117 protein-coding genes and 5 tRNA genes (2 of these 122 running past the window's edge) are annotated in these 113,324 nt (G+C 51.1%); 102 read left to right on the top strand and 20 right to left on the bottom strand.

Going from position 1 to position 113,324, the window contains the following annotated elements:
* The 3 genes from coaD to QOS46_RS04850 all read left to right on the top strand — a co-directional run.
* On the top strand, positions 1-62 hold the 3' end of the coding sequence (gene coaD / locus QOS46_RS04860; RefSeq protein ID WP_283607695.1) for a pantetheine-phosphate adenylyltransferase. 433 nt of this gene lie to the left of the window's left edge; 62 of the gene's 495 nt are visible here — the last part of the coding sequence; the start codon falls outside the window, past its left edge; its stop codon occupies positions 60-62.
* Positions 59-523, top strand: a complete 465-nt coding sequence (locus QOS46_RS04855; protein WP_283607693.1) for an ATPase — start codon at positions 59-61, stop codon at positions 521-523. The genes coaD and QOS46_RS04855 overlap by 4 nt, the downstream gene beginning before the upstream one ends.
* A gap of 339 nt (positions 524-862) precedes the next feature.
* Positions 863-1,843 carry a LysR family transcriptional regulator gene (locus QOS46_RS04850; protein WP_283607691.1) on the top strand — a complete coding sequence of 327 codons (981 nt, stop codon included), beginning with the start codon at positions 863-865 and terminating at the stop codon, positions 1,841-1,843.
* A gap of 107 nt (positions 1,844-1,950) precedes the next feature.
* On the opposite strand, the gene QOS46_RS04845 is transcribed toward QOS46_RS04850, so the two are convergent.
* The 7 genes from QOS46_RS04845 to QOS46_RS04815 form a co-directional block, all read right to left on the bottom strand.
* Entirely contained in the window at positions 1,951-2,271 is a 321-nt protein-coding gene (locus QOS46_RS04845; protein ID WP_283607689.1) for a putative heavy metal-binding protein, read from the bottom strand.
* A gap of 424 nt (positions 2,272-2,695) precedes the next feature.
* Entirely contained in the window at positions 2,696-2,989 is a 294-nt protein-coding gene (locus QOS46_RS04840) for a GNAT family N-acetyltransferase (protein ID WP_283607686.1), read from the bottom strand.
* A 29-nt stretch (positions 2,990-3,018) separates the two neighbouring features.
* Positions 3,019-4,437, bottom strand: a complete 1,419-nt coding sequence (gatB, locus tag QOS46_RS04835) for an Asp-tRNA(Asn)/Glu-tRNA(Gln) amidotransferase subunit GatB (RefSeq protein ID WP_283607684.1) — start codon at positions 4,435-4,437, stop codon at positions 3,019-3,021.
* Positions 4,437-5,900 (bottom strand): Asp-tRNA(Asn)/Glu-tRNA(Gln) amidotransferase subunit GatA, encoded by a 1,464-nt coding sequence (gatA, locus tag QOS46_RS04830; RefSeq protein ID WP_283607683.1) that lies wholly within the window; start codon positions 5,898-5,900, stop codon positions 4,437-4,439. The genes gatB and gatA overlap by 1 nt, the downstream gene beginning before the upstream one ends.
* A 14-nt stretch (positions 5,901-5,914) precedes the next feature.
* Positions 5,915-6,193 (bottom strand): Asp-tRNA(Asn)/Glu-tRNA(Gln) amidotransferase subunit GatC, encoded by a 279-nt coding sequence (gene gatC, locus QOS46_RS04825; RefSeq protein ID WP_283607682.1) that lies wholly within the window; start codon positions 6,191-6,193, stop codon positions 5,915-5,917.
* Positions 6,194-6,264: 71 nt separating this feature from the next.
* Positions 6,265-8,013: an aspartate--tRNA ligase gene (aspS, locus tag QOS46_RS04820; RefSeq protein WP_283607680.1), complete on the bottom strand. Its 1,749-nt coding sequence runs from the start codon at positions 8,011-8,013 to the stop codon at positions 6,265-6,267.
* A 318-nt stretch (positions 8,014-8,331) separates the two neighbouring features.
* Positions 8,332-9,102 (bottom strand): IclR family transcriptional regulator, encoded by a 771-nt coding sequence (locus QOS46_RS04815; RefSeq protein WP_283607678.1) that lies wholly within the window; start codon positions 9,100-9,102, stop codon positions 8,332-8,334.
* Between the two features lie 294 nt (positions 9,103-9,396).
* Between QOS46_RS04815 and QOS46_RS04810 the strand changes: the two genes are divergently transcribed.
* The 5 genes from QOS46_RS04810 (at position 9,397) to QOS46_RS04790 (ending at position 14,523) form a co-directional block, all read left to right on the top strand.
* The gene (locus QOS46_RS04810; RefSeq protein ID WP_283607677.1) at positions 9,397-10,362 is read left to right on the top strand and encodes a bifunctional 4-hydroxy-2-oxoglutarate aldolase/2-dehydro-3-deoxy-phosphogluconate aldolase; all 966 of its coding nucleotides are present in this window, start codon (positions 9,397-9,399) and stop codon (positions 10,360-10,362) included.
* Positions 10,363-10,455: 93 nt separating this feature from the next.
* On the top strand, positions 10,456-11,475 hold the full coding sequence (locus QOS46_RS04805; protein WP_283607676.1) for a sugar kinase: 1,020 nt from the start codon (positions 10,456-10,458) through the stop codon (positions 11,473-11,475).
* 232 nt (positions 11,476-11,707) lie between these two features.
* Positions 11,708-12,733: a sugar kinase gene (locus tag QOS46_RS04800; protein ID WP_283607675.1), complete on the top strand. Its 1,026-nt coding sequence runs from the start codon at positions 11,708-11,710 to the stop codon at positions 12,731-12,733.
* Positions 12,734-12,959: 226 nt separating this feature from the next.
* Positions 12,960-13,733, top strand: coding sequence for an AIM24 family protein (locus QOS46_RS04795; protein ID WP_283607673.1), 774 nt, complete (start codon positions 12,960-12,962; stop codon positions 13,731-13,733).
* Positions 13,734-13,758: 25 nt separating this feature from the next.
* The gene (locus QOS46_RS04790; RefSeq protein ID WP_283607672.1) at positions 13,759-14,523 is read left to right on the top strand and encodes an AAA family ATPase; all 765 of its coding nucleotides are present in this window, start codon (positions 13,759-13,761) and stop codon (positions 14,521-14,523) included.
* Positions 14,524-14,658: 135 nt separating this feature from the next.
* Here QOS46_RS04790 and sufU read toward each other — a convergent pair whose 3' ends face one another.
* Genes sufU through sufC form a run of 5 tightly spaced genes read right to left on the bottom strand, consistent with a single transcriptional unit; the run spans position 14,659 to position 19,608 of the window.
* A complete protein-coding gene (gene sufU / locus QOS46_RS04785) occupies positions 14,659-15,132 on the bottom strand; it encodes a Fe-S cluster assembly sulfur transfer protein SufU (RefSeq protein WP_283607671.1) in 474 nt (157 codons plus the stop codon).
* Positions 15,122-16,348: a SufS family cysteine desulfurase gene (locus QOS46_RS04780; RefSeq protein ID WP_283607669.1), complete on the bottom strand. Its 1,227-nt coding sequence runs from the start codon at positions 16,346-16,348 to the stop codon at positions 15,122-15,124. The genes sufU and QOS46_RS04780 overlap by 11 nt, the downstream gene beginning before the upstream one ends.
* Entirely contained in the window at positions 16,345-17,421 is a 1,077-nt protein-coding gene (locus QOS46_RS04775; RefSeq protein ID WP_283607668.1) for a SufB/SufD family protein, read from the bottom strand. The genes QOS46_RS04780 and QOS46_RS04775 overlap by 4 nt, the downstream gene beginning before the upstream one ends.
* A 16-nt stretch (positions 17,422-17,437) precedes the next feature.
* Positions 17,438-18,856 carry a Fe-S cluster assembly protein SufB gene (gene sufB / locus QOS46_RS04770; protein WP_283607666.1) on the bottom strand — a complete coding sequence of 473 codons (1,419 nt, stop codon included), beginning with the start codon at positions 18,854-18,856 and terminating at the stop codon, positions 17,438-17,440.
* A complete protein-coding gene (gene sufC / locus QOS46_RS04765; RefSeq protein ID WP_283607664.1) occupies positions 18,853-19,608 on the bottom strand; it encodes a Fe-S cluster assembly ATPase SufC in 756 nt (251 codons plus the stop codon). The genes sufB and sufC overlap by 4 nt, the downstream gene beginning before the upstream one ends.
* A 412-nt stretch (positions 19,609-20,020) precedes the next feature.
* On the opposite strand from sufC, the gene sigG reads away from it, so the two are divergent.
* The 20 genes from sigG (at position 20,021) to hisE (ending at position 40,847) form a co-directional block, all read left to right on the top strand.
* The gene (gene sigG / locus QOS46_RS04760) at positions 20,021-20,803 is read left to right on the top strand and encodes an RNA polymerase sporulation sigma factor SigG (RefSeq protein ID WP_283607662.1); all 783 of its coding nucleotides are present in this window, start codon (positions 20,021-20,023) and stop codon (positions 20,801-20,803) included.
* A 204-nt stretch (positions 20,804-21,007) separates the two neighbouring features.
* Positions 21,008-21,295, top strand: a complete 288-nt coding sequence (locus QOS46_RS04755) for a YlmC/YmxH family sporulation protein (protein ID WP_283607660.1) — start codon at positions 21,008-21,010, stop codon at positions 21,293-21,295.
* Positions 21,296-21,454: 159 nt separating this feature from the next.
* The gene (gene rpsB / locus QOS46_RS04750; RefSeq protein ID WP_283607658.1) at positions 21,455-22,177 is read left to right on the top strand and encodes a 30S ribosomal protein S2; all 723 of its coding nucleotides are present in this window, start codon (positions 21,455-21,457) and stop codon (positions 22,175-22,177) included.
* Between the two features lie 245 nt (positions 22,178-22,422).
* Positions 22,423-23,337, top strand: coding sequence for a translation elongation factor Ts (gene tsf, locus QOS46_RS04745; RefSeq protein WP_283607656.1), 915 nt, complete (start codon positions 22,423-22,425; stop codon positions 23,335-23,337).
* A 194-nt stretch (positions 23,338-23,531) separates the two neighbouring features.
* The gene (gene pyrH, locus QOS46_RS04740) at positions 23,532-24,251 is read left to right on the top strand and encodes a UMP kinase (protein WP_283610766.1); all 720 of its coding nucleotides are present in this window, start codon (positions 23,532-23,534) and stop codon (positions 24,249-24,251) included.
* Positions 24,252-24,290: 39 nt separating this feature from the next.
* A complete protein-coding gene (gene frr, locus QOS46_RS04735; RefSeq protein WP_283607654.1) occupies positions 24,291-24,845 on the top strand; it encodes a ribosome recycling factor in 555 nt (184 codons plus the stop codon).
* A gap of 9 nt (positions 24,846-24,854) precedes the next feature.
* Complete coding sequence (locus QOS46_RS04730) at positions 24,855-25,580, top strand: isoprenyl transferase (protein ID WP_283607653.1); 726 nt, start codon at positions 24,855-24,857, stop codon at positions 25,578-25,580.
* Position 25,581: 1 nt separating this feature from the next.
* Positions 25,582-26,406 carry a phosphatidate cytidylyltransferase gene (locus QOS46_RS04725; RefSeq protein ID WP_283607651.1) on the top strand — a complete coding sequence of 275 codons (825 nt, stop codon included), beginning with the start codon at positions 25,582-25,584 and terminating at the stop codon, positions 26,404-26,406.
* Positions 26,407-26,541: 135 nt separating this feature from the next.
* Positions 26,542-27,687: a 1-deoxy-D-xylulose-5-phosphate reductoisomerase gene (locus QOS46_RS04720; protein ID WP_283607649.1), complete on the top strand. Its 1,146-nt coding sequence runs from the start codon at positions 26,542-26,544 to the stop codon at positions 27,685-27,687.
* 23 nt (positions 27,688-27,710) lie between these two features.
* Complete coding sequence (locus tag QOS46_RS04715) at positions 27,711-28,784, top strand: M50 family metallopeptidase (protein ID WP_283607647.1); 1,074 nt, start codon at positions 27,711-27,713, stop codon at positions 28,782-28,784.
* Positions 28,781-29,827, top strand: a complete 1,047-nt coding sequence (gene ispG, locus QOS46_RS04710; RefSeq protein ID WP_283607645.1) for a flavodoxin-dependent (E)-4-hydroxy-3-methylbut-2-enyl-diphosphate synthase — start codon at positions 28,781-28,783, stop codon at positions 29,825-29,827. Before QOS46_RS04715 ends, ispG begins: the two co-directional genes overlap by 4 nt.
* A gap of 35 nt (positions 29,828-29,862) precedes the next feature.
* Entirely contained in the window at positions 29,863-34,218 is a 4,356-nt protein-coding gene (locus tag QOS46_RS04705; RefSeq protein ID WP_283607643.1) for a PolC-type DNA polymerase III, read from the top strand.
* A gap of 346 nt (positions 34,219-34,564) precedes the next feature.
* Positions 34,565-35,776, top strand: coding sequence for an ATP phosphoribosyltransferase regulatory subunit (gene hisZ, locus QOS46_RS04700; RefSeq protein ID WP_283607642.1), 1,212 nt, complete (start codon positions 34,565-34,567; stop codon positions 35,774-35,776).
* The gene (hisG, locus tag QOS46_RS04695; protein ID WP_283607641.1) at positions 35,773-36,438 is read left to right on the top strand and encodes an ATP phosphoribosyltransferase; all 666 of its coding nucleotides are present in this window, start codon (positions 35,773-35,775) and stop codon (positions 36,436-36,438) included. Before hisZ ends, hisG begins: the two co-directional genes overlap by 4 nt.
* Positions 36,417-37,700: a histidinol dehydrogenase gene (gene hisD, locus QOS46_RS04690; RefSeq protein ID WP_283607639.1), complete on the top strand. Its 1,284-nt coding sequence runs from the start codon at positions 36,417-36,419 to the stop codon at positions 37,698-37,700. The genes hisG and hisD overlap by 22 nt, the downstream gene beginning before the upstream one ends.
* A complete protein-coding gene (hisC, locus tag QOS46_RS04685) occupies positions 37,700-38,752 on the top strand; it encodes a histidinol-phosphate transaminase (RefSeq protein WP_283607637.1) in 1,053 nt (350 codons plus the stop codon). The genes hisD and hisC overlap by 1 nt, the downstream gene beginning before the upstream one ends.
* Positions 38,753-38,855: 103 nt before the next feature.
* Positions 38,856-39,434: an imidazoleglycerol-phosphate dehydratase HisB gene (gene hisB, locus QOS46_RS04680; protein ID WP_283607635.1), complete on the top strand. Its 579-nt coding sequence runs from the start codon at positions 38,856-38,858 to the stop codon at positions 39,432-39,434.
* Positions 39,435-39,449: 15 nt separating this feature from the next.
* On the top strand, positions 39,450-40,178 hold the full coding sequence (hisA, locus tag QOS46_RS04675) for a 1-(5-phosphoribosyl)-5-[(5-phosphoribosylamino)methylideneamino]imidazole-4-carboxamide isomerase (RefSeq protein ID WP_283607634.1): 729 nt from the start codon (positions 39,450-39,452) through the stop codon (positions 40,176-40,178).
* Positions 40,171-40,527 carry a phosphoribosyl-AMP cyclohydrolase gene (hisI, locus tag QOS46_RS04670; RefSeq protein WP_283607632.1) on the top strand — a complete coding sequence of 119 codons (357 nt, stop codon included), beginning with the start codon at positions 40,171-40,173 and terminating at the stop codon, positions 40,525-40,527. The genes hisA and hisI overlap by 8 nt, the downstream gene beginning before the upstream one ends.
* A complete protein-coding gene (hisE, locus tag QOS46_RS04665) occupies positions 40,524-40,847 on the top strand; it encodes a phosphoribosyl-ATP diphosphatase (protein WP_283607630.1) in 324 nt (107 codons plus the stop codon). The genes hisI and hisE overlap by 4 nt, the downstream gene beginning before the upstream one ends.
* Positions 40,848-41,980: 1,133 nt before the next feature.
* On the opposite strand, the gene QOS46_RS04660 is transcribed toward hisE, so the two are convergent.
* A complete protein-coding gene (locus QOS46_RS04660) occupies positions 41,981-42,298 on the bottom strand; it encodes a hypothetical protein (RefSeq protein ID WP_283607628.1) in 318 nt (105 codons plus the stop codon).
* A 116-nt stretch (positions 42,299-42,414) separates the two neighbouring features.
* Here QOS46_RS04660 and QOS46_RS04655 point away from each other — a divergent pair, with 116 nt between their 5' ends.
* Entirely contained in the window at positions 42,415-42,657 is a 243-nt protein-coding gene (locus QOS46_RS04655) for a helix-turn-helix domain-containing protein (RefSeq protein ID WP_283607626.1), read from the top strand.
* A 39-nt stretch (positions 42,658-42,696) separates the two neighbouring features.
* On the opposite strand, the gene QOS46_RS04650 is transcribed toward QOS46_RS04655, so the two are convergent.
* Both QOS46_RS04650 and QOS46_RS04645 read right to left on the bottom strand, forming a co-directional pair.
* Positions 42,697-43,203: a GNAT family N-acetyltransferase gene (locus QOS46_RS04650; protein WP_283607625.1), complete on the bottom strand. Its 507-nt coding sequence runs from the start codon at positions 43,201-43,203 to the stop codon at positions 42,697-42,699.
* 18 nt (positions 43,204-43,221) lie between these two features.
* Entirely contained in the window at positions 43,222-44,184 is a 963-nt protein-coding gene (locus QOS46_RS04645) for an RluA family pseudouridine synthase (RefSeq protein WP_283607624.1), read from the bottom strand.
* Positions 44,185-44,357: 173 nt separating this feature from the next.
* Here QOS46_RS04645 and pyrE point away from each other — a divergent pair, with 173 nt between their 5' ends.
* The 5 genes from pyrE (at position 44,358) to QOS46_RS04620 (ending at position 52,377) form a co-directional block, all read left to right on the top strand.
* Positions 44,358-44,939: an orotate phosphoribosyltransferase gene (pyrE, locus tag QOS46_RS04640; protein WP_283607623.1), complete on the top strand. Its 582-nt coding sequence runs from the start codon at positions 44,358-44,360 to the stop codon at positions 44,937-44,939.
* Between the two features lie 100 nt (positions 44,940-45,039).
* Positions 45,040-45,762 carry a JAB domain-containing protein gene (locus QOS46_RS04635; protein ID WP_283607622.1) on the top strand — a complete coding sequence of 241 codons (723 nt, stop codon included), beginning with the start codon at positions 45,040-45,042 and terminating at the stop codon, positions 45,760-45,762.
* A 312-nt stretch (positions 45,763-46,074) separates the two neighbouring features.
* Positions 46,075-48,036: an excinuclease ABC subunit UvrB gene (uvrB, locus tag QOS46_RS04630; protein ID WP_283607621.1), complete on the top strand. Its 1,962-nt coding sequence runs from the start codon at positions 46,075-46,077 to the stop codon at positions 48,034-48,036.
* Positions 48,037-48,086: 50 nt separating this feature from the next.
* Positions 48,087-50,930, top strand: coding sequence for an excinuclease ABC subunit UvrA (gene uvrA, locus QOS46_RS04625; RefSeq protein ID WP_283607619.1), 2,844 nt, complete (start codon positions 48,087-48,089; stop codon positions 50,928-50,930).
* A gap of 160 nt (positions 50,931-51,090) precedes the next feature.
* Complete coding sequence (locus QOS46_RS04620; protein WP_283607617.1) at positions 51,091-52,377, top strand: LysM peptidoglycan-binding domain-containing protein; 1,287 nt, start codon at positions 51,091-51,093, stop codon at positions 52,375-52,377.
* Positions 52,378-52,502: 125 nt separating this feature from the next.
* On the opposite strand, the gene QOS46_RS04615 is transcribed toward QOS46_RS04620, so the two are convergent.
* Positions 52,503-52,790, bottom strand: coding sequence for a zinc-ribbon domain containing protein (locus QOS46_RS04615; RefSeq protein WP_009064155.1), 288 nt, complete (start codon positions 52,788-52,790; stop codon positions 52,503-52,505).
* 258 nt (positions 52,791-53,048) lie between these two features.
* Between QOS46_RS04615 and QOS46_RS04610 the strand changes: the two genes are divergently transcribed.
* The 10 genes from QOS46_RS04610 to ligA all read left to right on the top strand — a co-directional run bounded on the left by QOS46_RS04610 (position 53,049) and on the right by ligA (position 63,770).
* The gene (locus tag QOS46_RS04610) at positions 53,049-53,948 is read left to right on the top strand and encodes a DUF5685 family protein (protein WP_283607615.1); all 900 of its coding nucleotides are present in this window, start codon (positions 53,049-53,051) and stop codon (positions 53,946-53,948) included.
* Complete coding sequence (locus QOS46_RS04605) at positions 53,932-54,585, top strand: J domain-containing protein (RefSeq protein ID WP_283607613.1); 654 nt, start codon at positions 53,932-53,934, stop codon at positions 54,583-54,585. The genes QOS46_RS04610 and QOS46_RS04605 overlap by 17 nt, the downstream gene beginning before the upstream one ends.
* Positions 54,576-55,118: a hypothetical protein gene (locus tag QOS46_RS04600; RefSeq protein ID WP_283607612.1), complete on the top strand. Its 543-nt coding sequence runs from the start codon at positions 54,576-54,578 to the stop codon at positions 55,116-55,118. The genes QOS46_RS04605 and QOS46_RS04600 overlap by 10 nt, the downstream gene beginning before the upstream one ends.
* Before the next feature lie 330 nt (positions 55,119-55,448).
* Positions 55,449-56,336 carry a MurR/RpiR family transcriptional regulator gene (locus QOS46_RS04595; protein ID WP_283607610.1) on the top strand — a complete coding sequence of 296 codons (888 nt, stop codon included), beginning with the start codon at positions 55,449-55,451 and terminating at the stop codon, positions 56,334-56,336.
* Entirely contained in the window at positions 56,317-57,570 is a 1,254-nt protein-coding gene (locus QOS46_RS04590) for a BaiN/RdsA family NAD(P)/FAD-dependent oxidoreductase (RefSeq protein ID WP_408611440.1), read from the top strand. The genes QOS46_RS04595 and QOS46_RS04590 overlap by 20 nt, the downstream gene beginning before the upstream one ends.
* Positions 57,567-58,265 carry a (d)CMP kinase gene (cmk, locus tag QOS46_RS04585; protein WP_283607606.1) on the top strand — a complete coding sequence of 233 codons (699 nt, stop codon included), beginning with the start codon at positions 57,567-57,569 and terminating at the stop codon, positions 58,263-58,265. Before QOS46_RS04590 ends, cmk begins: the two co-directional genes overlap by 4 nt.
* Positions 58,262-58,909, top strand: coding sequence for a lysophospholipid acyltransferase family protein (locus tag QOS46_RS04580; protein ID WP_283607604.1), 648 nt, complete (start codon positions 58,262-58,264; stop codon positions 58,907-58,909). Before cmk ends, QOS46_RS04580 begins: the two co-directional genes overlap by 4 nt.
* Positions 58,906-60,903, top strand: coding sequence for a bifunctional 4-hydroxy-3-methylbut-2-enyl diphosphate reductase/30S ribosomal protein S1 (locus tag QOS46_RS04575; RefSeq protein ID WP_283607602.1), 1,998 nt, complete (start codon positions 58,906-58,908; stop codon positions 60,901-60,903). The genes QOS46_RS04580 and QOS46_RS04575 overlap by 4 nt, the downstream gene beginning before the upstream one ends.
* 216 nt (positions 60,904-61,119) lie before the next feature.
* Entirely contained in the window at positions 61,120-61,785 is a 666-nt protein-coding gene (gene yunB / locus QOS46_RS04570; protein WP_283607600.1) for a sporulation protein YunB, read from the top strand.
* Positions 61,786-61,790: 5 nt separating this feature from the next.
* A complete protein-coding gene (ligA, locus tag QOS46_RS04565; protein ID WP_283607597.1) occupies positions 61,791-63,770 on the top strand; it encodes an NAD-dependent DNA ligase LigA in 1,980 nt (659 codons plus the stop codon).
* Between the two features lie 98 nt (positions 63,771-63,868).
* Here ligA and QOS46_RS04560 read toward each other — a convergent pair whose 3' ends face one another.
* Entirely contained in the window at positions 63,869-64,381 is a 513-nt protein-coding gene (locus QOS46_RS04560) for a hypothetical protein (RefSeq protein WP_283607595.1), read from the bottom strand.
* Positions 64,382-64,627: 246 nt separating this feature from the next.
* On the opposite strand from QOS46_RS04560, the gene spoIIIAA reads away from it, so the two are divergent.
* The 19 genes from spoIIIAA to QOS46_RS04465 all read left to right on the top strand — a co-directional run bounded on the left by spoIIIAA (position 64,628) and on the right by QOS46_RS04465 (position 77,514).
* The gene (gene spoIIIAA, locus QOS46_RS04555) at positions 64,628-65,641 is read left to right on the top strand and encodes a stage III sporulation protein AA (RefSeq protein WP_283607593.1); all 1,014 of its coding nucleotides are present in this window, start codon (positions 64,628-64,630) and stop codon (positions 65,639-65,641) included.
* Positions 65,571-66,068 (top strand): stage III sporulation protein AB, encoded by a 498-nt coding sequence (locus QOS46_RS04550; protein ID WP_283607591.1) that lies wholly within the window; start codon positions 65,571-65,573, stop codon positions 66,066-66,068. The genes spoIIIAA and QOS46_RS04550 overlap by 71 nt, the downstream gene beginning before the upstream one ends.
* Before the next feature lie 16 nt (positions 66,069-66,084).
* Positions 66,085-66,279: a stage III sporulation protein AC gene (gene spoIIIAC, locus QOS46_RS04545; protein WP_009064075.1), complete on the top strand. Its 195-nt coding sequence runs from the start codon at positions 66,085-66,087 to the stop codon at positions 66,277-66,279.
* Between the two features lie 5 nt (positions 66,280-66,284).
* Entirely contained in the window at positions 66,285-66,674 is a 390-nt protein-coding gene (locus QOS46_RS04540; protein ID WP_283607588.1) for a SpoIIIAC/SpoIIIAD family protein, read from the top strand.
* A gap of 3 nt (positions 66,675-66,677) precedes the next feature.
* Positions 66,678-67,814 (top strand): stage III sporulation protein AE, encoded by a 1,137-nt coding sequence (locus QOS46_RS04535; RefSeq protein WP_283607586.1) that lies wholly within the window; start codon positions 66,678-66,680, stop codon positions 67,812-67,814.
* The gene (locus QOS46_RS04530; protein ID WP_283607585.1) at positions 67,811-68,293 is read left to right on the top strand and encodes a stage III sporulation protein AF; all 483 of its coding nucleotides are present in this window, start codon (positions 67,811-67,813) and stop codon (positions 68,291-68,293) included. Before QOS46_RS04535 ends, QOS46_RS04530 begins: the two co-directional genes overlap by 4 nt.
* Positions 68,280-68,879 carry a stage III sporulation protein AG gene (locus tag QOS46_RS04525; RefSeq protein ID WP_283607583.1) on the top strand — a complete coding sequence of 200 codons (600 nt, stop codon included), beginning with the start codon at positions 68,280-68,282 and terminating at the stop codon, positions 68,877-68,879. The genes QOS46_RS04530 and QOS46_RS04525 overlap by 14 nt, the downstream gene beginning before the upstream one ends.
* A gap of 24 nt (positions 68,880-68,903) precedes the next feature.
* Positions 68,904-69,491: a SpoIIIAH-like family protein gene (locus QOS46_RS04520; RefSeq protein ID WP_283607581.1), complete on the top strand. Its 588-nt coding sequence runs from the start codon at positions 68,904-68,906 to the stop codon at positions 69,489-69,491.
* 450 nt (positions 69,492-69,941) lie between these two features.
* On the top strand, positions 69,942-70,370 hold the full coding sequence (gene nusB, locus QOS46_RS04515; protein ID WP_283607579.1) for a transcription antitermination factor NusB: 429 nt from the start codon (positions 69,942-69,944) through the stop codon (positions 70,368-70,370).
* Entirely contained in the window at positions 70,357-71,295 is a 939-nt protein-coding gene (locus tag QOS46_RS04510) for a tRNA (adenosine(37)-N6)-threonylcarbamoyltransferase complex transferase subunit TsaD (protein ID WP_283607577.1), read from the top strand. The genes nusB and QOS46_RS04510 overlap by 14 nt, the downstream gene beginning before the upstream one ends.
* Positions 71,292-72,473, top strand: coding sequence for an exodeoxyribonuclease VII large subunit (gene xseA, locus QOS46_RS04505; protein WP_283607576.1), 1,182 nt, complete (start codon positions 71,292-71,294; stop codon positions 72,471-72,473). The genes QOS46_RS04510 and xseA overlap by 4 nt, the downstream gene beginning before the upstream one ends.
* Positions 72,451-72,657: an exodeoxyribonuclease VII small subunit gene (gene xseB / locus QOS46_RS04500; RefSeq protein WP_283607574.1), complete on the top strand. Its 207-nt coding sequence runs from the start codon at positions 72,451-72,453 to the stop codon at positions 72,655-72,657. The genes xseA and xseB overlap by 23 nt, the downstream gene beginning before the upstream one ends.
* Positions 72,654-73,541: a polyprenyl synthetase family protein gene (locus QOS46_RS04495; RefSeq protein ID WP_283607572.1), complete on the top strand. Its 888-nt coding sequence runs from the start codon at positions 72,654-72,656 to the stop codon at positions 73,539-73,541. The genes xseB and QOS46_RS04495 overlap by 4 nt, the downstream gene beginning before the upstream one ends.
* Positions 73,542-73,774: 233 nt before the next feature.
* Complete coding sequence (gene rplU / locus QOS46_RS04490; protein WP_283607570.1) at positions 73,775-74,083, top strand: 50S ribosomal protein L21; 309 nt, start codon at positions 73,775-73,777, stop codon at positions 74,081-74,083.
* A gap of 2 nt (positions 74,084-74,085) precedes the next feature.
* A complete protein-coding gene (locus QOS46_RS04485) occupies positions 74,086-74,406 on the top strand; it encodes a ribosomal-processing cysteine protease Prp (protein WP_283607568.1) in 321 nt (106 codons plus the stop codon).
* A 4-nt stretch (positions 74,407-74,410) separates the two neighbouring features.
* Complete coding sequence (rpmA, locus tag QOS46_RS04480; protein WP_009063459.1) at positions 74,411-74,695, top strand: 50S ribosomal protein L27; 285 nt, start codon at positions 74,411-74,413, stop codon at positions 74,693-74,695.
* Positions 74,696-74,897: 202 nt separating this feature from the next.
* Entirely contained in the window at positions 74,898-76,169 is a 1,272-nt protein-coding gene (obgE, locus tag QOS46_RS04475) for a GTPase ObgE (RefSeq protein ID WP_283607565.1), read from the top strand.
* A gap of 13 nt (positions 76,170-76,182) precedes the next feature.
* Positions 76,183-76,575, top strand: a complete 393-nt coding sequence (locus QOS46_RS04470) for a Mini-ribonuclease 3 (protein ID WP_283607563.1) — start codon at positions 76,183-76,185, stop codon at positions 76,573-76,575.
* 12 nt (positions 76,576-76,587) lie between these two features.
* On the top strand, positions 76,588-77,514 hold the full coding sequence (locus tag QOS46_RS04465; protein ID WP_283607561.1) for a YitT family protein: 927 nt from the start codon (positions 76,588-76,590) through the stop codon (positions 77,512-77,514).
* An 84-nt stretch (positions 77,515-77,598) separates the two neighbouring features.
* Here the strand turns inward: QOS46_RS04465 and QOS46_RS04460 are convergent, their stop codons facing one another.
* The gene (locus tag QOS46_RS04460) at positions 77,599-77,832 is read right to left on the bottom strand and encodes a hypothetical protein (protein ID WP_283607559.1); all 234 of its coding nucleotides are present in this window, start codon (positions 77,830-77,832) and stop codon (positions 77,599-77,601) included.
* A 68-nt stretch (positions 77,833-77,900) separates the two neighbouring features.
* Here QOS46_RS04460 and QOS46_RS04455 point away from each other — a divergent pair, with 68 nt between their 5' ends.
* From QOS46_RS04455 to QOS46_RS04430, 6 genes are all read left to right on the top strand, one after another.
* Positions 77,901-79,238: an RsmB/NOP family class I SAM-dependent RNA methyltransferase gene (locus QOS46_RS04455; RefSeq protein WP_283607557.1), complete on the top strand. Its 1,338-nt coding sequence runs from the start codon at positions 77,901-77,903 to the stop codon at positions 79,236-79,238.
* A gap of 106 nt (positions 79,239-79,344) precedes the next feature.
* On the top strand, positions 79,345-80,415 hold the full coding sequence (locus QOS46_RS04450) for a branched-chain amino acid aminotransferase (RefSeq protein ID WP_283607556.1): 1,071 nt from the start codon (positions 79,345-79,347) through the stop codon (positions 80,413-80,415).
* 76 nt (positions 80,416-80,491) lie between these two features.
* The gene (locus tag QOS46_RS04445; RefSeq protein ID WP_283607554.1) at positions 80,492-81,373 is read left to right on the top strand and encodes an RluA family pseudouridine synthase; all 882 of its coding nucleotides are present in this window, start codon (positions 80,492-80,494) and stop codon (positions 81,371-81,373) included.
* A gap of 153 nt (positions 81,374-81,526) precedes the next feature.
* On the top strand, positions 81,527-82,360 hold the full coding sequence (locus QOS46_RS04440; RefSeq protein ID WP_283607552.1) for a transporter substrate-binding domain-containing protein: 834 nt from the start codon (positions 81,527-81,529) through the stop codon (positions 82,358-82,360).
* An 86-nt stretch (positions 82,361-82,446) separates the two neighbouring features.
* Positions 82,447-83,205, top strand: coding sequence for an amino acid ABC transporter permease (locus QOS46_RS04435; RefSeq protein ID WP_283607550.1), 759 nt, complete (start codon positions 82,447-82,449; stop codon positions 83,203-83,205).
* A complete protein-coding gene (locus QOS46_RS04430) occupies positions 83,192-83,926 on the top strand; it encodes an amino acid ABC transporter ATP-binding protein (RefSeq protein WP_283607548.1) in 735 nt (244 codons plus the stop codon). Before QOS46_RS04435 ends, QOS46_RS04430 begins: the two co-directional genes overlap by 14 nt.
* Before the next feature lie 185 nt (positions 83,927-84,111).
* Here QOS46_RS04430 and QOS46_RS04425 read toward each other — a convergent pair whose 3' ends face one another.
* The gene (locus QOS46_RS04425; RefSeq protein ID WP_283607546.1) at positions 84,112-84,273 is read right to left on the bottom strand and encodes a hypothetical protein; all 162 of its coding nucleotides are present in this window, start codon (positions 84,271-84,273) and stop codon (positions 84,112-84,114) included.
* 122 nt (positions 84,274-84,395) lie between these two features.
* Between QOS46_RS04425 and QOS46_RS04420 the strand changes: the two genes are divergently transcribed.
* The 29 genes from QOS46_RS04420 to radA all read left to right on the top strand — a co-directional run bounded on the left by QOS46_RS04420 (position 84,396) and on the right by radA (position 108,695).
* Positions 84,396-84,812, top strand: coding sequence for a putative ABC transporter permease (locus QOS46_RS04420; protein ID WP_283607544.1), 417 nt, complete (start codon positions 84,396-84,398; stop codon positions 84,810-84,812).
* 111 nt (positions 84,813-84,923) lie between these two features.
* Positions 84,924-85,382: an S-ribosylhomocysteine lyase gene (locus tag QOS46_RS04415; protein ID WP_283607543.1), complete on the top strand. Its 459-nt coding sequence runs from the start codon at positions 84,924-84,926 to the stop codon at positions 85,380-85,382.
* Positions 85,383-85,595: 213 nt separating this feature from the next.
* Positions 85,596-87,230 carry a LysM peptidoglycan-binding domain-containing M23 family metallopeptidase gene (locus QOS46_RS04410; protein ID WP_283607542.1) on the top strand — a complete coding sequence of 545 codons (1,635 nt, stop codon included), beginning with the start codon at positions 85,596-85,598 and terminating at the stop codon, positions 87,228-87,230.
* Between the two features lie 307 nt (positions 87,231-87,537).
* A complete protein-coding gene (locus tag QOS46_RS04405; protein WP_283607541.1) occupies positions 87,538-88,821 on the top strand; it encodes a UDP-N-acetylglucosamine 1-carboxyvinyltransferase in 1,284 nt (427 codons plus the stop codon).
* Positions 88,822-88,901: 80 nt separating this feature from the next.
* Positions 88,902-89,696 (top strand): MBL fold metallo-hydrolase, encoded by a 795-nt coding sequence (locus tag QOS46_RS04400; protein ID WP_283607540.1) that lies wholly within the window; start codon positions 88,902-88,904, stop codon positions 89,694-89,696.
* A 36-nt stretch (positions 89,697-89,732) separates the two neighbouring features.
* Positions 89,733-90,209 carry a 23S rRNA (pseudouridine(1915)-N(3))-methyltransferase RlmH gene (rlmH, locus tag QOS46_RS04395; RefSeq protein WP_283607538.1) on the top strand — a complete coding sequence of 159 codons (477 nt, stop codon included), beginning with the start codon at positions 89,733-89,735 and terminating at the stop codon, positions 90,207-90,209.
* 243 nt (positions 90,210-90,452) lie between these two features.
* Positions 90,453-90,797, top strand: a complete 345-nt coding sequence (rplS, locus tag QOS46_RS04390) for a 50S ribosomal protein L19 (RefSeq protein ID WP_283607537.1) — start codon at positions 90,453-90,455, stop codon at positions 90,795-90,797.
* Between the two features lie 130 nt (positions 90,798-90,927).
* Positions 90,928-91,569 carry a signal peptidase I gene (gene lepB, locus QOS46_RS04385; protein ID WP_283607535.1) on the top strand — a complete coding sequence of 214 codons (642 nt, stop codon included), beginning with the start codon at positions 90,928-90,930 and terminating at the stop codon, positions 91,567-91,569.
* Positions 91,566-92,435, top strand: a complete 870-nt coding sequence (ylqF, locus tag QOS46_RS04380) for a ribosome biogenesis GTPase YlqF (protein ID WP_283607534.1) — start codon at positions 91,566-91,568, stop codon at positions 92,433-92,435. The genes lepB and ylqF overlap by 4 nt, the downstream gene beginning before the upstream one ends.
* Positions 92,432-93,049 carry a ribonuclease HII gene (locus QOS46_RS04375; protein ID WP_283607533.1) on the top strand — a complete coding sequence of 206 codons (618 nt, stop codon included), beginning with the start codon at positions 92,432-92,434 and terminating at the stop codon, positions 93,047-93,049. Before ylqF ends, QOS46_RS04375 begins: the two co-directional genes overlap by 4 nt.
* Positions 93,042-93,413 (top strand): YraN family protein, encoded by a 372-nt coding sequence (locus QOS46_RS04370; protein ID WP_283607532.1) that lies wholly within the window; start codon positions 93,042-93,044, stop codon positions 93,411-93,413. The genes QOS46_RS04375 and QOS46_RS04370 overlap by 8 nt, the downstream gene beginning before the upstream one ends.
* 171 nt (positions 93,414-93,584) lie before the next feature.
* Positions 93,585-95,099 carry a threonine synthase gene (gene thrC / locus QOS46_RS04365; RefSeq protein WP_283607531.1) on the top strand — a complete coding sequence of 505 codons (1,515 nt, stop codon included), beginning with the start codon at positions 93,585-93,587 and terminating at the stop codon, positions 95,097-95,099.
* Between the two features lie 21 nt (positions 95,100-95,120).
* Positions 95,121-95,810, top strand: coding sequence for a metallophosphoesterase (locus QOS46_RS04360; RefSeq protein ID WP_283607530.1), 690 nt, complete (start codon positions 95,121-95,123; stop codon positions 95,808-95,810).
* Positions 95,811-95,904: 94 nt separating this feature from the next.
* Positions 95,905-97,197 carry a trigger factor gene (tig, locus tag QOS46_RS04355; protein ID WP_283607528.1) on the top strand — a complete coding sequence of 431 codons (1,293 nt, stop codon included), beginning with the start codon at positions 95,905-95,907 and terminating at the stop codon, positions 97,195-97,197.
* Positions 97,198-97,313: 116 nt separating this feature from the next.
* Positions 97,314-97,895, top strand: coding sequence for an ATP-dependent Clp endopeptidase proteolytic subunit ClpP (gene clpP, locus QOS46_RS04350; protein ID WP_283607526.1), 582 nt, complete (start codon positions 97,314-97,316; stop codon positions 97,893-97,895).
* A gap of 27 nt (positions 97,896-97,922) precedes the next feature.
* Complete coding sequence (clpX, locus tag QOS46_RS04345) at positions 97,923-99,236, top strand: ATP-dependent Clp protease ATP-binding subunit ClpX (RefSeq protein ID WP_283607524.1); 1,314 nt, start codon at positions 97,923-97,925, stop codon at positions 99,234-99,236.
* A gap of 91 nt (positions 99,237-99,327) precedes the next feature.
* Complete coding sequence (lon, locus tag QOS46_RS04340) at positions 99,328-101,775, top strand: endopeptidase La (protein WP_283607522.1); 2,448 nt, start codon at positions 99,328-99,330, stop codon at positions 101,773-101,775.
* 10 nt (positions 101,776-101,785) lie between these two features.
* A complete protein-coding gene (gene yihA, locus QOS46_RS04335) occupies positions 101,786-102,379 on the top strand; it encodes a ribosome biogenesis GTP-binding protein YihA/YsxC (RefSeq protein ID WP_283607520.1) in 594 nt (197 codons plus the stop codon).
* Between the two features lie 22 nt (positions 102,380-102,401).
* Positions 102,402-103,700: a diaminopimelate decarboxylase gene (gene lysA, locus QOS46_RS04330; protein ID WP_283607518.1), complete on the top strand. Its 1,299-nt coding sequence runs from the start codon at positions 102,402-102,404 to the stop codon at positions 103,698-103,700.
* A 158-nt stretch (positions 103,701-103,858) separates the two neighbouring features.
* Positions 103,859-104,164: a YerC/YecD family TrpR-related protein gene (locus QOS46_RS04325; RefSeq protein ID WP_283607516.1), complete on the top strand. Its 306-nt coding sequence runs from the start codon at positions 103,859-103,861 to the stop codon at positions 104,162-104,164.
* Positions 104,161-104,931, top strand: a complete 771-nt coding sequence (locus QOS46_RS04320) for a class I SAM-dependent DNA methyltransferase (RefSeq protein WP_283607514.1) — start codon at positions 104,161-104,163, stop codon at positions 104,929-104,931. The genes QOS46_RS04325 and QOS46_RS04320 overlap by 4 nt, the downstream gene beginning before the upstream one ends.
* Positions 104,932-104,934: 3 nt before the next feature.
* On the top strand, positions 104,935-105,840 hold the full coding sequence (gene hslO, locus QOS46_RS04315) for an Hsp33 family molecular chaperone HslO (RefSeq protein WP_283607513.1): 906 nt from the start codon (positions 104,935-104,937) through the stop codon (positions 105,838-105,840).
* Between the two features lie 114 nt (positions 105,841-105,954).
* Positions 105,955-106,031: transfer RNA gene (locus QOS46_RS04310), tRNA-Val, on the top strand.
* A 3-nt stretch (positions 106,032-106,034) separates the two neighbouring features.
* Positions 106,035-106,111, top strand: a tRNA-Asp gene (locus QOS46_RS04305).
* Between the two features lie 6 nt (positions 106,112-106,117).
* Positions 106,118-106,193, top strand: a tRNA-Phe gene (locus tag QOS46_RS04300).
* 5 nt (positions 106,194-106,198) lie between these two features.
* Positions 106,199-106,274 (top strand) — tRNA-Gly (locus tag QOS46_RS04295).
* 63 nt (positions 106,275-106,337) lie between these two features.
* Positions 106,338-106,412, top strand: a tRNA-Cys gene (locus tag QOS46_RS04290).
* A 104-nt stretch (positions 106,413-106,516) separates the two neighbouring features.
* Positions 106,517-107,248: an N-acetylmuramoyl-L-alanine amidase gene (locus QOS46_RS04285; protein WP_283607511.1), complete on the top strand. Its 732-nt coding sequence runs from the start codon at positions 106,517-106,519 to the stop codon at positions 107,246-107,248.
* Between the two features lie 79 nt (positions 107,249-107,327).
* The gene (gene radA / locus QOS46_RS04280; RefSeq protein WP_283607510.1) at positions 107,328-108,695 is read left to right on the top strand and encodes a DNA repair protein RadA; all 1,368 of its coding nucleotides are present in this window, start codon (positions 107,328-107,330) and stop codon (positions 108,693-108,695) included.
* Here the strand turns inward: radA and QOS46_RS04275 are convergent.
* Positions 108,664-108,861 (bottom strand): hypothetical protein, encoded by a 198-nt coding sequence (locus QOS46_RS04275; protein ID WP_283607508.1) that lies wholly within the window; start codon positions 108,859-108,861, stop codon positions 108,664-108,666. The two genes, radA and QOS46_RS04275, sit on opposite strands and share 32 nt — an antisense overlap.
* Before the next feature lie 119 nt (positions 108,862-108,980).
* Here QOS46_RS04275 and QOS46_RS04270 point away from each other — a divergent pair, with 119 nt between their 5' ends.
* From QOS46_RS04270 to QOS46_RS04255, 4 genes are all read left to right on the top strand, one after another.
* Positions 108,981-110,063, top strand: a complete 1,083-nt coding sequence (locus QOS46_RS04270; protein WP_283607506.1) for an efflux RND transporter periplasmic adaptor subunit — start codon at positions 108,981-108,983, stop codon at positions 110,061-110,063.
* Entirely contained in the window at positions 110,056-111,243 is a 1,188-nt protein-coding gene (locus QOS46_RS04265) for an ABC transporter permease (protein WP_283607504.1), read from the top strand. The genes QOS46_RS04270 and QOS46_RS04265 overlap by 8 nt, the downstream gene beginning before the upstream one ends.
* A 114-nt stretch (positions 111,244-111,357) precedes the next feature.
* The gene (locus QOS46_RS04260) at positions 111,358-112,137 is read left to right on the top strand and encodes a DUF6873 family GME fold protein (protein WP_283607502.1); all 780 of its coding nucleotides are present in this window, start codon (positions 111,358-111,360) and stop codon (positions 112,135-112,137) included.
* 140 nt (positions 112,138-112,277) lie between these two features.
* Positions 112,278-113,324 carry the 5' portion of a tyrosine recombinase XerC gene (locus tag QOS46_RS04255; RefSeq protein ID WP_283607500.1) on the top strand. Its footprint extends 33 nt past the window's final position, so the window shows 1,047 of its 1,080 coding nt (coding positions 1-1,047); it begins with the start codon at positions 112,278-112,280; its stop codon lies off the right edge, out of view.

Genomic DNA, 113,324 nt, shown 5'->3' with positions numbered 1-113,324 from the left:
TGCCGGAGTGTATTTTGGATGACATTACGCAACGTCTTTATACAGGAGGCAAAAAACGATGAATGTAGAGAATTTGTTGGATGAGCTCTACGAAATGGTAGATAAGGCGTGGAATTTTCCGCTGACCGGCGGCAAAGCTGTGCTTGACGGCGAAGCGGTGAAGGGGATTCTCGATGAAATCCGCGATAATCTGCCGCAGGAGCTTCGCCAGGCCAAGGCCATTGTGGCTGACCGCAACCAGATCATCAGCGACGCAAAGCGCGAGGCGGAGAGTGTGGTCCGCATTGCGGAGGAGCGCGCCAAAACTCTTGTGAATCAGGATGAGATTGTGCGCCAGGCTCAGCAGAAAGCAAATGAGCTGGTTAGCCAGAGCCAGGTCAAATTCCGCGAGATGCGCCGGGCTTCAAACGATTACATCGACGATTTGATGAAACGCACGGACGACGCTCTGGCGGCTAATCTGGCCGAGCTTCGCAAGACGCGCAACAACATTAAGGCGTCCCAAAGAAATAATCAGCAGTAAGCTCTCTATGAAAAATGCGCTTTGACCAGGCAGTAACTGCCAGTCAAAGCGCATTTTTCAACCAAATTTCTATTGTAAAAGGGGCTTGTAAGCAAATTATAGTGCAGTCAATCTACATTAAAACAAATGGTTCTTTTTCATTCGCCTTTTACGAAGAAAAGAATATCATTCAATTTTATGCGATTTACATTTGCACTGCTATCATTCGCAGAAGGACGATTTTTTACACAAATATTCAAATTCCTTCTGTATTGACAATACCAGAAAGAAAGCATATAATCAAATACATATAATATAATAGAAAGTATATAGATTTATTTATAGTATAGGGAGAATGCCATGTTTCAGACTTTAAAGTATGTTTACGAGATTTATAAAGAAGGCAGTTTTTCCCGGGCGGCGAAAAATCTGTATATTTCACAGCCATCTTTGAGTGCCACAATCAAAAAGCTGGAGCTGGATATTGGCATTACGATCTTTGACCGTAGCACCACTCCGGTACAGCTTACGGATGCGGGGAAGGTGTACATAGAAACAACTCGGCAGATTTTGCAGCTGCAAAGCAATCTGGAATCTTATTTACAGGATTATACGGAGCTGAAAACCGGCACGCTGAAGCTTGCGGGACCTCAGTTTTTTGCGTCTTATTTTATGGCGCCGCTGATCTCAAAGTTTAACAGTTTATATCCGGGAATTCAGCTACAGTTAAATGAGGCCAGCACTCCCGAGCTGCAGCAGAAGCTATTAGATTCAGAGATTGATCTGGTAGTCGACAGCAGCGTGTTCGACAATAGGCTGTTTACAAGCTATCCTCTGCGGGAAGAGCATATTCTGCTGGCTGTGCCGGAACAGTACGAAATTAACCGGCAGCTTTCTAAATACCGCATGACCGCGCGTGATGTGTGTATGGAAGCGCACAGGAGGCCGGATTGCAAGCCGGTAGACCCAACACTTTTCCGCGATTTTACCTTCCTGCTCCTGCACAAGGGGCATAATATGAATGCGTTCGCTACGGGCTTGTTTGAACAGTATCATTTTATCCCGCGGCGCACCATGTATCTTGATCAGCTGATGACCTCATACAATCTTGTCAAGCAGCAAATTGGCATGGCGTTTGTATCCGACACGGTGATCAAGCGCACATCAATGGAGCCGGGCGCTTATTTATACCGGGTTGAGGCGCCGAATGTGCGCCGATATATCTATCTGGCCCATAAGAAAAATCGCTATATCAGCAAAGCAATGCGCGAATTCATCGCACTATCTCAACAGGTTTATCAGGAGAATCAGGAGTCGGAGCAGCCGGAAATTCTGCCGTAAGAAAAAAGAAATTTTTTGCGAACTACCGCCGCACATTTTCTAAAAATACAAGAAAAATAAAAGGGCCTGAAACAGCGTTGCTAACGAATGTTTCAGGCCCTTTTTTCTTATTCTACGATAACCGCTGTTCCTGACGCAGTTACCATCAGCATATTGTTGCCGGTACCAAGAACTTCATAATCAATATCCACACCGATGACTGCGTTTGCTCCCAGAGCCGCAGCGCGGTCCTGCAGTTCCTGAATTGCCTTTCCCCGCGCCTCCATCAACTCACCTTCATATGAGCCGGATCTTCCGCCAAAAAAGTTGGTGAGACCCGCCGCGAAATCCTTAATGAAATCCACACCCGAAACGACTTCACCAAATACAATCTGCTTATACTCCAGAATTCTTCTTCCTTCTATTGTATTGGTCGTGGTAAGAATCATCTGTTTGCGCCTCCTTTTTGTAAAGAATACGTTTAGAATATCATAGAATCTTTGCGATTTCCATATTCAAATTTTAAATTTTTTAATTTAAATTTGTATGATAAAGGGCACGCTGACAGAAAGGTGCAAAGTAGAACCTGCTCTGCTTTTCTTGCTATAATCTATTGGCAAAACGAAAGGGGAAGAACCCAATGGTTCTTCCCCCGGTTACCGTTTGAATGGAGATTTTTTTACGTCCTGTTATAAGCGGACTTACTAGAGGTGCCAAGCGGAATATCATCTCATTCTTTTCAGAAAAAGATAAATTTCAGAACCATTTGATCGCTTCCGCCGGCACCAAAAAACAAAGAGTTTTTATGGCAAGGCTTCAGCAAAGTTGGTTCTTCGCCTGAACTTCCTCGACAATAGCATATGCAGGATACGCTTATTTATTTCTGGAAATATTTGAATCCAACAGCTCCGAAAATTCCGGATTTTTTGCAAACCAGTCTACCGCATAAGGGCAGGTAGCAACAGCTTTTTTGCTCTGCGCGCGAATTGTATCGACGGCCGCGAGCATCAGCTTTCCGGCCACGCCCTGGCCACGCAGAGAGCTGTCTACAAATGTGTGGTTAATATCCACTGTGGTAGCGGAAATATCAGGGAATGTAATTTCGGCAATTAGTTTTCCAGTTTCATCATTTGCAAAAATACGATTGTTGCTTTTTGTAAATTCCATAAAACATCCTCCAATCAGCGGAATGATACTCAAACCTGTGAAATCAGCTCAATCAGGATGCGTTCCGCTTCCAGCGCATCCGCACGCCCTCGGCTTGCTTTCATGACAAAGCCGAGCAGAGCCTTCAGCGCCTTTTCTTTCCCAGCGCGGTAGTCAGCCACTGCAGTGGGGTTCGCGGCTACAGCATCCTCACAGAACTTCTTCAGGTCGCCGGCATCCACGCCGCTCAAATCGTTTTCACTTAGGAATTCTGTGGCGGGCTTGCCGCTGTCGAGCATTTTGTCAAGAGTAGATTTCAGCAGATTCATGCGGATTTTGCCGCTGTCCAAAAGAAGAATCAGGTCTCTAAGATAAGAAGCGGGGATCGAAACCTCGAACTTTTCTTTGGCGTCGTCGTTTTCCATACGGCGAAAGACCTGGCCGATGATGCAGTTTGCAACGGTTTTAGGGCTGGCTACACCCTCACTGGCTGCTTCAAAAAAGTCCGCAATTGCACGGGATTTGGTCAGCTGCAGCGCGTCGGCCTCCGGCAGCCCGAGCTGCTCGATGTAGCGCTCGCGCTTTACTTCAGGAGACTCCGGCAGAGTACGGCGAATCGTCTCCACCTCTTCATCGGTGATATGGATGGTGACAAGATCGGGTTCGCGGAAGTAGCGGTAATCGTCAGCATCCTCCTTACTTCTCATGCTGGAGGTTGTGCCGTCCGATTCATTGTAGCGCAGAGTTTCCTGCGTAATTTTTCCGCCATTCTCCAGAACGTCTATTTGGCGGACGTATTCGTACTCGATTGCCTTTGTCATAAAGGTGATTGAGTTCATGTTTTTGATTTCGGTGCGGGTGCCATATTCCTCGCTGCCCACCGGGCGCACGGAGATGTTGACATCGCACCGCATGGAGCCCTCCTGCATTTTGCAGTCGGAAACGCCGATATATTTCATCGCCAGCTGTAAGCGCTCCACATACTCGCGCACTTCGTCACTGCTGCGAAAATCCGGCTCGGTCACGATCTCAATCAGCGGAACACCGCCGCGGTTATAATCCACATAGGTACTGCCGCCCTGATGAATCAGCTTACCCGCATCCTCTTCAATGTGAATACGGTTGATGCGAATTCTACGGCCGTTCGAGAGATCGATATGGCCGTTTTTGCAAAGCGGCAAATCGAATTGAGAAATCTGGTAGGCCTTCGGCAGATCAGGATAGCAGTAATTTTTGCGGTCCATTTTCGAGATATTCGAAATCTCACAGTTTGTGGCAAGGCCCGCCATAATGGCGTACTCCACTACCTTTTTATTCAGCTTTGGCAGTGTTCCCGGGAATCCAAGGCACACAGGGCAGCAATGAGTGTTCGGCTCGCCGCCAAATTCCGTGGAGCAGCCGCAAAATATTTTCGTTTTGGTGGAAAGCTCTACATGAGTTTCCAAACCCGATACCAATTCGTATTTCATTATTGCACCCCCGTTTTCGCCGCGCGGAACACGTTGTCTCTGGTTGCCTGCTCAAACTGATAAGCGGCGTTCAGTAGCGTTGCCTCACAGAAGGAATTCCCGATTAGCTGAAGCCCGATGGGCAGACCCTTCTGGTCAAACCCGCAGGGGAGAGAGAGCGCTGGAATGCCCGCAATGTTGATCGGCACGGTGCAGATGTCGGTTTGGTATGTTTCCACAGCACTTTCGGCAGCCTTGCCGCGCTCAAATGCAGTCATCGGCACGGTGGGAGCCGCGATGACATCGCAGCGCTCGAACGCAGACTGGAATGCCTGTACCAGCACGCCGCGCAGGCTCTGCGCTTTTTTGTAGTAAGCGTCGTAGTAACCGGCACTAAGTACATATGTGCCAAGCAGAATGCGGCGTTTCACCTCTTTGCCAAAGCCCTCGCTGCGAGTTTTGGCAACCATTTCATTCACGTCGTTGTAGTTTTTAGCTTTGTAGCCGTATCGAATGCCGTCAAAGCGGCCAAGGTTCGAAGAGGCCTCCGCACAGCTCAAAATATAATACACCGGCAGGGCGTAGGAAAGCTGGGGCAGGTCAACCTCCACCAGCTCTGCGCCAAGCTCACGGTAAATCTGCATGGAGCGCTCAACAGCCTCGCGTACTTCATCGCGAACGCCATCAAAATACTGCTTGGCAAAGCCGATCCGCATTCCCTTGATGTCCTTTTTTAAGGTGTCGCAGGCGGTTTCCCGCGCGCCGCGCGAGGTGGAGTCTTTCGGGTCCTGTTTAGCCAGAGCGTCGTAGACCAGTGCCGCATCCTCCACATTGGTGGCGATGGGGCCAACCTGATCAAAGCTCGAAGCATAGGCCACCACGCCGTAACGCGAAACCGCGCCGTAGGTGGGCTTTAATCCGACGATGCCGCAGAAGCTGGCCGGTTGGCGAATCGATCCGCCGGTATCGCTGCCAAGGCCGTATACTGCCAGGTTTCCGGCAACGGCGCTTGCCACGCCGCCGGAGCTGCCGCCCGCCACATGAGCGGTGTTGTGGGGATTCCACGCGCCGCCGTATATTGAGGTTTCATTGGAGGAGCCCATGGCGAATTCGTCCATATTGGTTTTGCCGAGCAAAACCGCTCCCCTACTGCGGAGCAGCTTCCATACGGTTGCGTCGAATACCGGGCGGTAGCCCTCCAGAATTTTGGAGCCGCAGGTGGTTTCGATTCCCGTGGTGGAGATATTGTCCTTCAGGGTCATTGGGATTCCCTCGAGTACGTCCAGTGTTTCGCCGCGGGCGATCTTCGCGTCAACCTCCTGTGCAGTCTGCAGTGCTGTTTCAGGAGTGAAATGGACATAGGCGTTCAGGGCGGGGTTGTCCGCATTAATTGCCTGAATATAGGTTTTGGTCAGTTCCTCGCAGGAAAATTCCTTGTTCTGCAGGGAATCGTGGAGCTTTTTGATTTTTCCGTAATCTTCCATTGGGTACACCCGCCTTATCCTCTTTTTTTAACCAGGAAGTAGCCGTCATCCTGACTTTCCGCGTTGCGCAGAATTTCCTCAGAAGGAAGAGACGGCTCAACGACATCCTCACGGAACACATTTTCCAGATGATTGATCTGATCAAAGTCGGAGGATTCCACCGTGGCCTGATTAATGGTATCGGCGAAATTGATAATTTCGTCCATATCCTTCGTAAAGGCCTCCAGCTCATCCTCGCGGATTTGGAGCTTTGAAAGCCGCGCAATTTTTAATACATCCTCATGTGTGACCATGTGGAAACGCCTCCTTGTCACTTTCTGTCATGCTCTCACATCTGCGGCGGGGAGCATGGCAATGTTTATCGTTATCTGATTTTAATATGAACCTCTCGAAGCTGCTGCTCAGTTACCTCAGTCGGTGCGCCGAGAAGCAGATCCTGCGCGTTGCTGTTCATGGGGAACGCAATTACCTCGCGGATGTTCTGCTGCTCGGTCAGCAGCATCACCATGCGGTCGATTCCGGGAGCCATGCCGGCATGCGGCGGTGCGCCGTATTGGAACGCGTTGTACAGCGAGCCGAATTTCTCGTGGATATCCTCTTCGGAATACCCGGCAATTTCAAAGGCCTTCACCATAATCTCGGGGTCGTGGTTACGCACCGCGCCGGACGAAAGCTCTACGCCGTTGCACACGATGTCGTACTGGTAGGCGAGAACCTCTTCGGGATTCTTGGTCTGGAGTGCTTCAAGGCCGCCCTGGGGCATGGAGAAGGGATTGTGCGTAAAGATATATTTCCCGGTTTCCTCATCAATTTCATACATGGGGAAGTCGACGATAAAGCACATCTCAAAGCGGGATTCATCGATCAGGTTCAAACGTCTGCCAAGCTCGGTGCGGATTTGTCCGGCCAGCTTCGCGGCAGCGTCGCGCTCATCCGCAATGAAGAAGATCACATCCCCGGGGATCAGGCCCGCGCGGGAGATCAACTCCTCACGCTTGTCGTCCGGCAGGAATTTATTGATCGGGCCCTTGTATTCACCTTCACTCGTCACACTGATATAGCCGAGACCCTTCATGCCGATTTCAGTAGCGAATTTCAGCATGTTTTCAAAGAAGCTCTTCGGCTGAGCAGTGCAGCCCGGCACACGAATCGCGCGGATGGTCTTATTCTTGAAAGGCGCAAAGGTTGTGTTATCGAAAATGTCGGAAATATCGATAATTTGCAGCGGGTTTCTCAAATCAGGCTTATCCGTGCCGTATTTCAGCATGGATTCCTGATAGGGAATGCGCACAAACGGAGCCTTTGATACCTCTTTATTAGAGAATTTTGCGAACACTTCGGAAAGCACCTCTTCCGCAATAGAAAAAACGTCCTCCTGTGTGGCAAAAGCAAGCTCAAAGTCCAGCTGGTAGAACTCGCCGGGGGAACGGTCGGCTCTCGCGTCTTCGTCGCGGAAGCAGGGGGCAATCTGAAAATACCGGTCAAATCCAGAAACCATCAACAGCTGTTTGAAAATCTGCGGAGCCTGCGGCAGCGCGTAAAATTTGCCGTGATGCTTGCGGCTGGGGATCAGATAATCGCGTGCGCCCTCGGGAGAAGAGGTGGACAGAATAGGAGTTTGAATCTCCAGAAAGCCCATTTCGGTCATTTTCTGACGCAGAAAGGAAATCACCTGCGAGCGAAGCACGATATTGTTGTGAACCTCCGGATTCCGCAAATCCAAAAAACGGTATTTCAGGCGAACATCCTCTTTGGTTTCCGTAGAATTGGGAACCTCAAAGGGGAGAGGCCTTGTCACCTTGCCGAGCACGGTCAGAGTGTCTGCTTTCACTTCCACTGTACCGGTTGCCAGCTTGCGGTTAACGGTGTCCTCATCGCGCAGGGTCACTTTGCCCTCCACGCTGATCGTGCATTCACGTACCACGTTTTTCAGCATGGCTTCGTCGTGTACAACGACCTGCACCACGCCGTAATGATCCCGCAAATCCAGAAACTGCACACCGCCATGGTCGCGGATATTCTCCACCCAGCCCGCCACGCGGATCGTCTGGTCAATATCGGTTTCACTCACCCGGCCGCACAGGCGGGTGTGATATTTGTTAGCGCAAATCATAGTTCAATTAATCCTTTCGTCTGCTCAGATTTCTGAAAACAATTACAAATAATTATACCATCAAACGCGGGGGGTTTCAACAAAAGCTGTACAGATTTTGCATAAAAACCTTCCATTTCCCGCAAATTTCTCTGGTATTTGGTGTTTTATTAAAGTAGCGTATGAAAAAGAGGTTGGTTTCATCCCCAGCTAAAGGCGGGGAATGAAACCGTCATTTTCCTGCAAAGCAGCTTATTCAACGATGAGAAAGAGTCTTTCCCGTATTTCTCTCAAAAATCCATGCAGAGAGCGGCAAAACACCCGCTCTCAGGCCGGAAATTATTTTCCGGAAAAGCCCAGTTCCTGAGAAAGATCGCGCTTGGTCTGGAGTACATATTCCGAAAGCTCCAGCACGCGTTCGTCAGACATGCGGGAAACCGGAGCGGAAATACTGAATGCATTAGAGGCCCGGCCGTGAAAATCCGTTACACAGGCCGCGATACAGCGCACCCCCAGTTCGTTTTCTTCGTTGTCGAGCGCGTAGCCTTGCCGCCGAATGAGTTCAATCTCCTGCATTAGCTGCTCAAGTGTAACGATGGTGTGCGGGGTAAAGGGGTGAATCTTACTTTGCTTCCAGATTTCGCAGATCTCGCTATCTTTCATCTGGGCCAGAATCGCCTTGCCCACCCCTGTGGAATACATGGGCTGGCGCAGGCCGATTCTCGACACCATGCGGATGCTGTTGGCATCGGATTCCACCTTGTCCACATAAACAATATGGGTATTTTCGCGCTGGACAAAATGAACGGTTTCGTGCGTCTGCATCATCAGCCGTTCCAGATACGGGCGGGCCACCGCAAGAATATCGAGCTTTGAGAGCAGCATTCCCGCCAGCCCCAAAACCTTATAGGTAGCCAAATATTTCCCCGATTCCTCCTCCTGCCGCGCATAGCCCATGAGAATGAGGGATTTGAGCAAGCGGTGAACCGTGCTTTTATGCAGAGAAAGGCGGATGCTCAGCTCGGTTAGAGTAACCGGGCCGCTCTGCACCAGGGCTTCCAGTATTTCAAAAATACGTTCTGCCGACTGAACAGGGTTAGTTTGGGGCATACAGCGATTTCTTCCTTTCCAATGGACGAAATGGATGATTTCAAGTTGGATATTACTACTTATCCTACTATAAGCAAGCTTGGCTTTTGAAAATGGCAGTTGTTTTCCGCCCCCGGCGGGAAACAATGGTATTATTTTTAAGTGAGTGTTTTTATAGTATCACAGTGTTTCGGGAAAAACAATTGGAAAGCTGTCAGATTCTATTGACTTCGCCGGTGGAAACAGTATAATAAAGGTACAAAGAAATGAAACTTAGTTCCACATTACGAAACTTTTTGTGAAGAGGTGCTGAATATGAATGAGGTTTTAAAAAAGATTGGCGCGATCGGAATTGTTCCCGTCGTTAAAATCGACGACGCGAAGGATGCTGTACCGCTGGCAAAAGCGCTCTGTGAAGGCGGCTTGCCCTGTGCGGAGGTTACCTTCCGTACCGATGCGGCGGAGGAGGCCATCCGTGCCATTGCAAAGGCATACCCTGAAATGCTGGTCGGTGCGGGTACCGTTTTGACGACCGAGCAGGTAGATAAGGCGGTTGCGGCGGGCGCAACCTTTATCGTCAGCCCGGGCCTGAATCCCAAAGTGGTCAAGTATTGTGTGGATAAGGGCATTCCGATTACTCCCGGCGTTTCGAACGCGAGCGACATTGAGCAGGCCATTGAGCTTGGCCTCGACGTGGTCAAGTTCTTCCCGGCTGAGCAGGCGGGCGGCCTTGCGATGATTAAGGCGCTGGCGGCTCCCTATGTGAAGATGAAATTCATGCCCACCGGCGGCATCAATGCGAAGAACCTGAACGAGTATCTGGCCTACAATAAGATTCTGGCCTGCGGCGGCAGTTGGATGGTAAAGCCCGAGCTGATCAGCGCAGGGGAGTTTGACCAGATTCGCGACATGACCCGCGAGGCAGTTCAAACAATGCTGGGCTTTGAGCTTGGCCATATTGGCATCAATACTAAGGACGCAGCGGAAGCCGGTGAGCTGACCGACGCGTTCAGCAATATTTTCGGTTTTGCCAAAAAAGAGGGCAGCAGCTCCTTCTTTGCCGGCACCGCAGTAGAAATTATGAAATATATGGGCTTTGGTGACCACGGTCATTTCTCCATCAACACCAATTCCCTGCCCAGAGCAATCAGCTACTTTGAGAGCCGCGGCATTGAATTTGACCCGGATTCCGCAAAGTACGATGATAAGGGTAACATGACCATCATTTATCTCAAACGCGATTTCTGCGGCTTCCGAGTTCATCTTGCCCAGAAAAAGTAATTGAACCCGAACTTTTCTGCCTGCTTTCGGTGGGGGGAAAGAATTCAAAGCTTTTTATAAGTGAAAGTATTATATTGTATGGAGGCTTTTCAGATGAAAGTAGTTACCTTTGGAGAAATCATGCTGCGCCTTGCACCGGAAGGCTATTATCGCTTTGTTCAGGCGGAAAGCTTTGGGGCTACCTATGGCGGCGGAGAGGCTAACGTAGCCGTTTCCCTTGCCAATTTCGGCATTGACGCGAGCTTTGTTACAAAGCTTCCGAAGCATGACATCGGCCAGAGTGCCGTCAATTCCCTGAGAAGATACGGCGTAGACGTTTCCAAGATTACCCGCGGCGGTGACAGAGTGGGCATTTACTTTTTGGAGAAGGGAGCCAGCCAGCGTCCGTCCAAGGTGATTTACGACCGTGCCGGTTCCGCGATTGCGACTGCACAGTCCTCTGATTTTAACTGGGACGATATTTTCGAGGGCGTGGACTGGTTCCACTTCACCGGCATTACTCCCGCTATCAGCGACAGTGCGGCGGCGATCTGCCTCGAGGCCTGTAAGGCTGCGAAACGCCACAATGTCACCGTCAGCTGCGACCTGAACTACCGCAAGAATCTGTGGTCCCGCGAAAAGGCCGGCCAGGTGATGGGCGGACTGATGGAGTATGTCAACGTCTGTATTTCCAACGAAGAGGACGCCAGCGACGTATTCGGCATCAAGGCGGCGAATACGGATATTACCGGCGGCAAGATCAGCCATGAGGGCTACAAAGAGGTCGCGAAGAAGCTGGCTGATACCTTCCATTTCGATAAAGTTGCTATTACCCTGCGCGGTTCCATCTCCGCCAGTGACAACAACTGGGCAGCTATGCTGTACGACGGCAAGGAGTATTATTTCAGCAAGGATTATCTCATTCGTATCGTAGACCGCGTCGGTGGCGGCGACAGCTTTGGCGGCGGGCTGATTTACTCCCTGCTCAATAGCTATGCTCCGCAGGATGCGATTGAGTTCGCGGTGGCGGCCAGCTGCCTCAAGCACTCGATTGAGGGCGACTTCAACCAGGTTTCTGTGGATGAGGTCAATAAGCTCGCCAAGGGCGACGGCTCCGGCCGCGTTCAGAGATAACGTTCGGGTGAATCAGCGCCGCGCTGTGCGGCGTGCGAAAAGGGCTCCCGGAGAAAAAAACAATCCGGCGGCCCTTTTCTTACATAGGCGGCTCTGGGAACATTCAGCTGATATGAATCTGCGATGAAAAAGTGAAGCACAGGTATCTTCTCTCTCCGTAGATGGGGAAGATCACCACTATGATTCACGGTTTTCTTTGAAGGCAGTATCATTGCATAAAGGAGTAGATGACATGGAATCCAAACGACCTTTTGACGCCATCACCTTTGGGGAGATTATGCTGCGGCTTTCACCTACCATCAATGAGCGAATCGTAGACGGGGTGATGTTTGAAAAGCGCGCGGGCGGCTCTGAGCTGAACGTTTCCTCGGGACTGTCACTGTTAGGGCTGCGCACGGGCATTATCTCCAAGCTTCCGCGCAGTGAAATCGGTACCTTTATTAAAAACCGCATCCGCTTTGGCGGCGTCAGCGATGACTTTCTGCTGTATGACGAAAGCCGCGACGCCCGACTTGGAGTGTATTATTATGAAAACGGAGCGCACCCCAGAAAGCCCTGCGTGGTGTACGACAGAAAGCATTCTTCGATCAACAGCATTTCACTTGATGAAATCCCCGAGTCTGCCTATACCAGCACACGCGTGTTCCACACGAGCGGCATTTCTCTGGCGCTGAGCCAGCAGACCCGCGAAGTGGCGCTGGAATTGATCCGCCGTTTTCGCGCGGGAGGGGCAAAGATCTCGTTTGATGTGAACTACCGTGCCAATCTGTGGGAAGAGGACGAAGCGCGGCGCACGATTGAGAGCATTCTCCCGTACATCAACATTCTTTTCGTGTCCTCCGAAACGTCGCGCAGAATGTTCCAGAAAACCGGTGAGCTGCACGACATTATGAAAAGCTACTGTCAGGATTACGGGGTAGAGGTGGTCGCTACCACTAACCGGCAGATCATCAGCCCCAAGCAGCATACCTTCGGCTCGATTCTGTACAGTGCCAAGGAAGATAAATTCTATGAAGAACAGCCGTACGCCAACATCGAGGTGGTAGACCGTATCGGCAGCGGCGACGCGTATGTGGCGGGCGTTTTGTTCGGCCTGTTGAAATACGGCGACAATCAAAAGGCGTTGGAATTTGGCAACGCGAGCAGTGCCGTGAAAAATACGGTGCCGGGCGATATGCCGGCCTCCGATTTTCGCGATGTTGAGCGCCTGATTCAGGAGCATCAGAATACCGGGGTTCAGAGCGAAATGAACCGCTGACCATCACTCAAAAAGCACAGCGCAGACCAAAGTTTGTGCGCTGTGCTTTTTTGTGGGCTGACCGAAAAGCTGGGAGGCATTCCTTGACTTTATGAATTTCTTTTTGTAAGATAACATCACAGGATTTGGTTCTGATGGCAAAAAATAGAATCCGAAAGCTGTTCAGTGTTGCAGTGCCTTTCCTATGCTCTGAATTCTGATCAGAAATCAAAGGGGGAAATTCTGAATGTATCAAATCTCAAATTTCACGAATAACGACGACATTACCACGCTGGCTTCTCTGGGAGCTTTTACCGTTCTGGAGTATCAGCGCGACCTGAGCGTTATGCCGCAGGATGCGCAGATGGCCTATTTTGCGAACGCCATGAACGTGCGTAAGCGTCAGGTTGTCTGCGACCTGAGCAAGGCAAATGGAATTACGCTGCAGGCCGGTGCGATGCAGTGGACAGTTGGAGATGTGAACGCCACCACCGGCATCAAAGGTGTGGGCGATTTGCTGGGCAAGGCGATGCGCGGCAAGGTGACGGGAGAATCGGCAATTAAGCCCGAATATACCGGCAATGGCACCTTGGTGCTGGAACCGACCTACCGTCACATTCTCCTGGTTGATCTTCAGGATTGGAACGGTTCCATCGTGCTGGATGACGGTTTGTTTCTGGCCTGTGAATCCACCCTCAAGCACAAGGCTGTTATGCGCTCGAATTTCTCGTCGGCAGTGGCGGGGGGAGAAGGCCTGTTTAATCTGGGTGTGAGCGGCAACGGCATTCTCTGTCTGGAATCTGTCTGCCCGCGTGAGGAATTGGTTGAGATTACCTTGCAGGATGATGTTCTGAAGGTAGATGGAAATATGGCGATTGCCTGGAGCGGTAGCCTGAATTTCACGGTGGAGCGTTCTGGAAAATCACTGATGGGCTCCGCTGTTTCTGGCGAAGGTCTGGTAAATGTATTCCGCGGAACCGGAAAGGTTCTGCTGGCCCCGGTGGCACAGGGAATCGCTTGATACCAGGATAGGGGAGGGAGAGAACTTGGATACGCAGTACCTCAGGCGGGTGGAATTGGCCGGGCTGCCGGAGCGGCCTTGCTACTGGAAAGAGCTTCCCGCTGTGCAGAGCCTGCGGGAAGGCCCTCTTTTGCTGGAACAGCCGGTCACATTTCTTGTGGGAGAAAACGGAACGGGAAAATCCACTTTGCTCGAAGCAATTGCAGTTGCCGCCGGGTTTAACCCGGAAGGCGGCACCCGAAATTTTTCTTTTTCTTCCAGGAAAACGCATTCCGAGCTGTATGAGTACCTGCGTCTAGTCAAGGGCCATCGCCGCCCGAGAGACGGCTTTTTTCTTCGCGCCGAAAGCTTTTATAATGTGGCAAGCAATATCGATGAGCTGGATAAAATCCCGGCCCGCCGCCCCAAAATTATTAGCAGCTACGGCGGCGTATCGCTGCACGAGCAGTCGCACGGGGAAAGCTTTCTGGCCTTGGTGCTCAACCGGTTTGGGGGAGACGGCCTGTACCTGCTGGATGAGCCGGAGGCCGCGCTGTCCCCATCGCGCCAGATGTCGCTGCTGGTACATCTTCACCATCTGGTGGAGCAGGATTCCCAGCTCGTCATTGCGACTCATTCACCGATTCTGATGGCATACCCCGGCGCATGTATTTATGTGCTGTCTCAGGAGGACGGGATACGCCGCACCGCCTACGAGCAGACCGAGCATTATATCGTGACCCGGGAGTTTATAAACCACCCGGAAAAGATGCTTCGGTATCTGCTGGAGGGAAAAGACACGACTGATTAGAATCGGAAGACCCAGCCCGTGTTGAAAGCCATACCTTCACTTTGAAGATGTAACACTTGTTAATATATGATTGAAACCAAAATCAAAAGAAGGCTTCACCGATTGAAAACGGTGAAGCCTTCTTTTATATCGCATTTAGATTCTGGTTTTACAGGAGGCGGAATCATCGCCCGGACAGTTCCCGTCCGACTGAACGGCTTCCTCCAGTGTATGCCAGGCCAGCACGGCGCATTTCACGCGCGCGGGCATCTTCGAAATGTTCTGGAAGGCGGCGGCGTCCTCCAGCTCATCCAGAGCTGCTTCATCCAGATTGCCTTCCTTGATCATGGAGAGAAAGGTGTTTGCCAGGTGGAGCGCTTCTTCTATCGTTTTCCCTTTGACCAGATCGATCATGATCGAGGCAGAAGCCTGCGAAATCGCGCAGCCAACACCGGTAAAGGAAGCGTCTTCAATAATGCCGTCTTTCTCACGCACCTGCAAAGAGATTTCGTCACCACAGCTCGGGTTTACACCCTTGATCACAGCGGTGGGGTTTTCCAGCTCACGCTTATTGCGTTTGGAGCGGCTGTTTTCCGTAATGATTTCGGTGTAAATCTGGTTAAGCTCCATAGCCCATCACTCCTCTGACTTTCTTCAGGCTCTCCAGAAACGCGTCAATGTCCTCTTTCGTATTGTAAACGGCAAAGCTGACGCGGCTGGTTGCGTACAGATCGAGGTGATGCAGTAAGGGCTGTGCGCAATGGTGTCCCGCACGAATGCAAACGCCGTCCGCATCCAAAATGCTGGCAATGTCATGCGGGTGAACATCCTCTACAACAAAGGAGATCGCGCCGTAACGCTCGTTTGCGGGAATATCACCGCCCAAAACGGTAACGTGGGGAATTTTGCGCATCCCGTCGAGCGCGTAGGACATCAGCTCGTGTTCAATGCGGGTGATTTCCTCCCAGCCGATTTCCTGCATAAACTTGGCCGCGGCGGCCAGACCAACCGCGCCGGCGGCGTCCTGCGTGCCAGCCTCAAATTTCTGGGGGATGGGGGCGTAGGTTGTTACCTGCTCCTCTACGGAGTCGATCATATCGCCGCCGGAAAGGAACGGGGGCATTTTTTCCAGCAGGCTTCTGCGGCCCCACAGCACGCCGATTCCGAGAGGGGCGTACATTTTGTGGCCCGAAAATACCGCAAAATCCACGCCGAGCTTCTCAACGTCCACTTGAAGATGGGGGACGCTCTGCGCGCAGTCCAGCACAACAACTGCGCCAACCTCTTTGGCCCGCTTTACAATTTTTTCAACCGGTAGCTGCACGCCCAATACGTTTGAGATATGGGCAACAGAAACCAACTTTGTCTTTTCTGTAATTTTAGCGGCGATTTCTTCGTCAGAAATCCGTGCGCCGTCGGTCAGGTACAAGTAATCGAGAGAAGCGCCGACTGTTCCGGCTACATGCTGCCACGGCACTAAATTGCTGTGATGCTCCGCAATGGAAATTATGATGCCGTCGCCTTTGGAGAGAAAATTCAGACCATAGCTGTATGCAATCAGGTTGAGAGCCTCAGTGGCGTTGCGTGTAAAGATGACCTCTGCCGCGTCCTTCACGCCGATGAAGTCCGCAACCACTTTGCGGGAATTCTCAAACGCATTGGTGGCGCGCACAGCCAGCTCGTAAACACCGCGGTGCGGGTTGGCATTGTCATGGCGGTAAAAATCATCCACGGCCTTTAAAACGCTGACCGGACGCTGTGCGGTAGCGGCATTATCCAGGTAAACGATCGGTTTGCCGTTTACCTTCTGCTGTAATAAAGGGAATTGTTCCTGAATCCGGTTCATGCGTTACTCATCCTTTCCTTTAGCCAGTCGTGGACAGCTTCCCGCAATGCTTCCACAGGAATTTTCTCCAGCGCCGGCGTAAACTGGGCCTCGATGACGATTTGCTTTGCCTGCGGCTCCGAAAGCCCGCGGGACATCAGGTAAAACAGCTTGCCGGAGTCAATCTTGCCGATGCTTGCGGCGTGCTGGCCTTCCACGTTTTCTTCACCGCACAAAATCAGCGGTGCGGTGCGGTTGCGCACCTTAGGGCTGAACAGCAAGGTGTATTCACTTTCGTGACCTACGGAATGGGCGGCGCCGCGCAGAAAATCGATGGTGCCGCGGTAAATCTTCTGGCTTTCATCGAGCAAAGCACCGTTTGCATGAATTTCACTTTCCGTTTCCTTGCCGATGTGCTGTGCCACGTAGTTCATATCTATGATTCTGGACTTGTCGCCCAGATAAATCGTTTCCGCTTCAAAACGGCTGCGGCGCTCCTCCAGCCGGGCCTTGCAGCCCGAAAAAATCTTGTGCGCGCCCAGCTCAATGTGAATGACCTCCACCAGAGCGTTTTCTTTTTCAATGACGCCGACGTCGTCAAAATGAAACGCGTTGTTGCCGAGCAGCTGTACCTGCACCAGGCGCACATGCGCACCTTTTTCCGCAACAATTTTTGTTAAACTGGTGTGGAACACATTTGCGCTGCCTTCCGAACGGTAAGAAAGCACCAGCGTGACGCTGGAATTTTCCTTTGCATAAATGGTGTTGTAATCGGCAAGCGCAGGACAGGAGGCATCCAGTACATATTCCGCTGTGACCGGTTCCTCAGCGCTGCCTTCGGCAATCAGGTGAATTCCCGCGTTTTGGTTCTGCAAAACAAATTGTTCCGCGTCCTTACCCATGCCGGTTTCAATCGCGTCCGCACCGTCAAAGGCGGTGGCGTTCTGTACAATTTTCTGCGGCAGGTTCAGAGCCTGCGGCTCCCACGCGGTGAATTCTCCGGGGATTTCTTCCTCTACTGCCGCGCCGTTCACTCCGAGCCACTTCCAGGTTCTGACCGGCAGCAGGTTTACTTGATTCAAGGTAATATTCATTGCCAAGCTCCTTTCCTCATCCGATGCTGCCGCTCATTTCGAGCTTGATCAGGTTATTCATTTCCACGGCGTATTCCATCGGCAGTTCCTTGGCGATTGGCTCCGCAAAGCCGCTGACAATAATGGAACGCGCGTCGTCTTCGGTCAGGCCGCGGCTCATCAGGTAGAAGATCGCGGTGTCACTGATCCTGCCGATTTTTGCCTCATGGCCTACGTCGGACTCGTCGTTTTGAATGTCCATCACCGGAATCGTATCGGAACGGGATTCAGAATCCAGCATCAGGGATTCACAGGAAACGGAGGATTTGCTGTGCGCCGCTTCGGGTGTGATTACCACGCTGCTGCGGTAAATACAGGTTCCGCCACCCTTGGAGATTGATTTGGTGCTGATGCGCGAGCTGGTGTTCGGCGCGGCATGAATGACCTTGGAGCCGTTGTCGAGGGTCTGACCCTTGCCGGCGAAGGTGATGCCGGTGAATTCGGTGCGCGCACCCTCACCCTTTAACACGCTCATGGGGTACAGGCAGGAGGTGTTGGAGCCGAACGAGCCCGAAACCCATTCAATCGCGCCGCCCTTTTCAACCAGTGCGCGCTTGGTGTTCAGGTTGTACATGTTCTTCGACCAGTTCTCAATGGTGGAGTAGCGCAGGCGCGCATTCTCGCCAATAAACAGCTCCACGCAGCCGGCGTGCAGGTTGGCCACATTATATTTCGGGGCGGAACAGCCCTCGATGAAATGCAGGTATGCATTTTTTTCTACAATAATCAGGGTGTGCTCGAATTGGCCGGCGCCCGGCGCGTTCAAGCGGAAGTACGATTGCAGCGGAATCGTCAGCTTTACGCCTTCGGGAACGTAAACGAACGAGCCGCCGGACCACACCGCGCCGTGCAGTGCGGCAAATTTATGGTCACTGGGGGGGACCAGCTTCATAAAGTGCTTGCGGATCATTTCGGCGTACGGGCCGTGCAGTGCGCTTTCAATATCGGTATAAACAACGCCCTGCTCCTCCACCTCAGCGCGCACATTGTGGTACACGACCTCCGAATCGTACTGGGCACCGACGCCCGCGAGTGAAAGGCGCTCCGCCTGAGGAATGCCAAGGCGCTCAAACGTGTTTTTAATGTCCTCGGGAACTTGCTCCCATTTGCTGCTCATGCCAGTTTTCGGGCGCACATAGGTCACAATGTGATCCATGTCCAAACCGTCAAGGGAGGGTCCCCAGCCGGGCATTGGCATTTCATTATAAGTGCGCAGTGACTTCTGGCGGAACAGGCGCATCCATTCCGGATCCTTTTTCTCAACAGAAATCTGGTTTACGATTTCCGGTGTCAAGCCCGAATCGACGGTGAACGCGGCATCGACCTTGTCTTTTACGTCGTAGATGGTTCTGTCTATGTCGTCAACCCTTGTTTTTTCTTCCTCAAAGGCTCTCAATTGCGGACACCTCCCGCTTCAAAAAACTGGAAGCCCTTTTCATTGATTTCCTGAATTAGGCTGCTGTCGCCGGTATGCACAATGGTGCCGTTTACTAAAATGTGAACGTAGTCAACCTTCAGGCCGTCCAGAATCTTTGCGTTATGCGTAATAATCAGCAGGGAATTTTTTTCATTGCGAAACTGGCGGATGCCCTTCGAAACAATCTTTACTGCATCAACGTCCAGGCCGGAGTCTGTTTCGTCCAGAATCGCCAGCTTGGGGTTCAACATCAGCATTTGCAGAATCTCAGACTTCTTCTTTTCGCCGCCGGAAAAACCAACGTTCAGGTAACGCGAGGCGTAATCCTGGTTGATTTCCAGAGAATCCATCACGCTTCTCATTTCCTTTTGAAACTTCAGAATGCGGGGTGCTTCTCCGGTTACCGCCTCACGGGACACGCGCAGAAAGTTACCCAGCGCAATGCCTGGAACCTCTTCGGGATTCTGGAAGGAGAGAAAAACTCCCTTTTTTGCGCGCACATCGGTCGGCTCGTTCGTAATGTCGTCACCGTCGAACACGATGCTCCCCTGACAGATTTGATATTGCGGATGACCCATAATGGCATTACCCAGGGTGGATTTGCCCGCGCCGTTGGGGCCCATCAGCACATGTGTTTCGCCGCTGCGGATGGTAAGATTCAGCTTGTCCAGGATCACCTTATCTTCAACACCCACTTGCAGGTTTTCTACTTTCAGTAATTCATGGGACATGAATGTTCACCTCATTATAATGTATATAGACTTCGTGTTTAGGATTCGAGTAACAGCTAATGTATACTAATTTTGTATACTAAATTCGCATATTTTATTATACCCCTTTTTTTACAGGATGCAAGAGAAAAAACAAAATAAATTCCCAGTTTTCACTATTTTTTTTGTAATGATACTGCTTTTTTCCGAGGATCAGCAACTTTGGGCTGCTTTTTACGCTCAATATTCCAAATTGGAGCGCCGATACCATTGTACTTCATACTTGTTATTCTACTTCGTTCTCACAGAGGGAGAATGAAGTACAAGCCGCATCATTTTGGATTGTGGGAATCTTTGCGCATGAAGCTATCAGAATCTGGCAATAATGAACCTGTAACAGCCAGACAGATTCAGAGTGGAAGGCGGGGGAGTCATGCAGTATAATAAGGTGGAAATCTGCGGGGTAAACACAGCCAAGCTAAAGGTGCTGACTGAGGCCGAAAAGCAGGCGCTGCTCCAGAAGATTAAGCACGGAACACCCAGCGAACGAAAAAAAGCACGCGAAGAGATGATCGGCGGCAATTTAAAGCTGGTTTTGAGCGTCATTCAGCGCTTTACCAATCGGGGAGAAAACCTGGATGATCTGTTTCAGGTGGGGTGTATCGGGCTGATGAAGGCCATCGATAATTTTAATCCAGATCTGGAGGTTCGGTTTTCTACGTACGGCGTACCCATGATTATTGGCGAAATCCGGCGTTATCTGCGCGACAACAACAGCGTCCGTGTTAGTCGTTCCATGCGCGACACCGCCTATAAGGCGATGCAGATGAAGGAGCGAATGACGGCGGAAAACGGCAAAGAGCCTACCGTGAACGAAATCGCCAAGGAGCTCGGCGTGCAGCGCGAAGAGGTTGTTTTGGCTCTCGAAGCAATCGTTGAGCCTGTATCCCTGTATGAACCGGTTTTTTCCGACGGAAACGACACGATCTATGTGATGGATCAGGTGGGGGATAAAAACGACGACAACAACTGGCTGGACGAAATCGCGCTCAAGGAGGCCATCAGCGATTTGAGCGACCGGGAAAAGCGGATTCTCTCCATGCGCTTCTTCCAGGGGAAAACTCAGATGGAGGTCGCAGGAGAAATCGGCATCAGCCAGGCTCAGGTTTCGCGGCTGGAAAAGGGCGCGCTTGATAAAATCAAAAAAGAGATTTAAGCGTTTCTTTTTATCATGCGCCGTTCCTTAGTATCCTGCAAAAGCTGTAAAAAATAATTTCAGAATAGAAAAAAGAAGTCTTTTCTCTGCTTTTTCTGCGTTTCGGGAGAAATATTTCTTTCTGATGAGAGTTTCAATTTGTCCGCAGGTGTTAAAAGACCCTGATGAATGAATATAGATAGCATCAGGCGGGAGGTGTGCCTGATGACGAACTGCAGAATGGCCGATATGAGGAACAAAGAGGTAATCAGCATTAAAGACGGCACCAGACTTGGCGCCGTAAATGACATTGAGATTGAGCTGAAAACAGCAAGAATCAGCGCGATTATCATTTATGGCCGGCTTAAGTGGCTGGGCCTTCTGGGTCGGGAAGACGATATCGTCATCCGCTGGGAGGACATTCAGATCATTGGGGAGGAAACAGTTTTGGTGGATTTCTCCATGCCGTTCCGCCCCAAAAAGCGATTTGGCAGCGGCTGGTTCCGCACCTGATAAAATTCCCGAAAAATCAGGAAAAAACTTGCCAAATCCTCTATGCCGTGCTATAATACTCCAGTAAATCACACGCCACACTTTGACGCCATGGTGCCCTTAACGGGTTTCTCGTCAAAAAAACGGTGCGGCGGCGGAAAAACCAAGGAGGATTTTATTATGGCAGTCGTATCTATGAAACAGCTTTTGGAGGCCGGTGTACATTTCGGTCACCAGACCAGAAGATGGAACCCCAAAATGGCGGAGTACATCTTTACCGAGCGTAACGGCATCTACATTATTGACCTGCAGAAGACCGTAAAGAAGCTCGAAGAGGCTTACAACTTTGTTCGCACTCTTTCTGAAGAGGGCAAGCCGGTGCTGTTTGTCGGCACAAAGAAGCAGGCTCAGGAATCTGTTCGTGAAGAAGCGGAGCGCGCAGGCGCTTATTATGTGAATGCCCGCTGGTTGGGCGGCATGCTCACCAACTTCCGCACCATTCGCCGCAGAATTGATCGCCTGAATCAGCTCAAAACAATGGAAGAAGACGGTACCTTTGAACTGCTCCCCAAGAAGGAAGTAGTAAAGCTCCGTTTGCAAATTGAAAAGCTCGAGAAATTCCTCGGCGGAATTAAAGATATGCGTCAGATCCCCGGTGCTTTGTTTATCGTTGATCCCCGCAAGGAGCGTATCGCGGTAGCAGAAGCGAAGAAGCTTGGCATCCCGATCGTTGCGATCGTTGATACCAACTGCGATCCCGATGAGATCGACTATGTCATCCCCGGCAATGACGATGCGATTCGTGCGGTCAAGCTGATTTCCGCTACGATGGCTAATGCGATTGCAGAGGGCCGTGAGGGCCGTATGGGCGCTGCAGCCGCGGAAGAAAAAGAAGAGGCGTAGGCTGAATAAGCCGCTTTAACAGCTCCAGTTGAGAGGAAGATACCCGCCTGATTTCAGACGGGTATTTTTTGAGAATAGAGGATACCGCAGGTATGTTGCGGTATCACAATTATAAAAATGTAATAGTTGCTTTGCGGCTATTATACCACAGGCGCAAAGCGCCGCCGTGGTATCTTTATCAATTGCGTATGGTAAATGCTTTTGCATTTGTTATACCACAACACATAGAATCGGAGGAAAGTAAAATGGCTTTTACAGCAAAAGATGTAGCAGCGCTTCGCGAGAAGACTGGCTGCGGAATGATGGATTGTAAAAAAGCTTTGACAGAATCAAACGGCGATATGGAAGCTGCGGTTGATATTCTGAGAGAGAAAGGCTTGGCTGCCGCAACCAAGAAATCTGGCCGTATTGCAGCAGAAGGCATGGCGTATGCGCAGGTAAACGCCCTTGGAAATGTTGCTGTGGTGGTAGAAATAAATGCGGAAACCGATTTTGTAGCGAAAAATGCAGAGTTTCAGGCATTTGTTAAGACAGTAGCCGATACGGTGGAAGAGCAGAATCCGGTAGACGTTGAGGCGCTGCAGACCCTCACCGCTTTCGGCTCTGATAAGAAGATTGATGATCTTCTGAAAGAGAAGATTCAGACAATTGGCGAGAACATCAAGATTCGCCGCTTTGCCCGTATGGAAGGCGCCGTTGTGAGCTATGTGCATGCGAACGGCAGAATTGGCGTTATCGTAAAGTTTGGTACCTCTGCGGAAATTGCCGCGAAGCCTGAATTCCAGGAGTATGCCAAGAATATTGCGATGCAGATTGCTGCGGTAAATCCCTCCTACCTCAACGAGCAGGCTGTTCCGGCTGACGTTGTAGAGCATGAGAAGAAGATTTTGACCGAGCAGGTCATCAACGACGGTAAGCCCGCCGCAATCGCAGAGAAGATCGTTGTCGGCCGTCTGTCCAAGTTCTTTAAGGACATCTGCCTGGTTGATCAGATCTATGTGAAGGACAGCGACAAGACTGTTCAGCAGTATACCGATTCCGTAGCCAAGGAGCTTGGCGGCGAAATTAGCATCGAAGCATTTGCCCGTTTTGAGAAGGGCGAGGGTCTCGAGAAAAAAGAAGATAATTTTGCAGACGAAGTTGCCAGCATGGTGAAATAATCCGGTTCCACATTGCAATGCTTTAAAAGGCGCGGAAAGATTTTTCCGCGCCTTTTTTGCGGCCGCAGCGCGTAATTAAAAAATAATTATGAACGGACTGTATCGCCGGGAAGAATATTGGTGATCATGTTGTGAAAACTGGTAGAAAGGCTTTACTTTCTTTTTCTCCTATTGTAAAATATAGTAAAATCATAATGGGGTGTTATGAATTGCAACCTAAATATAAAAGAGTTCTGTTAAAGCTCAGCGGCGAGTCGCTGGCTGGCGGAAAAGAGCATGGTATTGATTTTGATACGGTGCTCAAGATTTGTGCGCCGATCAAGGCGTGCGCGGACTTAGGTGTTCAGATTGGCATCGTTGTGGGTGGCGGCAACTTCTGGCGCGGCCGCAGCAGCGGCAAGATGGATCGTACCAGAGCCGACCACATGGGAATGCTGGCAACGGTCATCAATGCGCTTGGCGTAGCGGATGCCCTTGAGCAGCTGGGGGTACCCGTACGGGTACAGACCGCAATCACCATGCAGCAGGTCGCGGAGCCTTATATTCGCAACCGTGCGGTGCGCCATCTGGAAAAGGGGCGTGTTGTGGTGTTCGGCTGCGGCACCGGAAATCCGTTTTTTTCTACCGATACGGCGGCTTCACTGCGCGCGGCCGAAATTGATGCCGACATCATTATGAAGGCCACTTTGGTGGACGGCGTGTACGACAGCGACCCCAAACTGAACGAAATGGCAGTAAAGTTCGATTCTCTTTCGTTTATGGATGTTCTGAATAAGGACCTGCATGTGATGGACAGTACAGCAGCTACCTTGTGCAAGGACAACGATATTCCGATTCTGGTATTCAGCATTGCAGACCCCAATAACATTCTGCGGGCTGTGTGCGGCGAGCAAATTGGAACGCTGGTAAAATAATTGATTTTACAAAAGCAACAGTAAGAAAGGAAGATTGTAATGCAAGAGGTACTGACCCAAGCGGAAGCCAAAATGAAGAAAACTCTTTCCGTGCTGACCAGTGAATTTACCACGATCCGGGCAGGCCGGGCCAACCCCGCTGTTCTGGATAAAGTAATGGTGGATTATTACGGCACCCCTACGGCAGTGAATCAGCTGGCGGCGATTTCTGTGTCGGAAGCGCGCCTTCTGATCATCCAGCCGTGGGACGCTTCTTCTGTTCGTGCGATTGAAAAGGCCATTCTCAGCTCCGATCTGGGCATTAACCCCCAGAGCGACGGAAAGGTGATCCGCCTGATGTTCCCGCAGCTGACTGAGGAACGCCGTCGTGATCTCACAAAGGATATTTCTAAAATGTCTGAAGAAGCCAAGGTGGCTGTGCGCTCCATTCGCCGCGATGCGATTGAAAAGCTTAAGGCCAAGAAAAAGAACTCTGAAATCTCCGAGGATGATCTCAAGCTGGGCGAGAAAAAAACACAGGATCTGACGGATAAGTACTGCAAGGAAGTTGATGTTCTGTTTGAAAAGAAGCAAAAAGAAATTATGGAGATATAAAACCGGCTTATGAATCATGTTTCAGACCAGGCGCGGCCTGTAATGCCCCGGCATTTGGGCATCATTATGGACGGTAACGGCCGCTGGGCGAAAAAGAGGGGACTCCCTCGTACGGCCGGTCATACGGCCGGGGCGGCTAATTTTAAAAAGATTACCCGGTATTGTGCTTCCATCGGGATCGAATATCTGACGGTATACGCTTTTTCCACGGAAAACTGGAAGCGTCCGTCTGATGAAATTGAAGCGCTGATGAAGATTTTTCAGCAGTACCTGGAGGAAGCTCTGCGGGATTTTCTGGGGGAGAATATCCGTGTGAAGTTTATCGGGGATGTTTCCGTGTTTTCTGAAAATCTGCAAAGCCTGTTTGCTCGTACAGAAGAGGTATCCGCCGATAAAACGGGGATGGTTCTGAATATCGCGATGAATTACGGCGGTCGCGCGGAGCTGACCCGTGCGGTTCGTCTTTTGGCGGAGCAGGTGCAGAAGGGCACCCTTTTGCCGGAGCAGATTACAGAGGGTCTGATTTCACAGCATCTCTATACGGCCGGCCAACCGGACCCGGATCTGGTTCTGCGTCCCAGCGGGGAAAACCGCATTTCCAATTTTCTGTTATGGCAGTCGGCTTATACGGAATATATTGTTATGGATAAGCTTTGGCCGGATTTTACAACCCGAGACCTTGACGGTGCCTTGCAGGAGTTTTCAAATCGGAACAGGCGCTTTGGGGGGATTTAACTTGAAAAATCGAGTGATGTCCGGAGTCGTTCTGGTTCTGTTTCTGGCGGCGATCGTTGTGTTCAATGTTCGCTTTCCTCCCGCGTTGAATCTGGCGGTGGCTCTGATTTCGGTTCTGGCAGTCAACGAGTTGATTCAGGCGCTGGGAATCGCAAAGCAGTATGTTTTGGTGGTTCCGAGCCTGCTGTTTGCGGCGGCCTTATTTATTGTGCCGGCTGGTCTGGGAACGCAGACGGTGTATTATGTGTACACCGTGGTAATGTTTGCGGCGCTGATCTGCTTTAACAGTACGATTTCCTTCCATCATCTGATCGTGCTGTACAGCATGACTCTCATGATTCCCACGATGCTGGGAACGATTCTCGGCCTGAGGGAATTCGATGACAGGCACGGCATGTTTTATGTAATTATTGCGATTTTTTCCGCCTGGATTTCCGATACTGGCGCATTTGCCGCAGGCAGCCTTTGGGGAAAACACAAGCTTTGTCCCAAGATCAGCCCGAAAAAAACCATTGAGGGTGTTGTGGGCGGCCTTGTACTGAACGTAGTTGCCATGCTGGTGTTCGGGTATGTTTTTCAGGTGTTCTTTTACGCGTATCGGGTCAACGTGTCGTATCTCTCACTGTTGCTGATCGGTATCGGCGGCGCGGTGATGTCTGTGCTGGGTGATCTGAGCTTTTCTCTCATTAAGCGAAGCTGCCACATTAAAGATTTCGGGGAACTGATTCCCGGGCACGGCGGAATTTTGGACCGGTTTGATAGTGTGATCTTCGTATCCCCCTTTGTCTATCTTCTGGTTCAGGTACTGCCGGTCGTTGTACACTAATTTTTTTCTGAAAAACGGGTAAAACACATGTAGTGTCACTTGATAACGACTTTACGTGAAAATAGAGAAGAATTCCAAAGCTTTTTGAAATAGAATTATTTTGAGTGAGATATCGAAACAAAATGGTGAATACGAATGAATAAGAAAATTTCTTTACTGGGTTCCACCGGTTCCATTGGCCGGCAGACGTTGGAAGTAGCACGTATGCATGGGTTTTCGGTGTGCGCGCTTGCGGCTCACAGTAATATAAAGCTGCTTGAGGAGCAGATTCGTGAGTTCCGCCCGGCTTTGGCGGCGGTATTTGACGAAAAAGCCGCCCGTGATTTAAGGGAGCGCGTGCGCGATCTTCCGGTGCGCGTTGCCGCGGGAATGCAGGGGCTTTGTGAAGCGGCTTCCATTGAGGAAGCGGATATTGTTTGTAATGCGGTGGTGGGCATGGTAGGGCTTCTTCCTACCATGGCCGCCGTTTCTGCCAAAAAGGATGTTGCGCTCGCCAACAAAGAAACGCTGGTGGCTGGCGGCGCTCTTGTGATGGAGGCTGCGCGTGAAAACGGCGTGCGGATTCTTCCGGTAGACAGCGAGCATTCCGCGATTTTTCAGTGCCTGCAAGGCTGCCCTCATCCGTCGGCGGTGGCGAGGTTGATTCTTACCGCGTCCGGCGGGCCGTTCTTTGGTAAAACCCGTGAGGAGCTGGAGCAGGTTACTCCCGAGCAGGCGCTTCGCCACCCTAACTGGAGCATGGGCGCCAAGGTGACAATCGATTCCGCCACTATGATGAACAAGGGGCTGGAGATTCTCGAGGCCTCGTGGCTATTTTCGATGCCGGTTTCTCAAATTGACGTGGTGGTACACCGCGAAAGCATTGTTCACTCCATGATTGAATATCAGGATTATTCTGTTCTGGCACAGCTTGGCGTGCCGGATATGCGCATCCCGATTCAGTATGCGCTTACCTGGCCGGAGCGCTTGCCGTCGCCGGTGCGCCGCCTCAGCCTTACTGAGATTGGCACACTGTCGTTCTACCCGCCGGATGAACAGGCATTCCCGTGCCTTGGCCTTGCAAGGCAGGCCGCGCAGCGGGGTGGCTTAGTACCGGCTGCGATGAACGGCGCGAACGAAGAAGCGGTGAAGCTGTTCCTTTCGGGGCGCATCCCGTTTTTACAGATTCCACAGCTTGTCAAAGCTGCGATGGAGCGTCAGGCCGCCGGGCAGCCTGAAACGCCGCAGCAGGTGCTGACGGCGGACCAAAATGCACGGAATTTCGTTTTGGAACACGTGTAATAAAATAGACTGATGAGGTGAATATGGTTATCAATGTCCTGCTTATTCTGTTTGCGGTGCTGTTATTTGGCCTGATCATTTTCATTCACGAATTTGGCCATTTTTTCACGGCAAAGCTTTCGGGGATCCGTGTTAATGAGTTTGCAATCGGTATGGGTCCCACATTATTTCATTTTCAAAAGGGAGAAACTCAATACTCTCTGCGTCTTTTGCCCATCGGAGGCTACTGCGCCATGGAGGGAGAGGACGAGAGCAGCGAGGATGACCGCGCGTTTGGCAATAAGCCTGTATGGAGACGGATTATTGTTGTCTGCGCCGGCGCGGTGATGAATATTCTGTTTGGTATTGTGCTGATGATGGTTTTGCTGGCACAGCAGCCAATGTTTACCTCCACTACCATTGCGCAGTTCGCGGAGAATTCCGCCTTGCAGAAGGCGGGCATTCAGGCCGGCGATCAGTTTTATTCTATCGACGGCTACCGCGTGTATACCGACCGCGACCTGAGTTTTTCCCTGGCTACGGCGAATCCGCAGTCTATGGATCTTACCGTGGTGCGAAAAGGAGAGAAGCTCGCGTTCCACAATGTGAAGATGAACACCCGCCAGAACGGCGATAAGCAGTTGATGGTGCTGGATTTCTATGTATCTGGCATTGAAAGGAACCCGGTTACGCTGATTCAGAAATCCGCCGCGGATACTGTTTCTGTGGTGCGCATGGTTTGGTACAGCTTGGTGGGGCTTGCGACAGGGCGGTTTGGCCTGAATGATATGGCCGGGCCTATCGGCGCTGCGGACGCGATTTCGCAGGCTGCCTCCATGGGTCTGAAAGAGGGAATCCTGCCTGCGGTCAACAATATTATCATGATGATGATGATGATTACCGTGAACCTTGGCGTTGTGAATCTGCTGCCTCTGCCGGCTCTGGACGGCGGACGGCTGATTTTCCTTTTGATCGAACTGGTGCGGCGCCGCCCGGTCAACCCCAAATACGAGGGGTGGGTACATGCGGCTGGCTTTGCGCTCCTCATGACCTTCATGGTCATTGTCACTTACAGTGATATTTTACGGCTCTTTACCGGAAAGGGACTGGGAGCATGAACCGAAAAATGACAAGAAAGCTGAATGTGGGCGACGTCGCGGTCGGCGGCGGTTCGCCCATTTCCATTCAATCTATGCTGAATATTCCAGCGGCAAATGTGGAAGGCAATGTGCGTCAGGCGTGTGAGCTGGAAGCAGCCGGCTGTGAGATTCTTCGCGTTGCGATTCCAAATCAGGAGGCGGTGCGGCTGATCCCGGCGATCAAAGAGGCGATAACGATTCCTCTCGTGGCGGATATTCATTTTGATTACCGGCTGGCGCTCGAGTCCGTTGACGCCGGCATCGACAAAATTCGCATTAACCCCGGCAATATCGGCTCAGACGACCGCGTTAAGGCGGTGGCGCATGCCTGCCTCGCACACGGCGTCCCGATCCGAATCGGGGTCAACTCCGGTTCTTTGGAAAAAGAAATTCTGGCAAAGTACGGCGGGCCTACGGCGCAGGCGCTTTGCGAAAGCGCGCTGTTCCATGCGTCGCTGCTGGAAAAGTTTGATTTTGGGGACATCGTTCTTTCCATGAAATCTTCACGGGTGGATACGATGATTGAAGCGTATGAGCTTGCGTCGCAGGCGTGTGATTATCCGCTGCATCTTGGCGTTACGGAGGCCGGAACGGAGCGGATGGGCCTGATTAAATCCTCGATTGGGATTGGTTCTTTGTTGCAGCGCGGCATTGGGGACACCATTCGGGTATCGCTCACGGCAGACCCCGTACGCGAGATCGCCGCGGCCACGGATATTTTGAAAGCACTGAATCTTCGCGGCGGGGTACAGATGGTATCGTGCCCGACCTGCGGGAGAACTAATATTGATCTGATCGCGATTGCCGGGGAAGTGGAACGCCGTTTAACCTCCTGCCAAAAGCCGATTACCGTTGCGGTGATGGGCTGTGCGGTTAACGGGCCGGGCGAAGCACGTGAGGCCGATATTGGCATTGCGGGCGGAAACGGCATTGGTCTGATCTTTAAAAAAGGGGAGATTGTGCGCCGTGTCCCCGAGGACAGGCTTGTGGATAGCCTGATGGAAGAAATTGAGTCGCTGTAAAGAAACGATTGTTTTGCAAGGAAAAGGATGTTGGAATGAAAACCTTTGCTGAAGTGTTTGGTACATACCTCAATATCCCCGGTTTGTCCGGGCCTGTGCCGGAGGGAACTGTGCTTTCCCTGCGGATCGACGAGCAGAACCGGGAGCTGGCGATCGAGGCGGCGTTTCCGGCTTTGGTGGAGCGCCGTGTTCTTTTTGCGCTGGAACAACAGCTGACGGAAGCGCTGAATGTTCGCAGAGTGACGGTACTGCCCCGTTACGCAAAAGAATTGTTCCAAACGGAGTATTTTCCGGAGCTGGCACAGGAGCTGCGGCGCAGGGATGCCAGCCTGAACGGTAGCCTGAAGGGTGCCTCTGCGCGTTTGGAGCAGGGTACCCTTACCATCACACTCTCGCACGGCGGACGTGACATGCTGCTTTCGCGCGGGTTTGACAAAGCGGCCTCCCGCCTGATTCAGGAGGAGTTCGGCCTGACGCTCAAGGTGGATTTTGATGGTACGGTTGCCGTTCAGGCGGACGACGCCCGTTTCATCGAACGGGTCAGGCAGGAGCAGGAAACAGAGCGCCGTCAGGCGACCGCTGAGGAAATGACACATTACGAGTCCATGATGAACGAGGGCGGAGGTAAAGCCAAAAAGAAACCGCATACTGTTAATGTGCGTGGCGGCGATACGCTTTTACCGTCGATTCTGCCGGATACGGCGAAGCTGCTGTACGGCCGTATGGGACGCAGTACGAAACCCGTTCCGATCGGCCGGGTCGGGCCGGAATCCGGCACGGTGACCATCTGGGGCGAGATTTTCAGTATGGACGAGCGCCAGACCCGCGATAAATCAAAAAAAATCTATTCTATCAATATTACGGATTACACCGGTTCCATGACCTTAAAGCTGATTGAAGACAACAGCCAGTGTCGTGCGCTGGATACTTTGAAAAGGGGAAGTACGGTTCTGGTCAGCGGTGAAATCAGCTACGATAAGTACGACCACGAAATCGTGCTTCGCCCGCGCGGCATCAGCACAGTAGAGCAGCTGAAGGTTGTGGATGACGCGCCCGAAAAACGTGTGGAGCTGCATCTGCATACCTCCATGTCCAGCATGGACGGCATCACGCCTGTGGGCGACCTGATTAAGCGTGCCGCCGAATGGGGACATAAGGCGATCGCCATTACCGACCACGGTGTGGCACAGGCCTACCCGGACGCGATGAACGCCGCCGCAGCCGTCCGTAAAAAGGGCGGAGAATTTAAGATTCTGTATGGCATCGAATCCTATTTTGTCAACGATATGGTTCCCGCGCTGGTAGGCGAAACGGAAAACACATTAGAGGATGAGTTCATCTCATTCGATATTGAAACCACCGGCCTGAGCGCGGAGAATGACCGTATGACAGAAATTGGCGCGGTGCGGATCAAAAACGGAGAGATTGCCGACAGCTTCGATCTTTTCGTCAATCCCGGAATGCACATCCCGGCTAAAATTACCGAGCTGACCGGCATTACAGATGAAATGGTAAAGGACGCTGTGTCTGAAGAGGAAGCTTTGCGGCAGTTTTATGAGTTCTGCGGGGAAAGCCCGGTGCTGCTGGCACATAACGCCGCGTTCGATACCTCGTTTATGCACGCCGCCGCCGAGCGCCACGGAATGGATTTTCCTTACCCGTACATCGATACCCTGCCAATGTGCCGCTCGATGCTCAAGGACATCAAAAACTATAAGCTCGATACGGTGGCCAAATATCTGAAACTGGACCCGTTCAATCATCACCGCGCGTGCGACGATGCGGCGGTGCTGGCAAAAATTTTTCAGAATCTGCTGATCCGTCTGAAAGAAGACACCGGTGCTACGCGCGTGAAAGACATCAATACATGCCTGGCCGGGGGGAACCCAAAGAAGATTCGCCCGGTACATCAGATCATTCTGGTGAAGAACCAGACGGGTCTCAAGAATCTGTATAAGCTGATTTCCTTTTCTCATCTGAATTATTTTTACCAGAAGCCGCGTATCCCCAAGAGCGTTCTGGTAAAATACCGCGAGGGCTTGCTGCTCGGCAGCGCTTGTGAAGCGGGAGAGCTTTACCGCGCGGTCGCCGGCGGCCAGCCGTGGTCTACGCTGAAGGAAATCGCGGATTTCTACGATTATCTCGAGATTCAGCCGATTGACAACAATCTGTTCATGGTGCGCAATGGTCAGGTGCCAAACGAAGAAACACTGCGGGAGTATAACCGCACAATCATCCGTTTGGGCGAAGAACTGAACAAGCCTGTCGTCGCTACCTGTGACGTTCATTTTCTAGACCCGAAGGACGGGGATTACCGAAAAATCTTGATGGCGGGGCAGGGGTTTGCCGACGCGGACGCGCAGGCGCCGTTGTACCTGCGCACTACGCCCGAAATGTTGGAGGAGTTTGCATACCTCGGCAAGGAAAAGGCGTATGAAGTGGTTGTGACCAACACGAATAAAATCGCGGATATGGTCGAAGAGCTTTCTCCGATTCCACCCGGGGTGTTCCCGCCGTTTATCGACGGAGCGGAGGAAGAGCTAAACCGCATTTCATGGGAGCGAGCCAAAGAGATATATGGTGACCCTCTCCCCGAGATCGTTCACAGCCGCCTGAAGCGCGAGCTGGATTCCATCAATAAGCACGGTTTCTCCGTGCTGTATATGACGGCCCAAAAGCTTGTGGCCGATTCCGAGGCACACGGTTATCTGGTTGGCTCCCGTGGTTCGGTTGGTTCATCGTTTGTGGCGAATATCTCCGGTATTTCTGAGGTAAACCCGCTGGCGCCGCACTATATCTGCCCGCACTGCAAAAACAGTGAATTCATTACAGACGGCAGCTATGGTTCAGGCTTTGACCTGCCGCCCAAGCAGTGTCCCGTTTGCGGCACCGAATACGACCGTGATGGCCATACCATCCCGTTCGAAACCTTTCTGGGCTTTGACGGCGACAAAACGCCTGATATCGACCTGAATTTCTCCGGCGAGTACCAGAGTGACGCCCATCGCTACACGGAAACGCTGTTCGGCAAGGACAACGTCTTTAAGGCAGGCACCATCGCAACTGTGGCGGATAAAACGGCTATCGGTTTTGTCCGCAAATACGCCGAGGAGCAGGGGACAGTTCTGCACCGCGCCGAAGAGCTGCGCCTGGCTACCGGCTGCACCGGCGTCAAGCGTACCACCGGCCAGCACCCGGGCGGCATGGTCGTTGTACCGCGCGGGATGGACATTTACGATTTCTGCCCGGTGCAGCACCCGGCCAACGATCAGAACTCCGACAACATCACCACACACTTCGACTTCCACGCCATCCATGATACGATCTGTAAGCTCGACGAGCTCGGGCATGATGTTCCGACCATCTACCGCTATCTTGAGGATTACACCGGAATCCCGGTCATGAAGGTTTCGATGAGCGACCCGCAGGTGATGTCGCTGTTTCATTCCACAGAGGCGCTCGGCGTCACGCCGGAGGACATTGATTCCCCCACGGGAACCTTTTCTTTACCGGAGGTAGGTACCAGCTTTGTCCGACAGATGCTGATGGACGCACAGCCCAAAACCTTCTCCGACCTGCTCCAGGTTTCCGGTTTGTCTCATGGTACCGATGTTTGGCTCGGCAACGCGCAGGATTTGATCAAGAATAAAACCTGCACGATTTCAGAAGTAATCGGTACGCGAGACAGCATCATGACGTATTTGCTGCTCAAGGGCCTCGAGCCCAAAATGGCGTTTAAGATCATGGAGATTACCCGAAAGGGTAAAGCATCCCAACTGCTGACGCCCGAGCATATTCAGGCGATGAAGGATCACAATGTACCGCAGTGGTATATTGATTCCTGTATGAAGATTAAGTACATGTTCCCGAAAGCCCATGCGGCGGCTTACATGATTTCAACTCTGCGCCTCGGCTGGTATAAGGTGCATCACCCCGTAGAGTATTATGCCGCCTATTTCACTGTGCGCGGCGAAGACTTTGACGGTGCTGTGGTGTTGCAGGGGCGAGAGGCCGTGCGCCGCAAAATGAATGAAATTACGATGAAGGGCAAGGAGGCCAGCAAAAAGGAAGAGGATGCCTTTGCCACCTTCCAAATCGTCAACGAGATGCTGGCTCGCAATATTCAGGTTTTGCCGATCGATTTGTACCGTTCCGACGCGAGAAAGTATCTAGTGGAGGAAGGCAAGATCCGTCTGCCGTTTGCGTCGCTTTCCGGTGTGGGCGAGGCGGCCGCTAACAGCTTGGCTGCGGCGCGTGAAACCGGTGGGCCGTACATTTCCATCGATGATCTGCAGACCCGCGCTAAGGTTTCCAAATCGGTGATCGAAGCGCTGCAGACGGCGAACGCGCTGAACGGCTTACCTGCAAGCAGCCAGATGAGCTTGTTTTGATTTGCATTTATAGTCTATTAACTTTAAAAGCAGCTTTCTATACAATGGCAGTTCTTCCCCAGCCAAGGGCGGGGAAGAACTGCTTGCTTTTTTAACCGGCAGGCTTTGCCGGTATTTTTTGATTCAAAGGAACGCCGATTGCTCATTTTATGAATATTCTTTTTATGAAGAAACAGCGGGTTTATATCATAGTAGACCTGTAATTTCTACGTTTTTCCTATACTCATCCATGAAAACAGGGGACAATTTCAGCATCATGAAGGCATAAAAATGCAAAATAAACCTTGATACCACTAGTTTCTTATGCTATCATATTAGCATGTTAAAGCAAAGGCGGTGCAATCTTATGAAAAAATACCATAAAATCACTCCCGAGGGCATTCGTGACTATCTGTTTGAGGAATGCCTGGTCCATCATCACGTGGAGCACCGTCTGGAAGAGGTGTACCGTAAAAGAGGATTCCGTCAGGTTGTTACACCTGGCTTGGAGTTTTATGATGTGTTTGACCCGGAGCGCTCCGGAATACCGTCGGAAACCATGTATAAGCTGACAGACCGCAGAGGGAGGCTTCTGGTGCTAAGGCCAGACTCTACTTTGCCGATTGCGCGGCTTACGGCAACCCGGTTGCAGGGGCAGGAAAAGCCCCTGCGTTTATTTTATACCCAACAAGTTTACCGGAATCATCCGGGGCTTAGCGGACATGCGGATGAGATCATGCAGTCCGGGGTAGAAATGTTGGGGGCCGGCGGGCACCGGGCCGATTTGGAAATTCTTGTAACGGCAATCGAGGCGCTTTCCGCCTGTGTGCCGGATTTCCGGATTGAGCTTGGGCACGCCGGCTTTTTTCGGGCCATTGTGGATGGAATGACGGTTTCGGAGGATGTTCTGGAGGACATTCGCGGGTTTATTGAAACCAAGAATTACCCCGCGCTTGACGAGATTTTGGATTCGCTGCCGGATTCCTGCGAGGTCGCCGCTTTGCGGCAGCTGCCTCGGTTGTTCGGCAGAGATGAAATCTTGGAGCAGGCGGAGAATCTTCCTCTTCCGGACAGTGCCAAGGAGCCGATTCGGTATTTGAAGAAGCTGTATGGCATGCTTTCAGAGCTGCGGCTTTCTGACCGTATCATGGTCGACCTGGGGCTGGTGCAGAGAAACGATTACTACACCGGTATCGTGTTCAGCGCCTATGTTCCCCAGGCAGGCGAGGCACTTCTGCTTGGCGGGCGCTATGACAATCTGTTAGAGCTGTATGGAACGCCGATGCCGGCCATCGGATTTGCCGCAAATGTGGATGTTCTTGCGGATGTTGTGGCCGCCGAGGGCGAAGAAACCGCTATTATTCCCGCACAGATTCTGGTGCATGGAGAAGACGGCTTTGAAATCAAGGCGCTGGATTATGCGGCGCGCCTTACAGAGCGCGGAATTACCTGCGAGTTTTCAGTATTTGAGGACCGTGAGCAGGCCATTCATTACGCGGTGGCCATGGGGATTCCCCAGGTGGATTTTGTTTCCGACACCACGGTTTCGATTATGCTCACAAAGGAGGAAAATGGATGACTCCGTTAAGAATAGCGCTGACAAAGGGTCGCCTGGAAGAAAAAACGGTGGCTCTGCTGGAAAAAATGGGTTACGATTGCTCTCAAGTGCACAATAAAGGCAGAAAACTGATTTTACCCGTGGGAGACGGCGAAATCGAGGTGGTTCTGGCCAAGGCGGCCGATGTAATTACCTATGTTCAACACGGGGTGTGTGATTTGGGTGTTGTAGGCAAAGATACGATTATGGAAAGCAACGGTGGTTTTTTCGAGGTGCTTGATCTCGGCTTCGGAAAATGCCGGTTCGCGGTAGCCGGCCCCCGGGGTTCCGATATTTTTGAAGGATACTCGGTCAAAACCGTGGCGACAAAATACCCGAAGGTGGCCCGCACCTTCTTTGAAAACCGGGACATGGATGTGCGTATCATCAAAATTGAAGGCTCGGTGGAGCTGGCCCCACTGCTCGGCCTGGCCGAGGCCATTGTAGACCTGGTGGAAACCGGAAACACCCTCAAGGAAAACGGACTTGAGATTCTCGAGATTATCTGCCCGATTTCTGCCCGACTGATTGTCAATTCAGCGGTGATGAAGCTGAGAAAGGATGAGATCGAGGCGCTGGTCGACCGTATGAATCAGGCCATCCAAAAGAAGGAGGAAAAGGTATGCTCAAACCGATTCAGTTAAGCGGTAATGAAGGCCGCCGCACCGTGGAACAAATCCGCCGTCGTGGAGAGGAAAAGGATCAACTGGTTGATGCTCGCGTTGCGGAGATTCTGGAACAGGTTAAAACCCGCGGCGACGCGGCTGTGGATGAATACACCCTGCGGTTCGACGGTTCGCTGCCTGCAAAGCGCGAGCTGGGGCGCGAGGAGATGGCAGAGCTTTCCAAAGACTGCGCCCCCGAATTTATCGCCGCACTGGAACGTGCCGCGCAGAATATCCGCGATTTTCACCAGCGTCAGGCGCAGCAAAGCTGGCTGACGACCCGTGAGGACGGTGTTCTGATGGGCCAGCGGGTGCGCGGGCTGCACAGAGTCGGCATCTATGTTCCCGGCGGTACGGCGGCATATCCTTCTTCCGTGCTGATGAACGCAATCCCTGCGAAAATTGCGCAGGTGGGTGAAATTGTGATGGCGACGCCGCCCCAAAAGGATGGCAGGCCGAACCCGAATATTCTGGCGGCTGCGCTGATCGCCGGGGTGGATCGTATCTTCCTGATGGGCGGGGCGCAGGCTGCGGCGGCGCTTGCCTACGGTACCGAGACCGTCCCGCGGGTGGACAAGATTGTTGGCCCGGGCAATATTTATGTTGCCACGGCGAAAAAGCAGCTGTACGGCGTTGTGGACATCGACATGATTGCGGGGCCTAGCGAGATCCTCGTTCTGGCGGATGAAACGGCGAATCCGGTGTACCTTGCCGCAGACCTGCTCTCGCAGGCGGAGCACGATGTGCTGGCTTCTGCGATTCTGCTCACGCCGAGCCTCAGCCTTGCACAGGAGGTTGCCAAAGAGCTGGAACGCCAAACCGCTCAGCTGGAGCGCCGCGAAATCATGGAGCAGTCGCTCCAGAATTACGGAGCTCTCCTTGTTTGCGATACCATGAAAGAGGCCGTTGCTTTTGCGAACAGCCTTGCTCCGGAGCACCTGGAGGTCTGCTGTGAAAACCCCATCGAATACCTTGGCTGCCTCGACAATGCCGGCTCCGTCTTTTTGGGGAATTACTCCCCCGAGCCGCTGGGCGATTATTATGCGGGCGCGAACCATGTTCTTCCCACCGGGGGAACGGCTCGGTTCTTCTCGCCGCTTTCCGTGGACAGCTTCTTGAAAAAATCCAGCTTTATTTATTATACCAAGCAGGCGCTTGAGGCCGCCGGGCCAGACGTAATGACTCTGGCGAAAGCGGAAGGTCTGACGGCTCACGCCAATTCCATCAAAGTGAGGATGTGATGTCATTGTACCAGCTGAACAGCAAAATCAAAGACTTAACGCCATATGAGCCGCTGGAGGGCGATTTCCGGATCCGGCTGGACGCCAATGAATCCTTTTTATCACTGCCGACGAATGTTATGTCGAAGATGATGGACTCGTTTGCGTATACGGCCTTCAACCGTTATCCTGACCCGTTGGCCGTCGATGTGTGCCGTGTATTTGCGCAATACTATGGTATCCGTCCGGAAAATGTAACGGCGGGCAATGGCTCCGACGAGCTGATTTCTGTTTTGATGACCGCTTTCCTGATGAAAGGGGACACCGTACTCACGCTTTCTCCCGATTTTACCATGTACCGGTTTTATTCCTCGCTTGTAGAGGCTCAGTGCGTGGAGGTCGTGAAAAAAAGCGATTTGACCATTGATGTGGAGGAACTGATCTCCGTTGCAAATCAGACCGGAGCAAAGATGATTCTGTTTTCCAATCCCTGCAACCCAACTTCGCTGGGTCTTTCCCGTGAGCAGGTGCGGAAAATCATTCGTTCCGTGAGCGCCCTGGTGATTCTGGATGAAGCCTATATGGATTTCTGGGATCAATCCCTGATTCAGGAAACAGAGCAGTACGATAATCTGGTGGTGCTGCGTACCTGCTCCAAGGCGATCAGCCTTGCGGCACTCCGTCTCGGTTTTGCCGTGGCCAACCAGACGATCACCGCGGCGATGCAGGCGGTCAAATCTCCGTATAATGTCAATTCCGTCACGCAGAATGCGGGCGCTGTGGTGCTTTCATACCCAAAGATGCTGGATCGTTCGATTGAGAAAATCATCGATTCCCGTAAGGCTTTGTCGCAAGGGCTGCAGAGGCTTCTGGAAAAGAACCCCGGCAGATTTCTTCTGTACCCAAGCTGCACCAATTTTGTGCTGCTTCGTCTTTCAGATGCGCGGCACGTGTACGAAAAGCTTTTGACCGAAGGCATCGCAGTGCGCCTGATGGGTGATTTCCTGCGCATTACCGCCGGTTCTTCTGCGGAAAATTTGGATCTGCTTACCGCGCTGGAACAGATTTTATAGCAGGTCTGCTCTCCCTTCTTTTCCTGCTGCAGGCAGGGAAGATAGGAAGGACCTGTCTGGAAGAGAAACGATTGAAATGATTAGAATAACGGGGGAAACGGCTATGAGAACAGCAGAGCAGTCCCGCGAAACGCGGGAAACCCAAATCAGCGTCCGGCTGAAGCTGGAGGGCGGGGAAACAAAAATCCAGACCGGAATCGGGTTTTTCGACCATATGCTGCAGGCATTTGCTACCCATGGCGGTTTCGGTTTACAGGTACAGGTGCAGGGCGACCTGTTCGTAGACGGTCACCACACGGTGGAGGATACCGGCATCGTTCTGGGTCGCGCGTTCCGTCAGGCCCTGGGGGATCGTTCGGGCATCGCGCGCTTCGGCAGCTTTTTTGTGCCCATGGATGAAACGCTGGCATTCGCGGCGGTGGATGTGAGCGGCAGGCCGTTTTTGGTGTTTCAGGCGGAGTTTCCCCAGCAGGTGGTGGGGGAGTTCGACGCCTACCTTACGGAGGAATTCTTCCGCGCCTTTGCCATGAACGCGGAGCTAACCCTGCATACCCGGGTGGAATACGGCAAAAATTCGCACCATATGATCGAAGCGATGTTCAAGGCAGTTGCGCACGCGCTGCGGCTGGCCGTTGCCGAAACCACACCGGGGCAGGTGCTGTCCACGAAGGGCAGCCTGTAAGAAAGAGGGGATTCCATGATTATTTTTCCCGCGATTGATATTAAAGACGGCGCCTGTGTCCGCTTGCGGCAGGGCGATTACGATACCGCGCACAAGGTGGCGGAGGACCCGCAGCAAACAGCTCGTTCGTTTGCCGAAGCCGGCGCACAGTGGATTCATATGGTAGACCTCGACGGAGCCAAGACAAAGCACCCGGTCAACAGCGAAGTGTTTCTGCGGGCAGTGGAAACCGGCCTGCGGGTAGAAGTCGGCGGCGGTATCCGCACGCTTGCGGACGTGGAGTTTTACCTGTCGCGCGGGATTTCCCGGGTGATTCTCGGTTCTGTCGCCCTGTATGATCCACAGCTTGTGCGCGACTGTGTGCAGCGCTGGGGTGAGCAGATCGCCGTGGGCATTGATGCCAGAGACGGTAAAGTGGCTGCCGAGGGATGGACACAAACCTCCACGGTGGATTATATTGAGCTTGCAAAACAGATGGAACAGGTTGGAGTAAAGTATATTATCTTTACAGATATATCGAAAGACGGGATGCTCAGCGGCCCAAACCTCGAGCAGCTGGATGCGCTGAACCGGGCGGTTTCGTGTGAGATTGTTGCCAGTGGAGGTATCGCAAACCTGCAAAATATCCAGGATTTACGGGGATTAGGGCTGTATGGGGCCATTTGTGGCAAATCGCTGTACAGCGGCAGTCTGGATTTAAAAGAGGCTATTACGGCGGCGCAAGGAGAAGAAAATAATGAGTGAAAAGTATAGTACCTTTACAGATAAAGATCTGGAACGTTTCTTCCAAAAGGGGGAGTTGATCCCCGTGATCGTGCAGGAGCAGTCCACCAAAGAGGTGCTGATGCTGGCCTATATGAACCGGGAGTCCCTGCGCAAAACAATTGAAACCGGGTATACGTGGTTTTACAGCCGCTCCCGGCAGGAGCTTTGGAACAAGGGGGCTACCTCCGGCCATGTACAGCGGGTGATCCAGCTGTATACCGACTGCGACGACGATACTCTGCTGGCGGTGGTGGAGCAGACCGGGGCTGCCTGCCATACCGGGAACCACAGTTGTTTTTACCGAACGATAGGGGAGGATGCACAATGAGCGTTTTACAGGAGCTGTATCAAACGGTAGAAAGCCGCAAAACAGACCGACAAGAGGGTTCCTACACCTGTTATCTATTCGAAAAGGGCCTCGATAAAATTTTGAAGAAGTGTGGCGAAGAATGCAGCGAAGTGATTATCGCCGCCAAAAACGGGGATAACAAAGAAACCGTGCTGGAGCTTTCCGACCTTATGTATCATCTGACGGTGCTGATGGTCAACGAGGGGATTTCCTGGCAGGACGTAGAGGATGAACTGAGTAAGCGTGAGCTGAAAACTGGGAATCTGAAGCAGTTTCATCAGGTGGATAAAAATACCTGATGGCTCGGCCCGTACTCCTTGTGTCGGGGAGCAGGTTAAACATGCGGGATTTATCTCGTGAAAAATATTCAGCAGAGTTTCTCTGCATGGCCTGTCTGTTGGCGAGGGGATTCCCCCAATGCCGGAGGCAGGCGTTTTTCTTTTGGTATGAAAGAGTGGCTTTTCTGTGAGTTTCCTTACAGGTACATTCATTTTTTATTAGTTCGCCCCTCATGCCGGGGCGAGTTTTTTCGTTCTTTTGTAAGAAAAAAATTTTTTCTCCGGGGGTTCCCCGTGGAAATTCTGCTTGCGCAGGGCTTGCCCCTCATGCCGGGGCGGGCACTTACTTTCGCGACGAGGCGAAAGTAAGCAAAGGCTCGCCAAAGGGCACCTTTGGAATCCGTTTGGGGAACAATCCCTTATTGCGTAAACGAAATTCTTCGGGAAGGCGCTCCATTGAAAATGCCCACTCTCCGAGCTTCATCTGGAAATAAGCCTTGCGATCCCGTCTGTCGGCGAGCATTTTCAAAGCGCTCTCGTTGGCTCGGAGAGGGCGGCCTTACAGTAGCTTTGATTATAAGTTCACCCATAGTTTCGATTTGCAGAGCAGATCTTGCGCCAGCAAAAAAATGCGGCGAAGCCGCATCTAAAACCCCGAGCCAACGAGAGCGCTCGGTAAGGGGGCGCCGCCGAACGGAACCGGCAAACTGCTTGTTCCCACAAAACAAGGCGCGTGCGCACTTACCATAGAGCGCCTTTCCGGAGGCTGTCGTTAATATTGGAAGAAACCGTTCCCAAAAACGGATTCCGAAGGCGGAGCCTTGGGCGAATCTTTGTTTACTTTCTTTTCGTAAAGAAAGTAAATGCCCGCCCCGGCACGAGGGGCACGCCCTGCGCCAGCAGAATTTTTCCCTGCGGGAACCGCAATAAAAAATAGCCCCTCTCTCGCGAAAGTGAGAGGAAAAAGAACCGGCACGCAGTGCCGCCCTTCCCCGAGCCAACGAGAGCGCTCGGAAAGGGTGCGCCGCTGAACGGAACCGGTAATGGCCTGCCCCGGCCTGAGGGGCAAGGCTGCGCTAGCAGATAGGCTTCGGAAAACCCCGCAAAGAGAAAATGTTTTTTTGATATAGCCGTGGGTATAAGAACACCTGCCGTCAACCATATTGACGGCAGGTGTTCTTATACTGTTCGGCAGATTTCCGTTCCAATAAAAGCAGCTCCAGCAGGCACGAAAGCGGCAGGTTGTCTGTCAATAGTTGAAATCGCTGCTCGCCCTGTTCCGTCCAGATTCGCACCGCCTGTAAAACGGCGATTTTTCGTTTGCGCCCGGGCTGAAGGCGGAGCCGGTATTCGAAGCCGTCTATTTTCATGCTCACTTCATAGCTTGCATCTAAAGGGTTGGAGCATCCCCGCTGTACCAGATAATGGAGCAGCATGTCATACTGCTCCTGATAAAGCTGACGAATAAACATATTCCCATCTCTTTCTATACATAATAAGACTACCGATAGCCTAATAGTAGCATGTATAGCCTACTTATTCAAGGGATTTTTTATATTCTTAGAATAAAATGGGTGGGAGTGATCGTATGACTACAACAGAAGCAGTCCGTAATCGTATTTTACAGCTTTGCGAAGAAAGGAATGTCACGATTAATAAGCTGGCCAACCTTTCAGCGCTTTCGCCATCTTCGGTCAAAAATATTTTATATGGGAAAAGTCAGAATCCCAAAATTCTTACAATCAAGATGCTTTGTGATGGTTTAGGTATCACTTTGGGAGAATTTTTCACTACAAAAGAATTTAATCATCTGGAACAAGAAATAAAATAAAGGCTTTGCCGAAAATTTTCGGCAAAGCCTTTTGGCTTATTATTCTCTTATCAAAGAATAAAGCTTCATATCCAGAATCTCTCCGTTTTTAACGGCATTCTTTCGAAGAATTCCCTCCGTAGTAAAGCCTGCTTTTTCCAGTACCCGGCAGGAAGCGGCGTTGCGGGCAAACGGCTCGGCGAAAATGCGCAGAATGTCGCTGTTCCGGAATACATAGTCGCAGATTTGCCGCACCGCGCCGGTGCAGACGCCCCGGCCCCAGTAAGGTTCTGCCACATAATATCCCAGCTCGGCGGTGCGAAAATGAATGTTCGCTTGCCGGAACACGCCGATGCTGCCGACAGTCCGGCCGCCTACGTCGATTGCAAAGGCATACTGGCTGCCCGGCTCCGCGGCGAGCATCGCGCGGATGTAGCTTTCCGCGTCAGTCTGTGTGTAAGGGCAGGGGAGGCCGTCCCGCAGGTTGTTCATAACGTTTGGGTTATTCAGCGCTTCGGCCAAATCGACCGCGTCGCTCAGCATCCATGTGCGGATCGAGCATTCCATCAATACCCCTTCTTTCTGTTATGCGTTCCAGGAATAAAAATCTTTCAGAAACCAGATTTCCTTTGCCTCGAATTCGCGGTGATTCAGGTATTCCAGAATCCCCGCCGGCGACGTAAACTCAAATTGAAGCTTGTACGAATACAACGCTTGATACGGCAGTCCGGTTTTTTTGTTCTGGCGGTTCGTGCCATATTTTCCGTCCCCGGCCAGCGGGTGGCCAATGGATGCCATGTGCGCGCGAATCTGATGGGTACGCCCGGTTAAGAGGTCAATTTCCAGCAGGCTGTATGCGCCGCGTTCCTCCAGCACACGGTAACGCGTGCGGATGCTTTTTGCGCCTGGTGCGCCATGGTTTGAAATATACACCCGGTTCTGGCTCTCGTTTTTCTCGAGGTATCCCTCCAGTGTGGCAGATTTCTGCTCCATATGCCCGCACACGATGCACAGGTACAGCTTTTTCAGCTCTCGGTTCTTCACCTTTTCATTTAAAATACGCAGTGACTCCGCGTTTTTTGCCGCCATCACGATGCCGCCGGTGTTGCGGTCAATCCGGTTGACGAGCGCGGGCGCGAAGCTGTTTTCCTCCTGCGGGCGGTACTCGCCCTTGTCGTACAGGTAGTGCTGCACCCGGGCGATCAGCGAATCAAAGTGGTAGTTTTCATCCGGATGAACGATCAGACCCGGCTTTTTATCCAGAATCAGAATGTTTTCATCCTCGAATAAAACATTCAGCTTCAGCGGGGCTTTGAGAAAATCATACTCCTCCGGCGCCTGCTGAAAGAACTCATCCTTCAAATACATTGTCAGCACGTCGCCCGCGTTCAGGCGGGTGGAAATATCGCACCGCTTGCCGTTGAGCTTGATGTCCTTTTTGCGGACGCTTTTGTACAGCATCGACTGCGGTAGATTGCGGTAGGCCTTGGTCAAGAATTTATCCAGACGCTGTCCGGCGTCGTTTTCACCGATGGTTACGGATTTCATATGGTATCCCCTTATTATTTGGTGCGGCGCAGAGCGCGGCCAATTTATTGTACCAGTATATCATAAGTCTCATGTACAACAAAAGGGGTGCAAGGCTTCCCAAATGATTTATTTTAGTATATAATAATTTTTTAGAGATACAGTTGAATCGAGGAAAAGGGGACAGCAAAACGATGATTACACAGGAAAAAGTTCTGGAAGTTTTAAAAGAGGCCGGTGTTCTTTTGGAGGGGCATTTTCGCCTGACCTCCGGCCGACACAGCAACCGTTACCTGCAGTGCGCGAAGGTGTTCCGCAACACAAAGTATAGCGAGGCGCTTTGCGGCGCTTTGGCGGAGCATTTTGCGAACGACGGCGTAGAGGTTGTCATTGGCCCGGCGATGGGCGCGGTTCAGATGGCCTATGAGGTCAGCCGTGCGCTGAAATGCGAAAACTTCTTCGCCGAGCGGGAAGACGGCACAATGACTCTGCGTCGCGGTTTTGCGATAAAGCCCGGGCAAAAGGTTCTGATCGTAGAAGACGTCGTTACCACTGGTGGCTCCGTGCGTGAGGTGATCGAGCTGGTTCGCGCGGCCGGAGGCGATCTGGTTGGAGTAGGTTCCATTGTAGATAGAACCGGCGGAAAAATTGATTTCGGCGTACCGTTTCGTGCGGTGATTTCCCTGGAAGTAGAATCTTGGGAGCCGCAGGATTGCCCGCTTTGCAAAGAGGGAAAGCTGGAGCTGGTCAAGCCCGGCAGCCGCAAGGTAAAATAAACAATCTTTGCGTTTCTCATACGAGATTTTAAAAGATACCCCAAAGGCGTTCACTGCCTGAGGGATAGAACCCCATTCTTTTCAGAAAGGCGGGGTGCGGTTGAAAACAGAACGCATTCCTGAAAAATCCGCGGGGATTCATGAGGGACATCGCAAACGGGTGCAGGAACGCTTTTTAAAAGACGGGATTGACGGCTTCGCCTCTCATGAGGTGCTGGAAATGCTCCTCTTTTTCTCTATTCGCAGAGGGGACACGAACGGGCTGGCCCACCACCTGATTGATCGTTTCGGCTCTTTGTCCGGCGTGTTTCACGCGCCGTATGAGGAGCTGCTGAAGGTACAGGGAGTGGGCAGAGTTTCCGCTTTTTTGATCAAAATGGTTCCAGAGATGTGCCGCGCGTATTACGAAGACAGCCACAAAGAAAAGGTGCGTGTGTTCGAGGTAGAGCAGGCGGCAGAAATTTTGCGCAGAAAGTACATCGGCCGCCAGAATGAGGTGGTGGTACTCCTCCTGCTCGACAGCCAGTGCCGCTTGCTTTCGTGTGAGGTAGTCAACGAGGGTACGGTCAATACGGTTCCGATTTACGTGCGCAGGATGGTGGAGCTTGCGGTTCGCTACAATGCCAGCGCAGCGATCATGTCGCACAATCACCCCAGCGGGAACCCGGTTCCGTCGAGGGGCGACATTGAATCCACCATTTCGGTGTACCACGCGCTTCGTGCGGTGAATGTACCGCTGCGCGACCATATTATTTTTGGTGATCAGGATTATATATCCTTGTCTCATCTGGGTATATTAAAGGATATTATGGAGCCGTTTTAATGTGGGGGTGTTTCGTGGCGGAGAATCCGGATGAAAGCATTCTGTGCATAGGTTATGGGTTTACACGGTGTTAACCCAAAGAAATCACTTTATATGCCGCTTGGTAAGCAAAAACGAAAGGAGCCGATCAGGCTCCTTTTTTTCTAGCGAGGAATGGTGGGTGGTTGACAAAAACGAACAAATGTACTATTATGATAATCAATACGTTTCCTCTCCGTGACGGTGGGGAAAGAGGTAACACTTTTCATTTTTAACGATTACAAGCAGATTTTGCGATAGAATATTACAGGAGTGTTTGTGGGGGGGGAAAGCATGGATTTTAAGCTGGTTTCGAAATTTCAGCCAACTGGTGATCAGCCGAAGGCAATCGACCAACTGGTGGAGGGGCTCAACCACGGTGACCGGGAGCAGACGCTTTTAGGCGTGACCGGTTCGGGAAAAACCTTTACCATGGCGAACGTGATTGCAAGGGTGAACCGGCCAACGCTGGTTCTGGCACACAATAAAACGCTGGCGGCGCAGCTCTGCTCCGAGTTCCGAGAGTTCTTCCCGGAAAACTCAGTGGAATATTTTGTCAGCTATTATGATTACTATCAGCCGGAAGCGTACATCCCCACCACAGACACTTATATTGAAAAGGATTCTGCCATTAACGACGAGATCGATAAGCTCCGCCACTCCGCTACCTCAGCACTATCGGAACGGCGGGATGTGATCATCGTGGCAAGCGTTTCCTGTATTTACAGCCTCGGTAACCCGATCGATTACCACACTATGGTGATTTCACTGCGCCCCGGTATGCAGAAGAACCGCGACGAGCTGCTGAAAAAGCTGGTAGAACTGCAATACGAAAGAAACGACGTGAACTTTGTCCGTAATAAGTTCCGCGTACACGGCGACGTGGTCGAGATTTTCCCCGTACAGTCAAACGAAAACGCAATTCGCGTGGAGTTTTTCGGCGATGAAATTGAACGAATTTCAGAGATTAACGCGCTCACGGGTGAACTGAAGGCGTTTTTGAAGCACGTTGCGATTTATCCCGCGTCGCACTATATTGTGCCGCGCGAGAAAATGATGGTCGCTGTGCAGCAGCTGGAGCAGGAGATGCAAGAGCGGGTTAAACTCTTCGAATCGGAGGGCAAGCTGATCGAGGCACAGCGCATTCGCGAACGCACGATGTACGACGTGGAAATGCTGCAGGAAATCGGCTTCTGTAAGGGGATTGAAAACTACTCCCGCGTGCTGGCAGGGCGTGAGCCGGGCAGCGCGCCGTTTACGCTGTTCGATTATTTTCCTGAGGATTTCCTCCTGTTTGTGGACGAGTCCCACGTTTCGCTGCCGCAGGTTCGCTCTATGTACGCGGGTGACCGGGCCAGAAAAGAAACGCTGATCAATTTTGGCTTCCGTTTGCCATCGGCGTATGACAACCGCCCGCTGAATTTTGACGAGTTTTACGAGCGTGTGAATCAGGCGATCTTTGTCAGCGCAACGCCGGGTGATTTAGAGCTTCAAAAATCGGCGCAGATCGTCGAACAGGTGATTCGCCCCACTGGGCTGGTGGACCCTGAGGTAATCGTCAAGCCGGTAGAGGGGCAGATCGATGACCTGATTTCGGAAATCAACCTGCGGTCGGCAAAAAATCAGCGTGTGCTGGTAACGACGCTGACGAAGAAAATGGCGGAGGATTTAACGTCCTACCTTGAAAATATGGGGATTCGTGTGCGGTATATGCACCATGACATCGATACCGTTGAGCGCATGGAGATTCTCCGCGATTTGCGGCTCGGCGAATTCGATGCTCTGGTGGGTATCAACCTGTTGCGCGAGGGCCTCGACCTGCCGGAGGTTTCTCTCGTCGCGATTCTGGACGCGGACAAAGAGGGCTTTCTGCGCTCCGAACGCTCACTGATCCAGACGATTGGCCGCGCGGCTCGAAACTCAGAGGGTCAGGTGATTATGTACGCCGATTCCGTAACGCCTTCCATGGAGCGCGCGCTCCGTGAAACCCAGCGCCGCCGTGAAATACAGCAGAAATATAATGAGGAACACCATATCACGCCTAAAACAATCATTAAGAGTGTTTCGGATGTATTGGAGATCTCGACGCATAAGGACGAAGAAAAGGGCAAAAAAGGCAAGCGCATGAGTGCGGCCGAGCGCAAGCAGACGATCGAAAAGCTCACCCGCGAAATGAAGGCGGCCGCAAAGCTTCTGGAATTCGAGCATGCGGCCTACCTGCGCGATAAAATCAAACAGCTGAGCGGCGGAAAATAACGCTGCCCGATAACAACGGATTCAATCTGGCTTCGGAGGAATTATACAGTATGACGGCTAAAAACATTCTGGTCAAAGGCGCCAGAGAGCACAACCTGAAGAACATCGATATTGAGATTCCGCGCGATGAGCTGGTGGTTCTGACCGGCCTTTCCGGTTCCGGAAAATCCTCTCTTGCGTTTGATACAATTTACGCCGAGGGTCAGCGCCGCTATGTGGAATCGCTTTCGTCCTATGCCCGCCAGTTTCTAGGGCAGCTGGACAAGCCGGATGTGGATTATATTGAGGGTTTGTCCCCGGCGATTTCCATCGACCAGAAAACCACGTCGAAAAACCCGCGTTCTACCGTGGGAACCGTAACCGAAATTTATGATTACCTGCGTCTTCTGTATGCCCGCATCGGTGTCCCACACTGCCCGGTTTGCGGCCGGGAGATCAAGCAGCAGACGATTGATCAGATTGTCGACCGGGTGCTTTCTCTTCCGGAGGGTACCAAAATTCAGGTGATGGCTCCGGTCATTCGGGCGCGTAAGGGCGAGCATGTGAAGGAGCTGGAAGCAGCCCGCCGAGGCGGCTTTGTCCGCGTTCGGGTGGACGGAATTTTGTACGATCTTTCCGAAACAATCAAGCTCGAAAAGAACAAGAAGCACTCGATCGATATTGTGGTAGACCGCCTGGTCATCCGCCCTGACATCCGCTCCCGTTTGTCCGATTCCGCTGAAACTGCGTCTTCTCTGGCCGACGGCCTGATGATTGTCAGCGTGGTGGATGGGGAAGACCTGCTTTTTTCGCAGAACTATGCCTGCCCGGAGCATGGAGCCAGCATCGAGGAGCTGACGCCCCGCATGTTTTCCTTCAATAACCCGGCAGGTGCGTGCCCCAAGTGTACGGGTTTGGGCGTGTTTATGAAGATTGATCCGGATCTGGTCATACCGGATAAGCGCCTTTCCATCAGCAAGGGCGGCCTGAAGGGCAGCGGTTGGGCGATGGAGGGCAGCAGCATCGCCATGATGTATATGAATGGCCTTGCAAAGCGTTACGGCTTTTCGCTCGATACGCCTCTGGGGGAGCTTCCCCCGGAAATCATCGACATTCTTCTGTACGGCACCAAGGGGGAGAAGATCGAGCTGGAGCGCACGAGCGAGTATGGCTACGGGAAATATAAGACTGATTTTGAGGGTGTCGTCAACAATCTGGAGCGCCGTTTCCGCGATACGCAGAGCAGCTGGATCAAGGAAGAAATTGAATCCTACATGAGCGCCATCCCTTGCGATGAGTGCCACGGTAAGCGCCTTTCCGCTACCAGTCTGGCTGTGACGGTAGGCGGCATGAATATCAGCGATTTCTGCGAAAGATCTGTGTCGGAAGCGCTTGCGTTTTTAGACCGGCTCGAGCTGACACCCCGTGAGAGCATGATCGCCAAGGCAATTTTAAAAGAAATCAGAAGCCGCCTGGGCTTTTTGCAGAGCGTTGGCCTCGAATATCTCACACTGTCGCGCTCCGCGGGAACACTTTCCGGCGGCGAAAGCCAGCGCATTCGCCTGGCCACCCAGATCGGCTCTTCTTTGATGGGAGTTCTGTACATTCTGGATGAGCCCAGCATCGGCCTGCACCAGAGGGATAACGATAAACTGCTGAACACGTTGAAGCATCTGCGCGATATTGGGAATACGGTGTTGGTCGTGGAGCATGATGAGGAAACGATGCTGGCGGCAGATCACATTGTAGACATCGGCCCCGGTGCGGGTGTTCACGGTGGCTATGTGATTTACAACGGTCCGGCCAAGGAGATCGTCAACTGCAAGGAATCCATTACCGGGCAGTATCTCAGCGGTGCGAAACGAATTGAGATTCCCGAAACCCGCCGCCCCGGCAACGGCAAGCAGCTGAAAATTGTTGGCGCGACCCAGAACAACCTGAAAAACCTGACGGTGGAGATTCCCCTGGGCGAATTTGTTTGCATCACTGGTGTTTCCGGTTCCGGTAAATCTTCACTGATTAACGAAATTCTGTATAAATCTCTCGCGGCTCAGCTCAACGGCGCTAAAACAAGGCCCGGCGCCCATAAAGAAATTTTGGGTGTGGAAGAGCTCGATAAGGTAATTGAGATCAATCAGGCGCCAATCGGGCGCACGCCGCGCTCAAATCCCGCAACGTATACCGGTGTGTTCACCGACATCCGTGAACTTTTTGCCTCCACACAAGACGCAAAGCTGAGGGGCTTTAGCTCAGGACGCTTTTCCTTTAACGTGAAGGGTGGACGGTGCGAAGCCTGCCAGGGAGACGGAATACTGAAAATTGAAATGCACTTTCTGCCGGATGTCTACGTTCCCTGCGATGTTTGCAAGGGTAAGCGCTACAACCGAGAAACGCTGGAAATCCGCTATAAGGGCAAGAATATTTACGATGTTCTGGAAATGACGGTGGAGGAGGGGCTGGAGTTTTTCTCCAGCATCCCGAAAATTCAGCGCAAACTGCAAACGCTTTACGATGTGGGGCTGGGGTATATTAAGATCGGCCAGCCGGCTACCACGCTTTCCGGCGGTGAGGCCCAGCGGGTCAAGCTTGCTACGGAGCTTTCCAAACGGCCAACCGGGCGCACAATTTATATTCTGGATGAACCGACCACCGGACTGCATATCGCCGACGTTCACCGGCTGATCGACGTGCTGCAAAAGCTGGTGGATACCGGCAACACCGTTCTCGTGATCGAGCACAATCTGGATTTGATCAAAACAGCCGACCATATCATCGATCTTGGCCCCGAGGGCGGAGACCGCGGCGGCACGCTGGTGGCCGTGGGTACTCCGGAGCAGGTGGCGGAGAGTAAGGATTCCTACACCGGCCAGTATTTAAAAGTCGCACTGGAGCGCGATAACGCCAGGCAAAAATAGTTGTTGTCCCGGTTTTACGAATGTGCTCTCTTTTAACTGCATATATTTAAAGCAGCATTGATTTCTCCCCAGCCTTTGGCGGGGGAGAAATTGTCGGTTTTCAGCAGAAATGCCGATTTCGTTGTTTGGCGATAAAAGCAGGGGAAGAGGAGCGGTGACAATGACAATTCATGTGGTCAGTCCGGGGGAAACAGTGTATTCGATCGCGGCCATGTACGGTGTGTCCGCGCGTGATGTGATTCAGTACAATGAGCTGGATGAACCAAATCGTCTTGTTACTGGCCAGACGATCGTGATTTTGTTTCCCCGCCGGGTGCATGTGGTGGAAGCCGGCGACACGGTGTATTCGGTTTCTCAGCAGTACGGTATTACGATCAATGAGCTGTACCGTAACAATACCAAGCTGGGTGCGCTGAATGTTCTGCGCCCCGGTGAACGGCTGGTGATCTCCTACGAGCAGCCGAGGCTGGGGGATATGTCAACAAACGGCTATGCGTATCCGTTTGTTGACCGGACACTGTTCCGCCAGACGATGCCGTTTATGACCTACATGACGCCGTTTACCTATGGATTCACGTTTAACGGAGATTTGGTTCCGCTGGATGACGAAGCTTTGATCGGTATTGCACAGCAATACGGTGTGGCGCCGCTGATGCATTTGTCTACCTTAACGGAGGACGGAGGCTTCAGCAACGAGCTGGCACATCGTGCGCTGAATGATATGCAGGTGCAGACCCGCCTCATAGATAACATTTTAATCAATATGCGTCAGAAAAATTATAAAGGATTGGACGTCGACTTCGAATTTATTTATGTTGAGGATCGTGACAAGTACACGGCCTTTATTCGCAACGCGACACAGCGCCTGAACGCGGAGGGCTTCGAGGTGATCGTGGCCCTGGCGCCCAAAACCTCGAGCGACCAGCCTGGGCTTTTGTATCAGGGGCACGATTACGGCGGGTTAGGGGCGGCAGCCAACGCCGTTCTGCTCATGACCTACGAATGGGGCTATACCTACGGCCCGCCAATGGCAGTGGCGCCGATTCCGAATATCCGCGCGGTGCTGAATTATGCGGTCACGCAGATCGCGCGGAATAAAATTTACATAGGCATGCCGAATTACGGCTACGACTGGCCGCTACCGTATGTGCGTGGAACCACAAAGGCGCAGTCGATTTCCAATGTGGAAGCTGTGCGCCTGGCCCGGGAATACAATGCGGAGATTTTATACGATGAAACGGCTCAGACGCCGCATTTTCAGTATACCAATACCAACGGCGAGCAGCATGAGGTTTGGTTTGAGGATGCCCGGAGCATTCGCGTGAAGCTTGCACTGGTAACGGAATACGGCTTTCTTGGGGTGGGGTACTGGAACCTGATGCGTCCGTTCCCACAGAACTGGCTGGTACTCAATGCTTTGTACCGCATTCGCGCCTTTCAGGGGTAAACGCAAAAAATGCGCCGGAACGACGGGAACCCCCGCGCGTTCGGCGCATTTTTATTGTTCGAGATTGAAAATAAACGATATGGAACCGGCATTTTCACCGAGACGGTGAGACCGAAAACCTTTTGTTATCTTCTGTTGGCAAAGCAATCGCTGCAGTATACAGGACGCTCGTCGCGGGGCTGGAACGGAACCTTGCAGGTTGCGCCGCAAGATGCACATACAGCCGTATACATCTCTCTGGGGGCTCTCTCGGAAGAAGAATCCCCTCTGGAATTTTTGCGGTTCGAACGGCAGGCTTTGCAGCGCTGGGGCTCATTGGTGAATCCTTTTTCCGCGTAAAACTCCTGCTCGCCGGCGGTGAATTCGAATTCTGCGCCGCAGTCTTTGCAAATCAAAATTTTGTCTTCGTACATTGAGATACCTCGTTTTGTTTAATTTATACCCTGTTTTGGCGGGCATTGTATTCATTATATGGGAAACAGCAGAGTTTGTCAATCTGTTTCCGGCAAATTTCCAGATTGTTTTTGTAAAATTATTCTAGAATATACCTGCTTGTGTCAAATATATTCGATGTTTTTCGACAGAAGTGAAAAAATTTACAGATTATTAATTAACGGTACGCTTAAAATATAGTAGAATAAAACGTACAAGCTGAGTGTTAGGAGAATGTTGTGTTCGGTTATATTAAGCCTCAAAAATCCGAACTGCTTGTCCGGGAATATGAACAGTACAAAGGCGTTTATTGTTCTTTGTGCAAACAGTTGGGCAAAAGCTACGGTATTATGTCTAGGCTTACCTTAAGTTATGATTGTACGTTTTTGGCCATGCTGATGATGGCTCGCTCTGAGACTCCGTGTAAAATGGCACCGGGCCGGTGTGTGGTTAACCCGATGAAAAAATGCCCCTTCTGCGAGGGGGAATACCCTGAACTGATTTTTGCGTCGGCGTTAACCGTTATTATGACCTATTATAAGCTGCGGGATGATCTGAAAGATCCCGGCTGGAAATCCCGGTTTCGGGCCTTACTGCTTTTTCCGCTGTCTGTTAGGGCACATAAAAAGGCGGTGCGGGATTATCCCGAGCTGGAGCAGGTGGTGGCCGATGCAATGCAGCTGCAGGAGCAGACTGAGCAGCAGGAATCACCGCCACTGGATGCCTGTGCGGAACCGACCGCAAAGATGCTCTCCGGAGTGTTTTCGCAGCTGGCCGAGCAGGGTACGCCGGAATTTCGCGTTCTCGAACAGTTTGGGTATTTTTTAGGCAGGTGGGTGTATCTGATGGACGCAGCCGACGATATTCCGAAGGATTTAAAGGAAAATGCGTTTAATCCGTTTATTCGGGATTATGGACTGACGGCGGAGAGCACACAAGAGCAGCTGCAGGAAGCGGCCGCAAAGTGCAATCAGGTGTTGAACATGACGGTATCTCAGGCGATGGCCGCTTTCCGGCTTTTGGAATTGGCACAGTTTGCTCCAATTCTGAATAATATTGTTTGTCTTGGCCTGCCGCAGATGCAAAAAGAATTTATGCTGAAAATGGAAAAGGGGAAAAGCAATGTCGGATCCGTATAAAATACTTGGGGTTTCTCCTGCGGCGACAGATGAACAGGTGAAGGCCGCTTACCGGGAGCTGGCAAAAAAATATCACCCGGATAACTATGCTGGCAGTCCGATCGCGGATCTGGCCGGAGAAAAGATGAAAGAAATCAACGAGGCTTATGATGAGGTCATGAGCCAGCGTCGTAATAAAAATAACGGTGGGGCGCAGTATTCCGCCGGGTACGGCGGCAGCTCGGCTCCATCCGGCAGCTACCAGAACAACTATGGCAGCGCGTCCAACTCCAGCTTCCGCGATGTACGGAACCTGATTATGGCGGGTCGAATTGCCGACGCGGAGCAGATTCTCAATGGGGTGCCTTTGGGCAGCAGAAACGCGGAGTGGTATTTTCTGAAAGGCTCGATCCTGTACCAGCGTGGCTGGCTGGAGGAGGCGCACAACCATTTCACCCGGGCCTGCCAACTGGACCCGAATAATCTGGAATACCGTGCGGCGCTGAATCAGTCTATGAATCAGCGCGGCGGCGTGTACGGCGGCTATAACACTTCTTATGGGAACGGCGGGTGCAGTTCGTGCGATACCTGCATGGGTCTGCTCTGCGCGGACTCCTGCTGTGAATGTATGGGCGGGGATTTGATTCCATGCTGCTGAACAGAAGCGCTCAGGTGGCATTTTGCGGCGTAGCAGCCGCACTGTCTGTTGTTTTGATGTTTCTGACCGGACTGATCCCGATTTCCACCTATGCGCTTACCGCACTGGCCGGTTTGCCCGGCATGGTGATCGTTATTGAGCTGGGAATCCGATGGGCCTGGCCTGTTTACGGCGTGGTCAGTGTGCTTTCCCTGCTGTTTGCGGCGGATAAAGAAGCGGTGGTGTTGTTCATCCTGTTTTTCGGGTATTATCCCATCCTGAAAGCGTTGGTGGAGCGCCTGCCCAAGGTTCTTTCCTGGATTTTAAAATTTGTGGTATTCAACCTTGCGATGGTCACCGGTTTTTTCATCGCCGTGTTCGTTCTGAGTGTCCCAAAAGACAGTTTTCTGGTATTTGGCAGTGCTACTCCGCTGGCGTTTTTAGCCGCGGGCAATGTGGTGTTCGCTTTATATGATTATACCCTGTCCGGCCTGGTGATGGAATACTATAAGCGGTTTCATCGTCTGGCGCAGCAGTGGCTTCGTCAAAAATAAGAAAGAAAATTCCTCGCCTGCCATAGGGATAGAAATTGTTTGCCAGCTGGTAAGGGGAATTTTGATCTTTGTTTGCCTGCACGGTGTTTGCTGCTGTGCGGTTTTTGTGGGAATCAAAGCTGCCGGCTGGGCAGCTTTTTCTTTTTTGAAAATTTTTATTGCATGTAAAATCAATTGCTCCTGCAAAAAGAAACCGTTATTTCTGTTAAATTTCCTATTTTTCTCTTGATTTTTGCAGGTTTAAGCTTTAATATGAATAAAAGAGTTGCACCTTCCTGCAAAAAGAATCACAAAATTGCAGGGACAGAACGAGTGGAGGAATACACGATTATGAACAGTCAACTCACAGCCAGAATTCTCAACAATATGCCCGAATTTTCCAAGGGTCAGAAGTTGATCGCAAAATATATTTTGGAGCATTACGACAAAGTAGCCTATATGACGGCATCACGGCTTGGTGCGACGGTAGGGGTCAGTGAATCTACGGTCGTGCGCTTTGCAACGGAAATCGGCTACAGCGGATACCCTGAGTTACAGCAGGCCATGCAGGAGATGATCCGCAGTCGGCTTACCTCGGTGCAGCGGATTGAGGTAACAGTCAATAATATGGGGAATGCGGACGTCCTTTCGTCCGTTATGAATCAGGATATTGACATGATTCGCAGAACACTGGAAGAAACCTCCCGCGAGGATTTTTACGCCGCGGTGGATGCGATCGCAAATTCCCGAAAAATCTACATTTTGGGGGCCGGAAGTTCTTTGGCGCTTGCGACCTTTTTGTCCTATTATTTTGGCTTGATTTTAGAAAATGTGCAGTTGGTCAACATCACCAGTGAAGCGGAAATTTTCGAAAAAATGATTCGAGTCAATGAATCGGATTCGGTGATCGGCATCAGCTTTCCTCGGTATTCCAAGCGTGCGGTCAAAGCAATGCATTTTGCGTCGGATCGCGGTGCCAAGGTAATTGCCATTACAGACAGTCCCCTCTCTCCGCTCGCGGAGCCTGCGGATTGCCTGCTGCTGGCCCGCAGCAACATGGCGTCCTTTGTGGATGCGATTGTAGCGCCGCTCAGCCTGATCAACGCCCTGATCGTGATGGTCACGATGAAGAAAAAAGAAGAAGTAACCGAGATTCTGCACAGCCTGGAGAATATCTGGGATGAATACGGCGTATACGAAAAGGTGGATGAAAAAAACGTTGACGCAAACAAAACATAAGACGGATCTGATTGTTGTTGGGGGCGGCGCAGCCGGAATGATGGCGGCAGGTACTGCCGCCGAGCTTGGGCTGAACGTGCTTCTGGTAGAAAAAAACGCGCGTCTTGGCCGGAAGCTTGGCATTACCGGGAAAGGCCGGTGCAACCTGACAAACAACTGTTCTTTGCAGGATGTGATCGCTTCAGTTCCAACCAACCCGCGCTTTTTATACGGCGCGGTTTCTCGTTTTTCTCCGCAGGATGTCATGGCTTTTTTTGAAGGCCTTGGCGTGCCGCTGAAAACAGAGCGCGGCCAGCGGGTGTTCCCGCAGTCAGACCATGCGGGCGATATTATTGAGGCTCTGACGCGTTTTCTGCAGGACAATCATGTCGGAATTCAGCACGGGGAGGCCCGAAAACTGTTGATCGAAGCGGACGGCATTCATGGCGTTCTTCTGCGCGACGGCACGGAGCTGTATGCTCCAAGAGTGATTGTTGCCTGCGGCGGAGCGTCCTACCCCGGCACGGGTTCTACCGGTGACGGGTACTTGTTGGCGCGTCAGGCCGGGCACAGCATTATGCCGCTTCGTCCCTCACTCGTGCCGCTGGTCGAGCAGGGGGGAGATTGCGCGCAGATGCAGGGCTTGGCTCTGAAAAATTCTGCCATTCGGGTCTATGAGCGAGAAAAGTTGATTTACGAGGATTTCGGTGAGCTGTTGTTCACGCACTTCGGGCTGTCCGGTCCTGTGGTGCTGAGCGCCAGCAGCCATATGCGCCATATGGCGCCCGGGGTCTACCGGATTGAGATCGATTTAAAGCCGGCGCTGTCGCCCGAGCGCTTGGACGCAAGGCTGCAGCGTGACCTGGAAGAGAACAGCAATAAGGATTTTATCAATTCGCTGGGGGCGCTGCTGCCCCGGAAAATGATCCCCGTTCTGGTGGAACGGTCGGGAATTCCTCCCGAAACAAAATGCAATGCCATCACCCGCGAACAGCGCCTGGCTTTTGCCGCGCTGCTCAAGGGCTTTTCTGTAAAAATACAGGCCTTTCGGCCGATTGAAGAGGCTATTGTCACTTCCGGCGGAGTGAATGTCAAGGAAGTCAACCCCAAAACCATGGAATCCAAGCTGGTTCATGGGCTGTATTTTGCGGGAGAGGTTCTGGATGTGGACGCGTACACCGGGGGATTTAATTTGCAGATTGCCTTTGCCACGGGGCGGCTGGCGGCTCAGGCCGCAAAGGAGGAACAAGGATGATCTCAATTGCCATCGACGGCCCGGCCGGTGCGGGGAAAAGCACCATTGCGCGCCGTGTCGCGCAGGAGCTAGGGTATTTATATGTAGATACAGGGGCGCTATACCGCGCCATTGCCCTTCATATGCTGCGCGCGGGGAAAAATCCGGCGGTGCCGGAGGAAGTCATCCCGCAGCTCGGCGAAGTTCAGGTTTCGCTGCAATATGCCGAGGGAGAGCAGCAGGTATTTCTGAGCGCTGAAAATGTGTCGGATTGGATCCGTACGCCGGACGTGGCAGCCGCTTCCTCCAAGGTTTCGGCAATTCCGAAGGTTCGCGAGTTTTTGCTGTCTTTGCAGCGGAATCTTGCGGAGCAGAACAATGTCGTCATGGATGGCCGAGATATCGGAACCGTGGTGCTGCCGTATGCGCAGGTGAAAATTTTTCTCACCGCTTCGCTGGAGGAGCGCGCCCGGCGGCGTTGGAAGGAACTGCTGCAAAAGGGGAGTATCGATTTCGATACGGTTCTTTCAGATGTGAAGAAGCGGGATGAACAGGATACGACCCGTGAAATTGCCCCCTTGATGCAGGCCGCGGACGCTGTTCTGGTCGATACCACCGGGATTACGCTGGAGCAGTCGGTGGAACGTATGCTGACTGTGATTCGGGAGCGCTTGCCGCGCGGCGGAGTACCAAAAGGAAAGGAAGTTGTTTCATGAAGCGATCAGCGCTTTATGTGTTCTGCAAATCTGCAGCACTTGTTTTTTTCCGGCTGTTCATGCCATACAGGATTGTGAATGCAGAAAATATGCCGAAGTCCGGGAGGGTGATTCTTTGCTGCAATCACCTCACCTTTAAGGACCCGATTCTTTTGACAGGAGTCGCGGGAAAACGGCAGGTCAATTTTATGGCGAAGATGGAGCTGTTCAAAAATCCCCTGCTCGGCAGCTTGTTTCGAAGAGTGGGCGCTTTTGCGGTTCACCGCGGCAAGGGTGATTCCTCCGCGATCAACCGTGCGCAGGAGCTGCTGCAGGAGGAACAGGTGGTCGGCATTTTTATTGAGGGTACCCGGTCAAAGGACGGCGCATTTTTGCAGCCAAAATCCGGAGCTGTTATGCTGGCGTTTCAGAACAGCGCGCCGATTTTGCCGGTGTGCATTACCGGCAGAAAAGGGATTTTCCCGAAGCTGCTGCATCGGGTGGATGTCGTCTGCGGCCCCCTCATTACGCCGGAACAGTTGCAGATTGAAAAGGGCTCCGGTTCTGAATATCGCCAGGCAAGCCGCATGGTAATGGGCAAAATAATGGAGCTGCGAGACCCTGCTTTGGTGCCGAAGGCGCTGAAGGGGGAGGACCCCCAATGACAATCCATGTTGCAAAGTCAGCTGGTTTCTGCTTTGGTGTAGATCGTGCGGTTCAGCTGGTGTTCCGCCTCCTCGATGAAGGAAAGCAGGTTTACACCCTCGGCCCGATTATCCATAATCCCCAGATTGTGCAGGAGCTGGAGGAGCGCGGTGTCCGCATTGTCGATACACCGGCAGAGGTTCCGCCCGGTGGCACGCTGGTAATCCGTTCTCATGGGGTTGCACGTTCGGTGCAGGAAGATATTTCGCGCCGGGAGCTTGCGTGCGCGGACGCGACCTGCCCTTTTGTACGCAAGATTCACCAGATTGTTTCCCGCGCGTGCGAGGCGGGGCAGACCGTGCTCATCGCCGGGGATGCCGCGCACCCCGAAATAGAGGGGGTAATCGGCTATTGCACAGCGCCGCCTTATGTGTTTCGAAATGCTGCGGAGCTTATGGAATTGCTGGAAAAACACCCTGAATTTTCCAATGAGAAAGTCTGCGTCATTGCCCAGACAACGTTTAGCCTGGAGGAATGGGGAAATTGTTTGCAAATCCTAAAAAAGGTATGTACAAATGCGGACGTTTTTGCTACAATATGTAATGCAACTGTTCAAAGGCAGTCCGAAGCATCAGATCTTGCTCAAAAATCAGATTTGATGCTGGTAATCGGAGGGCGACACAGCTCCAATACGGCCAAGCTGAGGGATGTCTGTGCGCAGAGTTGCACTACTTACTTGATTGAAAAGGCGGAGGAAATCCCTTCGCAGGCCGTGAAAAAGGCCGTTTCTATCGGTATTACTGCGGGTGCCTCTACACCCGCAAGCATAATAAAGGAGGTACTTGATACCATGACAGAAATTATTGAAGGCGCGGGTCTCACGGAGCAGGAGTCTGCTGAATCTAACTTTGAGGAGATGCTCGAAGAATCTTTGAAAAGTTTAAATACAGATGAGAAGGTACGTGGCGTTGTTGTCGGTATTGCTCCCAATGAGATCTACGTGGACGTTGGACGCAAGCAGGCTGGCTTTGTGCCGTTGTCTGAGCTTTCTGCAGATCCAAACGCAAAGACGGAGGATCTGGTGAAGATCGGCGACGAGCTCGATCTGCTGATCATGCGCACCAACGACCAGGAAGGCACCATCATGCTTTCCAAAAAGCGCCTGGATGCTGTGAAGGGCTGGGAGACCATTTCTGAGGCAGAAGAAAAAGAAACGGTTCTCACCGGTATTGTCACAGAGGTTATCAAGGGCGGTGTAATTGCTGTAACCAATGGCGTGCGTGTATTTATCCCTGCGTCTCAGGCTACTTCCTCCCGGAATGATCCGCTGGATGCTCTGCTGAAGAAGGAAGTCAAATTCCGCATTATCGAAGTCAACCGTCAGCGCCGCCGCGCGGTAGGCTCCATCCGTTCCGTTCTGAAGGATGCGAGAAAAGAGCAGGCTGACAAGTTCTGGGAAACAGCCGAGGAAGGCAAGGAGTACACCGGTGTGGTAAAATCCTTGACCGCTTATGGCGCGTTTGTTGATCTGGGCGGCATCGACGGTATGGTTCATATTTCCGAGCTGTCCTGGAACCGCATCAAGCATCCGTCTGAGGTTGTGAATGTGGGCGATACCATTCAGGTATACATCAAGGGCCTCGATAAAGAAAAGGGCAAAATTTCTCTGGGCTACAAGAAGGAAGAGGACAATCCGTGGGAAATCCTCAAGAACGAGTATCCCATCGGTACCAATGCTGAGGTACAGGTTGTTGGCCTGACCACCTTCGGCGCCTTCGCCAGAATTATTCCCGGCATTGACGGTCTGATCCATATTTCTCAGATTGCCGATCACAGAATAGAAAAGCCGCAGGATGCGCTGAAAAACGGCGACAAGGTAATGGCAAAGATTACCGACGTCGATTTTGATAAGCATCGTGTCAGCTTGTCGATCCGTGCCTATTTGGAGGAGCAGGTTGCTGAAGCAGGCGAAGAGGCTTCCGTGGTAGAAGACAAACCGGCTGACGAGGAATAATTTCTCTGCAATTGAATGAATTGGGGCACAAGGAGGCTATGCTTTCTTTGTGCCCTTTTTGCAGAAATAATTCACCAATGGAAAAACCCCTGTGTATTATAGAATCGGTACACTTGAAAACTGGCGTTTCTTTTCTCTGCTTTCGGCAGAAGAAAAACAATAAATCCAGCTTTTAAACGTGTTATTCTATCAACGAATACTGGGCAGGGGGGAACCATGATGAAGCGCTGGCACAAATATCGCCCCGCAAACGCACCGTACCGTGGGGAGAGAAAATCGAACGGCTCCGCTAGCCACAAAATTCTTGTATTCTTTCTGGGGGTTTTGGCCGCAGGTGTTTTTTTGGATGTTCAGCTGGTGCCCGCAGTGGAATCCCTCACGGTGAACGCCGCCCGGCAAAGTGCGGTAACGGCGATCAACGAAAGTGTATTGGAAGAGCTGAATGCGGATAAAATAACCTATGATGATCTGATTTCTCTTCAGAGAGATTCTGATGGGAAGGTGCAGACGATCACCACTAATATGGTGAAAACAAACCAGATAAAAGCTAAAATTACCGATACAGTTCAAAAAAATCTGCATATGGGCAATATTAACACGAGTGTTCCGCTGGGTACCCTTTTGGGGAGCCGCCTGCTACATGGGCGCGGCCCGAATGTTCCTCTGGTTGTCACGCTCAAGGGAAATGTGGAATCCGACTTTAAAACCAGCTTTGAATCAGCGGGCATTAATCAGACCCGGCACCAGATTTACCTTGAACTACATACCGAAATTTATTCCTTTATTCCGGGACTTCATACCGCAACGGATGTGACAACCAGCGTGTTGGTTGCAGAAACCGTTATTGTTGGGGAGGTACCGCAGATGTATTTGGGAGGATAAAAGTGATGGACGCAGCAAAAGCAAAGGACGAAGCCGCCAGACTGCGGCAGGAGATTCAGTACCACAACCAAAGATATTATGAGAAGGATGCTCCGGAAATTGAAGACTATGAATATGACCGCTTGTATCGCCGCCTGGAGGATTTGGAAGCGGAATTTCCGGAGCTGATTACACCGGATTCTCCCACGCAGAAGGTTGGGGCCAGGGGGATGAACCAGTTCGCCCCGGTCGTTCATACTGTGCCACTGGAAAGTTTGCAGGACGCCTTTTCCGAGGAGGAGATGGCGGATTTTGACCGGCGGGTGCGCGCCGTAGTGCCAGACCCGGTCTATATAGTGGAACCGAAGTTTGATGGGTTGTCCGTTGCACTTGAATACCGTAACGGCGTCTATGAGCGCGGCTCTACGCGAGGTGACGGCCTGGTCGGCGAGGATGTCACGGAGAATATCCGCACCATCCGCACTGTGCCAAAACGCTTGAAAGGCGGCCCGGAGTTTCTGGAGGTGCGTGGCGAGGTCTATATGGCGCACAGCGTGTTTGACGAGCTTTGCGCAAAGCAGGAGCTGAACCAGGAAAAGCCGTTTAAAAATCCACGCAACGCGGCAGCCGGCTCTCTCCGGCAGAAGGACCCACGCATTGCGGCTCAACGGAAGCTGAATCTCTTCCTGTTTAATATGCAGCAGATTCAGGGCGTGGAGCTGAAGTATCACGACGAATCACTTGAGTACCTAAAAAAACTGGGTTTGCCGGTCACGCCGTTTTACCGTAAGTGCCAGACTCTGGAGCAGGTGCTGGAAGCCATCAGAGAAATTGGCGGGATGCGCGGCTCCCTCGAATATTCCATCGACGGCGCCGTGGTGAAGGTAAATTCCTTTGAGCAGCGGCAGCTGCTCGGCAGTACCTCTAAGTTTCCTAAATGGGCGCAGGCGTTTAAATATCCGCCGGAGGAAAAGCCGACAAAGCTGCTGGAAATTGAAATCAACGTAGGGCGAACAGGCGTTCTAACCCCCACCGGCTTGTTCGATCCGGTCACTCTAGCGGGCACTACCGTCAGCCGGGCCACGCTGCATAATCAGGATTTTATTGCAGAAAAGGATATTCGCGTGGGCGATACCGTCATCCTGCGCAAGGCGGGCGACATTATACCGGAGGTTGTTTTGGTGGTGTCTCATGAGCCGGGGAGCCAGCCGTACCGAATCCCACAGGTTTGCCCCGCGTGCGGCAGCCCCGCTGTGCGCGACGATAACGAGTCGGCGACGCGCTGCACGAATCCGGAGTGTCCCGCGCAGCTGTTACGCCACCTGATTCATTTTACGAGCCGCGATGCCATGGATATGGATGGCCTAGGCCCGGCTGTGTTGGAGCAGCTGGTCGAGAAAAAACGGATCGCTTCGCCTGCCGATCTCTACTTTTTGCCCATGGAGCAGGTGCGGGAGCTGGAACGCATGGGCGAAAAATCCGCTCAGAATTTCGCCGATGCGATCGAACGCTCGCGGCAAAATGATTTGTATCGCCTAATCTATGCCATGGGCATTCCCCACGTGGGCCTAAAGGCCGCAAAGCTGCTGGCCGGGCATTTCCATACCATGGAGAAGGTGGTTGCGGCCACCGAAGAAGAGCTTGCGGCGATCGAGGGCTTCGGGCCGATTATGGCCCAAAGCGTGCGCGCCTATTTTGATCTTTCGGGTACTGCGCATCTTTTGTCCCGCCTGAAGGAGGCCGGAGTAAATATGACGGCGCAAAGTATTGCGCTGGATTTGCGGCTGGCTGGCAAAACATTCGTTTTAACCGGAACGCTCCCAACTCTCTCCCGCCAAGAAGCTTCTGAGCTGGTAGAGCGTTATGGAGGGAAGACTTCATCCTCTGTCTCTAAAAAAACGGCGTATCTCATTGCGGGTGAAGATGCGGGAAGCAAGCTGACAAAAGCGCAGCAATTGAATATACCAATTTTGAGTGAAGAAGAGTTTTTGAACATGCTAAAATAATCCGAAGAGAATAAATAATTAATTTTTAAAATTTTAAATAAAACAGAGAAAGACCTCCCCGAACTAGCTCAGGGAGGTCTTTCTCTGTTTTATTTATATTACGACTCTTTTGCTAGAGAGAGAAAAAAGTCAATTTTTTCATTGGAGACTTCTTCATAAAAAGTTAAGTATTCCGAAGGAACAGGGAAAGACTTAATCGCTTCACTTGCTACCTCTGTTCGGATTAAATTGCTGTTTTCAAAAATAGTAATCGTAAATATTTTCTCGTATTTCTGATTGTTTGATAAAGCAGCAGGTGTCTTGTAGGCAACAAACTTGTATAAAGGAACACGATTCTCTGTTGTGGATTGCACTATTTTTTCTTGATCCTCTGCTTCTTCGTTCTCTTCACTGAGCTTAGAGAGAAACTCGCTGTCATCAATGGTTTTCATTAATCGGTCATCTTTTGCGGTATAGACCTCCACTTTGGCAAGTTCCTGTGTTTCCTCTACCGATTTTGCTGATTCTTCCTGGTCCGGAGTAAACATTGTAAAAGGTGAGAAAAAAGCACAACCGCTAAAAACAAAAAGCATTAAAGTAAATAAAGCAATGGGGACGAATCGTTTTTTCAAAACAGTTGCTCCCTTCAATTGGTTCATTATTTATATTTATTATAGGTGAATTTAAAGATTTATACAATCTTAGTTTCTTCTTTTTGTTTCTTCTATTTTTGTATTTATTTGAATATGATTTCTTGAACAAGCCCTAAAACACTACTATTTAAAAAAGAGCAAAAACCATTCTATCATTGCAATCATTTTAGGTTCTAATCGAAACGCTTTGTCCATATTTATAGGTACAAAGGGAGGACAAGTAACATGAATCAAAAACATATCAATTCGTTTGATACTGCAATACAGCCAATCTGCCAGCGGCTTAGGCCAGTTTTGGCCGCTTTGCCGGCTCATCTGCAAGAATCGGTACAGGAGATTCGCATGAGGGTGAATCTACCGCTTTCAATTTTTAACGGAGTTCAAAGTTTTTTTGTGACAGGGAACGGAATCAGTCGCAAGCCGGAGGAGGGAATTACCGTATTTCGGGAGGATATGGAAGAAACGTTCCGCAGCCTGTGTAGCAATTCAGTATATACGCATCAAAACGAAATCAGAAACGGCTTTCTCACCATTCGAGGGGGGCACAGGGTGGGAATCTGCGGCACAGCCGTTTTGGATCAGGGGGAGGTTGCGGGGCTGAGAGACATTTCTTCCTTTAATATCCGTATCGCAAGACAAATTTCCGGCGCGGCGGATGAGCTTCTGGCTCTGGTGGGGGAGGAGATTGTGCGGGGCGTTCTTCTGGTGGGGGCGCCCTCCACGGGTAAAACAACGATTCTTCGCGATCTGGCACGCCAGCTTGCAGGTGGAGGGAAGCTTCCTCCTCGAAAAATCACGGTGGTTGACGAGCGCGGCGAACTGGCCGGTATTTACCGGGGCGACGCACAGAATGATCTTGGCTGCTGCTGCGATATTCTAGACGGTTACCCCAAGAGCCAGGGAATCCTGCAGGCTATCCGCTCCCTTTCACCGGAGGTGATTGTCTGCGATGAGCTGGGGAGTGAGCGCGAAACCGCCGCTGTGGAAGAGGTCGTCAATGCCGGTGTTTCGCTGATCGTCAGTGTGCATGCCGCATCTGCGGGAGAGCTTTTGCGTCGGCGTCAGGTACGCCAGCTCATGGAAACCGGGGCGTTTCGTACCGTGGTTCTGCTGGACAGCGCGGCACAGCCCGGGAAAATAAAAGGAATTTACAAGGTGGGTGAACTTCTTGGTCAAATTAATCGGGATACTGTCGGTCATGGCGGCCTGTATTCTGGCGGGCTATATGGAATCGCGTAAGCTGGGCGGCAGAGTAAGGGAATTGGAAGCCTTCTACTCCTTTTTATGTCAGGCCAGAGAAGAAATCCGCTATTCCGGTATGCCAGTGGAGCGGATTATTGAAAAGCATGGTAAAAACCAGCGGTTTCTGGTTCTGTGCGCCGAATACTGCCGAAAGGGAGAAAGCTTTCCGCAGGCGTGGTCTCGCGGCATGGACGATGGCCTGCTGACAACTGGAATGAACAGGCAGGATCTCACATACATACGGGACTTTGGGCTGGGGTTCGGCGCAAGCGATACAGAGGGCCAGTTGGCGCACTGCCAGCTGTATCTGGGGTTCATCAGCAACGCTCTGACCCACGCGAGGGAAGAAAGAGACAAAAAGGCGAAGCTGTATTTTATGCTGGGGCTGTTCGGCGGAATCGCGGCGGCACTCCTGCTGAGTTAAAACGGAGGAAGCAAAAATGGATGTGGATTTGATTTTTAAAATTGCGGCGATCGGCATTATTGTAGCTGTGCTCAATCAGCTACTTATTCGCTCGGGGCGCGAGGAGCAGGCGATGATGACAACCCTGGCGGGACTAATTGTGGTTTTGATGATGGTGATCGAGCAGATTGATATTCTGTTTAAAACGATCAAATCCATCTTTGGGTTATAGCCGCTATGAATGTGATCGGAATTGCCGGACTGGCCCTTGTTTCCGCCGTGATTGCCGTGATGCTGCGGCGGTACAATCAGGAATACGCGGTGGTTGTCAGCATCACGGCGGGCGTGATTATTCTGGTGCAGATCCTTGCAAATATCGTCCCGGCGATCCGCCAGATCAACAGCCTGCTTTCCGCCGCACAGCTGCCTTCAGAATACGGGATCATCCTGTTCAAGACACTGGGAATCTGCTTTTTGGCTCAATTTGCGGCAGATTCCTGCCGGGATGCGGGGGAAAGCGCGCTGGCCTCGAAGGTGGAGCTGGCGGGGAAGCTCTCCATCGTAATTCTGGCGCTGCCATTATTCGAGAAAATTGCTTCTACGGCGCTTGCGCTGATAGGAGGGTAGACTGTGAAAAAAATCATCTGTATTGTGATGTTGCTTTTTCTGTTTGCGATTCCCGTACAGGCCCAGAGTGTTTCGCAGGAGGAACTGTACCGCCAGCAGTATGAAGACAGCGGAGCGGCAGAGCTGCCCGACGAACTGCCGGAAGAAACACGGGAATGGATGGACAGCCTGGGGGTTACTTCTCCGGACTGGCAGAGCATTATAAATCTGACGCCGGAAACGATTTTTGAGCAGATTGGGGCGTCGGCGCTTCAGCAGAGCGCGGCCCCTGTGCGGGCGCTGTTATCGGTGCTGGCAGTCATTTTGCTCTGCGCCCTGATGAACGGCATGAAGTTGAGCTTTGGCGACCGTCCCCTTGGCGGTGTGATCGGCATGATCGGCACCCTTTGCATCTGCACGGTGGTGATTCAGCCGATCGTTTCGTGCATTGAAAACGTGTCGTTTGTCATTAAAGGGGCCGCCGGATTCTTATTGGCAAGCATACCGGTTCTCACCGGTATCATGATTGCGGGCGGTCAGACGGTATCCGCCGGATCATTTAATCTGCTGATGCTTGGCGCAGGTAACGTGATTTCGGTGATTGCCTCTGCGGTGCTGGTGCCCCTGCTGAATATTTTTTTAGCGTTTTCGGTGGTGTCCGCAGTATCGCCCGCAATGAATCTCAGCGGGTTGTGCGATTTGTTCAGCAAGACCGTAAAGTGGGTGCTCACCTTCTGCATGACGGTTTTTTCAGGTTTGCTTACCATGCAAACGGTGGTGTCCTCGGCAGCGGACGGCGCGGGGGCTAAAACAATGCGCTTTATGGTAAGCGCGTTTGTGCCGGTGGTGGGCAGTGCGCTCAGTGATGCGATCGGCAGTGTACAGAGCTGTGTGAAGCTTTTGAAATCGGGGGTAGGGGCATTCGGGCTTTTGGCTACAGGAGCCATTTTTCTGCCCGCGGCGCTCGAGTGCCTGATTTGGCTTTTAACCCTTACCGCCTGTGCGGCAGCGGGAGATATTTTTGAACTGAAAGAAATTACCTCGCTGCTTCGGTCTTCCATGAAGGTGATACAGATTCTTCTGTCTATCATTCTGTGCTGTCTTGTGATTCTGATGATCTCTACGGTGCTGATGATGGCAATTGGGGGGGCAACGACATGAGCGGTGTACGGGAATGGTCTTCGGTGATTGTGCTGGCGGCGCTCGCTGCCGGGATTTTGCAGTATTTGATGCCGGGCGGCAGTATGGAAAAGGTGACGCGGCTTGTAATCGGGGCGTTTGTTATTTGCAGTATTTTGCTGCCGGTGGGGCGTCTGACCAAGCAGTTCGATGTGCAGGCATTCGCGCAAGACGGCAGCGCGGCACCGAATCAGCAATATCAGGATACAGTAAACCAGCAAACGGCAGAGACGGCAGAGGCGGCCGTTCGCACCGTGGTGATCTCGGCGCTTTCAGAGAAGGGAATTCAGTGCAAAAATGTTGCGCTAAATATGGATACAAACGAGGACGGCCGCATATCAATTACTAAAGTGTTTGTCAGCCTTGACCAGAAGGAATCGGGAAAGCTTCAGGAAACAAAACAGCTCCTTGAGCAGGAATTGGGATTAACAACGGAGGTGACGGCCGATGCCGGCTCGTGAAAAAGAAGATAAGAAAGAGAGAGGTTCCTGGGTTCAAAAGCTCGCGGAAAACGACGTCTGGCGCAAGGTGATTCTGGTACTGGGATTTGTGGGGATTGCCCTGATCTTTTTGTCGGGTTTGTTTCAAAATCGCGATGCCAAGGCAACCAATGCCAAGGCTGAGGAAGAGCCTACAAAAACCACCGCACAGGTGTACACGCAGCAGGTGGAAAAAAGCCTTACCGAGCTGATTGCCAATATTAACGGCGCGGGCTCTGTGAAGGTGCTCGTCACTCTGGAGCGAAATACGCAATACGTATATGCAACAGAGGAAAAAAAGACGACCCAGACCACGCAGGATCAGGCGGCGAACGCTACCGTAAAAAATCAGGAAAATGACAGCCGCGAAACCAAGTATATTCTGGTAAAGGGTTCCGACGGCTCGCAGCAGGCGCTGGCCGTAACAGAGGTCGAGCCGATCGTGAAGGGGGTAGTCGTTGTATGTGAGGGCGGAAATCAGCCGGCGGTGCAGAAAGATATTATAGATGCGGTGACCACTGCGCTCAATCTTTCTTCTGCGCGGGTGTGCGTGATAAAAGCAAAATAAACAAGAAACAGGAGGAATTGTCTTATGGGTATTGGTAAACGTCAGCTGGTGCTTGCGTCCCTGGTGGTCGCGCTGGGAGCGGCTGTCTACTTAAATTGGGTGTTTCAGGGGGATGGTCCCCTGATCGCAACGGATACATTAACCTCCGGCGCAGAGCTTGGGGCCGCGCAGCTCGTGAACGGCAAGGGCAGCAGCAGCACTCCCGAAACATCTTCTTCCGCTTCGTCTACTTCCTCAAAGGCGGTGGAGACAGCTGCAAAGGTAGATGAATATTTTACAGAGGCAAAGCTCTCTCGCCAAAAAGCAAGGGATTCTTCCGTAGAAATGCTGCAAAAGGTTTTGGAGAATGCTTCCTCTAATGATGCCGCCAAAAAGGAATCCGTTGAAAAAGCAGCCGAGATTGCACAGAACATTATTCAGGAGAGCAACATTGAAAGCTTGATTAAGGCCAAGGGCTTCTCCGACTGTGTGGTGTTCCTGCAAAATTCAGAATGCAGCGTTGTCGTCCGCTCCGACGGACTTTTGCCCAATGAAGCCATTGCCATTAAAGATATCATTGGCGGTCAGGCCGGCATCGCCTATGATAAAATCAAGATTGTAGAAGCAAAATAACAGAGTACCGCGCCGAATCTATTTTGATTCGGCTTTCGGTCTGTTTTACGGGGGATTCTAACGCGGCAGAGCCGTGTTTTGCAGCCGGGAACGAACAAAATCAGCCGGAATGTGCGTTTTCCTGTAAAAACAGTTGCACTGCTTTGATTTCGTGGTATAATACTACTCATAAAAGAGTGGTGCGGTTCGATTTCATGAAGTGCCACGGCGGAATGAATTTCTGTGTGCTGTTCTGCCGTGCCTGCGGAAGCTTGACAATGGAATGAAAAACGGATTTCATAACCCTCCACATATCTATTTGGAGGGTTATTTTTTTAAGAGTGTTACAGAGAGAACGATGCTCGTATCTTTTTCCTCGCTTTGGTGGGGGAAAAGATAAGCATTTCTCTCTCATAAGGGAACAGTATTATTTACACACGCGCAGAAAGAAAATTGTTTGGAGGACAAACTATGAGCAAAGGCAAAATGACACGGCGTGAGGAACGAGAGCAGGCGTTTATTCTGGTGTTCCAGCAACTGATCAACCGGAATACGATTGAGGAAATCATCGACGCGTCGGAAGAATCGGCAGAAATTCGTATTGCGGAATTCGCGGAGCAGCTGGCGAGCGGTGTGGAAGAAAACAGTGCCTTAGTAGACGATAAGATTGAGAAGAATATTCGCGGCTGGTCAATGGCGCGCCTTTCCAAGGTTTCCTTTGCCTTGCTGCGGGTCTCCATTTATGAAATGATGTTTATTGACAGCATCCCAGTAAGCGTTTCGATCAACGAGGCTGTCGATTTGGCAAAAAAATACGGCGGAGCGGACGACGCATCCTTTATCAACGGCGTTCTTGGCTCTGTGGCCAAGGAACTGGAACCGGAAAATGAAGAAGGGTAATACTCTCGGAATCGATACAAGCAACTATACTACCTCCGCCGCACTCTACTGGGAGGATAAAAGCATCACGCATTCCAAACGGCTTCTGCCGGTAAAGGAAGGCCAGCTTGGCCTGCGTCAGAGTGACGCGGTGTTTCATCATGTGCAGCAGCTGCCGCAAATCCTTGAGCCTTTGATCCGGCAGCAGCCTGTGCTTCGGGCTATCGGTGCTTCGAGCCGACCGCGTTGTGCGGAGGGCTCCTATATGCCTTGCTTTTCCGTAGGGTTCGGCACCGCGAAGATCCTGGCGGATACGCTTGGTATTCCGCTGTACCCCTGCTCGCATCAGGAAAATCATATTGCGGCGGCACTCTATTCCGCCGACCGACTGGAGCTTATGGGGCAGACGTTTCTTGCATTTCATGTTTCCGGCGGGACAACGGAAGCGGTGCTGGTGGAGCCGGACGCAGAGCATCTGATCCGAACCCGACTTCTCGCTTCTTCTCTGGATTTAAAAGGGGGACAGGCCGTTGACCGTGTCGGCGTGATGCTGGGACTTTCGTTCCCGGCAGGGCCGGAGCTGGAGCGACTTGCGCTGCAAAGCGTTGCGAAGTTTAAAATCCACCCATCCATGCGCGGGTGTGACTGTTCGCTTTCCGGGATTGAGAATCAGTGCCGCACTATGTTTGACAAGGGCGCGCCCAAGGAAGAAATCGCGCGGTTTTGCCTGCTCTCTCTGCTCGCGGCGCTCGATGCCATGTGTGGCGCGCTGCTCCAAGAATACGGTGATCTCCCTGTTCTGTTCGCGGGCGGTGTGATGTCGAACAGCATGATCCGGCAGGCGCTCACACAGCGCTATGGTGCATCGTTTGCCAAACCGGAGTTTTCCGCTGATAATGCGGCGGGTGCGGCGATTCTCGCGGCCATTAAGGAGGAAGCAATATGAACACTCCTGTTGTTCTTACAGTTTCTCAGCTGAACCGGTATTTAAAGTCGCTGCTGGACGGAGACCAAATGCTGACCTCCGTATTTCTTACCGGAGAAATTTCGAACTTTACCAATCATTATAAATCTGGCCACATGTATTTTTTGCTCAAAGACAGCCAGTGCGTGGTGCGCGCCGTGATGTTTGCCGCGCAGGCTCGGCGGCTGCGTTTTCTGCCGCAGGATGGAATGAAGGTGATTGTTCGCGGGCGCGTGACTATCTACGAGCAAAGTGGGCAGTATCAATTGTATGTGGACGATATGCAGCCGGACGGGCTGGGTGCGTTAAATCTTGCGTATGAGCAGCTGAAAACCCGCCTTGCGGCAGAGGGACTGTTCGACGTTACCCGTAAAAAGCCGCTGCCGGTTTACCCAAAAGCGGTCGGTGTTGTCACCTCGCCCACCGGCGCGGCGGTGCAGGATATCAAGCAGATTTTAGGGCGCCGATTCCCTCTGGCTGAGGTGATTCTTTGCCCGGTTCTGGTACAGGGGGCGGGCGCGGCGGATCAAATCGCCGCGGCGGTCGAGCGCTTTAACCGTCTTGCTTGTGCCGATGTTTTGATCGTTGGGCGCGGCGGCGGTTCCATTGAGGATCTTTGGGCGTTCAATGAAGAAATTGTGGCGCGGGCTGTGGCGGCTTCGCGAATCCCGGTGATCTCCGCCGTAGGGCACGAAACGGATTTTACCATCTGCGATTTTGCTGCCGATCTTCGTGCGCCGACTCCGTCTGCGGCTGCGGAGCTGGCAGTTCCGGATATTCGCGAGTTAATGGCTTGGGTTTCCGGCTCGGTGCCGCGAATGAAGAAATCACTGGGCGTTGAGATGCACCGCATGCAGATCGACCGCTTGGTCGACCGGATGAGCGGGAAGATGAAGCGCGATCTGGAAACCGGACGCATGCGTCTGGCGGAGCGTTCGGCCTCGTTGCAGGCATTCAGCCCGCTGCGGGTTCTGGCGCGCGGGTACTCCGTTGCGCTCGATGCCGAGGGAAAAACTGTTAAATCGGTGGCACAGGTGCAGCAGGGCGATCCTTTGAATTTGATTTTACAGGATGGGCGGCTGACTTGTATTATAAATGACGTACGGGAAGAACAAATTGGACAGGAGGGCATACTTCATGAAAAAGAATATGACCTTTGAAGCGGCGATGACAGAGCTTTCTCAAATTGTGGACCGGATGGAAAGCGGAGAGGCCACTTTGGATGAGTCCTTAAAGCTGTTTGAATCGGGGACAAAGCTGGCATCGTTTTGCTATGATAAATTGCAGAACGCGGAACAGAAAATCAGGGATATTTCCGAACTGGAAGAAAGGCGAGAGGAATGAGCATGAAGCGTCAGGAGCAGTATGTGGAAATGTTGGAGGATGCCTTGTCCCGTTATTTACCCGGCGGAGACAAGCTGCAGCAGGTATTATTCTCTTCCATGGAATACAGCCTGCTTTCCGGCGGCAAGCGGATTCGTCCGATTCTAATGCTGGAATTTTGCCGCCTCTGCGGCGGCAGTCTGACGGCGGCGCTTCCGTTTGCCTGCGCGATTGAAATGATTCATACCTATTCGCTGATTCACGATGACCTGCCCTGTATGGATGACGACGAGCTGCGGCGCGGCCGGCCGACAAACCACCGGGTGTACGGAGAGGCCACTGCGCTTTTGGCGGGTGACGCCCTTCTGACGCTGGCATTTGAAACAATGCTCTCGCCGCAGACCATTCGAACAGCGGGTGCGGTGAAAACTGCGACTGCCGCCGGTGTTCTGGCCCGTGCGGCCGGCGCGCTCGGAATGGTGGGAGGGCAGATTATCGACCTTGCCTCAGAGGGAAAGAAGATTCCGCTCTCCACGCTGCGCGTGATGGATGAGCGCAAAACCGGCGCACTGATTCTGGCGGCGGCTGAAATGGGCTGCGTGGTAGGCGGAGCAGACAACGAACAAATCCGCGCCGCCCGCGAATATGCCAAAGCGCTAGGACTGGCATTTCAGATTGTGGACGACATCCTTGATGTGACCGGTGACAGCACGCTTCTGGGCAAAAATGTTGGCGTGGACGATCTGAACGATAAAAGTACCTATGTTTCCCTTATGGGGCTGGAAGGTGCGAAAAAGGCCGTGCGTGAGCTGACTGACGAGGCTGTAACGGCGCTTGCCAGGTTCGACGGCGACACGGATTATCTGGTGAATTTAGCGCGTCAGTTGGCGATTCGAAAGAATTAAAACTGATTTTTCAACGAATGATTCCAACCAATTTGTGATTTTTCCCCCTTACTACTGGCGGCGGAAGGAATGCCCGTTATTCGTTCTTTCATCGCAAATTTATAGGAACAATCTGCCTTGACAAAATTGACAGGGTATGATAATATTGTTAGGCCGCATATTACGGGCTTTTGAAGTGATCATTTGATCCGCCTGGGATAGCGAGATTGAAAAAAAGGCAGGATACTCTATTTATGTATGCAGTAATTGAGACCGGCGGCAAGCAGTATAAGGTACAGTATGGCGATGTCATCTATATCGAGAGGCTTGCAGCGGAGCAGGACGCCACCGTTGATTTTAAAGTTGTTGCTCTTGGCGGCGAAGAAGGCCTGAAAGTGGGCGCTCCCTTTGTAGAGGGCGCGAGCGTAACCGGCAAGGTTTTGAAAAACGGCAAGCAGAGAAAAATTACCGTTTTCACCTATAAGCCGAAGAAAAGCTCAAAGCGCAAGATGGGCCATCGTCAGCCTTACACAAAGGTGCAGATCGAAGCCATTAACGCTTAATTATGATTCAGGTTTCTTTTTTGCGGCAGCCTGACGGCGAGCTTTTGGGATTTCAGATGACCGGACATTCCGGAATAGCGGAAGAGGGTTCCGATATTCTGTGCGCGGCGGTTTCTTCCGCGGCCTATCTGGTGGCAAACGCCATTACCGATGTGGTTCAGGTTAGAGCGGATCTTTCTGTTTCCGAGGGGAGCATGTTTCTCCGGATTCCCGAACGGTCGGTTTTTCTGTGCCGAACGCTGCTGCAAGGACTCAGGCTTCATTTTATGGGCCTGGAAGAGCAATACTCAGAAAATATCAGGATAAATTATACGGAGGTGTAAAGCTATGTTAAAGATAAATATTCAGCTTTTTGCGCATAAAAAGGGCGGCGGTTCCACAAAGAACGGTCGTGATTCCGAATCCAAGCGCCTTGGCGCGAAGCGTGCGGACGGTCAGTTCGTTCTGGCCGGAAACATTCTGGTTAAACAGCGCGGCACTCACATTCATCCCGGCAACAATGTGGGCAGAGGTTCCGACGATTCCCTCTTTGCATTGATTGACGGCACTGTAAAGTTCGAGCGCCTTGGCCGCGACCGCAAAAAGGTTAGCGTATACGCTGTGGAACAGTAATTCCGTTTACAGGCAATACCAAAATCCCGGGATTTTCCCGGGATTTTTTGATATGATTAGGTCTATACTAAGCGGGAGCAGCAATACTGTTCCCAATAGAACAATAGATGTTTGTGATCTCTCGTCTTTGGCAGGGAGATCACAATGAAAATTTTATATATCGATTTGAAATAGGGGAATAGTATAAGGAGCCGGAAAGCATATGTTTGTAGATATTGCGAAAATTAAAGTGAAAGCCGGCGACGGCGGCAACGGCGCCGTCAGCTTTCACAGGGAAAAATATGTTGCGGCCGGCGGGCCGGACGGCGGCGATGGCGGCCGTGGCGGAGATGTTGTGTTTCAGGTGGATAAAAACCTGTCCACTCTGGCAGATTTTCGCTATAAGCGCAAGTATATTGCCGAGAACGGGCAGAACGGCGCGGGAAAGCGATGCTCCGGCAGGGGCGCGCCCGACCTGGTGATTCGTGTGCCGCAAGGAACTCTGGTGCGCGATTTGGAAAGCGGACGCCTGCTGGCAGATCTGTCTTCCGATGAGCCGCAGGTAATCGCCCGCGCCGGCAAAGGTGGATGGGGAAATGCACATTTTGCAACTCCCACGCGTCAGACTCCTCGTTTTGCCAAGCCGGGTCAGCCCGGTGAAGAGTTTGAGGTACAGCTCGAGCTGAAGCTTCTGGCAGATGTTGGTTTGGTCGGCTACCCCAATGTAGGTAAATCGACGCTGGTTTCTGTCGTAAGTGAGGCGAAGCCGAACATCGCGAATTATCATTTTACCACCATCACTCCGGTCTTGGGTGTCGTGTTTTTGGGAGAGGGACAATCCTTTGTTATGGCGGACATCCCCGGCCTGATTGAAGGAGCCGGAGAGGGTGCCGGATTGGGCCACCGATTCCTGCGCCATGTGGAGCGTTGCCGCCTGCTGGTGCATATTGTGGATGTTGCGGGCAGCGAAGGGCGCGACCCCAAAGAGGATTTTGAAATCATTAACCGTGAACTTAAAAAGTTTAATGGCGAACTTTCCCAGCGGCCAATGCTTGTGGCAGGGAATAAATGCGACCTCGCTTCAGAGGAGCAGGTCGAAGAGTTCCGCCGATTCGTGGAAGAGCAGGGCTACGAGTTCTTCCCGATTATGGCTGCTATCCGTTATGGGGTAGACCCGCTGCTCAAAAGGATTCAGGAAATGCTGTCGCAGCTGCCGCCGGTGGTTCGCTTTGAGCCCGACCCAGTGCCGTTGCCTGAAATCACTCCCGAACAGGCACAGAAATTCACCGTTACCAATCAGGACGGCGTATTTGTGGTGGAGGGCGAGTGGTTGCTCCAGCTGCTGCGTTCCGTCAATTTCGACGACTATGAGTCCCTGCAGTATTTCCAGCGTGTTCTGATTAGCTCCGGTGTAATCGACGCCTTGCGTGAAGCAGGGGCCGAAGAGGGCGATACGGTCAGCATGTACGATCTGGAATTTGATTTTGTGGAGTAGGGGGGGCTGATTTTTGGAACGCTTTTTAGAAACAGACTGCGATCCGCGTCAACTCAGTCCTTTGCCTCTGGCCTTTGTCGGCGACGGGGTTTTCGAGCTGTTTGTGCGGGAGCGTCTGGTTTGCCAGGCAAACTGCCCGGTCAATACGCTGCATAAAAGTGCCGTGGCCCAGGTGTGCTGCGGTGCGCAGGCACAGGCGGCTTTGAAGCTGATTCCCTTGTTTACCGAAGAGGAGGAGGCCGTTTACCGCCGCGGACGAAACGCAAAGGTATCTCATATACCGAAAAACTCCAGCTCTGCCGATTACCATGCGGCAACGGCGCTGGAAACCTTATTTGGATATTTGTATTTGAAAGGGGAGCTGGCGCGTCTGCGTCAATTTTTTGCCTTGATCTGCGAAGAATGAAGGTGCTTTCGTATGGGAGTTTTGAAAACGCGCAATCGGATTGTTTTTTTGGATGTTCTGTATTTTTTAGCTGGCAGTGTGATGTTTTCGGTTTCGGTCAACTGCTTTACCGCACCGAACCACATCGCGCCCGGCGGAATTACCGGCCTTGCAACAGTACTCAATTACCTGTGGGGTACACCGATCGGAACCATGCTGTTTGTCATCAACCTTCCGGTATTCCTTTGGGCTATTTGGGAGCTGGGCTACCGCATTGTCGGAAAGACCATTTTAGCTACCCTGCTGTGTTCCATTACTATTGATGCGTTTTCTTCCATTCTGCCAGTGTATGAGGGAGACCATATGCTGGCTGCAATCTTCGGCGGCGTACTGGAGGGAATCGGTCTTTCTCTGGTTTTGCTGCGAGGTGCGACGACCGGCGGCACAGACCTGATTGCCCGTTTGCTGGAGCAACGGCTTCGCAGCCTTTCCATGGGTCAGCTAATGATGGGCGTGGATGCGATGGTAATTCTGCTCTCTGGCTTTGTATACCGCAGCCTGGAAAGCGCTCTGTACGCCTTTATCACCGTTTTTGTTTCCACACGGCTGATCGATACCATCCTGTACGGCGCGGATGCCGGTACCGGAAAAATGCTGTTTATTATTTCTGAAAAGAATGATGAAATTGCGACTAAGATTCTTTCGGAGATCGATCGGGGTGTTACAGCTCTGAAATCCAGAGGCGTATACAGCAACCGCAGCGGCGAGGTGCTGTTGTGTGCTGTACGGCGGTATGAGGTCAGCAAGGTTACAGATGTGATCCGTTCTACGGACAACAGAGCCTTCATCATTATCGGCGAAGCAGGACAGATCACCGGGCAGGGCTTCCGTGAGATTAAAAAGGAAGATAAAAATCTGAAGGATTTATTGAACAGGAGCAAAAAAGCTGAAGATCAGTAATCCTTTCCAATAAAGCCCCAAAAAGGAAGAGCAGGCGGTTTTGCCATTCGTCAAAACCGTCTGCTCTGAAATGTTTACTGCCGTTTAGCGGTAGTTATTGCTGTTTTCTACATTGCTGTAGCTGTCGCTCTTATGAGAGTTGTTGTAGGAGGAAGAATCCTTCTTCTGCTGAGTAGAATTGCTGGTCTGATTGTTGTTCTGAGTGCTATTCTGAGTAGAGTTGCCGGTTTTATTACTACCGCTCTGGGACTTGCAGTTGCTGGTGGAATTCTGGGTTTTATTTGTGCTCTTCTCATATTGCTTATCCAAGTATTTCACCCCCTTCGCGATATATTGTTTTCCGTTCCTTTTAAAATATACAAAGAATCTTTGGAGCTGACATGCTTATGAACGAATATCCTTTGGCATTTCTGTGCCGCATGAAAACGCTGCTTTGCAGTGAATATTCCGATTTTTTAGAGTGCATGGGGCAGCCTTCAGTGCGCGGGATTCGACTGAATCCACTCAAATGTGATGAAGCAACGCTAAAAAACGCGCTCGATTTTCCAATGGAATCCAGCCCGTTTTCCCCGTATTCCTATCGAATTCCCGAAGATGCGGACAAGCCTGGCCGTATCCCGCTGCACCATGCGGGAGCGTTCTATTCACAGGAGCCCTCCGCGGCCTCGGCAGTGACCGTGCTGAATCCGCAGCCGGGGGAAAAAATACTTGATCTGTGTGCCGCGCCGGGAGGAAAATCCACTCAGATTGCGGCTTTGCTTGCAGGAAAGGGACTTTTGTGGTCTAATGAGGTGGTTCGATCCCGTGCAATCGCGCTGCTTTCTAATCTGGAACGCATGGGCGTTTCAAACGCGGTGGTTTCTTCCTGCCATCCCGAAACGCTGTGCGAAACGCTTTCCGGCTTTTTTGATCGTGTGCTGGTAGATGCGCCCTGCTCCGGAGAAGGCATGTTCCGCCGCGACGCACAGGCGGTGCAGGACTGGAGCGAGGAGCATGTGAGAACGTGTGCTGTACGCCAGGGCCTGATTCTGGACAGCGCCGCGACCGCTTTGCGCGAGAACGGAATTCTCGTTTATTCTACCTGTACCTTTTCGCCGGAAGAGAATGAAGAAACTGTCTATGCGTTTTTGCAGCGGCATCCGGATTTTGTCCTGGAGGATTCCGGTGTTACGTTTGGCCGCCCCGGAATCGGGATGCCTCAGGCGCGGCGTGTTTTCCCGATGGACGGCGGGGACGGCCATTTTGTAGCGAAAATGAGAAAAACATCTACCGCTATCTGCCGTGTGGCAGAGTATCCATTTGCCAAATTTTCTGCGGAATCGGACGCGAAGGCATTGTACAGCCAGATTTTTAACGAGCCGCTTCCGGGTTCGCTGATTCAAAGCGGCAGTGCGATTCTGATTGTGCCGGAGTTTGTTCCGCGCCTCTCCGGCCTAGGGGTAATCCGTGCCGGTGTGATGCTCGGTGAAATCCAGAAGGGCCGCATCGAACCGGCGCATGCGCTGTTCCTGTCGGCTTTGCCGCGGCAGCTGCGGCAGACCGTCCATTTATCGTCGCGCTCGCCCGAAATCCACGCGTATCTGCACGGGGAAGAATTGGAGGTTGATTCCGCCCTGAAAGGCTACGCCGGTGTCGCTGTTGACGGCGTAATTACTGGGTTCGGCAAGTGTTCTTCCGGTAAAATGAAAAACCGGTATCCAAAGGGCCTGCGCAGTCATACTTGATTTTTTGTGTATTTTTCTGTTCTGTTACGATTATCAGGTGTCTTGAATTTAAAAATGATTGGTGCTACAATGAGTTAAAGCGATAAAAAATCAGGGAGGGCTAACTATGCAAATCAGAGTTGAACACACGCAGCACCCTAAGGAGAAGCCTGCGGATGGGACAAATTTGGGATTCGGCCGTATTTTTACGGATCATATGTTTATTATGGATTACACCAGCGGAGAGGGCTGGCATGATCCCCGAATTGTACCGTATGCTCCCCTGAATATGGAGCCGTCCGCCATGTGCCTGCATTATGGACAATCTGTTTTCGAGGGCCTTAAGGCCTACCGTACGGACGATAACCGGATTCTGCTGTTCCGTCCAGACAGAAATATGGCACGTCTGAATGTATCAAATGAACGCCTTTGCATTCCGCAGATTGACGAGGAGTTTGCGGTGGAAGCAATTAAGAAGCTGGTATCCGTAGATCGTGACTGGGTTCCCTCTGCCCCCGGTACATCGTTGTATATTCGTCCGTTTATTATCGGTGTAGACCCGGTTGTGGGTGTACACCCGGCGCATCACCTGATGTTCATTATCATCTGCTCGCCTGTTGGCGCTTATTATCCCGAGGGCTTGAATCCTGTGAAAATTTATGTGGAAGACGGTTATGTCCGCGCGGTAAAGGGCGGTATGGGCTTTGCCAAGACGGCGGGCAACTACGCGGCGTCTCTGAAAGCGCAGGACGAGGCGGAAAAACAGCACTATACGCAGGTATTGTGGCTGGATGGCGTTGAGCGCAAATACATTGAAGAAGTCGGCACAATGAATGTGTTTTTCCAGATCGGTGACGAAGTGGTCACTCCTGCTTTGCAGGGCTCTATTTTGTCTGGTGTTACCCGTATGTCTACCATTGAGATTCTGAAATCCTGGGGCGTTAACGTGACGGAGCGCCGCCTGTCGATTCAGGAGGTTGCCGACGCAGCCAAAGAGGGCAAGCTGAAAGAAGCGTTTGGTACCGGTACGGCGGCGGTTATTTCTCCGATTGGTCATCTCAAATGGGGTGATACGGTTATGGAGTTTAACGACGGCAAAATCGGCTCGTTGTCCCAGCGCCTGTACGATACCATGACCGGTATTCAGTGGGGCAAGCTGCCGGATTCCTTTGGATGGACGGTTGAAGTAGATCAATAAATCAGGTTATTCGCTGATTTTTAGAAAGCGGCGGCTTCGGCTGCCGCTTTTTTGTGAGAAAGGGGAGAGGCGCACCTTGCGCACACTGACTTTTACGGTTCCCGCAGAATATGAAGGCTGTCGGTTGAAAGGTTTTCTGCGCGGGTACTGCCGGGTTTCGGCCCGCCTACTTGTAAAGCTTAAGCGCGTGCATGGTGGCCTTTGTATTAATGGAGCGCATGCAACAGCCGTTACCCTTCTGCATGCGGGGGACAGCATTTGCCTCAATCTGCCGCAGGATGAGGAATCTCCTGTTCCATCAGAAATTCCAATTTCGATTTTATATGAGGATGCAGATCTGCTGGCCGTGAATAAACCCGCGGGAATGGCGATGTATCCTGTACCGGGGTCAGATTCCGGTACGCTTTCTAATGCTGTGGCGTTTCACTGGCGCACGGCAGAGGAAACATGCCGGTTCCGTCCTGTATATCGGCTGGATAAAAATACATCTGGCATTGTGATTGTTGCAAAAAATTCCTATATTGCGGCGGCTTTGTCCCATAATATACAAAAAGAATACATTGCAGTTTGCGAAGGAGCTTTATTCGGCTGCGGAACAATCAGTTCGCCAATCTCGCTTGCGCCCGGCAGCAAAATTCAGAGGACTGTCTCACCTGACGGAGAAGCAGCTGTAACACATTGGCAGAGCATATGCTCGAAAAACGACCTTACTTTTCTGAAAATCCGTCTGGAAACCGGCCGAACACATCAGATTCGGGTTCATTTATCGAGTGTTTTTCATCCACTCGCGGGGGATGACTTGTATGGAGGGCATCGGGATAAAATCGGCCGCCAGGCTCTGCACTGCATTTCGGCCAGCCTCATACACCCGGTAACAGGGGAAGCGCTCTTTTTGCAGGCACCCGTGCCAGAAGATTTTGTTCTGTTGTTGCATGAGCTGGATGTATCAATTGCATAAAAATTGAAAAGCATTTACTTTTGAAAACAACGAACCTGCCAAATTTGAATTTTATAAGATTTAATCCTTGATTTATGTATAATTATGCGATATAATACATTCATATTTTAGTTCTGTGAGAAAAATGAGATTGAATAGAAGAGGGATGGAACCATGAAAAAATCAGTTAAGTTTTTAGCGGTTTGTCTTGCAGCCGCAGCCATGTTGTCCATGTCCGCCTGCAATGGCGGTGGAGCCTCCAGTGGGGCGGCGTCTGATTCCAGCAACGCCGGTGCCAGCACCAGCACTCTGGATACCATCAAGAAAAACGGATTTATCACTATGTCTACCAATGCGGAATTTGAGCCATTTGAATACAAAGATGGCGATGATGTAGTGGGCATTGATATTGAAATTTCTAAGAAAATCGCCGAGAAGCTTGGCGTTCAACTGAAAGTAAACGATGTTGCTTTCGATTCCCTGATTCCGGAAATCACCTCCGGTAAGGCGGATTTTGTTGCGGCTGGTATGACGGCTGATGACGAGAGAAGAAAGAACGTTGATTTTTCCGACAGCTATTTTGACGCGGGCCAGGCGATCATCGTGAAAAAGGGCGGAGAAATTAAGCAGCCCCAAGATCTGGACGGCAAGAAGGTTGGCGTTCAGACTGGTACCACAGGTGATAAATATTGCACCAACGAAGACGGCACCAGCAAAATCAAGGTAGGCTCTGTTGAGCGTTACAACAAGGGGATGGATGCTGTTTCCGATCTGATTGCCGGCAGAATTGATGCGGTTGTTATCGATAATTTCCCGGCTGAGAAATTCGTTGAGAAGAACAGCGACAAAATTGCAAAGCTCGATGATATGCTGACTAATGAGCAGTATGCCATTGCTGTGAAAAAGGGTAATACCGAGCTGACCGAACTGATCAACCAGACTCTGAAAGAGTTGAAGGACAGCGGAGATTTGCAGAAAATCTGTGATAAATATCTGGCACAGGAATAATACAGAATTTCTGTCATTTTCGGGCTGGGTAGCGGGATTCCCCGCTGCCCTCCTTTGCCTTTTCAGTCCTATTTAAGGAGGTTGCTATGGGGAATCTGATTTTCAACCCGCAATATTTGTCCGGTTTTGATATTGGGCGTTTCTTTCAAGATATGTACATGAATCTGGGGCAGCATTTCTATGATGCCTTTATAGAGAAAAGCCGGTATAAATATTTGGTTTCTGGCTTGGGAAACACGTTGCTGATCACCCTGTTTGCGGTGATCATTGGTATTGTACTGGGCACGTTGGTTGCCCTAATCCGCGTTTCTCATAATAATGATAAAAAGAAATTTCGCTTTTTGAATACGATTTGCAGTATCTATCTGACGGTGATCCGCGGAACACCTGTTGTAGTTCAGCTTTTGATCACGTATTACGTGATTTACCAGTCTGCCGATAAAATGGTTGCGGCCGTCATCGCGTTCGGCATTAATTCCGGTGCGTATGTGGCCGAGGTTATCCGCAGCGGAATTCAGTCTGTGGACAAGGGACAAATCGAGGCGGGCCGCTCTCTTGGGCTTAATCAAAAGACGACGATGATCAAAATCGTGTTCCCGCAGGCGCTGAAAAATGTGGCTCCGGCCATCTTTAATGAATTTATTTCTCTGCTCAAGGAGACCTCTGTTGCCGGTTATATCGGTGTGCAGGATCTGACCAAGGGCGGCGATGTGATTCGCAGCATTACCTACGATGCGTATACGCCGCTTTTAACGGTTGCCGCAGTTTATTTGTTGATCGTCATGATTCTGACCAGATGCCTTACCCTGCTGGAAAGGAGGCTCAGTGCAAGTGATATCCGTTAAAAATCTGGAAAAGACATTTCATACTTCCCGTGGAGATCTTTTCGTTCTCAAGGGAATCAGCCAAACGATTGAAAAGGGAGAAAAGGTGGTCATTGTCGGGCCGTCCGGCTCAGGAAAAAGCACCTTTCTGCGCTGCCTGAACCTTTTAGAGCAGCCGACCTCCGGTGAAATCTGGTTTGAGGATGAGGAAATCACCAGTCCCAAATGCAACATTAACCTTCTGCGCCAAAAGATGGGGATGGTGTTTCAGCACTTCAATCTGTTTCCGCATTTGACCATTTTAGAGAATATCACGCTTGCCCCGACTTCTCTGAAGCTGAAAACACAGGAAGAGGCGGAGCAGTCCGCCATGCAGCTTCTGGAAAGAGTCGGCCTGGCTGATAAGGCACAAGCGTATCCTGCCCAGCTTTCGGGTGGGCAGAAGCAGCGCATCGCCATTGTACGTTCGCTGGCGATGGAGCCGAAGGTAATGCTGTTTGATGAGCCTACCTCCGCGCTGGACCCCGAAATGGTTGGCGAAGTTCTTCAGGTGATGAAGCAGCTGGCTGAAGAGGGGATGACGATGATTGTGGTTACCCACGAGATGGGCTTTGCCAGAGAGGTTGGCACCCGGATTTTGTTTATGGATCAGGGCCAGGTACTGGAGGAAGCTCCTCCTCAGGAGTTTTTCGCCGCGCCAAAGCACGCAAGACTTCAGGATTTTCTTTCAAAAATTCTGTAAATAGATGCTCGAAACAGAAGCGCCCGGCAAACACAGTTTGCCGGGCGCTTCTGTTTCATCATTTCACTTTGCGGTTTTCCCTCTCGGAAAAAAGACGGCAGTTTTACTTTAAGAGTTAAAAGAAATTTTTGGTTCCGTTTTCCCATATCGATAGCGGGAAAAAGGATTGCCCGTTTTCATGTACATCAGAAATTCTGCGGCTTTTCTTTCGTCTGCAGATTGCAGGCAATTGCTTTCAGCTCTTCGATTGTGTGAATCTCTAGGCTGGACTGATTGATGGATTCCTGAATAAAGCGGGGAAGAGAAGCAAAGTAGCTGTTCATTTCCTGATTCTCTGACTGAAACATTTCATCGCCTCCTAAAAAGTTCATCTATCAGGTAGACTTTCCAATTTCTCCCTTGAATATTCCTTTGCCACGTTTTCATATTGCCGCGCGGCGCGGAATATATCTGGGCAGGGGGGATTCTGATGAAAGCGTTCGGGAAAGGCATATTACTTTTTCTGGTCGGCGGACTGATCTATTTTTGGCTTGAGGTGTTGTGGAGAGGGTATTCACATTGGAGCATGTTTTTGCTCGGCGGGCTGTGCTTTGTTTTGTGTGGATTGATCAATGAAGTAGTTTCCTGGGACATGCCGCTGCTGCTTCAAATGCTGATTTCGGCCCTGATGATCACCGCACTGGAATTCCTGACCGGCTGTATCGTCAATCTATGGCTGGGGTGGCAGGTGTGGGATTATTCCAAGCTGCGCTTTCAGCTGCTGGGGCAGATCAGCCTGCAATCCAGCGTGATCTGGTTTCTGTTGTCCAGCGTTGGGATTGTGTTGGACGACTGGATTCGCTATTGGTTTTTTGGCGAAGAAAAGCCGTATTATCGGCTGCGGTAAAAGGGATACTTGCAAAGAATGCGGGAAAACGGTAGAATAGAAAAATAATTTAATTCTTTTTGCAAAAGGACAAGCCCTAAAACTGAATTCTACTGATACGAGGGATTTAATATGGATAAAATTGCAAGCTTTCAGATCAATCACGATATTTTGACTCCGGGAATTTATCTTTCCCGTGTGGATGGAGATATTACCACATACGATATACGCATGAGAAAGCCGAATGTGCCGCCGTTTTTATCGAACCCGGCCATGCACACCATCGAGCACCTGTTCGCGACAATGGCCCGCAACTCAACGTTCCGTGATCAGATTATCTACTTTGGGCCGATGGGCTGCCGCACCGGATTTTACTTTCTTGTCAGGAATTTGAAGCACTCCGATGCTATTGCCCTGATTCAGGATGTTTTTGCAAGAATTGCAGATTTTTCCGGCGAAGTTCCCGGCTGTACCTCCATCGAGTGCGGCAACTATCTGGAACACGATCTGGAAGAAGCCAAAGGGGAAGCCGCCGCTTTTCTGCCGGTGATTGCGGGTTGGAGCGAGCAAAAGCTGAGTTATCCGGTTTGAAGCTCTTGGCTTTCGCCTGTATCGTCTATAATAATTTACCAAATTGTAAAATCCTTCCAAAAGGTTGCATATTTTTAATTTTTATATTATCATATAAGAGTTCATTACAAACTTGTAACCAATTTCCTTGCGCGAAAGGAAGGGACTGACGCAATGCAACAATTATCCCTTCATCGAATTTCGATACAGGGTTACGTCGCCGCAGGCTGCCGTATGATATATATCACCGGGATTCAGTCTGTCCGGATTTTAAAAAGACTGCGCAGACGTTTTGTCCGTTTTATTACTCCCGCCGTTGAGCTGGCCGGGCTGATTTATGCGAAAACCATTGGCAAGCAGCTGATCAGGCTGAAAAGAGAAATCCGCCTGTTTCTGGATAATTTTCGTAAAGATGGGGAGCATTTAAAAGAGCTTTCCAAAGGATTGACGCTGCAGGGCGCGGTCGGGCGGTTGCAGCACGTAGGTCTTCATTTTGTAATCCGCAAAAAATTCGTTATGTCGGTGCTAAACATTGCGGCACCGGTTTTTTCGGTATTTTTGCTGCTGGGCACCATCAGCTATTGGAACCATCAGGATTACGGTCTGGTGCTGAGCTATGACGGAAAACAGCTTGCGACCATCAAAGACGAATCTGTGTTTGAAAAGGCGACAGAAATGGTGAATCAGCGCATGGTGTACAGCACTGTGACTGCTGCCAATTTAAAAATTACGCCGACGTTTATCCTCACCGCGATGGACAGCGGCAGATTTTATGCAGCCAGCACACTGTGTGACCGCCTGATTCAGCAATCTAATGGAATCATTGAAGAGGGCAGCGGGCTCTATGTTGACGGTGAATTAATTGGTGCGGTGAAAAGCAGCGCGGATATGACGTATCTTCTTCAAAACATTCTCAATACCGCTAAATCCGGCGATCAATCGGCCAAGGCTTCTTTTGCCGAGGATGTGGAAACCATCAACGGCTTGTTCCCAACCGCCAGTATTGTCAATGCGGAGAGCATGGCTCAAAAACTGACAGGCTCTGAGCAGGCTCTGGCGCTATACACGGTAAAGGATGGAGATACCGCTACCTCTATTGCACGGCAGTACAATCTTACGTTATCGGAACTCAATCGCCTGAATAACAATCAGCTTGGTGATCATTTAAAAATTGGCATGCAGCTTAATGTGCAGACTCCGCAGACTCTGTTGCACGTGAAGGTGGTCAAAAAAGAAATACGGACAACCTCTTTGCCTTATAAAACGGTTACGGAGAAGGATGACAGCCAGTATACCGATTATTCCAAAATCGTAACGCAGGGCCAGGACGGTGTTCAGGAAATTACCGAAGAGGTCACCTATGTTAACGGAATTGAAACCTCACGTACAACGCTCAGCAAGCGTGTTGTAACCGAGGCGGTGGATAAAAAAATCGTAACCGGTACGAAGAAGCGCCCGCAGTACAGTGGGGCGGGTGAGAGCAGTGGGTCTCTGATGTGGCCTGTGCCTTCCATCCGCAATATTACCAGCTACTTTGCTTATCGATGGGGAAGAATGCACACCGGTATTGATATTTCCGGCGGCAACTCCTATGGTAAGACAATTGTAGCGGCAGACGGCGGCGTGGTCACATATGTAAAATACAGCTCCAGCGGGTATGGGTATCACTTGCAAATTAATCACGGCAACGGGATCTCCACTCTGTACGGTCACACCAGCAAGATTCTGGTTTCCTCCGGGCAAAGGGTTTCAAAGGGTCAGCCTATTGCGATGATCGGCAGCACGGGAGATTCTACCGGCGCACATCTGCATTTTGAGGTGATTAAAAACGGCCAAAAAATAAATCCTTTGCTGTATGTGAGCCGCTGATGAGTAGCAAAAAAAGCATTTCGCATAAAAACGAAATGCTTTTTTTATTTCTTTGCTCTAAAGCGATAAATTTAGGGATTTTATTGACTTTTTTTCCTTGGTGTATTATCATCTTAGAAGTACAAAATAGCGTTGAAAGAAACTTCTTGAGCTTCTTTTTTTGACAAAATGTTATGGTTTTCTCTTGTTTTAGAAACGATATTTCAATTGAATTTTACCGACAATTTTTTGTTTTTATAATATTCTTATTATCTTTTGAATTTCATGACAATACTACCTGTTATTATAATGATTGGAGCGTGCCGCATTGGACAAATATGTGATTACCGGTGGCAATCGGCTGACCGGTGAAGTGATCGTCAGTGGCGCTAAGAACGCTGCTATTGCCATTATTCCGGCTGCTATTATGGCGGATGATATTTGCAGAATTGAAAACATTCCTAATATAACTGATGTTACAGCAATTACCCGTATTTTGTACGATATGGGGGCGAAGATCAGAAAGATTAATTCCTCTACCATTGAGATCGATCCAAGGCCGATTCATACCTGTGTGGCTTCGTATGAGCTGGCCAGGCACATTCGCGGCTCGTATTACTTGCTGGGCGCTCTGCTTGGCCGGTTCCGCCACGCGGTAGTCAGCATGCCCGGCGGCTGCGATTTTGGCGTACGCCCGATCGACCAGCATTTAAAGGGCTTTGCGGCACTCGGTGCAACCTATACACTGGAAGGCGGCATGGTAGACGTTACCGCAAAGGAGCTTGTTGGCAACAATATTTACATGGACGTAGTTTCGGTCGGTGCGACGGTCAATATAATGTTGGCGGCCGTACGGGCCAAGGGTACGACGATTATTGAAAACGCAGCCAAGGAGCCTCATATTGTCGATCTAGCAAACTTTTTGAACTCGATGGGGGCGGATGTCCGCGGTGCAGGTACCGATGTAATCAAAATCTATGGTGTTGAGCATCTCAAGGGGACAACCTATTCCATTATTCCGGATCAAATTGAGGCTGGAACGTATATGGCTGCAGCCGCCGCTACCGGTGGTGACGTTCTGATCAAAAACGTGATTCCGAAGCATCTGGAATCCATTTCTGCCAAACTGGAAGAAATGGGTGTTTGCGTTGAGGAATACGATGATTCCATTCGCATCAGGCGCGACCAGCCCCTGAACCGCTGCAACATTAAAACAATGCCCCACCCGGGTTTTCCCACCGATATGCAGCCGCAGATTGCGGTTGTACTTTCCATCGCCCATGGAACAAGCATTATTAATGAAAGTGTATGGGACAATCGCTTCCGCTATGTGGAAGAGCTCAAACGAATGGGCGCCCAGATTTCCGTTGACGGAAAACTGGCGGTGGTTGAGGGTGTGGACCACCTGAACGCTGCTCCGGTGAGGGCCACCGATCTTCGCGCGGGCGCTGCGATGCTGATTGCGGCTTTGTGCGCACACGGTGTCAGCCAGGTGGAGGACATTCAGCACATTGAACGCGGCTATGAGAATGTAGAGGAAAAGCTTTTGGCTTTGGGCGCGGATATTAAACGAGTTCATATTCCGGATCCTTCGGTGGCACAGGCGGTTTAAAACGAATTAAAAAACACGAAGGTTCAGGTCCCGGTAGTAATGGCCGGCCTGAACCGTTTTTGTCAGTGAAGGAGCATGCTATGGCAAGGTTTTGTCCGCTGTTCAGTGGCAGCAGCGGAAACAGTTTTTATATTGGCAGCCGTGATGCGGGAATCCTGATTGATGTTGGACGAAGTGCGCGGCAGATCACAAAGATGCTGGAAAGCTGCAATATTCCCGTGGAGGCCGTCAAGGGAATTTTTATTACGCACGAGCATTCGGATCACGTGAAAGGCTTGCGTGTGTTTTCTGAAAAGAACCGTATTCCGGTTTACGCATCAGCCGGAACCTTGCAGGCCCTGGAGGATGCAGGGGAGGTTACCGCGAAAATGACCTGCTGTGTAGCGGAGGAGCGCGGGACGGAATGCGCCGAAATGATGATTCGTCCGTTTCCGATTTCGCACGATTGTGCCGAGGGCTTTGGGTACCGGGTTCATACGGGCGATGACAGAACGTTTACCCTTGCAACAGATTTGGGGTACATATCCGACCAGGTTCGCCGTGAACTGGAAACCAGCAACCTGGTGGTGCTGGAATCGAACCACGATGTCGGAATGCTGGAAAACGGCCCTTATCCTTATTATTTAAAGCGCCGCATTTTGTCTGATGTAGGGCACTTATCCAACGAGGTCTGTTCCTGCATGCTGCCGCATCTGGCTGAAACGGGAACTACCCGTTTTGTATTGGCCCACCTGAGTGCGGAGAACAACACGCCGGATATTGCGTATCAAACCTCTCTCTGCGCACTGAAAATGGCCGGAATGCAGCAGCAGGTCGATTTTGAACTGACTGTGGCGTCGAGAGAAAATCACACAGGGAAGGTTCTGTTGTTTTAGCTATGAGCTTTGGAGCCTTTTTGATCAGGAGATGTTATGGTAACAATTCAGGTACTGTGCGTGGGCAAGCTGAAGGAAAAATATCTGCAGTCGGCCTGTGAGGAATATGCCAAGCGCCTGGGCGCGTTCTGCCGCTTTTCTATTACCGAAATTACGGAGGAACGCCTGCCAGATGCTCCGTCGGAGGCACAGATTCAGGCTGCCTTGCGAAAAGAAGGAGAACATCTGCTTTCCCTTGCACAGGGAACTGTACTATCCCTGTGCATTGAGGGAAAGCTTCTTTCTTCACCTCAGCTGGCGGCGGAACTGGAGCGCCGGGCCGTAGGCGGTGCCAGTGCGTTTACCTTTGTAATCGGCAGTTCGTTTGGGCTTTCCGATCAGGTGAAAGAGAAAAGCGCACTGCGGCTCTCTATGTCACCGATGACGTTTCCCCATCAGCTGGCCCGTGTGATGCTGTGCGAGCAGATTTACCGCGCCTTTCAGATTAACAGCAATGGAAAATACCATAAATAATTCGAAAACGGAGAAGAAAACGGAAAACGATAGATTCCGTTTTCTTTGAGTAGAATCACGATCATCCGTAATTCAGAAAATTAGAAAAAAATCTTGCGGTTTTTACCGGGTTATGGTATGATATATGGGCATTTGGATACCGTTGGCCTTTCCGGCGGGGTTCAATGCCCGGGTTTTCCCGTGACATTGAAGCGGACAGTCCTCTGCATTGCATGAATGTCTGGAATTTTAGGAGGAAAAAGAATGGATGCTTTAAAATTGATTGCTCAGGAGTCTGCAAAGACTGAGCTGCCGAAGTTTGGAATCGGCGATACCGTTAAGGTCAGCGTAAATATCCGTGAAGGTGACAGAGAGAGAATTCAGCTGTTCGAGGGTACTGTAATTGCCCGCAAAGGCAGCGGCATTACTGAAACCTTTACTGTCAGACGCGTATCCTACGGCGTAGGCGTGGAGAGAGTTTTCCCGATCCATTCCCCCAACGTAAAGGATGTTACCATTGTGCGCAAGGGCCGTGTACGCCGTGCGAAGCTGTACTACCTGCGTGACAGAGTTGGTAAGGCTGCCAAGGTTAAGGAGCAGCTTCGCTAATTGAGCGAACCACTCCCATTATATTTGGATTGCAAAAGGCTGTGGGGGAGGTTCCGCACAGCCTTCAACGGTTGAAAAGGGACATTGATTGTCCCTTTTTTGCTATTCGCGAAAAGGAGGCGCTCGTCCGTTGCAAGAGGAAGAGAAAAACACTATGGTGCAAATTGAATCGGGATCAGAGCTGCAGCAGAATGATCCGAACTCGAATGACCCGTCTCCTCAGCCCAGCGCGTTTACCGTAAGCTGCTTTGAATGGGTGGATTCTCTGGTCATGGCGCTGGTTGCCGTGGTGATTTTATTTACGTTTTTGTTCCGTGTGGTAACGGTGGACGGTACCTCTATGCTGCCGAATCTTTACAGCGGAGACAGAATTGTGGTTTCCAGCTATTTTTATCAGCCGAAGCAGAATGATGTGGTGGTTTTAAAACGTACCATCGGACTGACAAAGCCAATTGTCAAGCGAGTGATTGCCCTTCCGGGCCAAACGGTGAATATTGATTATTTGACCGGCACGGTTTCTGTGGACGGAAAAGAGCTTGATGAATCCGCTTATATTGAGAACGGAATCACGCATGAACCCATGACGTCGGAAGCGCTGCTGCAGTTTCCGCAGACTGTTCCTGCCGGACACATTTTTGTTCTCGGCGATAATCGCGAGGTTTCGGAAGACAGCCGCTTTGAGGCGGTCGGTATGGTAGATGAACGATATATTTTAGGGAAAGCGGAAATGATTCTGTTCCCGATTTCCCGGTTTGGAAGGATTGGATCATGAGCGAGCCACAATCGGTTCATTGGTATCCGGGGCATATGACCCGGACAAAGCGTCAAATTGAAAAAAGCCTGAAGCTGGTGGATATTGCGGCGGAGATGATTGATGCCCGCATTCCGGTCAGCAGCAGAAACCCTGTGTTGGACAGCCTGATCCAGAATAAGCCGCGGGTCATTTTAATGAATAAATCCGATTTGGCGGATCCGGCGCAGACCGAGCGCTGGATCCGCTTCTACCAGTCTCAGGGGATTTCAGCTGTTGCGCTGGACAGCCGTTCCGGCAAAAACCTGAAAGCCTTCTTCCCGCTGGTGCGCGGCGTTCTGGCCGAACGCATCGCGGCGTGGCAGGCAAAGGGGATGGTGGGACGCCCCATCCGCGTGATGGTAGTGGGAGTACCCAACGTGGGCAAATCCTCGTTTATCAATAAGCTTTCCCACGGAGGAAAAGCCAATGTGGAGGACAGGCCCGGTGTTACCCGCAGCAACCAGTGGTTTACACTGGGCGGCGGCTTTGAACTTCTGGATACTCCCGGTGTTCTCTGGCCCAAGTTTGAAGATCGCCTTGTAGGGGAGCGCTTGGCATTTACCGGCGCGGTGAAGGACGACGTGCTGGATACCGAACATCTGGCAGCCCGGTTACTGGAGGTTTTGTGCGTGTCGTATCCGGCACCACTAAAAGAACGGTATAAGCTTCAGAACGAGGATTTCACCGGAATGAAGGGCTATGAGGTGCTTGCACTCATTGGCCAAAAGCGTGGAATGTTGATTCCCGGCGGCGAAGTGGATATTGAGCGTGCCGCAATTACTGTACTGGATGAGTTTCGGGGTGCTAAGCTTGGCCGCGTTACGTTGGAGCAGGTGCAGAAATGATCGATTGGTATGCCTGGGAGCTTCAGGCACGCCAGCAAGGCTTTTCGGTAGTTTGTGGCATCGATGAAGCGGGCCGGGGGCCTTTGGCCGGCCCGGTGTTTGCCGCTGCTGTCATTTTGCCGCAGCACTGCGAAATTGAGGGGCTGAACGATTCCAAAAAGCTCAGTGAAAAAAAGAGAGAGCTTCTCTTTGATCAGATCACACAACAGGCTGTTTCTTATTCGGTCGCATTTGCTACGGAGCAGGAGATCGATAGCATCAATATTTTGCAGGCAACCTTTCTTGCGATGAACCGTGCTTTTTCCGGCTTATCAGTTCCGCCGGACTGTGCTTTGGTGGACGGCAACCGCGATCCGCATCTGCCGGTACCCGCCATGCTAATCATTAAGGGCGACGCACAGAGTGCGAGTATTGCCGCGGCTTCAATTCTGGCCAAAGTCAGCCGTGACCGTCTGATGCTTGAGCTTGACAAGCTGTACCCGGAATATCAGTTTCAAAAGCACAAGGGGTATGGAACTGTACTTCATAGAGAGCTGCTGCTGAAATACGGCCCTTGTCCCATTCACCGCAGAAGCTTTCTGAAAAAAATTCTGGGAGAGGATTTCATTGGATAATCGCTCCGGAAAAACAGGCGAAACCTATGTCGTGCAGCTTTTGCAGGAACGCGGCTGCCGGATTCTATGCCGCAACTATCGCTCCCGCTTCGGCGAGATCGATATTATTGCGCAGGATGGCTCTTACCTGGTCTTTGTAGAGGTTAAAACCCGAGGAAACCGTTGCCTTGGCAGCCCGCAGGAGGCTGTAACCGCGTCAAAGCGGCGAAAGCTGATTCTGACGGCTACACAATATTTGTCCAAAGGTTGTTCCGAGCTCCAGCCTCGCTTTGATGTTGCCGTGGTGCGAACGGATGAAGCCGGGCAGGCGCTTTCTGCCGAATTTTTCGAAAATGCCTTTGACGCAGAGGGAAGCTTTGCATGAAAATATGAGAAAATCCTCTTTGATCTCTCGAATTTTGTATGGAAAGGAGAGGCTTTTTTCTGAAACGGTTTACCACACTTTTTGCACTTTCCAAATTCTCAGAATATTTTGACACGACGAACAATTTATTATAAAATAAGGCAAGGAACGAACAAAAAGGGGGAATTCACCTTGCAGTATAAATGCACCAGGAACAAAGCAGAATCACTTTCCGCCGCTCAGGCGATTGTACAAGGAATTTCGGCGGATGGGGGACTGTTTGTTCCGGAAAGCCTTCCGACTTATACCGCGGACGATTTGAAAGTGCTGAGCAAGAGCAGCTACACCGAGCGAGCCGCTCGCATTTTAACTGATTTTTTACCGGAGTTTTCTGCGGATGAAATCCGTGAAAGTGTGGGCGCTGCCTATTCCGAACAAAAATTTCCCGGCGGCGCGGCACCGCTTCACCTCATTGCGGAAAGCAAGGAAGCTTTTCTGGAGCTGTGGCACGGTCCGACCTGCGCGTTTAAAGATATGGCTTTGCAGCTTCTGCCCCACCTGTTGACCAGATCACTAAAAAAGACAAATTGCGATAAAACAGCCGTAATTCTGGTAGCTACCTCCGGTGATACGGGCAAGGCGGCGTTGGAAGGCTTCCGCGATGTTCCCGATACAAAAATTCTGGTGTTTTATCCGGATAAGGGCGTCAGCGCAATGCAGCAGCGCCAAATGAATACGCAGGAAGGCGAAAACGTTGCTGTCTGTGCTATCGAAGGCAATTTCGACGATGCCCAGACTGGTGTAAAGCATATTTTCACGAATCCGGAAATCCGCAAAGAGCTGGATGAAAACGGTATGTTGTTTTCCAGCGCGAACTCCATCAACTGGGGTCGCCTGCTGCCTCAGATCGTCTATTATTTCTCTGCTTATTGCGATGCGGCCGAGCAGGGAATGCTTGAACTGGGACAGCCCCTTAATGTTGTGGTACCAACCGGCAACTTTGGCAATATTCTGGCTGCCTATTATGCAAAAAAAATGGGCCTGCCGATTGGAAAGCTGATTTGCGCGTCAAACTCCAATAATGTGCTGACTGAATTTTTAAGCACCGGAGTCTATGACCGTAATCGAAATTTCTATACAACGATTTCCCCTTCCATGGATATTCTGGTGTCCAGCAACTTGGAACGCCTGCTGTTTGATTTGACCGGCGGCAATTCTGAATTGGTTTCCGGTTGGATGAAGGAACTGAACACCACAGGCCGGTATGAGGTTGGAGCAGAGCTGACCGCAACCTTGAAGGATTTGTTCTTCCCGGGCTTCTGTGATGACGATCAGACAAAGAAAACAATCCACGAAGTGTTTCAGAATCAGAACTATCTGTGTGACCCTCACACGGCGGTGGCCGAAGATGTATATAAGCAGTATGTGAAAGTGACCGGCGACAAGGAAACTCCCGCCGTGATTGTTTCCACTGCCAGTCCGTATAAGTTTGCAGACAGCGTGCTCGAGGCTGTTGCGCCTGACCAGAAGCAGGAGACCGGTGATTTTGCTAAGGTCGAGCAGCTTTCTTCTCTTACCGGTACCACGGCGCCCGCGCCGATCGCTCTGCTTCAGGAAAAGACAGTTCGTTTCCACAATTGCTGCCAGATTGCACAAATGCCTCAGGTGGTATTACGCATGGCGGGGCTCGAAGCGTCCAAAGCCTGAATAATAGAAATGAGGTAGCACATGGCGTTGTATGCGATTGCCGATCTGCACCTTTCTCTTGGTGCCAATAAGCCTATGGATGTTTTTGAGGGCTGGCACAATTACGTGGAAAGGCTGGAGAAAAACTGGCGCAGTACCGTACGGCCGGAGGATACAGTGGTGATTGCCGGAGACATCTCCTGGGCGATGAAACTGGAAGAAACTGAACGGGATTTTGCATTTCTGCATTCTCTGCCGGGCAAAAAGCTGCTGCTCAAGGGCAATCATGACTACTGGTGGAGCACCAGAAGCAAAATTGACGCGTATCTTGCCGCAAAGGGCTTTGATTCGCTGCAGATTGTACACAATGATTCCTATCCCGTTGGGGAGCTTGGAGTCTGCGGTACGCGCGGCTGGCTGTATAATGCAGCCAGCGATGAGGATTTGAAAATCGTTAACCGCGAGGTGGGCCGGCTGAACGCCTCCATCGATCATGCGGCAGCACGTGGGCTCAACCCTGTTGTGTTTCTGCATTATCCCCCCGTGTACGATGGGATGGTCTGCAAAGAGATTTTAGAGGTTCTTTTAAGCCGGGGAATCCGGAAATGTTATTTTGGGCATATTCACGGCACACAGGCGTCCCGCAGGGCCGTAACAGGGGAATACCAGGGGATTGAGCTACACCTTATTTCCTGTGATTATCTCGGTTTTATGCCGCTTTTGGTCTGTTAAATAAATTATGAACATTTCCGTGAAAATATGGAATATTTGCCCCCGGTATGCTATAATAAATAAGATAATATGCAATTAGCAGGAGGAAAACAAAATGAGTTTAAAATCGTCCAATCAGGTAGAAACTAACCGTTATCAACTTGAGGTTGAGGTTGACGCGGATGCTTTTGAAAAAGCGGTTAGCCAGGCTTTTCATAAACAGGGCAAAAAAATCACAATCCCGGGTTTCCGCAAGGGAAAGGCTCCGCGTGCCTTTATCGAAAAATATTATGGAGAGCAGTTTTTCTACGAGGACGCTGTAAACGCTGTTTATCCTGCTGCTTTAGATGAGGCTGTAAAAGCTGCCCAGCTCAGACTGGTAGATGAAAAGATCGATTTTGACGTAGTCAGCATCGGCAAAGACGGACTGGTGTTTAAGGCGATTGTTACCACCTGGCCCCAGGTGAGCATCAGCGACTACAAGAGCCTGGAAGCAACCAAAACTGCGGTTGAGGTAACCGATGAGGACGTTGACAGCGAAATCAAGAAGGTTCAGGACCGCAATTCCAGAATGATTACCGTGGAAGACCGCCCTGCCCAGACCGGTGACGCGGTTGTGATCGACTTTGAAGGCTTTGTAGACGGCGTTGCGTTTGAGGGCGGCAAGGCGGAAAACCACACGCTGGATCTCGGCTCCGGCCAGTTTATCCCGGGCTTTGAGGAGCAGGTTGTTGGCCACTCCACCGGCGAAGAGTTCGATATCACCGTAACTTTCCCGGAGGATTATCAGGCTTCCACCCTCCAGAATAAAGAGGCTGTATTCAAGATTAAGCTGCATGAAATCAAGCAGAAAGAGCTGCCGGCCGTTGACGATGATTTTGCGAAGGATGTCAGCGAGTTCGATACGCTCGACTCTTATAAAGAGGACATTCGCAAGAATCTGCTGGAATCCCGTGAGAAGGCAGCACAGGACGAAGTTGAGGCTCAGTTGATCGACCAGTTGGTTGAGAAGCTGGAGGGTGAAATTCCGGAGGCTCTGTACCAGAATAAGATCAACGACGATCTGCGCGACTTTGCGTATCGCCTGCAGTCTCAGGGTCTGGACTTCAACACCTACCTGAAATATACCGGTATGGATCAGAACACAATCCGCGACCACTTTAAGCCCCAGGCCGAGAAGCAGGTTAAAGTTCGCCTGGCTCTGGAAAAGATTGCCGAGCTGGAAGAAATTAAGCCTACGGCGGAAGAAATTGAGGCTGAATTCGAGAAGCTTGCCAAAACCTACAGCATGGAAGTTGACAAGGTGAAGGGCTTTATCCCCGAGGCTGACCTGGCTCAGGACCTGGCAGTAGAAAAGGCAGTAGGCATCGTTCGTGACAACGCAAAGATCACGGAGAAGAAAGATTAATTACAAAGCCCCTTTATCGGAGCTTTGACAATACAAATGGCTATTCCGCCGCCGATTACCGTGCGAATCGGCGGCGGAAACACAAAGAAAACCCGCATGGAAGAAAGGTGGTTAAGATGAGTTTAGTCCCATATGTTATTGAACAAACAAATCGCGGTGAGCGTTCGTACGACATTTTTTCCCGATTGTTAAATGATAGAATTGTGATGTTGAATGAAGAGGTCAACAACGTGACGGCAAGTCTGGTGGTTGCACAGCTTCTGTATTTGGAAGGTCAGGATCCGTCGAAGGATATCAGCCTTTATATCAACAGCCCGGGCGGCTCTGTAACGGCCGGCCTTGCAATTTATGACACTATGCAGTATATTAAGTGCGATGTTTCCACCATCTGCATCGGCATGGCTGCTTCCATGGGCGCGTTTCTGCTGACTGCCGGTGCAAAGGGAAAACGCTTTGCACTGCCCAACAGCGAAATCATGATTCATCAGCCCAGCGGCGGTGCGCAGGGTCAGGCGACAGATATTATGATCCATGCGGATCACATCATCGCCACGAAAAAGAAGCTCAACGAGATTTTGGCAGAGAAAACCGGGCAGCCTATTGAGGTGATCATGAAGGACACGGAGCGTGATAACTTTATGACCGCAGAGCAGGCGGTAGCTTACGGCCTGGTAGATAAAGTGATTGCCAAGAGATAACTTCTATGTGAAGCAGGTGATAATAGAATGCCGAATAACGACGAAACCAAGGAAAGAGAGTTGTGCTGCTCCTTTTGCGGTAAGCCGCAAAGTCAGGCTCGCCGCCTGATCGCCGGTCCGGGTGTTTATATTTGTGATGAGTGCGTGCAGCTTTGCAATTCCATCCTGGAGGATGAGTCACACTTATCTAACCGAAAAAAGACCTATACGGGCGATACCGGCACAATCCTGCTCAAACCGCAGGAGATTAAAAAGAAGCTGGATGAATATGTGATCGGGCAGGAGAAGGCAAAAATTGCTCTTTCCGTCGCGGTTTACAACCATTATAAACGTGTTTATTATGGCGGTGAAGATGTCGAGATCAGCAAGAGCAACGTTCTTCTGCTGGGTCCCACCGGTGTGGGAAAAACCCTGCTGGCGCAGACGCTTGCCAAGCTCCTCGATGTACCATTTGCGATTGCCGACGCCACAACGCTGACTGAGGCCGGTTATGTGGGTGAGGATGTGGAAAACATTCTGCTCCGCCTGATTCAGGCTGCTGATTTTGATATTGAACGCGCAGAGAATGGTATTATCTATATCGATGAAATCGATAAGATTGCCAGAAAATCAGAAAATCCTTCCATCACCCGCGATGTCAGCGGCGAAGGTGTTCAGCAGGCTTTGCTGAAAATTCTGGAAGGCTCTGTCTGCAACGTACCGCCGCAGGGCGGTCGGAAGCATCCGCAGCAGGAATTCCTGCAAATTGATACGTCCAATATCTTGTTTATCTGTGGAGGCGCTTTTGATGGGCTGGATAAGATCATCGAAAAGAGGACAGCCTCTTCTTCTATGGGCTTCGGCGCACAGATCCAGAGCAAAAAAGAACTGGATACTACCGCGTGGATGTCTGAAGTGATCCCTCACGATCTGGTGAAATACGGCCTGATCCCCGAGTTGGTAGGACGCTTGCCGGTAATCACCGCTCTGAACGGACTGGATGAAGAAGCGCTGGTGCGAATCCTGACTGAGCCGAAAAACTCGCTGGTGAAGCAGTATAAGCACCTGTTCCAGCTCGATAAGGTCGAGTTGGATTTTCAGCCGGATGCGTTGCGTGAGATTGCCAAAAAAACCATCGAGCGCCAAACCGGCGCGCGTGGCCTGCGCTCTATTATGGAAGAAATTCTCACCACGCTGATGTATGACGTTCCGTCGGAATACACGGTGGAGAAAGTGATGATTACACCCGAAACCGTTACAAAGGGTGCTGCGCCGGAGTTGGTTTATAATGAAAACCGCAAGCCGGTGAAAATTAAAATTTCAAATCCCCAAAAACGCGGACGCAAGGATACCGCGTCTTAATTCACAGCATAGCTGTTGTTGACAAGGAACAGGAATCTATCCTTGTTAGCAACAGCTTTTTTCTTCCACTGAATTACAATAGGAGTGAAATATGAGCAAAAAAATCGAGCGACAAACAGAACTACAAACCTTGCCGGTTTTGGCATTGCGCGGGCTGGTTTTGTTTCCCGGTATGATTCTGCAATTTGATGCGGGAAGAAAAAAATCGATTTTGGCCCTGCATGAGGCAATGGAGCAAAATCAGACGATTTTTCTGGTGGCTCAAAGGGATCTGGAGGATAATGATCCGGATTCCGAGCAGGTATTCCAGATTGGTGTCATCGCGAAGATTAAGCAGATTCTGCACCATACGGAAGACGGGGTTCGTCTTTTGGCGGAGGGAATCTGCCGTGCGCAGATAGAAGAGGTTGTCAGCGAATCTCCGTTTTTAACAGTGAAGGCCGTGCCGCTGCAAACACTGCCGGCGCGAGTGGGCAATAAAACGGAGGCTTTGGTTCGCTATACGCAGAGTCTGTTTGAAAGATACCTGCAAAATTATAAGCGTATTTCGCCCGACATCGTAATTGGTGTTGTAAAAAACAAGAGCTGTGGCCCCCTGGCCGACTATATTGCGTCGAACCTGATGCTCGATTTTGAGCAGAAGCAGGTCATTTTGGAGGAGCTGCACCCGGTTCGCCGGCTGGAAAAGCTGGTAGATATTCTCGAGCATGAGGTTCAGGTACTGGAAATCGAGAATGAAATCACTGAAAAGGCCCGGGAGCAGATGAACCAGAACCAGCGGGATTATTTTCTGCGGGAGCAGATCAAGGCGATTAATTACGAGCTGGGGGAGGACGACAACCCCCAGGAGGAAGCCGAAGAGCTGCGCGAGCGGATTTTAAAGCTCGATATGCCGAAAAAACAACAGGAAAAGCTACTGAAGGAATGCGAACGTTTCGGAAAAATGCCGTTCGGTTCGCACGAAGCGAGCGTTATCCGCAATTATCTGGACGTTTGCATGGAGCTGCCTTGGAGTACATCCTCCAAGGAAACGATCGATCTTTTGAAGGCGCAGCGCGTTTTGGATAGGGATCATTACGGCCTCAAAAAGGTCAAGGAACGGATTCTCGAAACGCTGGCTGTCCGCAAGCTGGCTCCAGACATCAACGGGCAGATCGTCTGCCTGGTGGGCCCGCCCGGTGTCGGAAAAACCTCCATTGCCCGTTCCATCGCCAAAGCGATCGGCCGCAAATATGTGCGTGTTTCTTTGGGCGGCATCCATGATGAGTCCGATATTATGGGTCACCGGCGCACCTATATCGGCTCCATGCCGGGGCGAATTATGAACGCGGTCAAGCAGTCGGGGGTCAATAATCCTCTGATCCTGCTGGATGAAATCGATAAGCTGGGCAACAGCTTTCGCGGCGACCCTGCGGCCGCATTGCTCGAGGTTCTGGATTCGGAGCAGAATTCCGCGTTTTACGATCACTATATCGATATGCCGTTCGATTTGAGCAAGGTGCTGTTCTTGACGACGGCCAACGATGCCAATACCATTCCGGAACCGCTGTTGGACCGCATGGATGTCATTTTTCTTTCGAGCTACACGCACGAAGAAAAATTTCAGATTGCGACAAAGCACCTGATTCCCAAGCAGCTGAAAAAGCACGGAATCAATGCACAAATCCTGCGGATTACACCGGCTGCGGTACGTGATCTGATTGATAGCTACACCCGTGAGGCGGGCGTGCGAAATCTGGAACGCAACATTGCGGCGATCTGCAGAAAATGCGCGAAGCGGATCGTGGCGGAAGAAGATTTGAAAATTACGGTAAAGCCTGCTGATTTGGAAGGCCTGCTTGGGCCCCGCCGATTTAAGCCGGAAAGCCGGAATAAACTTGACGAGGTCGGCCTTGTTAACGGCCTGGCCTGGACCAGCGTGGGCGGCCAGACGATGCCCATTGAGGTTGCTGTGATGGAAGGGAACGGAAAGCTGCAGCTGACCGGTTCTCTCGGCAATGTGATGAAGGAATCCGCCCAGACTGCGATTAGCTGCATTCGCTCTAAAGCAACACAGCTGGGGATCGACGGGCAGTTCTACAATAAAACGGATATTCACATCCATGTGCCGGAGGGAGCTATCCCGAAGGACGGCCCCTCGGCCGGTATCGCAATGGCAACCGCCATTACCTCCGCGCTTGCTCAAATTCCCATCCGCCACGACGTGGCAATGACCGGCGAGATTACCCTGCGCGGCCGGGTACTGCCGATCGGTGGCCTGAAAGAGAAGTCTATGGCCGCTTACCGCAACGGAATTCGCACGGTTATCATTCCGGAGGATAATTTCTCCGACGTATCGGAGTTTGATGACGTAGTCAAGGAAAACGTTCATTTTGTTCCGGTGAAGAAAATTGATGAAGTGCTTGGCTTGGCGTTGACCAAGAGGCCCCACCCGTTGCCGCAAGCCAAGGCTGTGCCTCAGGCTGCTGAGCCTGCCAAAAGTGCAGATCCTGTTGCACAGCCTCAGCCACCTGTGATGCGGGAGCAGCCCCAATGTTAGAGGTGTTAAATTGAGATTTGATAATGCTGCTTTTGAGTTTGCCGCCGGTCGGGTGGATCAGCTTCCTCCCGATGATCTGCCGGAAATCGTTTTTTCTGGCCGCTCTAACGTCGGTAAATCTTCTTTAATCAATAAGCTGGTGAACCGAAAGGCGCTGGCAAGAGTCAGTGCCACGCCCGGCAAGACCGGTACCATCAATTTTTACCGGCTGGCAGACTGCCGACTGGTGGATTTGCCGGGTTACGGCTACGCAAAGGTTTCGCAGTCCGAAAAGCTGCGGTGGGCGCATTTGGTGGAGGGCTATTTTTCCGCCGGTCGCCGCATTGGTCTGGTGGTGCAGATTGTGGATATGCGCCACAAGCCTACGGCGGATGATTTGCATATGATTGACTTTTTGAGTGCGGGCGGAGTTCCCTTTGCAGTTGTCATGACAAAGTGCGACAAGCTGAACAAAGGGGAGCGCGCCGCTCAAATTCAGCTGTATGACGACCTGTTTCAGGATCGGGAGCAGGTTCGGCTCCTGCCATTTTCTTCTACCAATGGAGAAGGGCTCGACACGCTGAAGGAATGGATTACGGCGGCCTGCGCCGTACAAGAGCAATAAATACCGAAGGGGGAATTCGACTATGTATGTTTCCGATCACTTACAAATCAACGAGCAAGGGCATCTGAGCATCGGCGGCTGCGATACCGTACAGCTGACAGAGCAGTTTGGCACACCGCTGTATGTAATGGATGAAAACCAGATTCGCAGCAACTGCCGCAGGTATCAGAGCTCCTTTGAAAAGCATTACAAGGGCAGAGGGATGACTGTGTATGCCAGCAAGGCCTTTAACTGCAAGGCAATCTGCCGTATTATCGAAGAAGAGGGCCTCGGCTTGGATGTGGCCTCCGGCGGTGAGCTTTACACTGCGATTCAGGCGGGTTTCCCTGCGGAGCGTATTCATTTTCATGGCAACAATAAGACAGAGCAGGAAATCCGCCTTGCTTTGGATTATGAAATCGGCCACTTCATTGCAGATAACCTTACCGAGCTGCAGACCATAGACCGTCTGGCAAAAGAAGCAGGGAAGGTTGCGCATGTTTCTCTGCGCGTGAAGCCGGGCATCGATGCCCATACGCACAGCTTTATCCAAACCGGACAGATCGATTCCAAATTTGGTTTTGCGCTGGAAACCGGTGAAGCGATGAAAGCAGTCAAGGAGGCTTTGAAATATGCCAATATTGACTTAAAAGGGGTACATTGCCACATCGGCTCTCAGATTTTCGACAGTTCTCCCTTTGTACTGGCGGCGGAAGTGATGCTGCAATTGATCGCAGACATCAAAAAAGAAACCGGTGTTGAAATTCAGGAGCTGAACCTCGGCGGCGGCTTCGGGATTCATTACGCAGAGGACGATGCTCCGCTGCCGTATGATCAATACATGGAGCTGGTGTCCACGGCGGTGTTCCGTAAGTGCGAGGAGCTGGGCGTGAAGGTGCCCTTCATCTTTATCGAGCCGGGCAGATCTATGGTGGGTGAAACCGGAATCACTTTGTATCATATCGGCGGGATCAAGCATATTCCGAATATTCGTACTTATGTATCAGTAGACGGCGGAATGACGGACAACCCCCGCTATATTCTGTACCAGGCAAAATACACCGCGCTGATTGCGAACAAGGCGAATCAGCCTGCCGAAACCAAGGTAACCATCGCGGGTAAATGCTGCGAAAGCGGTGATTTGATTCAGGAAAACACCATGATTCAGGAGCCGCAGGTAGGCGATATACTGGCGGTGCTTTCTACCGGGGCCTACAACTATTCCATGGCATCTAATTATAACCGTAATCCCCGTCCGGCTGTTGTTATGGTAAAAGACGGCAACCCGCGTGTTGTGATTCGGCGCGAGTCTTATGAGGATTTGATTCGTAACGATCTGTAAATCTTCGCCTGGCCATGCTGGCCTGAGGATTGTTTTGTGCCGTTATCGCTTTTACACTTTAACGCTGCAACAAGCCGCGCCAGCAGGGCCGCAAGGGCGTTTGATGGCTTTTAGAGTACGCATACCGGTTTTAGTATGAAAAAGAAGGATGGAGTATTATGAATTCTAAAATCAAAGACAAAAGCGTAGACCAGCTCTTTCAAGCCGTGTTATCCCTCAAGACCATCGAAGAATGCTATGATTTTTTTGAGGATCTCTGCACCGTTCCCGAAATCAAGGCCATGTCTCAGCGCCTGACAGTGGCGCATATGCTGCGCAGTAAATGTGTTTACAGCGATATTGTTGCGAAAACCGGTGCGTCCACCGCGACAATCAGCCGCGTGAACCGCTCTCTGAACTATGGGTGCGACGGATATGAGATCGTATTCAAGCGTCTGGAAGAGGATGGGGACGCGGAACAATGAGCTCTTATTCCATCTTCGCACAGTATTATGATGAGCTGACGCAAAATGTTAATTATGCAGAGCGGGCAGATTATTTCTGCGGGCTTTTAAGAAGTCTGCGGCATCCGGCCGGGCTGGTGCTGGATTTGGCTTGCGGCACCGGCAGCCTGACCGTGCAGCTGAAAAAGCAAGGACTGGACGTATACGGAGCAGACGCTTCTTACGAGATGCTTTCCATTGCCCAGCAGAAGGCCGCCGAAGCAGAGCAAGATATTTTGTTTCTCTGCCAGCCCATGCAGAAGCTGGATTTGTACGGCACGGTGGATACCGTGATCTGTGCGCTGGACAGCATCAATCATTTAACCTCGGAACGGGATGTTCTGGCGGCGTTTCGGCGGATCTCACTTTTTCTGAATCCGGGCGGGTATTTTTTGTTTGATATGAACACATTATATAAGCACCGAGAGGTGCTTGCCAATCATATTTTTCTTTATGATACGGATCACGTATACTGCATATGGCAGAATCATTACGAAGAAAAAACGGACAGAGTCGGGATTCATCTAGATTTTTTTGGAAAAGAAGGCGCTGTATACCACAGAAGCTCGGAGCATTTTTATGAAAGAGCTTATTCCCTAGAAAAAATTGACGAGCTGTTACATACTGCGGGCTTAACGCTCGCAGCCTGCTATGATGACTGCAGTATGGAGCCGCCCAAGCCGGACAGTGAACGCATTGTTGTAGTCGCAAGAAAAGAACCTATATCAGAATCAGAAAAGGAACTTTAGTCTATGGACAGAATTATTCGCTGTATCACCACCGACGGCAGCATTATGGCCTCTGCAGTCGAGACGACTGATATTGTATACATGGCTCAGCAGATTCACCGCACCAGTGCTGTTACAACAGCAGCCTTGGGGCGTTTGCTGTCGGCTTCTTCGTTGATGGGCAACATGCTCAAAAAGCAGAATGCTGTCATCACGCTGAAAATCAAAGGCAACGGCCCCGCAGGTGCTGTGGTGGCAATTGCCGACAGCAGCGGGAATTGCCGCGGGTACGTCGAGCATCCGGAGGTAGAGGTTCCGAATAAGCCGAACGGGAAGCTCGATGTCGGCGCGGCCATCGGATCCGATGGCCTTCTGAGCGTGATGCGCGATTTAGGCGAGGGCGAGCCGTACATCGGTCAGGTAGAGCTGGTCAGCGGCGAAATCGGGGAAGATATCAGCCAGTATTTTGCCGTGAGCGAGCAGATTCCTACCGTGTGCGCACTGGGCGTTTTGGTGGACAAGGAAAGCCGCCAGTCTTTGCTTTCCGGCGGTATGCTTATTCAGGTACTGCCTGGCGCGGACAGTGCTGCTGTTGCAAAGCTGGAACGCAATGCCTCTTTGCTTGAGCCGGTTACCACTATGCTGGCCAAGGGCATGAGCATTGAAGAAATGTGCCAGCACGCGCTGGATGGCTTTGAAATGCAAATACTGGACGAAGCGCCGGTCAAGTATGTCTGCACCTGCAGTGCGGATCGTGTGACTCGTGCGCTTTCTACACTGCAACCGGACGATATCCGTACCCTTGCGGATGAAAGCGGGAAAATGGAAGCCAAGTGCCAGTATTGCGGCAGAACGTACGAGTTTACCCAGGAGCAGCTGGACCATCTCGCGGCCTCTGTAGAAGGGGAGTTGCGGCAAAAATCGATCTGATAAATTATCCAACCAAATTTTGAAAAAAATTGAAAATACCTGTTGACAACTGACACAATATATAGTATTATATAACACGTCGCTGATGCACAGATGCACGGCGGCAGCCGAAATGGGAGTATAGCTCAGCTGGTTAGAGCACCTGCCTTACAAGCAGGGGGTCATAGGTTCGAGTCCTATTACTCCCACCATACGGCTCGGTAGTTCAGTTGGTTAGAACGCTAGCCTGTCACGCTAGAGGTCGACGGTTCGAACCCGTTCCGAGTCGCCAATATTTGCCTCTGTAGCTCAGTTGGTAGAGCAGGGGACTGAAAATCCCCGTGTCGATGGTTCGATTCCGTCCGGAGGCACCAACAATGCGGATGTAGCTCATCTGGTAGAGCGCCACCTTGCCAAGGTGGAGGTAGCGAGTTCGAGCCTCGTCATCCGCTCCATGGTTTGACTGGATAACGCTTAAAGCAATTAAGCGTTATCTTTGTCACCGTAATCATGAATATGGCGTCATAGCCAAGTGGTAAGGCAAGGGTCTGCAAAACCCTGATTCCCCAGTTCAAATCTGGGTGACGCCTCCAAAAACCGCAAGCTGTTTAGCAGCCTGCGGTTTTTTTTGTATATTGTTTTCAATACAATTGGCGTTGTTTTTTCGTGGGTGGGTGCATATACTTCTTCAGAGGTGATGACATTGAAGAAGCTTCGACTTCCCCTGCTGTTGTTAATCTTTTGCTGCATGATGTTTATACGCCTGACATATCTCTCGTTTGAAAAAATCGATCAGATGGTGTCGGCTCTGGCTGGGGACTATATGCCAACTATTGTACTGGATGCCGGCCACGGAGGGGAAGACGGCGGCGCTGTCAGTAAATCCGGAATCATTGAAAAGGACATTAACCTTGCCATTGCGATGGATCTGAAACCGATGCTCGAAATGTCCGGATTTCGGGTCGTTATGATCCGAGATTCTGATGTCTCTGTTGGGGATAATACACTTGATACGGTGAAGGCAAGAAAAACTTCCGATATGCATAATCGCCTGAAAATAGTGGAAGAGAACGGCGATTGCGTTTTTCTCAGCATCCATCAGAACCATTTTACGAATGGAAAATACAGTGGCGCTCAGATCTTTTACGGGCCTAAAAACCCCAAAAGTCAGGTTCTGGCGGATACGACTCAAAAGACGATCTCGGCTCTTCTGCAGCCTGAAAACAGCAGAGAAACAAAGCCTGCCACAGATTCAATTTATCTGCTGCGAAACGCGGCGGTACCAGCTGTTATTGTGGAATGCGGTTTTCTGTCTAACGCGGGGGAATCCAAAAAGCTGAGTCAGCCGGAGTATCAAAGACAGATGGCGTTTGCAATTTATCAGGGGTTTTTAAGTTATTGGAATTCCGTTTCGCAAACAATGGCATAACAGTTGCCGGGAACCTGTTGCCGCGCTATAATAGAAGAATCGAGATAAAATAAAGGAACATCAATCGGAGATAAAAAGTATGGCATCGAAAAGCAAATCGGTATTCGTATGCTCCGGCTGCGGATTTGAATCCCCCAAATGGTACGGAAAATGCCCCGGGTGCGGGGAATGGAACACGATGAGCGAGGAAATACGGGAGCCTGTTCGTTCTACTCCCAAAGCCGCCGGGCATCATTCCATGTCACGCCCGGTATCCATCAATGAAATTGATACGGCGGATGAACAGCGCTACCAGACGGGGCTTTCCGAGCTGGACAGAGTGCTGGGCGGCGGAATCGTTCGTGGTTCTTTGATTCTGATTAGCGGCGATCCCGGAATCGGAAAATCGACGATTCTGCTTCAGATCTGTGAGTATCTGGGGCAGCAGCTGCGAATTTTATATGTATCCGGTGAGGAATCCAACCGGCAAATTAAGCTGAGGGCTTGCCGCCTGGGGGTTAGCAGCGAAAATCTGCTAGTCCTGACGGAAACCGACATTCAGCTTGTCGTTGAGCAGATTCAGGAGCTCAAACCGGATCTCGTCATGATTGATTCTATTCAAACGATGAATCATCCCGAGCTCAGCTCGTCGCCCGGCAGCATTACGCAGGTAAGGGAATGCACGAATTACGTGATGAGAACAGCTAAATCACTGGATATTCCGATCATTGTTGTAGGGCATGTCAACAAAGATGGCGCGATCGCCGGACCTAAGGTTTTAGAGCATATTGTGGACGCTGTGCTGTATTTTGAAGGGGAACGGCAGATGTCGTACCGTATTTTGCGCGCGGTGAAAAACCGATATGGCTCTACTAATGAAATTGGTGTGTTCGATATGGGAGAAAGGGGATTGTCCCAGGTGGACAACCCCTCGATGGCGTTATTATCCGGCCGGCCCAAGAATGTATCAGGTACGTGCGTAACGTGTGTTATGGAGGGAACCAGGCCGATTCTGGCAGAGGTTCAGGGTCTTGCAACCACCACCGGCTTTGGCAACCCCAGAAGAACTGCTACCGGTTTTGATTATAACCGTATGTCTTTGCTGCTGGCCGTTCTGGAAAAGAAAGCAGGCTACTACTTTTCGAATCTGGATGCCTATGTGAACATCGTCGGCGGCCTGCGTCTGGACGAGCCCGCGGCAGACCTTGCAGTGGCGATGGCGCTGATTTCCAGCCTGAAGGATGCACAGATTGGCGACAGCGTTCTGGTATTCGGCGAGATCGGCCTAACGGGAGAGCTTCGGTCTGTTTCCCATGTGAATGCTCGTATTGCAGAGGCGGCGCGCCTGGGGTTTGAAGCCTGCATTCTGCCGCACGCATGCCTCAAGCAGGTCAATACAGAGCATCGCGGAATCCGGTTGATCGGGGTGCGGAATATCAGAGAAGCGTTTGAGGCGGCTGTTCTTTAACAGAACGGGGAACGGTGCGGGGAACACGGCCATCCTTTCGGGAAGAGGCCTGAATGCGGTGAACGCAGCCTTGCCCAGTGTCGTTTGTCACCATTGTAGGAATTTCAAGCGAACAATATCCTTCCCGCTGATAAATACAGTCTTCGTCACATTGAATGATATTCATGCATTTCACCTCACAGGTATTCTGTGAGTTTCAGGTAGAATTATTCATTGAAAAACTATGCTTTTTCATTCATAAAATGCACTTCCTATCACAAAATAAGAGTGTATGGGGGGATTGAAATGAAAAAGTATGGAATGCTCTTTAGCTTTACACTAATCTTAGCTTTGCTGATTATTCACGCGGGAAATGTCTATAAAGGTACCTATGTGCCGGTTTCTGTTGTAAAGGTGAGTCCCATTACAGCAGAAAGCTCGATCTATTCGAACAACGGCACGGTTGAGCGAGTGGATTCCCGTAATATCTATGCGCAGGCAGGGGCAGTAGTTCAGAAAATTTATGTAAAAAGCGGGGAATCCGTCACAGCCGGCCAGGTTTTAATGACGCTGACGGCGTCAAATGTACAGGGAATACAAAATACCGACTCTATACCGGATTCTCTGGATGGGGAAACCTATCAAAATCTGCTTGAGACGTATTACAGTCAAATCACAGGGGAAGGCAGTTCATCGGCGGTTTCGGGAATACCTTCTTCTTCTGCACAGAGCAGTTCTTCTGCCAGCTCGTCCGCGTCATCTACGGAAGAACAGACCGAAACAAAGGAGATTCAGATTACAGCACCCGTGGCCGGTGTGGTGACATCTGTTGCAATTTCAGAGCAGGAAACCGTGGAACGCAACAAGGCGGTTATGACCGTTTCTGCGTCTTCGGATCTTCAGGTGCGTTTGGCCGTCAATGAGTCGCAGATTTCAGAAATCAAAACAGGGCAGAGGGCCGTTATTTCTGGGGCCGGTTTTCATACCGTTTATGAGGGAAAGGTAACCTCTATTTCTTCAGAAGCGAAGCAGCAATATTATACTACCGGCACTGAAACGGTAGTGGAAGTGCTGGTTCGTATTCAGAACCCGAAAAGTGATATTAAGCCTGGTTTCTCCGCAAAAGCGAAAATTATCACAGAAGAAAGTAGTAATGTTCTGGTAGCGCCCTATGAGGCCGTTCGCGCTGACGATGACGGCAAGGAATATGTGTACTTGCTGCACGGGCGAAAAGCGCTTAAAATGCCCGTCGTTACCCGCAAGGAGTTTGAGTCCGGCTTTGAAGTTTTATCAGGCCTGCAGCCTCAGGATACAATTATAATGAATCCCGATTCTGTTTCGGATGGAGCAGCGGTGCTTCCGCAGGCGGAGGGTTCCTCCAATGGCTGATATTTTTCGTTCTGCCTTTCAAAATCTGGGAAGAAAAAGGCTTCGCACCGCTTTGACTATGATGGGGGTGGCTATTGGCGTAGCGTCGGTCATTTTGATCGGCAATATCAGCCAGTGCGGCACCGATGCGCTTACCCATGAATTTGACAGCCTGGGCCTCAGCGGGCTGTCGATCAGCACTCTGGAAAATGACAGCCAGGTCGTGCTGACTGATACCGACCTGAAGGTGGTTCGGGAATCGGAGAATGTAGAGATGGCTATGCCTGTGATGATGCAGGCGACCAGTGTCCAGACCACACGGATTACCGGGAAGGCTCTGGCATGGGGGATCGATGCCGACGCGAACCAGATTATCTCCCTGAATATTCTGTATGGCCGGTCCATCAGCGTCAGCGATGTCAAGTCCGGTGCGAGAGTCTGTATGGTAGATGAGAACTTTTCACAGGCATCCTATAAGAGAAATAATATTATTGGAAAAAAGTTGTCGATTACCTGCAGCAGCGGCACGGAAGAATTTGAAGTGGTAGGGATCGTAAAAACAGGCAGTGGGTTACTCCAGAACTTTATCGGCAACTATATTCCGAATTTTGTATATATTCCATATTCTACGATGCAGCAGTTGCTGGGAAAGAATTCGTTTGACCAGATCGCGGTAAAGCTGAAATCTGGAACGGATGTGGACAAAACAGGGGATCTGCTGGTGCAATCTCTGAATCGCACCAACGGGAGCAGTAATGCTTTTGTTTCGAACAACCTGATGAAGCAGCGCGATAGCCTTTCGAATATTCTGGGGGTAATTACCCTGATTCTCTCCTCTGTGGGAGCGATTTCTCTGCTGGTGGCCAGCCTGAGCATTATGACTGTCATGCTGGTCTCAGTCAATGAAAGAACACGAGAAATCGGAATCAAAAAATCAATTGGGGCCAGAAGAAAAGATATTCTTTTGGAATTTATGTTTGAAGCGATTTTGATTACATTGATCGGTTCTATTTTTGGAATTCTGGCCGGGTATGGTATTTCCTATTTAGGTGCTTCATATTTTGGGTTTACGTTGGGCATCCGGCTTGATATTATGGCGCTCGCGGTCGGCTTCTCCATTTTGACCGGTATGGTATTCGGGGTGTACCCCGCTATGAAAGCGGCCAGAATGAATCCCGTAGATGCTTTGAGAATGGAATAGAAAAACGTTGTTCCGGGATTTCTGACAGTGGCTCTATAAGAGCAGAATGAAAACACAGAAGAATCACTTGCTTCTGAATGATTGTTTGGGTATGTATAAGGATGGCAGCATAGCATGAAAATGAAATCTGTTATAGCACCTTCAGAGCGCTTTGTTGAGATACCGAATCTGCCGTCGGCTGAGGTAACTACTGTGATTGCGGCTGATATTGTGCCGGAGGTGACAGCCGCATTGCAAAGCAGGGGAATCCGTATGATTGCTCCACCAATCAATGAGGATTTGCCAGAGCCGATTAACCGGCACGCGGATTTGCAGTGTGTTCATTTAAAAGGGAAGAGCTGGCTTGTTGTTCGATCAGAAACCGAGCTTCAACAAAGGCTCAAAGAGGAAGGGGCCGAAGTGCAGTTGACAGAATGGCGCCTTGGGCAGGAATATCCGGCAGACATTCGATTGAACGCACTTCTATTGCATAAACAAATGTTCGGAAAGCTAGAAGAATTAGATCCGGCACTGCAAAAAGCTTGCGATTTTGCCGGAGTACATAAATTTCCCGTCAGGCAAGGCTATACCAACTGTTCGGTGGCTATTGTATCTGAAAAAGCGATCATTACAGCAGACTCTGGAATTGCACAGGCAGCGGAACGGCATGGAATCAGGGTGCTGAAAATCAGTGCTGGGAACATTCGGCTGCCAGGATACGAATACGGATTTATCGGCGGATGCTGCGGACTGATTTCGCAATCCATTCTGGTATTTACCGGAGCACTTAATTTACATCCGGACGGATTGCAAATTCGTCGTTTTGTCGAAGCGCAAAAAAAACAGGTGCTAGAGCTTACGCAGAATTCGCTGATTGACATGGGCGGGATTCTGCCGATGAAGGAAAGGGTCTGATGGAAGATTGATCATTAAAAGAAAATCAGGATTGACGACCTGTTTTTAAAATGATATAATTAGTCATAATAGTTATTTTGTATAACTCAGGGGATGGGAATTTCCAAGACGACGATCAATTGAATAACGGGGTGATAAAAATGAATCCGAAATTAATGCACGAGTGTCCTTTGATTATCCGTGAATTTCTGGGTTATATCGGTACGGTCAAAGGAAAATCTGATCATACGATGGAAGAGTATTTTCGGGATTTGAGGACATTTTTTCGCTACATAAAAAAGATGCGCAGTCTGGTTCCAAATGATCTGCCATTGGATGAAATATCGATCTCTGATGTAGATTTAGCGCTGATTCAGTCGATTTCTCTGACAGATGTGTTTGAATATATGAATTATCTTTCAGCCGTTCGCGGAAATAAAGCGGCAACCAGAGCCAGAAAAGCTTCAAGCCTACGTGCGTTTTATGTGTACCTGACAAATAAAGCCCACAAGCTTTCCGTGAACCCGATGCTGGAGCTGGAAACACCGAAGCTCAAAAAGGCTTTGCCGAAGTATTTAACACTGGAGCAAAGCATGGAGCTTCTGAACGCAGTAGATGGCCCGGACCGACAGCGTGATTATTGCATCCTCACGCTGTTTTTAAACTGCGGAATGCGGCTTTCCGAGCTGGTGGGAATCAATTTGAAGGATGTTCGGCAAAACGCGTCGACTATGCGCATTGTGGGAAAAGGCAATAAGGAACGGGTTGTGTATTTAAACGATGCGTGTCAAGAAGCAATCCGGCAGTATCTGGAGGTTCGTCCGCACAATAATCTGATTGACCGCGAGGCGCTGTTCATCAGCAGGCAACGCAGACGGATTAGCCCAAAAACCGTGCAGCATCTGGTGAAAAAATATCTGGCGAAGATCGAGTTTGCAGGCCCCGGATATTCTGTGCATAAGTTGCGACATACGGCTGCTACCTTAATGTACCAGCACGGCCACGTAGACATTCGGGTTCTGAAGGATGTTTTGGGGCATGAAAATTTGGGTACTACCGAAATCTATACGCATTTATCCAGCCAGCAAATGCGCGATGCGGCAAACGCCAATCCATTGTCTCATGTAAAAGCCAAAGGAAGCCGCGTTGCTTCTGCAGCGAACGTTGAGAAACGCGCAGCATCTGAGAGCGGCGGTGGAGCAGAACAG

The sequence above is a fragment of the Faecalispora anaeroviscerum genome (genome assembly GCF_947568225.1).
GTDB lineage: Bacteria > Bacillota > Clostridia > Oscillospirales > Acutalibacteraceae > Faecalispora > Faecalispora anaeroviscerum.
Note: the sequence above shows the minus strand (reverse complement) of the source record. Positions and strands in the feature narration are given on the sequence as shown.

What these genes read in the sequence shown, in the direction of transcription:
- QOS46_RS04855 (WP_283607693.1), top strand. Translation starts at nt 59, where the DNA reads ATGAATGTAGAGAATTTGTTGGATGAGCTCTACGAAATGGTAGATAAG.
- QOS46_RS04850 (WP_283607691.1), top strand. Translation starts at nt 863, where the DNA reads ATGTTTCAGACTTTAAAGTATGTTTACGAGATTTATAAAGAAGGCAGT.
- QOS46_RS04845 (WP_283607689.1), bottom strand. Translation starts at nt 2,271, where the DNA reads ATGATTCTTACCACGACCAATACAATAGAAGGAAGAAGAATTCTGGAG.
- QOS46_RS04840 (WP_283607686.1), bottom strand. Translation starts at nt 2,989, where the DNA reads ATGGAATTTACAAAAAGCAACAATCGTATTTTTGCAAATGATGAAACT.
- gatB (WP_283607684.1), bottom strand. Translation starts at nt 4,437, where the DNA reads ATGAAATACGAATTGGTATCGGGTTTGGAAACTCATGTAGAGCTTTCC.
- gatA (WP_283607683.1), bottom strand. Translation starts at nt 5,900, where the DNA reads ATGGAAGATTACGGAAAAATCAAAAAGCTCCACGATTCCCTGCAGAAC.
- gatC (WP_283607682.1), bottom strand. Translation starts at nt 6,193, where the DNA reads ATGGTCACACATGAGGATGTATTAAAAATTGCGCGGCTTTCAAAGCTC.
- aspS (WP_283607680.1), bottom strand. Translation starts at nt 8,013, where the DNA reads ATGATTTGCGCTAACAAATATCACACCCGCCTGTGCGGCCGGGTGAGT.
- QOS46_RS04815 (WP_283607678.1), bottom strand. Translation starts at nt 9,102, where the DNA reads ATGCCCCAAACTAACCCTGTTCAGTCGGCAGAACGTATTTTTGAAATA.
- QOS46_RS04810 (WP_283607677.1), top strand. Translation starts at nt 9,397, where the DNA reads ATGAATGAGGTTTTAAAAAAGATTGGCGCGATCGGAATTGTTCCCGTC.
- QOS46_RS04805 (WP_283607676.1), top strand. Translation starts at nt 10,456, where the DNA reads ATGAAAGTAGTTACCTTTGGAGAAATCATGCTGCGCCTTGCACCGGAA.
- QOS46_RS04800 (WP_283607675.1), top strand. Translation starts at nt 11,708, where the DNA reads ATGGAATCCAAACGACCTTTTGACGCCATCACCTTTGGGGAGATTATG.
- QOS46_RS04795 (WP_283607673.1), top strand. Translation starts at nt 12,960, where the DNA reads ATGTATCAAATCTCAAATTTCACGAATAACGACGACATTACCACGCTG.
- sufU (WP_283607671.1), bottom strand. Translation starts at nt 15,132, where the DNA reads ATGGAGCTTAACCAGATTTACACCGAAATCATTACGGAAAACAGCCGC.
- QOS46_RS04780 (WP_283607669.1), bottom strand. Translation starts at nt 16,348, where the DNA reads ATGAACCGGATTCAGGAACAATTCCCTTTATTACAGCAGAAGGTAAAC.
- QOS46_RS04775 (WP_283607668.1), bottom strand. Translation starts at nt 17,421, where the DNA reads ATGAATATTACCTTGAATCAAGTAAACCTGCTGCCGGTCAGAACCTGG.
- sufC (WP_283607664.1), bottom strand. Translation starts at nt 19,608, where the DNA reads ATGTCCCATGAATTACTGAAAGTAGAAAACCTGCAAGTGGGTGTTGAA.
- sigG (WP_283607662.1), top strand. Translation starts at nt 20,021, where the DNA reads ATGCAGTATAATAAGGTGGAAATCTGCGGGGTAAACACAGCCAAGCTA.
- QOS46_RS04755 (WP_283607660.1), top strand. Translation starts at nt 21,008, where the DNA reads ATGACGAACTGCAGAATGGCCGATATGAGGAACAAAGAGGTAATCAGC.
- rpsB (WP_283607658.1), top strand. Translation starts at nt 21,455, where the DNA reads ATGGCAGTCGTATCTATGAAACAGCTTTTGGAGGCCGGTGTACATTTC.
- tsf (WP_283607656.1), top strand. Translation starts at nt 22,423, where the DNA reads ATGGCTTTTACAGCAAAAGATGTAGCAGCGCTTCGCGAGAAGACTGGC.
- pyrH (WP_283610766.1), top strand. Translation starts at nt 23,532, where the DNA reads ATGGGGTGTTATGAATTGCAACCTAAATATAAAAGAGTTCTGTTAAAG.
- frr (WP_283607654.1), top strand. Translation starts at nt 24,291, where the DNA reads ATGCAAGAGGTACTGACCCAAGCGGAAGCCAAAATGAAGAAAACTCTT.
- QOS46_RS04730 (WP_283607653.1), top strand. Translation starts at nt 24,855, where the DNA reads ATGAATCATGTTTCAGACCAGGCGCGGCCTGTAATGCCCCGGCATTTG.
- QOS46_RS04720 (WP_283607649.1), top strand. Translation starts at nt 26,542, where the DNA reads ATGAATAAGAAAATTTCTTTACTGGGTTCCACCGGTTCCATTGGCCGG.
- QOS46_RS04715 (WP_283607647.1), top strand. Translation starts at nt 27,711, where the DNA reads ATGGTTATCAATGTCCTGCTTATTCTGTTTGCGGTGCTGTTATTTGGC.
- ispG (WP_283607645.1), top strand. Translation starts at nt 28,781, where the DNA reads ATGAACCGAAAAATGACAAGAAAGCTGAATGTGGGCGACGTCGCGGTC.
- QOS46_RS04705 (WP_283607643.1), top strand. Translation starts at nt 29,863, where the DNA reads ATGAAAACCTTTGCTGAAGTGTTTGGTACATACCTCAATATCCCCGGT.
- hisZ (WP_283607642.1), top strand. Translation starts at nt 34,565, where the DNA reads ATGAAAAAATACCATAAAATCACTCCCGAGGGCATTCGTGACTATCTG.
- hisG (WP_283607641.1), top strand. Translation starts at nt 35,773, where the DNA reads ATGACTCCGTTAAGAATAGCGCTGACAAAGGGTCGCCTGGAAGAAAAA.
- hisD (WP_283607639.1), top strand. Translation starts at nt 36,417, where the DNA reads ATGCTCAAACCGATTCAGTTAAGCGGTAATGAAGGCCGCCGCACCGTG.
- hisC (WP_283607637.1), top strand. Translation starts at nt 37,700, where the DNA reads ATGTCATTGTACCAGCTGAACAGCAAAATCAAAGACTTAACGCCATAT.
- hisB (WP_283607635.1), top strand. Translation starts at nt 38,856, where the DNA reads ATGAGAACAGCAGAGCAGTCCCGCGAAACGCGGGAAACCCAAATCAGC.
- hisA (WP_283607634.1), top strand. Translation starts at nt 39,450, where the DNA reads ATGATTATTTTTCCCGCGATTGATATTAAAGACGGCGCCTGTGTCCGC.
- hisI (WP_283607632.1), top strand. Translation starts at nt 40,171, where the DNA reads ATGAGTGAAAAGTATAGTACCTTTACAGATAAAGATCTGGAACGTTTC.
- hisE (WP_283607630.1), top strand. Translation starts at nt 40,524, where the DNA reads ATGAGCGTTTTACAGGAGCTGTATCAAACGGTAGAAAGCCGCAAAACA.
- QOS46_RS04660 (WP_283607628.1), bottom strand. Translation starts at nt 42,298, where the DNA reads ATGTTTATTCGTCAGCTTTATCAGGAGCAGTATGACATGCTGCTCCAT.
- QOS46_RS04655 (WP_283607626.1), top strand. Translation starts at nt 42,415, where the DNA reads ATGACTACAACAGAAGCAGTCCGTAATCGTATTTTACAGCTTTGCGAA.
- QOS46_RS04650 (WP_283607625.1), bottom strand. Translation starts at nt 43,203, where the DNA reads ATGGAATGCTCGATCCGCACATGGATGCTGAGCGACGCGGTCGATTTG.
- QOS46_RS04645 (WP_283607624.1), bottom strand. Translation starts at nt 44,184, where the DNA reads ATGAAATCCGTAACCATCGGTGAAAACGACGCCGGACAGCGTCTGGAT.
- pyrE (WP_283607623.1), top strand. Translation starts at nt 44,358, where the DNA reads ATGATTACACAGGAAAAAGTTCTGGAAGTTTTAAAAGAGGCCGGTGTT.
- uvrB (WP_283607621.1), top strand. Translation starts at nt 46,075, where the DNA reads ATGGATTTTAAGCTGGTTTCGAAATTTCAGCCAACTGGTGATCAGCCG.
- uvrA (WP_283607619.1), top strand. Translation starts at nt 48,087, where the DNA reads ATGACGGCTAAAAACATTCTGGTCAAAGGCGCCAGAGAGCACAACCTG.
- QOS46_RS04620 (WP_283607617.1), top strand. Translation starts at nt 51,091, where the DNA reads ATGACAATTCATGTGGTCAGTCCGGGGGAAACAGTGTATTCGATCGCG.
- QOS46_RS04615 (WP_009064155.1), bottom strand. Translation starts at nt 52,790, where the DNA reads ATGTACGAAGACAAAATTTTGATTTGCAAAGACTGCGGCGCAGAATTC.
- QOS46_RS04605 (WP_283607613.1), top strand. Translation starts at nt 53,932, where the DNA reads ATGTCGGATCCGTATAAAATACTTGGGGTTTCTCCTGCGGCGACAGAT.
- QOS46_RS04600 (WP_283607612.1), top strand. Translation starts at nt 54,576, where the DNA reads ATGCTGCTGAACAGAAGCGCTCAGGTGGCATTTTGCGGCGTAGCAGCC.
- QOS46_RS04595 (WP_283607610.1), top strand. Translation starts at nt 55,449, where the DNA reads ATGAACAGTCAACTCACAGCCAGAATTCTCAACAATATGCCCGAATTT.
- cmk (WP_283607606.1), top strand. Translation starts at nt 57,567, where the DNA reads ATGATCTCAATTGCCATCGACGGCCCGGCCGGTGCGGGGAAAAGCACC.
- QOS46_RS04580 (WP_283607604.1), top strand. Translation starts at nt 58,262, where the DNA reads ATGAAGCGATCAGCGCTTTATGTGTTCTGCAAATCTGCAGCACTTGTT.
- QOS46_RS04575 (WP_283607602.1), top strand. Translation starts at nt 58,906, where the DNA reads ATGACAATCCATGTTGCAAAGTCAGCTGGTTTCTGCTTTGGTGTAGAT.
- yunB (WP_283607600.1), top strand. Translation starts at nt 61,120, where the DNA reads ATGATGAAGCGCTGGCACAAATATCGCCCCGCAAACGCACCGTACCGT.
- ligA (WP_283607597.1), top strand. Translation starts at nt 61,791, where the DNA reads ATGGACGCAGCAAAAGCAAAGGACGAAGCCGCCAGACTGCGGCAGGAG.
- spoIIIAA (WP_283607593.1), top strand. Translation starts at nt 64,628, where the DNA reads ATGAATCAAAAACATATCAATTCGTTTGATACTGCAATACAGCCAATC.
- spoIIIAC (WP_009064075.1), top strand. Translation starts at nt 66,085, where the DNA reads ATGGATGTGGATTTGATTTTTAAAATTGCGGCGATCGGCATTATTGTA.
- QOS46_RS04540 (WP_283607588.1), top strand. Translation starts at nt 66,285, where the DNA reads ATGAATGTGATCGGAATTGCCGGACTGGCCCTTGTTTCCGCCGTGATT.
- QOS46_RS04530 (WP_283607585.1), top strand. Translation starts at nt 67,811, where the DNA reads ATGAGCGGTGTACGGGAATGGTCTTCGGTGATTGTGCTGGCGGCGCTC.
- QOS46_RS04525 (WP_283607583.1), top strand. Translation starts at nt 68,280, where the DNA reads ATGCCGGCTCGTGAAAAAGAAGATAAGAAAGAGAGAGGTTCCTGGGTT.
- QOS46_RS04520 (WP_283607581.1), top strand. Translation starts at nt 68,904, where the DNA reads ATGGGTATTGGTAAACGTCAGCTGGTGCTTGCGTCCCTGGTGGTCGCG.
- nusB (WP_283607579.1), top strand. Translation starts at nt 69,942, where the DNA reads ATGAGCAAAGGCAAAATGACACGGCGTGAGGAACGAGAGCAGGCGTTT.
- QOS46_RS04510 (WP_283607577.1), top strand. Translation starts at nt 70,357, where the DNA reads ATGAAGAAGGGTAATACTCTCGGAATCGATACAAGCAACTATACTACC.
- xseA (WP_283607576.1), top strand. Translation starts at nt 71,292, where the DNA reads ATGAACACTCCTGTTGTTCTTACAGTTTCTCAGCTGAACCGGTATTTA.
- xseB (WP_283607574.1), top strand. Translation starts at nt 72,451, where the DNA reads ATGAAAAAGAATATGACCTTTGAAGCGGCGATGACAGAGCTTTCTCAA.
- QOS46_RS04495 (WP_283607572.1), top strand. Translation starts at nt 72,654, where the DNA reads ATGAGCATGAAGCGTCAGGAGCAGTATGTGGAAATGTTGGAGGATGCC.
- rplU (WP_283607570.1), top strand. Translation starts at nt 73,775, where the DNA reads ATGTATGCAGTAATTGAGACCGGCGGCAAGCAGTATAAGGTACAGTAT.
- QOS46_RS04485 (WP_283607568.1), top strand. Translation starts at nt 74,086, where the DNA reads ATGATTCAGGTTTCTTTTTTGCGGCAGCCTGACGGCGAGCTTTTGGGA.
- rpmA (WP_009063459.1), top strand. Translation starts at nt 74,411, where the DNA reads ATGTTAAAGATAAATATTCAGCTTTTTGCGCATAAAAAGGGCGGCGGT.
- obgE (WP_283607565.1), top strand. Translation starts at nt 74,898, where the DNA reads ATGTTTGTAGATATTGCGAAAATTAAAGTGAAAGCCGGCGACGGCGGC.
- QOS46_RS04465 (WP_283607561.1), top strand. Translation starts at nt 76,588, where the DNA reads ATGGGAGTTTTGAAAACGCGCAATCGGATTGTTTTTTTGGATGTTCTG.
- QOS46_RS04455 (WP_283607557.1), top strand. Translation starts at nt 77,901, where the DNA reads ATGAACGAATATCCTTTGGCATTTCTGTGCCGCATGAAAACGCTGCTT.
- QOS46_RS04450 (WP_283607556.1), top strand. Translation starts at nt 79,345, where the DNA reads ATGCAAATCAGAGTTGAACACACGCAGCACCCTAAGGAGAAGCCTGCG.
- QOS46_RS04440 (WP_283607552.1), top strand. Translation starts at nt 81,527, where the DNA reads ATGAAAAAATCAGTTAAGTTTTTAGCGGTTTGTCTTGCAGCCGCAGCC.
- QOS46_RS04435 (WP_283607550.1), top strand. Translation starts at nt 82,447, where the DNA reads ATGGGGAATCTGATTTTCAACCCGCAATATTTGTCCGGTTTTGATATT.
- QOS46_RS04425 (WP_283607546.1), bottom strand. Translation starts at nt 84,273, where the DNA reads ATGTTTCAGTCAGAGAATCAGGAAATGAACAGCTACTTTGCTTCTCTT.
- QOS46_RS04420 (WP_283607544.1), top strand. Translation starts at nt 84,396, where the DNA reads ATGAAAGCGTTCGGGAAAGGCATATTACTTTTTCTGGTCGGCGGACTG.
- QOS46_RS04415 (WP_283607543.1), top strand. Translation starts at nt 84,924, where the DNA reads ATGGATAAAATTGCAAGCTTTCAGATCAATCACGATATTTTGACTCCG.
- QOS46_RS04410 (WP_283607542.1), top strand. Translation starts at nt 85,596, where the DNA reads ATGATATATATCACCGGGATTCAGTCTGTCCGGATTTTAAAAAGACTG.
- QOS46_RS04400 (WP_283607540.1), top strand. Translation starts at nt 88,902, where the DNA reads ATGGCAAGGTTTTGTCCGCTGTTCAGTGGCAGCAGCGGAAACAGTTTT.
- rlmH (WP_283607538.1), top strand. Translation starts at nt 89,733, where the DNA reads ATGGTAACAATTCAGGTACTGTGCGTGGGCAAGCTGAAGGAAAAATAT.
- rplS (WP_283607537.1), top strand. Translation starts at nt 90,453, where the DNA reads ATGGATGCTTTAAAATTGATTGCTCAGGAGTCTGCAAAGACTGAGCTG.
- ylqF (WP_283607534.1), top strand. Translation starts at nt 91,566, where the DNA reads ATGAGCGAGCCACAATCGGTTCATTGGTATCCGGGGCATATGACCCGG.
- QOS46_RS04375 (WP_283607533.1), top strand. Translation starts at nt 92,432, where the DNA reads ATGATCGATTGGTATGCCTGGGAGCTTCAGGCACGCCAGCAAGGCTTT.
- QOS46_RS04360 (WP_283607530.1), top strand. Translation starts at nt 95,121, where the DNA reads ATGGCGTTGTATGCGATTGCCGATCTGCACCTTTCTCTTGGTGCCAAT.
- tig (WP_283607528.1), top strand. Translation starts at nt 95,905, where the DNA reads ATGAGTTTAAAATCGTCCAATCAGGTAGAAACTAACCGTTATCAACTT.
- clpP (WP_283607526.1), top strand. Translation starts at nt 97,314, where the DNA reads ATGAGTTTAGTCCCATATGTTATTGAACAAACAAATCGCGGTGAGCGT.
- clpX (WP_283607524.1), top strand. Translation starts at nt 97,923, where the DNA reads ATGCCGAATAACGACGAAACCAAGGAAAGAGAGTTGTGCTGCTCCTTT.
- lon (WP_283607522.1), top strand. Translation starts at nt 99,328, where the DNA reads ATGAGCAAAAAAATCGAGCGACAAACAGAACTACAAACCTTGCCGGTT.
- lysA (WP_283607518.1), top strand. Translation starts at nt 102,402, where the DNA reads ATGTATGTTTCCGATCACTTACAAATCAACGAGCAAGGGCATCTGAGC.
- QOS46_RS04325 (WP_283607516.1), top strand. Translation starts at nt 103,859, where the DNA reads ATGAATTCTAAAATCAAAGACAAAAGCGTAGACCAGCTCTTTCAAGCC.
- QOS46_RS04320 (WP_283607514.1), top strand. Translation starts at nt 104,161, where the DNA reads ATGAGCTCTTATTCCATCTTCGCACAGTATTATGATGAGCTGACGCAA.
- hslO (WP_283607513.1), top strand. Translation starts at nt 104,935, where the DNA reads ATGGACAGAATTATTCGCTGTATCACCACCGACGGCAGCATTATGGCC.
- QOS46_RS04285 (WP_283607511.1), top strand. Translation starts at nt 106,517, where the DNA reads ATGACATTGAAGAAGCTTCGACTTCCCCTGCTGTTGTTAATCTTTTGC.
- radA (WP_283607510.1), top strand. Translation starts at nt 107,328, where the DNA reads ATGGCATCGAAAAGCAAATCGGTATTCGTATGCTCCGGCTGCGGATTT.
- QOS46_RS04275 (WP_283607508.1), bottom strand. Translation starts at nt 108,861, where the DNA reads ATGAATATCATTCAATGTGACGAAGACTGTATTTATCAGCGGGAAGGA.
- QOS46_RS04270 (WP_283607506.1), top strand. Translation starts at nt 108,981, where the DNA reads ATGAAAAAGTATGGAATGCTCTTTAGCTTTACACTAATCTTAGCTTTG.
- QOS46_RS04265 (WP_283607504.1), top strand. Translation starts at nt 110,056, where the DNA reads ATGGCTGATATTTTTCGTTCTGCCTTTCAAAATCTGGGAAGAAAAAGG.
- QOS46_RS04260 (WP_283607502.1), top strand. Translation starts at nt 111,358, where the DNA reads ATGAAAATGAAATCTGTTATAGCACCTTCAGAGCGCTTTGTTGAGATA.